This window comes from Streptococcus sp. 449_SSPC, assembly GCF_001073005.1.
GTDB classification, from domain to species: Bacteria; Bacillota; Bacilli; order Lactobacillales; family Streptococcaceae; genus Streptococcus; species Streptococcus salivarius_F.
Genome location: NZ_JVGR01000030.1, coordinates 115,343 through 230,685, shown reverse-complemented (window position 1 = coordinate 230,685; position 115,343 = coordinate 115,343). Strand labels below are relative to the sequence as shown.

General features: G+C 40.5%; 102 protein-coding genes, 1 tRNA gene and 1 other annotated feature (2 of these 104 running past the window's edge). Of the genes, 92 read left to right on the top strand and 11 right to left on the bottom strand.

Going from position 1 to position 115,343, the window contains the following annotated elements:
- From fabZ to ADH51_RS09210, 4 genes are all read left to right on the top strand, one after another.
- A protein-coding gene (gene fabZ / locus ADH51_RS09225; protein WP_002885470.1) for a 3-hydroxyacyl-ACP dehydratase FabZ crosses the window boundary here: on the top strand, positions 1-232 show its 3' portion. Its footprint begins 194 nt before the window's first position; 232 of the gene's 426 nt are visible here — the last part of the coding sequence; the start codon falls outside the window, past its left edge; the stop codon is at positions 230-232.
- A 118-nt stretch (positions 233-350) separates the two neighbouring features.
- A complete protein-coding gene (locus tag ADH51_RS09220; RefSeq protein WP_002885488.1) occupies positions 351-1,721 on the top strand; it encodes an acetyl-CoA carboxylase biotin carboxylase subunit in 1,371 nt (456 codons plus the stop codon).
- Positions 1,722-1,726: 5 nt separating this feature from the next.
- Complete coding sequence (gene accD, locus ADH51_RS09215; RefSeq protein ID WP_045769285.1) at positions 1,727-2,593, top strand: acetyl-CoA carboxylase, carboxyltransferase subunit beta; 867 nt, start codon at positions 1,727-1,729, stop codon at positions 2,591-2,593.
- Positions 2,590-3,360, top strand: a complete 771-nt coding sequence (locus tag ADH51_RS09210; protein WP_002885482.1) for an acetyl-CoA carboxylase carboxyl transferase subunit alpha — start codon at positions 2,590-2,592, stop codon at positions 3,358-3,360. Before accD ends, ADH51_RS09210 begins: the two co-directional genes overlap by 4 nt.
- A 28-nt stretch (positions 3,361-3,388) precedes the next feature.
- On the opposite strand, the gene ADH51_RS09205 is transcribed toward ADH51_RS09210, so the two are convergent.
- Entirely contained in the window at positions 3,389-3,871 is a 483-nt protein-coding gene (locus tag ADH51_RS09205) for an S-ribosylhomocysteine lyase (protein WP_002885585.1), read from the bottom strand.
- Between the two features lie 143 nt (positions 3,872-4,014).
- On the opposite strand from ADH51_RS09205, the gene ADH51_RS09200 reads away from it, so the two are divergent.
- The 5 genes from ADH51_RS09200 (at position 4,015) to gorA (ending at position 10,961) form a co-directional block, all read left to right on the top strand.
- Positions 4,015-5,622 carry a ribonuclease Y gene (locus tag ADH51_RS09200; protein ID WP_022495979.1) on the top strand — a complete coding sequence of 536 codons (1,608 nt, stop codon included), beginning with the start codon at positions 4,015-4,017 and terminating at the stop codon, positions 5,620-5,622.
- 211 nt (positions 5,623-5,833) lie between these two features.
- Entirely contained in the window at positions 5,834-6,580 is a 747-nt protein-coding gene (locus ADH51_RS09195) for a DeoR/GlpR family DNA-binding transcription regulator (RefSeq protein ID WP_013990106.1), read from the top strand.
- Positions 6,577-7,488, top strand: coding sequence for a 1-phosphofructokinase (pfkB, locus tag ADH51_RS09190; protein WP_048676383.1), 912 nt, complete (start codon positions 6,577-6,579; stop codon positions 7,486-7,488). Before ADH51_RS09195 ends, pfkB begins: the two co-directional genes overlap by 4 nt.
- Positions 7,485-9,461: a PTS fructose transporter subunit IIABC gene (locus ADH51_RS09185; protein WP_002885474.1), complete on the top strand. Its 1,977-nt coding sequence runs from the start codon at positions 7,485-7,487 to the stop codon at positions 9,459-9,461. Before pfkB ends, ADH51_RS09185 begins: the two co-directional genes overlap by 4 nt.
- Positions 9,462-9,608: 147 nt before the next feature.
- Complete coding sequence (gene gorA, locus ADH51_RS09180; RefSeq protein WP_048676380.1) at positions 9,609-10,961, top strand: glutathione-disulfide reductase; 1,353 nt, start codon at positions 9,609-9,611, stop codon at positions 10,959-10,961.
- Between the two features lie 276 nt (positions 10,962-11,237).
- On the opposite strand, the gene ADH51_RS09175 is transcribed toward gorA, so the two are convergent.
- Together ADH51_RS09175 and ADH51_RS09170 are read right to left on the bottom strand one after the other, a co-directional pair.
- Complete coding sequence (locus tag ADH51_RS09175) at positions 11,238-12,482, bottom strand: bifunctional folylpolyglutamate synthase/dihydrofolate synthase (RefSeq protein ID WP_048676377.1); 1,245 nt, start codon at positions 12,480-12,482, stop codon at positions 11,238-11,240.
- A gap of 44 nt (positions 12,483-12,526) precedes the next feature.
- Entirely contained in the window at positions 12,527-12,988 is a 462-nt protein-coding gene (locus tag ADH51_RS09170; protein ID WP_048676374.1) for a DUF6556 family protein, read from the bottom strand.
- A 108-nt stretch (positions 12,989-13,096) separates the two neighbouring features.
- On the opposite strand from ADH51_RS09170, the gene ADH51_RS09165 reads away from it, so the two are divergent.
- The 13 genes from ADH51_RS09165 (at position 13,097) to ADH51_RS09105 (ending at position 26,020) form a co-directional block, all read left to right on the top strand.
- Positions 13,097-14,242 (top strand): cysteine desulfurase family protein, encoded by a 1,146-nt coding sequence (locus ADH51_RS09165; RefSeq protein ID WP_048676371.1) that lies wholly within the window; start codon positions 13,097-13,099, stop codon positions 14,240-14,242.
- Between the two features lie 54 nt (positions 14,243-14,296).
- Positions 14,297-15,520: a tRNA uracil 4-sulfurtransferase ThiI gene (gene thiI / locus ADH51_RS09160; RefSeq protein WP_048676368.1), complete on the top strand. Its 1,224-nt coding sequence runs from the start codon at positions 14,297-14,299 to the stop codon at positions 15,518-15,520.
- Positions 15,521-15,625: 105 nt separating this feature from the next.
- Entirely contained in the window at positions 15,626-17,137 is a 1,512-nt protein-coding gene (gene gtfA, locus ADH51_RS09155; RefSeq protein WP_048676365.1) for an accessory Sec system glycosyltransferase GtfA, read from the top strand.
- Positions 17,130-18,449 (top strand): accessory Sec system glycosylation chaperone GtfB, encoded by a 1,320-nt coding sequence (gene gtfB / locus ADH51_RS09150; RefSeq protein WP_048676363.1) that lies wholly within the window; start codon positions 17,130-17,132, stop codon positions 18,447-18,449. The genes gtfA and gtfB overlap by 8 nt, the downstream gene beginning before the upstream one ends.
- 4 nt (positions 18,450-18,453) lie before the next feature.
- Positions 18,454-18,990 (top strand): GNAT family N-acetyltransferase, encoded by a 537-nt coding sequence (locus tag ADH51_RS09145; RefSeq protein ID WP_048676360.1) that lies wholly within the window; start codon positions 18,454-18,456, stop codon positions 18,988-18,990.
- Positions 18,991-19,102: 112 nt separating this feature from the next.
- Positions 19,103-19,177, top strand: a sequence feature (ribosomal protein L21 leader region).
- Between the two features lie 40 nt (positions 19,178-19,217).
- Positions 19,218-19,532 carry a 50S ribosomal protein L21 gene (rplU, locus tag ADH51_RS09140; RefSeq protein WP_002885597.1) on the top strand — a complete coding sequence of 105 codons (315 nt, stop codon included), beginning with the start codon at positions 19,218-19,220 and terminating at the stop codon, positions 19,530-19,532.
- Between the two features lie 35 nt (positions 19,533-19,567).
- Positions 19,568-19,858 carry a 50S ribosomal protein L27 gene (gene rpmA / locus ADH51_RS09135; RefSeq protein WP_002885483.1) on the top strand — a complete coding sequence of 97 codons (291 nt, stop codon included), beginning with the start codon at positions 19,568-19,570 and terminating at the stop codon, positions 19,856-19,858.
- 57 nt (positions 19,859-19,915) lie between these two features.
- Positions 19,916-20,611, top strand: a complete 696-nt coding sequence (locus tag ADH51_RS09130) for a GNAT family N-acetyltransferase (RefSeq protein WP_048676357.1) — start codon at positions 19,916-19,918, stop codon at positions 20,609-20,611.
- Between the two features lie 199 nt (positions 20,612-20,810).
- A complete protein-coding gene (locus ADH51_RS09125; RefSeq protein WP_002885550.1) occupies positions 20,811-21,185 on the top strand; it encodes a DUF1149 family protein in 375 nt (124 codons plus the stop codon).
- A gap of 1 nt (position 21,186) precedes the next feature.
- The gene (locus ADH51_RS09120) at positions 21,187-22,029 is read left to right on the top strand and encodes a DegV family protein (RefSeq protein WP_048676354.1); all 843 of its coding nucleotides are present in this window, start codon (positions 21,187-21,189) and stop codon (positions 22,027-22,029) included.
- Between the two features lie 60 nt (positions 22,030-22,089).
- Positions 22,090-22,857 (top strand): 4-hydroxy-tetrahydrodipicolinate reductase, encoded by a 768-nt coding sequence (gene dapB, locus ADH51_RS09115; RefSeq protein ID WP_048676350.1) that lies wholly within the window; start codon positions 22,090-22,092, stop codon positions 22,855-22,857.
- Positions 22,854-24,056: a CCA tRNA nucleotidyltransferase gene (locus ADH51_RS09110; RefSeq protein ID WP_048676347.1), complete on the top strand. Its 1,203-nt coding sequence runs from the start codon at positions 22,854-22,856 to the stop codon at positions 24,054-24,056. The genes dapB and ADH51_RS09110 overlap by 4 nt, the downstream gene beginning before the upstream one ends.
- A gap of 83 nt (positions 24,057-24,139) precedes the next feature.
- Positions 24,140-26,020 carry an ABC-F family ATP-binding cassette domain-containing protein gene (locus ADH51_RS09105; RefSeq protein ID WP_002885596.1) on the top strand — a complete coding sequence of 627 codons (1,881 nt, stop codon included), beginning with the start codon at positions 24,140-24,142 and terminating at the stop codon, positions 26,018-26,020.
- A gap of 78 nt (positions 26,021-26,098) precedes the next feature.
- Here ADH51_RS09105 and ADH51_RS09100 read toward each other — a convergent pair whose 3' ends face one another.
- The 3 genes from ADH51_RS09100 to ADH51_RS09090 all read right to left on the bottom strand — a co-directional run bounded on the left by ADH51_RS09100 (position 26,099) and on the right by ADH51_RS09090 (position 28,595).
- Positions 26,099-26,602, bottom strand: a complete 504-nt coding sequence (locus ADH51_RS09100) for an HdeD family acid-resistance protein (protein ID WP_037612024.1) — start codon at positions 26,600-26,602, stop codon at positions 26,099-26,101.
- Between the two features lie 68 nt (positions 26,603-26,670).
- The gene (locus ADH51_RS09095; protein WP_022496252.1) at positions 26,671-27,432 is read right to left on the bottom strand and encodes an NUDIX domain-containing protein; all 762 of its coding nucleotides are present in this window, start codon (positions 27,430-27,432) and stop codon (positions 26,671-26,673) included.
- A 56-nt stretch (positions 27,433-27,488) separates the two neighbouring features.
- Positions 27,489-28,595: an AAA family ATPase gene (locus ADH51_RS09090; RefSeq protein ID WP_022496251.1), complete on the bottom strand. Its 1,107-nt coding sequence runs from the start codon at positions 28,593-28,595 to the stop codon at positions 27,489-27,491.
- Between the two features lie 356 nt (positions 28,596-28,951).
- On the opposite strand from ADH51_RS09090, the gene gdhA reads away from it, so the two are divergent.
- From gdhA to metG, 20 genes are all read left to right on the top strand, one after another.
- A complete protein-coding gene (gene gdhA, locus ADH51_RS09085) occupies positions 28,952-30,304 on the top strand; it encodes an NADP-specific glutamate dehydrogenase (RefSeq protein ID WP_037597452.1) in 1,353 nt (450 codons plus the stop codon).
- A 285-nt stretch (positions 30,305-30,589) separates the two neighbouring features.
- On the top strand, positions 30,590-32,131 hold the full coding sequence (locus ADH51_RS09080) for a YfhO family protein (RefSeq protein ID WP_239682188.1): 1,542 nt from the start codon (positions 30,590-30,592) through the stop codon (positions 32,129-32,131).
- Positions 32,132-32,287: 156 nt separating this feature from the next.
- Positions 32,288-32,698, top strand: a complete 411-nt coding sequence (locus ADH51_RS09075) for a peptide deformylase (protein WP_002886693.1) — start codon at positions 32,288-32,290, stop codon at positions 32,696-32,698.
- Positions 32,699-32,886: 188 nt separating this feature from the next.
- Positions 32,887-33,330, top strand: a complete 444-nt coding sequence (locus ADH51_RS09070; protein WP_002890101.1) for a MarR family winged helix-turn-helix transcriptional regulator — start codon at positions 32,887-32,889, stop codon at positions 33,328-33,330.
- 3 nt (positions 33,331-33,333) lie between these two features.
- Complete coding sequence (locus ADH51_RS09065; protein ID WP_048676339.1) at positions 33,334-35,148, top strand: ABC transporter ATP-binding protein; 1,815 nt, start codon at positions 33,334-33,336, stop codon at positions 35,146-35,148.
- Entirely contained in the window at positions 35,138-36,916 is a 1,779-nt protein-coding gene (locus ADH51_RS09060) for an ABC transporter ATP-binding protein (RefSeq protein WP_048676336.1), read from the top strand. Before ADH51_RS09065 ends, ADH51_RS09060 begins: the two co-directional genes overlap by 11 nt.
- A 107-nt stretch (positions 36,917-37,023) precedes the next feature.
- On the top strand, positions 37,024-37,647 hold the full coding sequence (locus ADH51_RS09055) for a GNAT family N-acetyltransferase (RefSeq protein WP_021144625.1): 624 nt from the start codon (positions 37,024-37,026) through the stop codon (positions 37,645-37,647).
- 147 nt (positions 37,648-37,794) lie between these two features.
- Positions 37,795-38,418: a GTP pyrophosphokinase gene (locus tag ADH51_RS09050; protein ID WP_002890107.1), complete on the top strand. Its 624-nt coding sequence runs from the start codon at positions 37,795-37,797 to the stop codon at positions 38,416-38,418.
- A 1-nt stretch (position 38,419) separates the two neighbouring features.
- Entirely contained in the window at positions 38,420-39,097 is a 678-nt protein-coding gene (locus tag ADH51_RS09045; protein ID WP_048676333.1) for a response regulator transcription factor, read from the top strand.
- Between the two features lie 13 nt (positions 39,098-39,110).
- Positions 39,111-40,334 carry a sensor histidine kinase gene (locus ADH51_RS09040; protein WP_048676331.1) on the top strand — a complete coding sequence of 408 codons (1,224 nt, stop codon included), beginning with the start codon at positions 39,111-39,113 and terminating at the stop codon, positions 40,332-40,334.
- Between the two features lie 236 nt (positions 40,335-40,570).
- Positions 40,571-41,308, top strand: coding sequence for a UMP kinase (pyrH, locus tag ADH51_RS09035; RefSeq protein WP_002885551.1), 738 nt, complete (start codon positions 40,571-40,573; stop codon positions 41,306-41,308).
- 14 nt (positions 41,309-41,322) lie between these two features.
- A complete protein-coding gene (frr, locus tag ADH51_RS09030) occupies positions 41,323-41,880 on the top strand; it encodes a ribosome recycling factor (RefSeq protein WP_002885567.1) in 558 nt (185 codons plus the stop codon).
- A 90-nt stretch (positions 41,881-41,970) separates the two neighbouring features.
- On the top strand, positions 41,971-42,828 hold the full coding sequence (gene cvfB / locus ADH51_RS09025; protein ID WP_048676328.1) for an RNA-binding virulence regulatory protein CvfB: 858 nt from the start codon (positions 41,971-41,973) through the stop codon (positions 42,826-42,828).
- 8 nt (positions 42,829-42,836) lie between these two features.
- On the top strand, positions 42,837-43,052 hold the full coding sequence (locus tag ADH51_RS09020; RefSeq protein WP_002885591.1) for a YozE family protein: 216 nt from the start codon (positions 42,837-42,839) through the stop codon (positions 43,050-43,052).
- Positions 43,053-43,291: 239 nt separating this feature from the next.
- Entirely contained in the window at positions 43,292-44,524 is a 1,233-nt protein-coding gene (locus ADH51_RS09015) for a LysM peptidoglycan-binding domain-containing protein (RefSeq protein ID WP_048676325.1), read from the top strand.
- A 79-nt stretch (positions 44,525-44,603) separates the two neighbouring features.
- On the top strand, positions 44,604-45,668 hold the full coding sequence (locus tag ADH51_RS09010; protein ID WP_048676322.1) for a PhoH family protein: 1,065 nt from the start codon (positions 44,604-44,606) through the stop codon (positions 45,666-45,668).
- Positions 45,669-45,794: 126 nt separating this feature from the next.
- Entirely contained in the window at positions 45,795-46,493 is a 699-nt protein-coding gene (locus ADH51_RS09005; RefSeq protein WP_048676319.1) for a hypothetical protein, read from the top strand.
- 152 nt (positions 46,494-46,645) lie between these two features.
- Positions 46,646-47,734 carry a hypothetical protein gene (locus tag ADH51_RS09000; protein ID WP_048676315.1) on the top strand — a complete coding sequence of 363 codons (1,089 nt, stop codon included), beginning with the start codon at positions 46,646-46,648 and terminating at the stop codon, positions 47,732-47,734.
- 129 nt (positions 47,735-47,863) lie between these two features.
- Positions 47,864-48,742 (top strand): hypothetical protein, encoded by an 879-nt coding sequence (locus tag ADH51_RS08995; protein ID WP_048676312.1) that lies wholly within the window; start codon positions 47,864-47,866, stop codon positions 48,740-48,742.
- A 109-nt stretch (positions 48,743-48,851) separates the two neighbouring features.
- Positions 48,852-50,855, top strand: coding sequence for a methionine--tRNA ligase (metG, locus tag ADH51_RS08990; protein WP_048676309.1), 2,004 nt, complete (start codon positions 48,852-48,854; stop codon positions 50,853-50,855).
- 202 nt (positions 50,856-51,057) lie between these two features.
- On the opposite strand, the gene ADH51_RS08985 is transcribed toward metG, so the two are convergent.
- The 3 genes from ADH51_RS08985 to ADH51_RS08975 form a co-directional block, all read right to left on the bottom strand.
- A complete protein-coding gene (locus ADH51_RS08985; RefSeq protein ID WP_048676306.1) occupies positions 51,058-51,903 on the bottom strand; it encodes an aldo/keto reductase in 846 nt (281 codons plus the stop codon).
- Positions 51,904-51,913: 10 nt separating this feature from the next.
- Positions 51,914-52,810 (bottom strand): LysR family transcriptional regulator, encoded by an 897-nt coding sequence (locus ADH51_RS08980; RefSeq protein ID WP_002885507.1) that lies wholly within the window; start codon positions 52,808-52,810, stop codon positions 51,914-51,916.
- Positions 52,811-53,048: 238 nt separating this feature from the next.
- A complete protein-coding gene (locus ADH51_RS08975; RefSeq protein ID WP_037612002.1) occupies positions 53,049-53,789 on the bottom strand; it encodes a CPBP family intramembrane glutamic endopeptidase in 741 nt (246 codons plus the stop codon).
- Between the two features lie 411 nt (positions 53,790-54,200).
- Between ADH51_RS08975 and ADH51_RS08970 the strand changes: the two genes are divergently transcribed.
- The 23 genes from ADH51_RS08970 (at position 54,201) to ADH51_RS08865 (ending at position 86,215) form a co-directional block, all read left to right on the top strand.
- Positions 54,201-56,138, top strand: coding sequence for a GbpC/Spa domain-containing protein (locus ADH51_RS08970; RefSeq protein WP_048676301.1), 1,938 nt, complete (start codon positions 54,201-54,203; stop codon positions 56,136-56,138).
- A 1,301-nt stretch (positions 56,139-57,439) separates the two neighbouring features.
- Positions 57,440-58,399 carry a competence protein CoiA gene (locus ADH51_RS08965; RefSeq protein WP_048676298.1) on the top strand — a complete coding sequence of 320 codons (960 nt, stop codon included), beginning with the start codon at positions 57,440-57,442 and terminating at the stop codon, positions 58,397-58,399.
- A gap of 10 nt (positions 58,400-58,409) precedes the next feature.
- The gene (gene pepF / locus ADH51_RS08960) at positions 58,410-60,215 is read left to right on the top strand and encodes an oligoendopeptidase F (RefSeq protein WP_048676295.1); all 1,806 of its coding nucleotides are present in this window, start codon (positions 58,410-58,412) and stop codon (positions 60,213-60,215) included.
- A 211-nt stretch (positions 60,216-60,426) separates the two neighbouring features.
- Positions 60,427-61,647 carry an L-lactate MFS transporter gene (locus ADH51_RS08955; RefSeq protein ID WP_048676292.1) on the top strand — a complete coding sequence of 407 codons (1,221 nt, stop codon included), beginning with the start codon at positions 60,427-60,429 and terminating at the stop codon, positions 61,645-61,647.
- A gap of 71 nt (positions 61,648-61,718) precedes the next feature.
- Entirely contained in the window at positions 61,719-62,426 is a 708-nt protein-coding gene (locus tag ADH51_RS08950; RefSeq protein WP_048676289.1) for an O-methyltransferase, read from the top strand.
- A gap of 61 nt (positions 62,427-62,487) precedes the next feature.
- Positions 62,488-63,630, top strand: a complete 1,143-nt coding sequence (locus ADH51_RS08945; RefSeq protein ID WP_048676286.1) for a peptidyl-prolyl cis-trans isomerase — start codon at positions 62,488-62,490, stop codon at positions 63,628-63,630.
- Positions 63,631-63,698: 68 nt separating this feature from the next.
- Complete coding sequence (locus tag ADH51_RS10070) at positions 63,699-63,836, top strand: hypothetical protein (protein ID WP_161800844.1); 138 nt, start codon at positions 63,699-63,701, stop codon at positions 63,834-63,836.
- A 132-nt stretch (positions 63,837-63,968) separates the two neighbouring features.
- Positions 63,969-64,454 (top strand): LURP-one-related/scramblase family protein, encoded by a 486-nt coding sequence (locus tag ADH51_RS08940; RefSeq protein WP_048676283.1) that lies wholly within the window; start codon positions 63,969-63,971, stop codon positions 64,452-64,454.
- 24 nt (positions 64,455-64,478) lie between these two features.
- Positions 64,479-67,097: an alanine--tRNA ligase gene (gene alaS, locus ADH51_RS08935; protein ID WP_048676280.1), complete on the top strand. Its 2,619-nt coding sequence runs from the start codon at positions 64,479-64,481 to the stop codon at positions 67,095-67,097.
- A 177-nt stretch (positions 67,098-67,274) separates the two neighbouring features.
- Entirely contained in the window at positions 67,275-68,198 is a 924-nt protein-coding gene (locus ADH51_RS08930; protein WP_048676277.1) for a helix-turn-helix domain-containing protein, read from the top strand.
- Positions 68,199-68,336: 138 nt separating this feature from the next.
- Positions 68,337-69,029, top strand: a complete 693-nt coding sequence (locus tag ADH51_RS08925) for a DUF6287 domain-containing protein (protein ID WP_048676274.1) — start codon at positions 68,337-68,339, stop codon at positions 69,027-69,029.
- A 64-nt stretch (positions 69,030-69,093) separates the two neighbouring features.
- Entirely contained in the window at positions 69,094-69,384 is a 291-nt protein-coding gene (locus tag ADH51_RS08920) for a hypothetical protein (RefSeq protein WP_002885564.1), read from the top strand.
- A 285-nt stretch (positions 69,385-69,669) separates the two neighbouring features.
- Positions 69,670-72,225 (top strand): SH3 domain-containing protein, encoded by a 2,556-nt coding sequence (locus ADH51_RS08915; RefSeq protein WP_048676271.1) that lies wholly within the window; start codon positions 69,670-69,672, stop codon positions 72,223-72,225.
- A gap of 209 nt (positions 72,226-72,434) precedes the next feature.
- Positions 72,435-73,169: a response regulator transcription factor gene (locus tag ADH51_RS08910; protein WP_048676267.1), complete on the top strand. Its 735-nt coding sequence runs from the start codon at positions 72,435-72,437 to the stop codon at positions 73,167-73,169.
- The gene (locus tag ADH51_RS08905) at positions 73,166-74,485 is read left to right on the top strand and encodes a sensor histidine kinase (RefSeq protein WP_048676264.1); all 1,320 of its coding nucleotides are present in this window, start codon (positions 73,166-73,168) and stop codon (positions 74,483-74,485) included. Before ADH51_RS08910 ends, ADH51_RS08905 begins: the two co-directional genes overlap by 4 nt.
- 97 nt (positions 74,486-74,582) lie before the next feature.
- Complete coding sequence (locus ADH51_RS08900; RefSeq protein ID WP_048676262.1) at positions 74,583-75,233, top strand: DUF6287 domain-containing protein; 651 nt, start codon at positions 74,583-74,585, stop codon at positions 75,231-75,233.
- A 273-nt stretch (positions 75,234-75,506) separates the two neighbouring features.
- On the top strand, positions 75,507-79,838 hold the full coding sequence (gene ldcB, locus ADH51_RS08895; protein ID WP_048676260.1) for an LD-carboxypeptidase LdcB/DacB: 4,332 nt from the start codon (positions 75,507-75,509) through the stop codon (positions 79,836-79,838).
- A gap of 132 nt (positions 79,839-79,970) precedes the next feature.
- A complete protein-coding gene (locus ADH51_RS08890; RefSeq protein WP_048676257.1) occupies positions 79,971-80,753 on the top strand; it encodes a carbon-nitrogen family hydrolase in 783 nt (260 codons plus the stop codon).
- 9 nt (positions 80,754-80,762) lie between these two features.
- Positions 80,763-81,944 carry a pyridoxal phosphate-dependent aminotransferase gene (locus tag ADH51_RS08885; RefSeq protein WP_048676254.1) on the top strand — a complete coding sequence of 394 codons (1,182 nt, stop codon included), beginning with the start codon at positions 80,763-80,765 and terminating at the stop codon, positions 81,942-81,944.
- Positions 81,945-82,072: 128 nt separating this feature from the next.
- Positions 82,073-83,095 (top strand): N-acetyl-gamma-glutamyl-phosphate reductase, encoded by a 1,023-nt coding sequence (gene argC, locus ADH51_RS08880; RefSeq protein WP_048676251.1) that lies wholly within the window; start codon positions 82,073-82,075, stop codon positions 83,093-83,095.
- A 28-nt stretch (positions 83,096-83,123) separates the two neighbouring features.
- On the top strand, positions 83,124-84,317 hold the full coding sequence (argJ, locus tag ADH51_RS08875) for a bifunctional glutamate N-acetyltransferase/amino-acid acetyltransferase ArgJ (protein WP_048676249.1): 1,194 nt from the start codon (positions 83,124-83,126) through the stop codon (positions 84,315-84,317).
- A 26-nt stretch (positions 84,318-84,343) separates the two neighbouring features.
- Positions 84,344-85,081, top strand: a complete 738-nt coding sequence (gene argB / locus ADH51_RS08870; protein ID WP_048676246.1) for an acetylglutamate kinase — start codon at positions 84,344-84,346, stop codon at positions 85,079-85,081.
- 3 nt (positions 85,082-85,084) lie between these two features.
- Entirely contained in the window at positions 85,085-86,215 is a 1,131-nt protein-coding gene (locus ADH51_RS08865) for an acetylornithine transaminase (RefSeq protein WP_048676243.1), read from the top strand.
- A 40-nt stretch (positions 86,216-86,255) separates the two neighbouring features.
- Here ADH51_RS08865 and ADH51_RS08860 read toward each other — a convergent pair whose 3' ends face one another.
- Positions 86,256-87,134: a polysaccharide deacetylase family protein gene (locus ADH51_RS08860; RefSeq protein WP_048676240.1), complete on the bottom strand. Its 879-nt coding sequence runs from the start codon at positions 87,132-87,134 to the stop codon at positions 86,256-86,258.
- A 172-nt stretch (positions 87,135-87,306) separates the two neighbouring features.
- Here ADH51_RS08860 and ADH51_RS08855 point away from each other — a divergent pair, with 172 nt between their 5' ends.
- The 10 genes from ADH51_RS08855 (at position 87,307) to ADH51_RS08805 (ending at position 97,717) form a co-directional block, all read left to right on the top strand.
- A complete protein-coding gene (locus ADH51_RS08855) occupies positions 87,307-88,593 on the top strand; it encodes a homoserine dehydrogenase (protein WP_002890168.1) in 1,287 nt (428 codons plus the stop codon).
- 83 nt (positions 88,594-88,676) lie between these two features.
- On the top strand, positions 88,677-89,537 hold the full coding sequence (gene thrB, locus ADH51_RS08850) for a homoserine kinase (protein ID WP_037604149.1): 861 nt from the start codon (positions 88,677-88,679) through the stop codon (positions 89,535-89,537).
- A complete protein-coding gene (gene rarD, locus ADH51_RS08845) occupies positions 89,530-90,414 on the top strand; it encodes an EamA family transporter RarD (protein ID WP_048676237.1) in 885 nt (294 codons plus the stop codon). The genes thrB and rarD overlap by 8 nt, the downstream gene beginning before the upstream one ends.
- A 112-nt stretch (positions 90,415-90,526) precedes the next feature.
- Positions 90,527-91,144 carry a PepSY domain-containing protein gene (locus ADH51_RS08840; RefSeq protein WP_048676234.1) on the top strand — a complete coding sequence of 206 codons (618 nt, stop codon included), beginning with the start codon at positions 90,527-90,529 and terminating at the stop codon, positions 91,142-91,144.
- A gap of 132 nt (positions 91,145-91,276) precedes the next feature.
- Entirely contained in the window at positions 91,277-91,480 is a 204-nt protein-coding gene (locus tag ADH51_RS08835; RefSeq protein WP_048676230.1) for a hypothetical protein, read from the top strand.
- Positions 91,481-91,934: 454 nt separating this feature from the next.
- The gene (locus ADH51_RS08825; protein ID WP_152904290.1) at positions 91,935-92,213 is read left to right on the top strand and encodes a hypothetical protein; all 279 of its coding nucleotides are present in this window, start codon (positions 91,935-91,937) and stop codon (positions 92,211-92,213) included.
- A 396-nt stretch (positions 92,214-92,609) separates the two neighbouring features.
- Complete coding sequence (locus tag ADH51_RS08820) at positions 92,610-93,188, top strand: flavin reductase family protein (protein WP_048676221.1); 579 nt, start codon at positions 92,610-92,612, stop codon at positions 93,186-93,188.
- Positions 93,175-93,732, top strand: a complete 558-nt coding sequence (locus tag ADH51_RS08815; protein WP_048676218.1) for a GNAT family N-acetyltransferase — start codon at positions 93,175-93,177, stop codon at positions 93,730-93,732. The genes ADH51_RS08820 and ADH51_RS08815 overlap by 14 nt, the downstream gene beginning before the upstream one ends.
- A complete protein-coding gene (locus ADH51_RS08810; RefSeq protein ID WP_048676215.1) occupies positions 93,733-95,043 on the top strand; it encodes a hypothetical protein in 1,311 nt (436 codons plus the stop codon).
- 22 nt (positions 95,044-95,065) lie between these two features.
- Positions 95,066-97,717: a valine--tRNA ligase gene (locus ADH51_RS08805; RefSeq protein ID WP_048676214.1), complete on the top strand. Its 2,652-nt coding sequence runs from the start codon at positions 95,066-95,068 to the stop codon at positions 97,715-97,717.
- Between the two features lie 187 nt (positions 97,718-97,904).
- On the opposite strand, the gene ADH51_RS08800 is transcribed toward ADH51_RS08805, so the two are convergent.
- Positions 97,905-99,080 carry a peptidoglycan bridge formation glycyltransferase FemA/FemB family protein gene (locus tag ADH51_RS08800; RefSeq protein WP_048676211.1) on the bottom strand — a complete coding sequence of 392 codons (1,176 nt, stop codon included), beginning with the start codon at positions 99,078-99,080 and terminating at the stop codon, positions 97,905-97,907.
- An 871-nt stretch (positions 99,081-99,951) separates the two neighbouring features.
- Between ADH51_RS08800 and ADH51_RS08795 the strand changes: the two genes are divergently transcribed.
- The 17 genes from ADH51_RS08795 to yabA form a co-directional block, all read left to right on the top strand.
- Positions 99,952-100,149, top strand: a complete 198-nt coding sequence (locus ADH51_RS08795) for a F0F1 ATP synthase subunit C (RefSeq protein ID WP_002890193.1) — start codon at positions 99,952-99,954, stop codon at positions 100,147-100,149.
- Between the two features lie 32 nt (positions 100,150-100,181).
- Complete coding sequence (gene atpB, locus ADH51_RS08790) at positions 100,182-100,889, top strand: F0F1 ATP synthase subunit A (protein ID WP_048676208.1); 708 nt, start codon at positions 100,182-100,184, stop codon at positions 100,887-100,889.
- Between the two features lie 20 nt (positions 100,890-100,909).
- Positions 100,910-101,407, top strand: coding sequence for a F0F1 ATP synthase subunit B (gene atpF, locus ADH51_RS08785; protein WP_002886161.1), 498 nt, complete (start codon positions 100,910-100,912; stop codon positions 101,405-101,407).
- Entirely contained in the window at positions 101,407-101,943 is a 537-nt protein-coding gene (locus ADH51_RS08780) for a F0F1 ATP synthase subunit delta (RefSeq protein WP_002885901.1), read from the top strand. The genes atpF and ADH51_RS08780 overlap by 1 nt, the downstream gene beginning before the upstream one ends.
- Before the next feature lie 15 nt (positions 101,944-101,958).
- Positions 101,959-103,464 carry a F0F1 ATP synthase subunit alpha gene (gene atpA, locus ADH51_RS08775; protein WP_038675472.1) on the top strand — a complete coding sequence of 502 codons (1,506 nt, stop codon included), beginning with the start codon at positions 101,959-101,961 and terminating at the stop codon, positions 103,462-103,464.
- Between the two features lie 18 nt (positions 103,465-103,482).
- On the top strand, positions 103,483-104,361 hold the full coding sequence (locus ADH51_RS08770) for a F0F1 ATP synthase subunit gamma (protein WP_002886026.1): 879 nt from the start codon (positions 103,483-103,485) through the stop codon (positions 104,359-104,361).
- Positions 104,362-104,437: 76 nt separating this feature from the next.
- Complete coding sequence (atpD, locus tag ADH51_RS08765) at positions 104,438-105,844, top strand: F0F1 ATP synthase subunit beta (protein ID WP_002885994.1); 1,407 nt, start codon at positions 104,438-104,440, stop codon at positions 105,842-105,844.
- Between the two features lie 12 nt (positions 105,845-105,856).
- The gene (locus ADH51_RS08760) at positions 105,857-106,273 is read left to right on the top strand and encodes a F0F1 ATP synthase subunit epsilon (protein WP_002890211.1); all 417 of its coding nucleotides are present in this window, start codon (positions 105,857-105,859) and stop codon (positions 106,271-106,273) included.
- 260 nt (positions 106,274-106,533) lie between these two features.
- The gene (gene ftsW, locus ADH51_RS08755) at positions 106,534-107,814 is read left to right on the top strand and encodes a cell division peptidoglycan polymerase FtsW (RefSeq protein ID WP_048676203.1); all 1,281 of its coding nucleotides are present in this window, start codon (positions 106,534-106,536) and stop codon (positions 107,812-107,814) included.
- Positions 107,815-108,050: 236 nt separating this feature from the next.
- Positions 108,051-109,247 carry an elongation factor Tu gene (gene tuf, locus ADH51_RS08750; RefSeq protein ID WP_002890213.1) on the top strand — a complete coding sequence of 399 codons (1,197 nt, stop codon included), beginning with the start codon at positions 108,051-108,053 and terminating at the stop codon, positions 109,245-109,247.
- Between the two features lie 254 nt (positions 109,248-109,501).
- A complete protein-coding gene (gene tpiA / locus ADH51_RS08745; RefSeq protein ID WP_048676201.1) occupies positions 109,502-110,260 on the top strand; it encodes a triose-phosphate isomerase in 759 nt (252 codons plus the stop codon).
- A 262-nt stretch (positions 110,261-110,522) separates the two neighbouring features.
- The gene (tkt, locus tag ADH51_RS08740; protein WP_048676198.1) at positions 110,523-112,508 is read left to right on the top strand and encodes a transketolase; all 1,986 of its coding nucleotides are present in this window, start codon (positions 110,523-110,525) and stop codon (positions 112,506-112,508) included.
- A gap of 92 nt (positions 112,509-112,600) precedes the next feature.
- A tRNA-Thr gene (locus ADH51_RS08735) sits at positions 112,601-112,673 on the top strand.
- A gap of 123 nt (positions 112,674-112,796) precedes the next feature.
- A complete protein-coding gene (gene tmk, locus ADH51_RS08730; protein WP_004183060.1) occupies positions 112,797-113,426 on the top strand; it encodes a dTMP kinase in 630 nt (209 codons plus the stop codon).
- 8 nt (positions 113,427-113,434) lie between these two features.
- Complete coding sequence (locus tag ADH51_RS08725; protein ID WP_045771941.1) at positions 113,435-114,310, top strand: DNA polymerase III subunit delta'; 876 nt, start codon at positions 113,435-113,437, stop codon at positions 114,308-114,310.
- Positions 114,307-115,113 (top strand): regulatory iron-sulfur-containing complex subunit RicT, encoded by an 807-nt coding sequence (gene ricT, locus ADH51_RS08720; protein ID WP_048676194.1) that lies wholly within the window; start codon positions 114,307-114,309, stop codon positions 115,111-115,113. Before ADH51_RS08725 ends, ricT begins: the two co-directional genes overlap by 4 nt.
- Positions 115,100-115,343: the 5' portion of a DNA replication initiation control protein YabA gene (gene yabA / locus ADH51_RS08715; RefSeq protein ID WP_002887582.1), read on the top strand. The gene runs 77 nt beyond the window's last position; the window shows 244 of its 321 coding nt (coding positions 1-244); its start codon is at positions 115,100-115,102; its stop codon lies off the right edge, out of view. The genes ricT and yabA overlap by 14 nt, the downstream gene beginning before the upstream one ends.

Genomic DNA, 115,343 nt, shown 5'->3' with positions numbered 1-115,343 from the left:
GCAAACAGCTGGTGTTCTTGAATTGTCTAAACCTGAAAACAAGGGCAAATTAGTCTTTTATGCAGGTATGGATAAGGTTAAATTTAAAAAACAAGTGGTTCCTGGTGACCAACTTGTTATGACAGCTAAGTTTGTTAAACGTCGTGGAACAATTGCTGTTGTTGAAGCTAAGGCTGAAGTCGATGGTAAACTTGCTGCATCAGGTACTTTGACTTTTGCTATTGGAAGCTAATGTTTTGTGAAAATCCTTCTGGCGACAGTCGGAAAGGATTTTTCTTTAGACATTGGTCTATCACATAGAAAGGAAATCAACACAGACTATCAAAAAATGTCTGATGTTATCTTGTTTTATGTTTAAAAAATTATTGATTGCCAATCGTGGTGAAATTGCAGTGCGTATTATCCGTGCAGCGCGTGAATTGGGTATCCAAACGGTTGCTATTTATTCTGAAGCAGATAAGGATTCTCTCCATACTATGCTTGCTGATGAAGCTATTTGTATCGGGCCTGCAAAATCAACGGATTCTTATTTGAATATGAATCGTGTCCTATCAGCTGCTATTGTGACTGAGGCTCAAGCTATTCATCCAGGGTTTGGTTTCTTGAGTGAAAACTCTAAATTTGCCACTCTCTGTGAAGAAATGAACATCAAGTTTATTGGTCCTTCAGGCGAAGTCATGGACAAGATGGGTGACAAAATCAATGCCCGTGCTGAAATGATTAAGGCTAATGTCCCTGTAATTCCTGGTTCAGATGGTGAAGTCTTTACAGCTGAGGAGGCTTTGGAAGTTGCCAACCGTCTTGGTTACCCAGTGATGCTTAAGGCTTCTGCTGGTGGTGGCGGTAAGGGGATTCGTAAGGTTAACACTGAAGAAGAGTTAGCTCCCGCTTTCGAATCTGCGTCACAAGAAGCTAAAGCAGCCTTTGGTAATGGGGCGATGTATATTGAAAAAGTTATTTACCCAGCTCGTCATATCGAGGTTCAAATTTTGGGAGATAGCTACGGTAACATTGTTCACCTAGGTGAGCGTGATTGCTCTCTTCAACGTAATAACCAAAAGGTCTTGGAAGAATCACCTTCAGTTGCTATTGGTAAGACTCTTCGTCACGAAATTGGTTCAGCGGCCGTCCGTGCTGCTAAGGCTGTTAATTATGAAAATGCGGGTACTATTGAGTTTCTTCTTGATGAAAAAACAGGTCAGTTCTATTTCATGGAAATGAATACCCGTGTTCAGGTTGAGCACCCAGTTACAGAATTTGTAAGTGGTGTGGATATTGTTAAAGAACAAATCCGTATTGCCGCAGGTGAAAAACTCTCTGTGACCCAAGATGATATTGAAATCAAGGGACATGCTATTGAGTGTCGTATCAATGCAGAAAATCCTAAGTTCAACTTTGCACCTAGTCCAGGGAAAATTAGCAACCTCTACCTACCTAGTGGTGGCGTTGGTCTCCGTGTAGACAGTGCAGTTTATCCTGGCTATACTATTCCACCTTACTATGATTCAATGATTGCCAAAATCATTGTTCATGGAGAGAATCGATTTGAGGCACTCATGAAGATGCAACGTGCTCTTTATGAGCTAGAAATCGATGGTGTTGTGACTAATGCTGACTTCCAGTTGGATTTGATTTCAGATCGTAGCGTTATCGCTGGGGATTATGATACTTCCTTCTTGATGGAGACTTTCCTACCAGATTATCAGAATCGTGAGGAATAAAGTTTATGGGATTATTTGATCGAAAAGAAAAGTATATCCGTATCAATCCTAACCGTTCTGTACGTAATGGGATTGATCACCAAGTGCCAGAAGTTCCAGATGAACTTTTTGCCAAATGTCCTGGTTGTAAACAAGCTATTTATCAAAAGGACTTGGGACAAGCTAAAATTTGTCCAAATTGTTCTTATACCTTCCGTATTTCAGCTAAAGAACGTCTCGATTTAACGGTTGATGAGGGGTCATTCCAAGAACTTTTTACTGGTATTAAAACTGAAAATCCATTGAATTTCCCAGGTTATATGGAGAAATTAGCAGCGACTAAGGAAAAAACGGGTCTTGATGAAGCTGTTGTAACTGGTGTTGCAAGTATCAAGGGGCAAAAAACAGCCTTGGCCATTATGGATTCTAACTTTATCATGGCTTCAATGGGAACTGTTGTTGGTGAGAAAATCACTAAACTCTTTGAACATGCGATTGAGGAAAAACTTCCAGTTGTTATTTTTACAGCATCTGGTGGTGCCCGTATGCAAGAAGGAATCATGAGTTTGATGCAGATGGCCAAGATTTCAGCCGCTGTAAAACGTCATTCGAATGCTGGCTTGTTGTATTTGACTGTATTGACAGATCCAACAACTGGTGGGGTTACAGCAAGTTTCGCCATGGAAGGTGATATCATCTTAGCTGAGCCACAAACCTTGATTGGTTTTGCAGGTCGTCGTGTCATTGAAAACACAGTTCGCGAAACTTTGCCAGATGATTTTCAAAAGGCTGAGTTCCTTCAAGAACATGGTTTTGTTGATGCCATTGTTAAACGTACAGAGTTGGCTGATACCATTGCCACACTCTTATCATTCCATGGAGGTGTTCAATGAGCGACGTAGCACGTATTTTAAAAGAAGCGCGTGATCAAGGCCGTTTAACTGCTTTGGACTTTGCCCAAGGAATCTTCGATGACTTTATCGAACTTCATGGCGACCGTAATTTCCGAGACGATGGTGCCGTTATTGGTGGTATTGGTCGTTTAAATGGTCAAGCTGTTACTGTAGTGGGTATTCAAAAAGGTAGAAATCTTCAAGATAACCTTAACCGTAACTTTGGGCAACCTCATCCAGAGGGCTATCGTAAGGCTCTTCGACTTATGAAACAGGCTGAAAAGTTTGGTCGTCCAGTTGTTACTTTTATCAATACTGCAGGTGCTTATCCTGGTGTTGGAGCAGAGGAGCGTGGACAAGGTGAGGCAATTGCTCGTAACCTTATGGAAATGAGCGACCTTAAAGTACCTATTATTGCCATTATCATTGGTGAAGGTGGTTCTGGTGGTGCTCTTGCCTTGGCAGTAGCTGATAAGGTTTGGATGCTTGAAAATACCATCTACTCTATCTTGAGTCCAGAAGGATTTGCGACTATTCTCTGGAAAGACGGCTCACGTTCAGAAGAAGCAGCAGAGTTGATGAAGATTACATCAGGTGAGTTGCTTAATATGGGAATCGTTGATAAGGTTATCCCAGAACGTGGTTACTTTACTAGTGAAATTATCGAAGCGATTAAGACAGCAATTGTAGATGAGTTGGCAGAATTAAGCCAATTATCAACAGAGGACTTGCTTGAAGCGCGTTATCAACGTTTTAGAAAATACTAAAAAACATTGGGATATATCCCAATGTTTTTTAAACGGTATGGCGTTCGAAGGCTTGGTCTGAGATACCTTGTTCGAGGATAAGTTTAGCCCATTCCTTAGCTGAATGAAGACTGTGATCCTTGTAGTTACCACAAGATTCAATGGTAGTTCCTGGAACATCTTCCCATGTAATCTCGTTAGCAATAGCTTCAAGACTAGATTTGATAACTTTAGCAATTTCTGTAGGATCTTGTTTACCCCACATAATCATATGGAAGCCTGTACGGCAACCAAATGGTGAGCAATCAATAAGTCCATCGATACGTTGACGGATCAGTTTAGCGAGTAGGTGTTCGATAGTGTGAAGACCACCTGTGTCAATACTATTTTCATTAGGTTGAATCAAACGGATATCAAAGTTTGTAATGATATCTCCTTTAGGTCCAACTTCCTCTGAAATAAGACGGACATAAGGCGCTTTTACAATGGTATGATCAAGTTCAAAACTTTCAACAGTAACGTCTTTTGGCATGGTAATACCTCCCTATTCTAATAGAGTTATGATACCATAAAATCAGTTTAAAGTTCTAGTATATATTTGAGAAATCGCTATAAATATGATACACTAGAAGACGGTTTTCTTTAGGGAAACCTTAGAAAAGTTGAGGTAAAGACATGATAAACATGATAATTTTAGTTGTCTTTGCACTCATTGGTTTAGTCGTTGGATATTTAGCAATTTCTATTAAACTTAGCAAAGCTAAGGAACAAGCAGAAACTACCTTGCTAAAGGCAGAACAAGACGCTGTGAACCTTCGCAGTCAGGCGGAACATGATGCAGATCATCTGCGTGTGACTGCTGAACGCGAAAGTAAGGCTCAACGAAAAGAGTTCTTGTTAGAAGCAAAAGAGGAAGCTAGAAAATATCGAGAAGATATTGAAAAAGAATTCAAATCTGAACGTCAAGAGCTTAAACAAATGGAAAATCGTTTAACAGAACGTGCCACTAGCCTTGATCGTAAGGATGAAAATCTATCAAGTAAAGAACTTGCCCTCGAGAAGAAAGAGCAGAGTCTTGCTGACAAATCTAAACATCTTAATGAGCGTGAAGAGAATGTGACTCAGTTGGAGGCTGAGAAGCAGGCTGAACTTGAACGTGTTGGTCAGATGACCATTGCAGAAGCGCGTGAGGTAATTTTAACGGAGACTGAAAATAATCTGACTCATGAGATTGCAACACGTATCAAAGATGCAGAAGCACAGGTTAAAGATACTGTCGATAAGAAGGCCAAAAATGTGTTGGCGCAAGCTATGCAACGCTTGGCTGGAGATTATGTTACTGAACAAACAGTAACTACTGTTCACCTTCCAGATGACAATATGAAAGGTCGTATCATTGGACGTGAGGGGCGTAACATCCGTACGCTTGAAAGTCTAACAGGTATTGACGTTATTATTGACGATACTCCAGAAGTAGTTGTCCTTTCTGGTTTTGATCCAGTTCGTCGTGAAATTGCACGTATGACTCTCGAAGCCTTGATTAAGGATGGACGCATCCATCCAGCTCGTATTGAAGAGTTGGTTGAGAAGAGCCGTCAGGAAATGGATAACCGTATCCGTGAGTATGGTGAAGAGGCAGCCTACGAAATTGGCGCTATGAATCTTCACCCTGATTTGATCAAGATTATGGGACGCTTGCAGTTCCGTACGTCGTATGGTCAAAACGTACTTCGTCACTCAGTTGAAGTTGGTAAACTAGCAGGTATCATGGCTGGTGAATTGGGTGAAAATGTTGCCCTAGCTCGTCGTGCTGGTTTCCTTCACGATATGGGGAAAGCCATTGACAAAGAAGTCGAAGGTAGCCACGTAGAGATTGGTGCTGAGTTTGCACGTAAGTACAAAGAACATCCAGTTGTGGTTAACGCTATTGCCAGCCACCATGGCGATGTAGAACCTGAGAGCGTCATTGCAGTTATTGTAGCTGCAGCAGATGCTTTGAGTTCGGCTCGTCCAGGGGCTCGTAATGAATCTGTTGAGAATTACGTCAAACGCCTTCGTGATTTGGAAGAAATTGCATCAAGCTTTGATGGTGTTCAAACAAGCTTCGCCCTTCAAGCTGGTCGTGAGATTCGTATTATGGTTCATCCAAACAAAATCTCTGATGATGAAGTTACGATCTTGTCTCACAAGGTACGTGAACAAATTGAGAAGAATTTGGATTACCCAGGAAATATTAAGGTTACAGTCATTCGTGAATTCCGCTCGGTTGACTATGCCAAATAAGATAAGAGAGCCGCAAGGCTTTTTTTTTTTGCACTTATACTGAAAGGTTGTATTCTTTTTGAAAATGTAAGAACTTTCTTATCAAATTGCGTCATTTTGGTAGATTAGTGTTTTGTAATGAAATATTTTGATTTTTTTTGACTGTTTTTAGTTGACAGTTATTAAAAATTGAGTATAATAGATTTTGTAAACGATTACAGAAGGAGAGATTATGCTAAAGTCTGAACGTAAGCAGATTATCTTGTCTCAGTTGAAACAAGATGGTTTTGTCACTTTGGAAAACCTAACTGTTTTGTTAAGTGATACTTCCGAGTCGACGATTCGTCGCGACTTGGACGAGTTAGCGGCAGATGGCCAACTTAAGCGTGTTCATGGTGGTGCTGAAAGCATTCATGGTCTAAAGGAAGAAATTGCCAATAGTCAAAAAGCTATTAGAAACGTTAAAGAAAAGGCTCAGTTAGCTGGTTATGCTGCCGATTTGATTAAGGAAGGTGATGTCGTCTTTCTTGAGGCTAGTACAACAAATGAACTTTTGATTCCACATTTGGCTAATCGTCAGGTAACGGTTGTGACTAATTCTATCCACCATGCGGTTAAGCTGGTAGATCTTGGTGTTAGCACTAGGATTGTTGGAGGAAAGGTTAAACATTCAACGGATGCTTCTATTGGAAGTACTGCTCAAGAGCAAATCAGACAACTGAATTTTGATTGTGCGTTCATTGGTGCTAACGGCGTTGATGCTAATTATTTCACCACACCAGACATGGAAGAGGCAGTTATCAAACGGACGGTTATAGCCAATGCGCAAAAAGCCTATGTTCTAGCTGATGCCTCTAAACTTGGTCAGATTACCTATGCTAAGGTAGCCGAGGTCGAGAAAGTAACCATAATTACAAACGCTTCGGAAGAGGAGCTCCTAAAAGAATTAAAAGAGAAAACGAGGGTTATTGAAGTATGATTTATACTGTAACGCTGAATCCATCAATCGATTTCATAGTTCGTATCGATAAAGTAGAGATTGGTGAAGTTAACCGTATGGAGAGTGATGATAAGTTTGCTGGCGGTAAGGGTATTAATGTTAGTCGTATTTTGCAACGCTTAGGTGTTGATAATACTGCAACGGGTTTCATCGGTGGTTTTACAGGACGTTTTGTGACAGATGGTTTGGATGCAGAAGGTATAAAAACCAAGTTTGTAGCTGTGGATCAAGACACACGTATTAATGTTAAAATCAAGGCTGACCAAGAAACTGAAATTAACGGTGCAGGACCTGTCATTAATGAGTATCAATTGGCTGAATTGGAAGCAGTTCTTTCAAGTGTAAGTGCTGATGATGTGGTTGTTTTTGCTGGATCAGCACCAAGCAATCTTGGAAATAAGGTCTATAACAAATTGATTCCACTAGTGCGTGAAACGGGTGCACAGGTTGTCTGTGACTTTGAAGGTCAAACCTTGCTTGATTCCCTTGCTTACCAACCACTCTTGGTTAAACCAAATTACCATGAGTTAGAAGCTATTTTCAATGTCAAACTTAATGGTTTGGCTGATGTCGAAAAATATGCGCGTGAAATCCTTGCTAAGGGTGCACAGAACGTTATCATCTCAATGGCAGGTGATGGAGCGCTGTTGGTCACACCAGAGGCTGGTTACTTTGCTAAACCAATCAAGGGAACAGTTAAAAACTCTGTTGGTGCGGGTGACTCGATGGTTGCTGGTTTCACTGGTGAGTTTGTTAAATCGGGTGATCCGATTGAGGCTCTCAAGTGGGGAGTAGCGTGTGGAACATCTACAGCTTTCTCAGATGATTTAGCGACAATTGAATTTATTAAAGAAACATACAATAAAGTAGAGGTAGAAAAACTATGAAAATTCAGGATTTACTGAACAAAAAAGTAATGTTGCTTGACCTTCAAGCAACTACAAAAGAAGCTGCTATCGATGAAATGATTAACAGCTTGGTTGACAACGGTGTTGTGACTGACTTTGATGTCTTCAAAGCAGGTATTATGGCTCGTGAAGCACAAACATCAACTGGTTTGGGTGATGGAATCGCTATGCCACACAGCAAAAATGCTGCAGTAAAAGAAGCAACAGTACTTTTTGCTAAATCTAATAAAGGTGTAGATTACGAATCACTTGATGGTCAACCTACAGACCTCTTCTTTATGATTGCTGCTCCAGAGGGAGCAAATGACACTCACTTGGCAGCCCTTGCTGAGTTGTCAAAATACCTTATGCAAGATGGTTTTGCAGATCGTTTGCGTAAGGTGACTTCTCCAGATGAAGTGATTGCTGCTTTCAACACGGGTGAAGAAGAAGCACAGGCTGAGGAAGCTAAGAAAGCACAAGCTGTTAAAGAAGCAGCTTCAAGCGATAAACCACTTATCGTAGCGGTAACAGCTTGTACAACTGGTATTGCTCACACTTACATGGCTGAAGAATCACTCATTAAAACAGGTGAAGAAATGGGTGTCAATGTTCGTGTTGAAACTAACGGTGCTTCAGGTGTCGGAACACCTTTGACTGCTGAAGAAATCAGTAAGGCTGTAGGTGTTATCGTAGCAGCAGACAAGGCAGTTGAAACAGCACGTTTCGATGGTAAAAAATTGCTTTCTAAACCAGTCGCTGCAGGTATTCGTCAACCTCAAGAATTAATCCAAAATATCTTGGATGGTAAGGCTGAAGTCTTCCATGCCGAAAATGCTGGAGCTGCTCAAGAATCAAGTGAGAAATTGAGCCTCGGTGGTGCCTTCTATAAACACTTGATGAGTGGGGTATCACAAATGCTTCCATTCGTTATCGGTGGTGGTATCATGATTGCGCTTGCCTTCTTGCTTGACCAAATCATGGGTGTTCCTAAAGATCAATTGTCACAACTTGGTTCTTACCATGAAATTGCTGCTCAATTCAAAGCAATTGGTGGCGCTGCCTTTGGCTTCATGCTTCCAGTACTTGCAGGTTACATTGCTTACTCTATCGCTGAGAAACCAGGTTTGGTATCAGGTTTCGTAGCTGGTGCTATTGCTTCAAGTGGTGCAGCCTTTGGTGGTGTTCCATTTGCTTCAGGTGGTAAAGCAACCCTTGCCCTTGCTGGCGTATCTTCAGGTTTCCTTGGAGCTCTTGTTGGTGGTTTCCTTGCAGGTGGTGTTATCCTTGTTCTTCGTAAACTCTTGGCAGGTATTCCACGTGCTCTTGAAGGAATCCGTTCTATCTTGCTCTTGCCACTTCTTGGTGTATTTGCTACTGGTTTCTTGATGTTGGCAGTAAATATCCCAATGGCAGCAATTAATACTGGTCTTAATAACTTCTTGTCAAGCTTGTCAGGAAGCTCAGCCGTACTACTTGGTCTCCTTGTTGGTGGTATGATGGCAGTGGATATGGGTGGACCAGTCAACAAAGCAGCTTATGTCTTTGGTACAGGTACTCTCGCAGCAACAGTAACTTCAGGTGGTTCAGTAGTTATGGCAGCAGTTATGGCGGCTGGTATGGTTCCTCCGTTGGCAGTATTTGTAGCAACACTCTTGTTTAAAGATAAATTCACTGAAGAAGAACGCAACTCTGGTTTGACAAACATTGTTATGGGACTTTCATTCATCACTGAAGGTGCGATCCCATTTGGTGCAGCAGACCCAGCACGCGCTATCCCAAGCTTTATCGTAGGTTCAGCTCTTACAGGTGCTCTTGTAGGTATGGCAGGAATCAAATTGATGGCACCACACGGAGGTATCTTCGTTATTGCCCTCACATCAAATGCCCTTCTCTACCTTCTCTTCATCTTGATTGGTGCTGTGGTATCAGGTATCCTCTTCGGATTCCTCCGCAAACCACTTGATAAATAAGATATGACAAAACAATCTCGTTGTGACGGGATTGTTTTTTTGTGTCGTAGCAGATTTTTGTCAGGGTACCTATTTTGTGATAAAGTATAGGCAGAAATGGCTTATCTGTAGCTAATACGCTGTATAAAGAAACATAAGAGGTAAAATATGGTAAAAGAATACGATTATATTGTCATTGGTGGTGGTTCTGGTGGTATTGCCAGTGCTAATCGTGCTGCTATGCATGGTGCTAAGGTTATTCTCTTTGAAGGAAAAGAGGTCGGTGGTACCTGTGTCAATGTAGGTTGTGTGCCTAAAAAGGTCATGTGGTATGGTGCACAGGTTGCCGAAACCCTTCACCGTTATGCAGGCGAGTATGGTTTTGATGTGACGATTAATAAGTTTGATTTTGCAACGCTTAAGGCCAATCGTCAGGCTTATATCGACCGTATCCATGGTTCTTATGAGCGTGGTTTTGATAACAATGGCGTTGAACGTGTATACGAGTATGCAAGATTTGTTGACCCTCATAAGGTTGAAGTAGCGGGTGAGCGTTATACAGCACCCCATATCCTTATTGCGACTGGTGGTCACGCCCTTTATCCAAACATTCCAGGTAGTGAATACGGGATTACCTCCGATGGTTTCTTTGAACTAGATGAGGTGCCAAAACGTACAGCTGTTATTGGTGCTGGCTACATCGCCGTTGAGGTTGCTGGTGTTCTCAATGCTCTTGGAAGTGATACACACCTCTTTGTGCGTAAAGATCGTCCATTGCGTACCTTTGATAAGGATATCGTTGATGTTTTAGTTGACGAGATGGCCAAATCTGGTCCGACCCTCCATACACATGCAAATGCTACGGAAGTAGTGAAAAATGCCGATGATTCCTTGACCATTAGCTTTGATAATGGAGAAACGATTACTGTTGATTGCCTCATCTGGGCTATTGGACGCGCAGCCAACACCTCTGGTTTTGGACTTGAAAAGACAGGTGTTAAACTGACTGAAAAAGGAACAATCTATTCGGATGAGTTTGAAAATACATCTGTTCCTGGAATCTATGCCCTTGGCGATGTGACTGGTAAACTTGATTTGACACCAGTTGCAGTCAAGGCTGGACGTCAATTGTCAGAGCGACTCTTCAATAATAAAGCTGATGCTAAGCTTGATTACACTGATGTAGCCACTGTGGTCTTTAGCCATCCAGTTATTGGTTCTGTTGGCTTGACTGAAGAAAAAGCAATCGCCAAATATGGTGCGGAGAATATTAAGGTTTATAAATCAAGTTTCACTCCAATGTATACAGCCCTCGGAGACAATCGTCAGCCTTCAACTATGAAATTAGTAACGCTTGGTGAAGATGAAAAAATCATTGGTCTTCACGGTATTGGCTATGGTGTTGATGAGATGATTCAAGGTTTCTCTGTGGCTATTAAGATGGGAGCAACTAAGGCTGATTTTGATAATACGGTTGCCATTCATCCAACAGGTTCAGAAGAATTTGTAACGATGCGATAGAAAAGAAAAGTCTGTTAACTGAGAGTTTCAGACTTTTCTTTGTGTCTGAATGGCTTCAATTGAAAGTAATCGCAAGGGATTTCCTTGCGAATTTCCATAGCCTTTTTGGCTATGGAAACCATTCATCCAACAGGTTCAGAAGAATTTGTGACGATGCGATAGAAAAGTAAAGTCTGTTAACTAAGAGTTTCAGACTTTTCTTTGTGTTCAAATAGCAGCCTACACTTTGTGTGAAACTATAGATTGTCTAAATAAAAAAGGCCTTCAGGCCTTATTTTATTTAATTAAGTAGTTTCTTACTGCTGATATAAAGTAAAGAGATCCAGTGACAACAAATAGGTCATCAGGATTTGCTGATTCAGCTTGTGCTAGCCAGTCTCTATAGTCGGCTGCACGTTTGAAGTCTTGGGGATAGTCATCCAAGGGCAGTGCCTCAAAAAAGTCAAAGCTGGTTACCGTTATATCATAATCTTTCAATTCCTCTAGTAAGTCTGCCAAAGGCTTTCGTCTAAGTCCTGCAAAGAGGATATGTACCCTACGATTAGCGAAGTTATCTTTTAGTACCTGTTTTAAGCTGGCAATTCCTTGAGGGTTATGAGCGCCGTCTAGGTATATATTGTTCCCTATCCACTCACTGCGACCAGGCCAATGCGTCTCTTCAATCCCCTCTTGGATGCTCTTATCGGTAATCTTAGAAAATGTTTGAGCTAGGAGATGGGCAGCAGTGACAGCTAGCCCAGCATTGTTTTCTTGATGCTGCCCTAACATTGGAAGTTTAAGATTTGGACTTTCCCAATGGTCATAAGAAATTTGGATCGTTTGATTGTCCTTTGGAAGCAGCTGAATTTCCCTATCAATGATAGCTAAAGGTGCTTGTAGGTCATATGATTTTTGGTTGAAGAAATGTTCAACTTCTGCAGAGACACGCCCAAGTAAGATAGGTGTGTTTTCTCGCATGACGCCTGCTTTATGATTGGCAATGTCCAAAAGGCTATTGCCTAAGGTCTCAGTGTGATCAAAGCCAATCGAAGTACAGATGGCAAGCTCTGGCGAAAGAACATTTGTCGAATCAAGTCGTCCACCAATTCCAGCTTCAATGATAGCCATATCAACCTGTTTAAGGTCGAAGTAGAGGAACATGAGTAAGGTGACCAATTCAAATTCCGTTGGTCTGCCAAAATTAGTGTGCTCTTCTAAATCATCAAGAAGAACCTGAGCTTTCTCGACAAGGCTAATCAAATCCTTATCAGGGATTTCTGTGCCATTTATACTAATACGTTCGTTGAAACGAGTAATATAAGGGGAGGTAAAGGTCCCGACCTGATAGCCTGACTTTGTTAGGATATTTTGTAGGTAGCTTGTTGTTGATCCCTTACCGTTGGTCCCGACAATATGCACCGTTGGAAAGTGAGTCTGAGGATTTCCGGCTTGTTTCAAAAGCCAACGCATACGTTCGAGTTGAGGGCGACGGCCATTGCCCTTGAAAGAATGGATAAAATTTAGAGTTTCTGTATAGTTCATAGAATTATAGAAAAAAGGCAGGGTTTCCTAGCCTTTTACATGTCTTAGTTAGAAGCGGCGTCACCAGTTGTTACGCCACCAGTAGTCGCATTGCCAGATGTTGTATCTGCAGTAGCTGCTGATGAAGAGGTAGTCGTATTGCCACCCGTTGTTGTGTCTGCAGATGACGAATAGGTGTTAGTTCCTGCTTGGCTACTTGTTTGTGTTTCTGAATCAGTCGCATTGCCATAACTAGATGAAGCGGCGCTTGATTCTTGAGTCTTATTATTGCCTTCTTTGATGACTACAGTTGATTGATTGGCTGATGAATCAGAAGTGTCCTTATTTTTAGAGGCTGTGAAATTCATGATGGTGATTGAAGCCACGATGATTGACAAAATTGTCCCGACGGCAGTAAGGACTTTTTGGAAGGCAGTGAAGCCTTTTGTAACGTGTTCGGTCACCTTTGGGGCAGATTTTTTTTCTTCTTTTGATGAATGATTACGGCGTGAGTAATTTTCAGACATGATGCTCTCCTTAAAAATATTTCGTACTTTCTATTATATGATTTTCTCGCAAAAATTGCTAAAAAAATTATGCTATAATAAATAGTAAATAAAAATCGAGGAAAAATCATGATTTATTTTGATAATTCAGCCACTACGGTGCCTTATCCAGAGGCACTTAGAACCTATCAAGAAGTGGCTACTAAAATTTTTGGGAACCCATCCAGCCTGCACCAATTAGGAACATCTGCGACACGTATTTTGGAGGCTTCTCGTAAGCAAGTTGCGGACCTCATTGGAAAATCAGCCGATGAGATTTTCTTTACGTCTGGAGGAACCGAAGGCGACAACTGGGTCATAAAAGGAGTGGCTTTTGAAAAAGAACCTTATGGCAAACACATCATTGTTTCTGATATTGAACATCCTGCGGTGAAAGAGTCTGCCAAATGGCTTTCAGAGCATGGTTTCGAAGTGTCCTATGCACCCGTAAATGCACAAGGATTTGTGGATGTTGAAGCTCTTGCTGGATTATTACGCCCCGACACGATCTTGGTTTCGGTTATGGCCGTTAATAACGAAATCGGATCAATCCAACCTATTCAAGCTATCTCGGATATATTGGCTGATGAGCCGACGATATCTTTCCATGTGGATGCTGTTCAGGCTATTGGGAAGATTCCTGTATCAGCTTATTTAACAGACCGTGTTGACTTTGCAACTTTTTCTGGTCACAAGTTCCATGCTGTTCGAGGTGTCGGTTTTGTCTACAAAAAGGCAGGGAAAAAGATTACGCCACTCTTAACAGGTGGCGGTCAAGAAAAAGACTTTCGTTCAACGACTGAGAATGTTGCTGGCATTGCGAGTATGGCTAAGGCCTTGCGTTTAGTTACTGACAAAGAGGCGTTTTCTCTTCCGAAAATTGCCAAGATGAAAAAAATTATCTTTGACGAATTGGCTAAGTATGAGGACATTACTATTTTCTCAGGTGAGGGTGAAGACTTTGCGCCCAATATTTTGACCTTTGGAATCAAGGGTGTTCGTGGTGAAGTTATTGTCCATGCTTTTGAAGAGCATCAAATCTATATTTCAACGACATCTGCATGTTCATCTAAGGCGGGAAAACCAGCAGGGACTCTCATTTCTATGGGTGTTCCGACTAAATTAGCTCAAACGGCTGTACGTATCAGTCTTGATGATGACAATGATATGGGACAGGTAGAACAGTTTCTCACGATTTTCAAGCAGGTCTACGCCAAGACACAAAAAGTGAGATAGCAAGATTTAAGCAATTAAACAATAAAACTAAATTCAAATTTAAAAGGAAAAGGAATGACACTAACATATTCAGAAATTATGGTTCGCTATGGTGAATTGTCTACCAAGGGCAAAAACCGTATGCGCTTTATCAATAAACTTAGAAATAACATCAAGGATGTTCTATCCATCTATCCAGATGTTAAAGTGACTTTTGACCGAGACCGTGGTCACATCTACCTCAACGGTACAGACTATGAGCCAGTAGCAGAGTCTTTGAAGCAAATTTTTGGTATTCAAGCCTTTAGTCCTGTTTACAAGTTTGAAAAAGATGTCGAGGTCTTGAAAAAGGCTGTTCAAGACATTATGACTGGGCTCTATCGTGACGGTCTTACCTTTAAAGTGACTGCTAAACGTAGTGACCATGATTTTGTTCTCGATAGTCGTGAGCTCAATCTTACTTTAGGAAATGCAGTTTTTGATGTATTGCCTGACATCAAGGCTCAGATGAAGAGCCCAGATGTCAACCTTAAGGTAGAAATTCGTGCCGAGGCGGCTTATATTTCTCACGAGGAAATTAAAGGAGCAGGTGGACTACCTGTAGGGACTTCCGGTAAAGGAATGCTCATGCTTTCAGGTGGGATTGATTCGCCAGTGGCAGGTTATCTTGCACTTAAACGTGGTGTGGATATTGAAGCTGTCCACTTTGCAAGCCCTCCTTATACCAGTCCTGGTGCACTGAAAAAGGCTCAAGATTTGACCCGTAAGTTGACCAAGTTTGGTGGTAATATCCAGTTCATCGAAGTACCATTTACTGAAATCCAAGAGGAAATCAAAGAAAAAGCGCCTGAGGCTTATTTGATGACCTTGACGCGTCGTTTTATGATGCGTATTACTGACCGCATTCGAGAAGAACGTCGAGGTCTTGTGATTATCAATGGTGAGAGTCTTGGTCAGGTTGCTAGTCAGACTATGGAGTCTATGCAGGCGATTAATGCTGTTACATGTACGCCAGTGATTCGTCCAGTTGTCACTATGGACAAGTTGGAAATCATTGATTTGGCACAAAAAATTGATACCTTTGACATTTCCATCCAACCTTTTGAGGATTGCTGTACTATCTTTGCACCTGACCGTCCAAAGACTAATCCAAAAATCAAAAACGTTGAACAATATGAACGTCGTATGGATGTTGAAGCCTTGGTTGAACGTGCGGTTGCGGGAATCATGGTGACTGAAATCACACCTATTGAAGAAGCGCAAGACGAAGTGGATACACTTATCGAAGACTTGCTCTAATCTAGGAAGATATCGTACTAACATAGTAGTGCTTAGCTGCTACTAGAGTTAGGTATGTCGAAAAAGAAATGTCGATGTTGAGCTTTTACCCAGAAAGGAAAATACATGACTGTTTATAACATCAATTTAGGAATCGGTTGGGCATCAAGTGGTGTTGAGTACGCCCAGGCCTATCGTTCTACAATTTTCAAAAACACAGGTATTAAGGCCAAATTTGTCTTTATGGATATGTTCCTGCAGGACAATCTTTCAGATTTGACCCGTAACATGGGGTTTGAAGATGAAGACGTCATCTGGCTATACAGCTATTTTACAGACCTGAAAATTGCTCCAACGACCTATACTGTCAAGGATTTGGAAAAGGAAATCCCTTATGACATCACACGTCGTGAGATTAATGGTAAAGTGGTTAAGCTTTTTTGTGCCAAGGAAGATATTTTTTATGCAGCCTACTTGCGTAAAGAGGGTGAAGATATCGTTCACCGTGTGGAAAAAGTATCGCGTGGTTGCTTAATTCGTAAAGACTTTTACTCTTACACTAAGATGTTCACGGAGTACTACACCCCTGTAGATAACAAGGCACACCTCTATCAACGTCGTTTCTTCAATGAGGATGGTAGTGTTGCCTATGATGAAATTGTTGATGGTAAGGATAGTGTCTTCCGTTTCCCAGATAAGATTTTGTCTTCTAAGCATGAGTTTATTGCCTACTTCATGTCGCAACTTGGTCTAACTGACCAAGATATTGTCATTTTGGACCGTGCCACTGGCACGGGGCAGGCTGTTTTCCGTAATACTAAACCTGCTAAGCTTGGAGTTGTTGTCCATGCAGAGCACTTTAGTGAAAATGCTGTGACAGACAAGACTATTCTTTGGAATAACTTCTATGAGTACCAATTCAGCAATGCAGATAAGGTTGATTTCTTCATCACAGCGACAGAGCGTCAACGTAGCATTATGCTAGATCAGTTCAACAAATACACACCATTTACACCTAATATCGTAACGATTCCTGTGGGAAGTTTGGATAAACTGAGAGAGCCTGAGGGAGAGCGTAAACCATTCTCAATCATCACAGCTTCACGTTTGGCCAATGAAAAGCACGTGGATTGGTTGGCTAAGGCTGTTGTTAAGGCTAAAGAAAGTCTGCCACAAGTGAACTTTGATATCTTTGGTACAGGTGCTGAAGAAGCTAAGCTTAAGGCAATTATCGAGGAAAATCACGCTCAGGATTATATCCACCTCAAGGGTCACCAAGATTTAACAGAAGTCTACAAGGATTACGAACTTTACCTATCAGGTTCTAAGAGTGAAGGTTTTGGCTTGACACTTCTAGAAGCTGTTGGATCGGGCCTTGGTATGATTGGTTTTGATGTCCGTTATGGGAACCAAACTTTTATCAAGGATAATGAAAATGGTTACTTAATCCCTCGATTTGAAAAAGATGACGAGCTTGCTATTGTGGCTGCCTTGGCAGAGAAAATTGTAGCTTTCTTCAGTCGTTCAGATTTAGATCATGTTCATCAAGTCTCTTATGATATCGCCAAAGGCTTTTTGACAGAGGAAATCGAGCAGAAGTGGCTTAACTTAGTAAAGGAGATGACTAATCATGATTAATTTATTTGAGAACTATAGTCAAGGTAGTTGGGATCTCCATTACTCGCTGATTGTTGCTGGCTATGTAAATACAACAGTTTGTCTTTCAGATGATGGCTTTCTGCCTAGTGATGTGACCTCACCTTACCTTTATTTCACTGGTTTTGACAAGGTTCAAGGTTCTGCACTTTACTTTAATCAGGTTCCTGTGCCTGATTACTGGGAAATTTTAGGAACAAATAGCAACGCGGAAATCTTCCGTTTTGATAAGAAACGTGGTCATATTCACTATGCGCATCCTGCTCATCAGCGTCTAGTTAAAGCTGTGGATTGGTATGATGAGTCAGGTCGCCTGCGTGTGACTGATCGCTACAATAATAAGGGATACCGTTTCTCACAAACAACTTACAATGTTAAGCAAGAAGCGACCATTACTAGTTATTTCACTCCAGATAACAAGGAAGTTATCGTCATTAACCATTTGACCAAAGACGTTATCTTGAATTGGAAAGACAAGGTCTACATTTTCAAAAACAAATCGGAGTTTGTAGTCTTTTATCTTAAAGAAGCTGGTTATGATTTGCGACGTATCCTTTATAACTCCTTGTCAACGCCTTTCTTGACAGCTATGAATCTTCCGAATTCTGGTCAAGATGTCCTCTTCTGGCAAGAGCCTATCACTGATTCAGTCCCTGGGAATATGCGTCTCCTTCTTGATAGCAATCACCGTCAAACTAAGATTGTAGTGCAAGAATACACAGCATATACGAATCTTCTAAAGTTGGTTAGTCCAGAGCAGGCTTCTCGCGTGGCCTTTCTCGGATTCATGTATCCATTTGCCCGCCAGAACAACTTCCAAAATCAAGCGCTTATCTTGACCAACTCAGATCAGATTGAACACTTGGAAAGCATTGTTAGTGAAGTGCCTACCATGCACTACCATATTGGTGCAATCACTGAAATGTCAAGTCGTTTGATGGATTTAGCTAAATATAGTAATGTTAGCCTTTATCCGAATATTACAACAGAACAGGTTAAGCGTCTCTATCAAGAGGCTGATTTCTATTTAGATATTAACCACCAAAATGAAATCCTGTCAGCGACACGTGCTGCCTTTGAAAATAACCTGCTTATCCTGGCTTTCACGAACACAAGCCATGGTCCAGATTATACTGCACCAAGCAATATTTTCTCAGCTATGAATGCTGGGCAATTTAAACAAACCCTTAAAGAAGCCTTGGGCAACCGTGACTTCCTTAGTCACTTGCTTGATCGTCAACGTGAGCATGCTCATGTGGCGACACCAGAAGATTATAAGAAGGTTATTGGTTAGGAAAATGACACTAGAGGTTCGTAACATTTATCCTCTGACACCAACATTCAAGAAGGTCGCTTCACTTTATGAAGCGGCTTTTCCTGTGGAGGAGAGGCTCCCACTCTGGCAATTGTCTTGGAACAGTTTGAAAAATGGACAATCTTTCTTGGCTTATTTTGATCAGGGAGTTTTTATTGGTTTTACCTATGCAATCTGTACTGATAACCTGGTCTACCTTCTCTTTCTTGCGGTTGAGGAAAGTAAACAGTCGCAGGGTTACGGTAGTCAAATTTTGGCACAAGTTAGGGAAGAAGCAAGAGAACGACCGTGTGTGCTTACGATTGAGCCTATGGATGAGGAGCAAGTCTCTAATCGGGCTCAACGTCTAAAACGTTTAGCATTTTATGAACGAAATGGCTATCAGGCATTGAATCACTTCTATTTTGAAGGAACGGAGCGGTATCAGATTTTAATAACTGATAGGAGTCTTTCTTTAGATACGATTGAGCAAGATTTAGCTAAGACTTTCCTAGGAAGATATGGAATAAAAGTTGATTAGGGTAATCGTAACTTTGATAAATTTCAATGAGCAGAATAAGAATAATCAAAATAACTTTTTCTCTTGTCATTAGAGGGAAAAAATGATAGAATTGTAACGTTGACTAAATGCACGTCCTGTGCAACCGCACGACTACTGTTTGCAAGTGGGTTTGTCCCCGCAGTACTAGGCGAGTCTTCACAGAGGGAAACCTCAGACACATTAAAAATTTTAATAGGAGGTGCATCATGAGCACATACGCAATCATCAAAACTGGTGGAAAACAAGTTAAAGTTGAAGTAGGTCAAGCGATCTACGTTGAAAAAATCAACGCTGAAGCTGGATCAGAAGTAACTTTTAACGAAGTTGTTCTTGTCGGTGGTGATAAAACTGTAGTAGGTACTCCAGTTGTTGAGGGAGCTACTGTTGTCGGAACTATCGAAAAACAAGGTAAACAAAAGAAAGTTGTTACTTTCAAATACAAACCTAAAAAAGGTAGCCACCGTAAACAAGGTCACCGTCAACCTTATACAAAAGTTGTTATCAACGCTATCAACGCGTAAGTTAGCGACTAATCACTAAGAAAGGACACAATCTTATGTTGAAAACTCTTGAAAACTTGCAACTTTTCGCCCACAAAAAAGGTGGGGGTTCTACTTCCAATGGTCGTGATTCACAAGCTAAACGTCTAGGTGCTAAAGCAGCTGATGGACAAACTGTATCAGGTGGATCAATCCTTTACCGTCAACGCGGTACACACATCTACCCAGGTGTAAACGTAGGCCGTGGTGGTGACGATACACTCTTCGCTAAAGTTGAAGGTGTTGTACGTTTCGAACGTAAAGGTCGCGACAAAAAACAAGTATCTGTATACCCAGTTGCTAAATAATTAAGCTAAAGTCTGCACTTTTGTGTAGGCTTTTCTTTATGAAAAAAGGAGAATCCTATGCCTTTAAATCACTACCAACAAGAAGTAGGGCCAAGTCTAGCAGATGCCAGTCCAGGTAAAATGCCAGATGTTGCTCTATTAGAAGGTCGTTATTGTAACGTTGAACATTTGACAGTGGCAGAGCATTATGAGGACATTTTAGACTTTTACTTTACTAATCAGATTCTTTCTGATTGGACCTATATGTATGCCGATCCATTTGAATCTGAAGAAGCTGTACGTCAGTGTTTGGAGGATTATGAGCAATCCGATAACCCTTATTTCTTTGCCATCAGGGATAAGGCTTCAGGTAAGGTTCTGGGAACCTTTTCACTTATGGCTATTACACCAAAAAATCGTAGTGTTGAGATGGGACGAGTGATTTTAGCACCTGCTTTACAAAAGACTCGAGCAGCTACAGAAGCTCAATACCTGCTTATGAAATATGTCTTTGAAGATCTTAACTATCGTCGTTATGAGTGGAAATGTAATAGTCTCAACCGTCCTTCTGCCAATGCTGCCATGCGTTTAGGGTTCACCTATGAGGGGCGTTTTCGTAACCATGCTATCTATAAGGGACGTAGCCGTGATACGGACTGGTTCTCGATTATTGATAGTGAGTGGCCGGCACTTAAGAAACGATTTGAGAATTGGCTAGCTCCTGAGAATTTTGATGAAAAGGGACAGCAGAAATGTTCTTTGAGGGATTGTTAGCTGGCAATATAAGGGCTCTCTTCTGATGAAGGAGCCTTATTTTAGTGTTCTTAGACCTAAATCAAAGCTCCTACTTTTCTAGTGATTATTATTGCTGTCAAACTCAGTCTAAATACTCATTTTTCTGTCAATAATATTCCCATAATAAAGCATATTTATGCTATAATAAAGAGTAATTGTATCAAGGAGAATATGACTAATGGATTTAATTCGCGAAAAAGTATTTGTTAACCGTTACCACTATGATGTTCGTAACCATGAGTGGGAAAAAGAGAATGGTGTGCCTAAAACAAATGTTGAAGTAACTTTCCAGTTGCACAATAAAGATGAAGAAGCTAACAATACGTCTGTTGTAGCTGTTTTGCAATTTATGATTGTCCGTGATGAGTTTGTTATCTCAGGGATTGTTTCTCAAATGGACCATATTCAAAACCGTATCGTCAATGAACCAAAAGACTTCTCACAAGAAGAAGCAGAAGCCTTGGCTGCACCGCTCTTGGATACGCTTCAACGTTTGACTTATGAAGTAACTGAAATTGCCTTGGATCGCCCTGGTATCAACTTGGAGTTCTAAGATGTCTCTTGCAGTTATTACGGATTCATCGGTTAATCTCCCTGCTGAGATTCAGGGCCATGCTGATGTTTATGTTTTAGATATTCCAGTCATCATTGAGGGGCAGCCTTTTGTTGAAGGAAAAAACTTGGATGTCAATAAGTTTTATGAACAAATGGCAAACTCTGAGGAACTGCTCAAGACGTCACAACCAAATCTAGCTGACTTGGATAACTTGCTTATGGAGTTGGAGGCAGAAGGTTATACCCATGTCATTGGGCTTTTCCTTTCTTCAGGAATCTCTGGTTTTTGGGCCAATAGTCAGTTTTTGATTGAGGACCATGCCAAGTTGAAGATTGCTTTTCCTGATACAAAAATCACAGCAGCTCCTATGGGAGCTATGGTGAGAAACGTTTTGCATTGGTCAGCCCAAGGAATGTCTTTTGAGAACATTTTGAAGAAGCTTGAGGAGCAAGTTGACCAAACGACGGCTTATATTCTTGTGGATGATCTTAATCATCTGGTTAAGGGTGGCCGTTTGTCGAATGGTTCGGCGATTTTAGGAAATCTTTTGTCTATCAAACCTATTTTGAATTTTAATGACGAAGGAAAAATCGTTGTTTTTGAAAAGGTGCGTACAGAGAAGAAAGCTGTGAAACGTTTGGTTGCCCTAGCTGAGGAAAATCGTGAAATGGAACTTAGTATCCTTCACACCAATGCTCCTGAAAAAGCTGAAGATTTTAAAAAGCAGCTAGAAGCACAGGGAATTAGCGTTTCAACAGTGGTATCCTTATGTGCTGTAATTGCGACACACTTGGGTGAAGGAGCACTAGTACTAGGTATAACACCTAAATTTACCAAATAAGTACTATCCATCTGGAATGGGGTTTGTCTATGATTAAAATCAATAGAGAGGAAAAATGACATGTCTATTAAAGTTATTGTTGCTGGATTTAAAGGAAGAATGGGTTCAACTGCGGTTGAAATGGTCAAGGGAGATGACGAATTGACTTTGGCTGCCTTGCTTGACCCATTTGCGACAGAAAAAGAAGTGGACGGTGTTCCTGTCTTCACAGATAAAGCGGATTTGGTTGGCTTTGACGCAGATGTCTGGGTGGATTTCACTATGCCAGCTGTTGCCTATGAAAATACTCGTTTTGCTTTGGAGAATGGTTTTGCACCAGTTGTGGGTACCACAGGATTTACTGAAGCACAAATTCAGGAATTGACAGACCTTTCTAAAGACAAGTCTATTGGTGGTTTGATTGCCCCTAACTTTGCTATTGGTGCTATCCTTCTTATGAAGTTTGCGGCAGAAGCTAGCAAATATTTCCCAGATCTTGAAATCATTGAGCTTCACCATGACAAGAAAAAAGATGCGCCTTCAGGTACAGCAGTGAAAACAGCTGAACTTATTCGTGAGGTTCGCGAGTCTAAACGTCAGGGAGCTGAGGATGAAGTGGAAACCCTCGCTGGAGCACGTGGTGCTGAGTTTGATGGTTTCCGCATTCACAGTGTGCGTTTGCCAGGGCTTGTAGCTCACCAAGAGGTTATCTTTGGTGCCCAAGGAGAGGGCTTGACCTTGCGTCATGATTCTTATGACCGTATTTCCTTTATGGGTGGAGTTAACCTAGGTATTAAAGAAGTGGTTAAACGTGATCAGCTTGTTTATGGTTTGGAACATTTACTATGAGATTAAGTTATTTGCCTTCTGAATTTCAGAAGGCTTTACCAATATTAGAGAAGATTAAGGCTGCGGGTTTTGAGGCTTACTTTGTTGGTGGTTCGGTACGAGATGCCCTTCTTAACCGTCCCATTCATGATGTAGACATTGCTTCATCTTCATATCCTGAGGAGACCAAGCAGATCTTCGAGCGTACGGTGGATATCGGTATTGAGCATGGGACCGTTTTGGTCTTGGAAAATGGCGGTGAGTATGAGGTGACGACCTTCCGAACAGAGGACGTCTATGTAGATTACCGTCGTCCGTCTAGCGTGTCCTTTGTGCGTTCATTGGAAGAGGACCTCAAGCGTCGTGATTTTACAGTCAATGCTTTTGCTCTTAATGAAAATGCTGAGGTTATCGACAAGTTCGATGGGCTTGCTGATTTGGACAACCGTGTTTTGAGGGCTGTTGGTAAGGCTGAGGAACGCTTTAACGAAGATGCTCTTCGTATCATGCGAGGGCTACGTTTTGCAGCGAGTTTAGACTTTGATATCGAAGAAAAAACTTTTCAGGCTATGACCAGCCATGCCCCACTTCTGGAAAAGATTTCGATTGAGCGAAGTTTCATCGAGTTCGATAAGTTGCTTTTGGCCCCACATTGGAAAAAGGGAATCAAGGCACTTCTAGCGACTAAGGCTTATCAGTACCTTCCGGATTTTCAAGAAACTGCTGAAGAATGGCAGTCTTTTGTGGCAGACTATTTGGAGGACTTTAGATTTACAAGTTCTGAACAGGCTTGGGCGGCAACTCTTTTGGCTCTCAAGCATGATAATCCACGCTCTTTCCTTAAAAAATGGAAGACGTCTGTTAATTTCCAAAAGACAGTTCAGTCCTTGATTGAGATTTTCAATTTCCGTTTGGAGAGAGCCGTGACTAAACAAGATGTTTATCAGTATGGTAAGGAGCTCTTAGAGGCGGCTGAGACTTTGAGACAGGCTCAGGGCTTGGACGTCGATTATGAGCGCATTGCCGATTTGGATGGTCAGTTGCTAATCCATGATAAGCACGAAATCGTTGTGAATGGTGGCACGCTGATGAAGGAGCTAGGATTCAAACCTGGTCCCGACCTTGGACGTGTACTTAAAGCCATTGAAAATGCCATCGTTGATGGGAAACTAGCTAATGACAAGGAAGCCATTATGGCCTTTGTTCAAGCGATGAAATAAGTCTAGTGACGTTATAAAAATAAAACACCGCTACAGAGCATGCGTAGGATCCGTAGCGGTGTTATTTGTAAGAAGGAAGTAAGATGTCAGATTTTATTGTTGAAAAATTAACCAAGTCCGTTGGAGACAAGACGGTTTTTAAAGAGATTTCATTTATTATCCATGATTTGGATCGTATTGGGATTATTGGTGTCAATGGGACAGGTAAGACAACCTTGCTAGATGTTGTCTCTGAGCGTATTGGTTTTGATGGTGATGTGTCACCTTTCACTAAGGCTAATGGCTATAAGATTGCTTATTTGACTCAGGAGCCAGAATTTGATGACAGCAAGACAGTGCTTGATACAGTCTTGTCATCAGACCTTCGTGAGATGGCTTTGATTCGTGAATATGAAACCCTTATGGCAGATTATTCTGAGGAGAATCAGGCTCGCTTGGAGAAGGTTATGGCTGAGATGGATAGTCTAGATGCTTGGTCCATTGAGAGCGAGGTTAAGACAGTCTTGTCTAAGTTGGGATTGTCAGACCTCTCGCAAAAGGTCGGGGATCTCTCAGGTGGTCTTCGTCGTCGTGTGCAGTTGGCTCAGGTTCTCTTGAATGATGCAGATCTCCTGCTCTTGGATGAGCCAACCAACCATTTGGATATTGATACTATTGCTTGGTTGACGAATTTTCTTAAGTCTTCTAAAAAGACGGTACTCTTTATTACCCACGACCGTTATTTCTTGGACAATGTAGCCACACGTATCTTTGAGTTAGACCAGGCTAATCTGATTGAATACCAGGGGAATTATCAAGACTATGTGCGTCTAAAGGCCGAACAAGATGAACGAGATGCAGCAGCCCTTCACAAGAAAAAGCAACTCTATAAGCAGGAGTTAGCATGGATGCGAACGCAACCACAGGCACGTGCAACCAAACAACAAGCTCGTATCAATCGCTTTAAGGATCTTAAGGGTGAGGTTCACCAAACGGTCAATAATGACGATCTTGAAATTAACTTTGAGACCAGCCGTATTGGTAAGAAGGTAGTGAACTTCGAGCATGTCGATTTTGCTTATGAAGATGGCAAGCAAATTCTCAGTGATTTCAATCTTATCATGCAAAATCGTGATCGTATCGGTATTGTTGGGGATAATGGTGTCGGAAAATCGACCTTGCTCAATCTGATTAATGGTGACCTTGTGCCTACAGCTGGTGTCCTAGATATTGGTGAGACGGTACGTATTGGTTATTTCTCACAGCAAATTAAAGATATGGATGAGAGCAAGCGTGTCATTAACTACTTGCAAGAAGTTGCAGATGAAGTTAAGACAACGGTTGGGACAACCAGTATCACAGAGCTCTTGGAGCAATTCCTTTTCCCTCGTTCTACCCATGGGACACAGATTGCCAAGCTCTCTGGTGGGGAAAAGAAACGTCTTTATCTACTTAAGATTCTGATTGAAAAGCCTAACGTTCTGCTCTTGGATGAGCCGACAAATGATTTGGACATTGCAACTTTGACGGTTTTGGAAAACTTCCTTAATGGTTTTGGCGGCCCTGTCGTTACCGTAAGTCACGACCGCTATTTCTTGGACAAGGTAGCTAACAAGATTCTAGCCTTTGAAGAGGGTGGTGTTCGAGAGTTTTTTGGTAACTACACAGACTACCTTGATGAAAAAGCCTTCTTACAAGAGCAATCAGCCCTCCTCGAGAAGGAAAAAGAGCAAGCTAGCGTTAAAGTTGAGAAAGTCAAAGAAGACAAAAAACGCATGAGCTACTTTGAAAAACAAGAGTGGGCGACCATCGAAGATGAGATTGCTGACCTTGAAGCCAAAATCGAAGAGATTGAAGCAGCCATGCTTGAAAATGCTAGCGATTATGGACAGTTAGCTACCCTTCAACGTGATTTGGATGCTGCTAACGAAACCCTACTTGAAAAGTATGAACGCTATGAGTATTTGAGTGAGCTAGAGGGATAAGCTCTTTAGTAATCAAAGTATGACAAAAGCCCTGCATTTGCAAGGCTTTTTTATGTTTATGTAGTGTCTGGTTTCTTCTTACCACAAGCGGAATGAAAAGGAAAGGACTGAAACACCCGTAAAGATAATTAAGGAAGCTACCAAGCGCCCAATAAGAAAGGCTGAGAAAAACGGAGCACTAAAGAGTAAGAGCCCAAATACCAGACAAATTAAGGCGATTGACAGGGCAGGTTGTCCTGAGAAGCCGAATTGACGTTGGCGATGAGCTTGAAAGCCTTGTGTAAAGGCTGAGACAAGAAGCCACCAAGCGATAATGGTTACAGCTACACCTGAGAGCACCCATGCTGATGTTGATAGCAAAATAATCCCAAAAACAATGGAAATGATACTCTGAAGCAGTTGGAAGAAGGAGCGGTTTTCGTTATCTCGTTTAAAATAAACCATGAGACTTGAAACACCAGATACCAGCATCACTAGGGCAAACAGCCAACCAACGATGGCAAGAAGGTTTGTAGGATTAGCGAAGAAAAAGACACCCAAGAGTGTAATGAGAATGCCACTAATCAATGTAAAACTTTTCATAGGCTACCTCTTATTAATTTTTCTTAATACTACTAAATAAGTATCAAATTGTCAAACAAAGACCTACTTTAGAGTGGCTTGATGTTATAAGTGTAGGTGGCAGCTTTTCTGGTTCTCGTAGCTACCTGACGACCTGTTTTTTGGAAGAGGTGTTTAAAGCGGCGCAAGAAATTTGTGGAATCCATCTTGAGGTAGTCTTCATTAAAGGTACCAAAAAGTTGACGGTAGGTAGTCAAGGTGTTTTCCTCGGGCATAATGGAAAGGATAGTTGGATAGTATTCGAGTCGTCCCTTGATACGTTTCATAGCTGTTAAGAGGATTTCCCAGTGGTCAAAGGCGAGGTCATCATGTGATAGTTGTTTTTCACCATCAACAAGTTGCAGTCGACCGTCTACCATGGCGATGTCTAACCAATGCGTAGATGCTGCATCGTCGGCAGCCTTTTCCACTTGAATGTCATTAAAGGTCATAAAGCAGAGATAAGCCACTGTAATGGTCCACATTCGAGGATCCCGATAAGGTGTTCCCACTGTAATGAGTTGCTCAATGTGGTCAGGATTGAGTTTAACGGATGTTTCTTCCTGTACTTCGCGACAGACAGCTAGATTGAGATCTTCTTGCTCCTGAACGAAGCCACCACTGAGGGCGTATTTCCCCATGAAGGGATGGTTTTTTCGCTTGATAAGTAAGGTTTGGACTCTTCCTTCATAATAGCGGAAGATGACCGAGTCAACGGTCACTGAGGGCTTAACGTACTTATCCTCTTCCTCTCGCCTATAGATGTCCAAAAATTCCTTTTCACTACCAGAGTTTTCGAAGGTTTTAGTCATAGGTTTCCTCCTTTATTTATTGTAAGTGCAAATGATGAGTGCTTTACACCAGTCTTCTAAATCTCGATGTGTAGACGTTCCTTGATTGCTTTTTTGGCATTGTGGTAGTTGTCCGCAAAGAAGCTGTCGCTATTACTATTTTCCCCTAAAATAACAATTTTATCTTTGAATGGTGATAGGAGGTTTAAGAGATGCTTGGTAAACCAGTCACGTGTTTGATTATCGGCCATAGTCATGTCACGGAAACCATCATCTACATAGTTTGATTTTGGCAGAATCACAAAAATCAAATCCCACTTTTCACGGGCCTGAGTTACCTGATAGAGACGATCCAACATGTCGAACTCTTCTTGGGAGATATTTTCTTTCAAATAGTAGTCAATATAGACCTTAGTGACTGTTGAATTGGTATCGGCAAAGATAAGTCCTGAGTGTTGCCCTTTGTCAATGATATCAGAGGTCTGGGCATATTGATCTGTTAGGAGGTGAATATAGTCGTTGGTATCTAACTCGTCATCTCGTACATTATACTTTTCTTGATATTCCCTAGCATATTCCAGAGAGCAGGGAGCATTGTAAGTGCGGGCCAAATCCTTAACAAGAGTAGTCTTTCCACCGCTAGCAGAGCCCACAACAAGGACCTTGCGCGTAAAGTGGCGACGGAAAGGCTTGGTGATAAAACGCCAATTTTCCATCGGATTGTCTCGAATCTCAGTAGCAGAGATATTGATAATAGACCGTTCGATGAGTTCTACCTGAGCTTGAGGGTAATAGCGATTGAGCTCAGTCACATACTCTGGCTCTCCAACATAGAAGGTAATCTTTTCAGGATCATCCGTATTCTTAGCGATAAGCTCTTTGACACGATTAACCCAAGGCACCCAGCCCTCTGGATAGGCTGGCATCCCAGCTTCGTCTAGTTTATCCACAACGACTAATTCATCATCATAGAAGACTTCTCGAACATAACGGAAACGTCGATTGAGTGATAGGCCTGCGCGTGTCCCACGATCTTCTTGTGTGTTGCTGCCACTTACGATGACGAGCACATTGTCATTAGCGCGTTTTGCCTTGGTAATGAGGTCAACGTGTCCAACGTGCATTGGAGCGAAAGTTCCAAAAACAATGCCGATGCGCTTTCCAGATAATTGTTTTCTTTTCATAAAAATGATCCTTTTTGAGATTTAGTAAAATTACTAAATTCATGATAACATAGTTGGTAATCTTTGTAAATGTAAAAATAGTAAATTTACTAAATTATTTTCAACACATTTTAGCCTTAAAGTTCAAAAAAAGTTTAAAAAATTTTGGAGAAAAACTAGAAAAATGGAATCCGCTTACATTGTTGAATTGATAACATTTTAGGATTAACTTAAAAAAGAGAGGTCACTTGCTATGTCATAAAACCTAACATAAAAATCAAAAAAATAGCAGAAAATACTTGACAAGAAGATTCTGAAAATTTATACTATTCATGTAATTAAATTACTAAGGTAATTATTTGAAAGGAAACATTGATATGACAACAGGTAAAGAGTACGTTGCTAGCGTTTTTGAAAAAGTGAAAGCTCAAAATGGCCATGAGGCTGAGTTCCTTCAAGCAGTTGAAGAAGTTTTCGATTCACTTGTTCCTGTCTTCGATAAATATCCTAAATATATTGAAGAAAACCTTTTGGAACGTTTGGTTGAACCAGAACGTATCGTTTCATTCCGTGTGCCATGGGTTGACGATAAAGGACAAGTACAAGTAAACCGTGGTTTCCGTGTACAATTCTCATCAGCTATTGGTCCTTACAAAGGTGGTCTTCGTTTCCACCCATCAGTAAACCAATCAATCATCAAATTCCTTGGTTTCGAACAAATCTTTAAAAACTCATTGACTGGTCAACCAATCGGTGGTGGTAAAGGTGGATCAAACTTCGATCCTAAAGGTAAATCAGATAACGAAATCATGCGTTTCTGCCAAAGCTTCATGACTGAATTGAGCAAACACATTGGTGCAGATACAGACGTACCTGCAGGTGATATCGGTGTTGGTGGACGTGAAATTGGTTACCTCTATGGCCAATACAAACGTCTTCGTAATGAGTACACAGGTGTTCTTACTGGTAAAGGTTTGAACTGGGGTGGATCACTTGCTCGTACAGAAGCAACTGGTTACGGTGCTGTTTACTTTGCAGAACAAATGCTTAATGCACGTGGTGAAAACTTTAACGGTAAAACAGCAGTTGTTTCAGGTGCTGGTAACGTTGCCATCTACGCTATTGAAAAATTGCAAAGCCTTGGTGCTAAAGCGGTAACATGTTCTGACTCATCTGGTTTTGTTTATGATCCAGACGGAATCGATGTTGACTTGTTGAAAGAAATCAAAGAAGTTAAACGTGAACGTATCGTTAAATATGCAGAAGCTCGTCCAAATGCAACCTTCACACCTGCTGGTGGTGAAAAGACAGTTTGGTCTATTAAAGCTGACTTGGCATTCCCATGTGCAACTCAAAATGAATTGGATGAAACAGATGCAGAAACACTTGTAGCAAATGGTGTATTGGCTGTTTCAGAAGGTGCTAACATGCCTTCAACTTTGGGAGCTATTGATGTCTTCCTTAAAGCTGGTGTATCATTTGGTCCTGCCAAAGCTGCTAACGCTGGTGGTGTTGCTGTATCAGCTCTTGAAATGGCACAAAACAGCGGACGTACACAATGGACATTCGAAGAAGTTGATGCTAAACTTTACGATATCATGAAAGGTATCTACGAAAATGCTGCAGCAGCTGCTAAAGAATTTGGTCATGAAGGTAACCTTGTTGTGGGTGCCAACATCGCTGGATTCCTTAAAGTTGCAGACGCTATGTCAGCTCAAGGTATTGTTTAATTAACAGCCTTGACCTGATTGATAAGCCTCTCGATAAAATAAGAAAAGAAGCCTGCGGGTTTCTTTTTTTGTTTAGACAGACTTAGGAGGAAGAGGAGTTCTGTACTTTTTTTGGTATAATACCTTGTAAGAAATCTCTTTCTAGAGCAGATTTTGATGAATTAGAGTACGAGAGGAATAATTTTGAGTGTTGGAAAGGATCCCTGTGGGGCAAAAGAAAAGAAGTATACTAATCAGACAATCATTCTAATAAGTTTCTTAATCAGTATGGTGTCAATACTGCCTATGTTCTTTTTTAGGGACAAGCTTTATGGTGATGATATTGTCTTTCACATTAACCGACTGTTATCTTTGGATACTGTCTGGAAGAGTCCTATCAATTTTACGACTAACGGAGGGACCGGACAATTAATCAATACCTTTTATCCCTGGTTAACTTATTATCCTATTTTCATAATCTATAAGCTGACTCAGTCGGTCTTTGTAGCCTGGATGAGTTTTCAGTTGCTTGTTCGCTTTGTAACTTGTTTGCTTAGTTTTTACGGATTACGTTTATTGAACTATTCTGATAAACAGGTGATGATATTTGCTACCTTTTATCTCTTTTCGGGGTATTTCTTGCACAATTCTTATTACCGGGCAGCCGTTGGCGAAACGCTAGCGATGATTTTTCTACCTCTAGTTTTCGTTGGCGTTCGTTTGATAACTTTTGGAGATTACAAGAAATGGTGGATCTTGACTCTTGGGATGCTTGGTTTAGTATATTCCCATGTCTTATCGGTCCTTTTGGCTTCTGTTGGGATTTTCTTTGCGGTGGTAATTAGTTTTTGGATTTGGGATAATAAAAAAGAACGTGTCCTAGGATTTCTTAAGGCCACCCTTGTCACTCTTAGTATGTCTCTAGCTTTCTTTGTTCCTATGATAGAGCAATTCAAGTATGTCACTCTACGAACGACTTTTAAACCGCTCCTATCAAAGACTGCTTTAAGTCTGGCAGACAACTGGGAGTTGATTCTAAAAAGTGATTTAAGGACTCCATCAGTTAATCTTCTCTACCTCCTGGGCCTAGTGCTAAGCCTGATTTTTACTAAGCGTTTTGTTAAGGTTGGGGAAGCTAGAATTTACCTTTTTATTTCTTTTATTTTAGCTTTTTTAACCTTGAAAAGTTTTCCTTGGCAGTTCTTACAGGCAAGTCCAGTGTCCAACCTTCAATTTCCTTGGAGATTATGGAGTTTTGCTCTGCTTTTCTTCAGTTTAGCTTTGGCGAATATCTTAGAAAATATTTCTATAAAGGCATCGACAATACTTGTCTTGTTAGGTCTTTGTCTAAATATGTTTCAGATTGTTACTGTTCAAGATAAGATGACTAAAGCAAAGAATATATTGCCAAGTCATACAAAAGTCACGAGAGAAATGCTGGCCAAGGGAACTTATAAAAATATAAATGGGGATTATACCAATAAAGAAGTGCCTTTTGGCTTTGTCTTTGACAAACATCTTTTCTTGGATAATCAGGAAATCAAGCCATTCATCAGCCGTTCTCCCAACGAGCTAGTACTTACGGTGACCAACGAGTCTAAAGAATCTAAGGTCTTGTCGTTGCCAGTTTTCTACTACAAAGGACAAGAAGCGAGGATTGATGGAAAGCGAGTAACTACTTACTTAGCTAAGGAAAAGAATCCAACTAATCTAGTCTTACCACCAGGTAAACATGGTGTTGTTTTGACCTATAGCTATACTACAGTTGCTAAAGTGGCAATGAGTGTTTCAACTATTAGTCTTTTGGTTTTTATTGGTTATTTGTATAGAGTGAAGAAAGATGACTAAAAAGGAGCCTGCGGGTTTCTTTTTTTGTCTGTTTTACTAGAGGGTGGGCCTTTTGATATAATAGGTCAAGGTGATTTATTTGGAATGAAGACCTTTGGTTCCGATAAAAGAAGGATATATCATTTCATAGTTTAGATAAGAAAAGGGAGTAAATAGATGATAAAAACTATCGTAAAGGATGTCTTTTTCCTTGGACAAAAATCGACAGAAGCGACTAAAGAAGACCTCTATTTGGCTAAAGATTTGCGTGATACATTGGAGTTTCATAAGGATGCCTGTGTGGGTATGGCTGCCAATATGATTGGAGTTAAAAAGCGTGTCATTATCGTCAATATCGGTTTTGTTAATCTAGTCATGTTTAATCCTGTTTTAGTCAGCAAGTCCTCGCCTTTTCAAACAGAAGAGTCTTGTTTGTCTTTAGAGGGCAGTCGTCCAACCAGACGTTATGAGTCGATTGAGGTAGCTTATTTAGATGAACAATGGATGCCTAAACAGTTAAGTTTTTCTGGCATGCCAGCCCAAATTATTCAACATGAATTGGACCATTTGGAGGGTATTATTATTTAGATAGCCTAGCTCAAGCGTTGTTAGGTTTTAGAGTCCAAAGCCTTAATAATCACAGTTACGGGAGTGAGAGTGGAAAGCAATATTCTTTTTCACTCTTTTTTAGTTCTCATAAGAACTTTTCTTCTTGACAATAGTTCTCATAAGAACTAAGATAGTTTCCATGAGAATTATTCAAGGAGGAACTTGCGATGCATGGAAAAGATCCTTTTAGTGACTTCAGAGAAATCATCAATGCTATGGAATCTCGCGTGCAAGAGTTAGGGAAGGTCCACGGTGTTGAACATTTAGCCGGCCCACAAGGATTTGCTGTCAGGTACTTGTTTGAGAACCAAGATAAAGAAATATTTATCAAAGATATCGAGAAAAGACTATCTATTTCCAAGTCTGTGGCTAGTAATCTGGTCAAACGTATGGAGAAAAATGGTTTTGTTGAATTGGTGACATCTGACAAGGACAAACGCTACAAGTATGTTCATCTGACAGACTTGGGTAAAAAGAAGGCCAAAGATGTTGGACATTTCCGAGAGGCTATCCATGAACAGTTGTTAGATGGTATTTCGAAAGAAGATGCTGAAACAGCCTTTCGAGTCTTTCACCAAATTCGTAAGAATTTAGAGAAAAATAAGGAGTAACTTATGTTTAAAATTTTTAAACGTTTGACAGCAAAAGAGTTAAGCATGATTGTCTTAGCTGTGATATTTGTTTGTTTGAATGTCTATCTAAACTTGAAAATTCCAGACTATATGTCTGACATTACGACCCTCTTATCAACCAAGGGGACTAAGGCGTCAGATATTTTTGCCTGGAATACAGATGCCCCAGGGATGCGAATGCTTTTAATGTCCTTTGCGGGCTTTATGGCCTCAGTAGTGGTTGGTTTCCTAGCTGCCAGAACAGCAGCAAGTTTTACAACCCGTCTTCGTGATGATATCTTCCATCAAGTTCTAGATTTTTCGGATGCAGAGATTAAGCAATTCTCCATTCCTAGTCTTTTGACCCGCACGACAAATGATATTACCCAATTACAGATGGTACTGACCATGGGACTACAGGTCATTACACAGGGGCCTATCATGGCCATTTGGGCGATTACAAAGATTGCCGATAAAAATGGAAATTGGCTCCTTGCCTTGCTTGTCGCTGTGGCAGTGATTGCCATTCTCATGCTCTTCCTCTTAATTATGGTTATGCCTAAGCAACGCTTGATTCAAACTCTGACCGATAAACTGAATAGCGTAACGCGTGAATCTCTTACAGGAATTCGTGTGGTGCGTGCCTACAACGCCGAAAGTTATCAAGAGGATAAATTTGAAAAGGCCAATACTGATTTGACCCAAAACAACCTCTTTATCGGTCGTTCTTTTGCCTTGCTGACACCCGTGATGACTGCTGTATCAAGTGGTTTGACACTGGCTATTTATTGGATTGGTGCACATTTGATTGAAGATGTTAAGATTCCAACAGATCCAACTAAGATTGCTGGTGCTATGGAAAATAAGGTCCATCTCTTCTCAGACATGGTGGTTTATTCATCTTATGCCATGCAGGTTGTGATGGGATTCATGATGATGATTGTTGTTTTCTTCCTTCTTCCACGTGCAGTTGTAGCAGCTGGTCGTATCAATGAAGTTCTAGATACCCAATCTTCAGTCTCTTATCCTGAAAATAGTTCTGAAAAACCTAAAGAAGTGGGTACTGTCGAATTTGATGATGTTTCCTTCCGTTATTCTGAAACTTCAGAGCCTGTTTTGGAGCAAGTTAGCTTCAAAGCTAAAAAAGGTGACACGGTTGCCTTTATTGGTTCGACTGGATCTGGTAAATCAACGCTTGTCAACCTTATCCCACGTTTTTATGATGCCACGCAAGGAACGATCAAGGTTGACGGTGTCGATGTGCGACATTATGACCATGAAACCTTGCACAATATAGTCGGTTATATTCCACAGAAGGCAGTGCTTTTCTCAGGTGATATTACGTCAAATATGACGATGGGAACGAGCAATAACAGTCCCCTTGATGATGCTAAGATTTGGGAAGCCCTCGAATTGGCTCAAGGAAAAGACTTTGTTGAAAATAAAGAAGGTCAACTTAAAGCAGAAGTTGCCCAAGCTGGGTCTAACTTCTCAGGTGGACAGAAGCAACGTTTGGCTATTGCGCGTGCCTTGGCACGTAAGCCTGAAATCTTGATTTTCGATGATTCCTTCTCAGCCTTGGACTATAAGACCGATCGTAAGTTACGTCAAGAATTGGCTGAAAAAACACAAGATATGACCAAGTTGATTGTTGCCCAACGTATCTCTACTATTATGGATGCGGACCAAATCTTGGTACTTGACCAAGGTAAGGTCGTTGGTCAAGGAACTCACAAGGAACTCTTGGCAGATAATGAGGTTTACCAAGAAATTGCCTATTCACAATTGTCTAAGGAGGAGTTAGAAAATGGAAAATAAGCCAAAAACATCATCCTATAAACGCTTAAAACCCTATATTAAAGGTTTCCAAATTCCGTTTGTCCTTGCGATTTTTGGAGCAATTATTTCAGCGGTCATTACAGTTATTGGACCAGATAAGCTTAAAGAAATTACCAATACTATTACTGAAGGTATTACACCTACTAAAATGGGAACGATTCCAGGCATTGATTTGGATAAGGTGGCAAGCATTGCTATGACCTTGGCTGTTCTCTATGCCATTTCAGCTATTGTTGGTTACTTACAAAGTTTTACGGTTGCGACGGTTACACAACGCTTTTCACAACGTTTCCGTACAGCTATCCAAAAGAAAATCAATAGTGTCCCTCTTAATTATTTCGACAGTCATTCTCAAGGGGACACCCTCTCTCGTGTGACTAATGACGTTGACCTTTTAGGGCAATCGCTTAGCCAAGGCTTAGGTACCTTGATAACTTCAAGTGTTCTCTTGGTAGCAGCCATTATTATGATGTTCTACTCAAATGTCACTATGGCTTTCACTGCGATTGGTTCTGTATTGATAGGTTTTGTTCTGGTAGTCTTCATCATGGGCTTCTCGCAACCACTTTTCAAGCGCCAACAAGAAAATTTGGCTAATATTAATGGTTATATTGAAGAAATTTACACGGGTCAAGCAGTCGTAACGAGTTACAATGCTGCTCAAGAAAGTAGTCAAGCTTTTAAGGGGCTTAATGATAAACTCTATAAATCGATGTGGCAATCACAGTTTATCTCAGGTATTATGATGCCACTTATGATTTTCATTGGGAACTTTGGTTATGTCATGGTCTGTCTTGTGGGTGCTATCAAAGTTATTGATGGTAGCTTGACGATTGGTGATGTGGTAGCCTTCATGACCTATGTTCGTATCTTCTCACAACCTCTTTCTCAAATTGCACAAGGAATTACACAACTCCAATCAGCTACTGCAGCCATTGGTCGTATCTTTGAATTTTTGGAAGAAAAAGATATGGACGACGAGTCAGCTAAGACAGCTGAGTTGACAGATACTAAAGGTCAAGTAGTCTTTGACCATGTTTCCTTTGGTTATACTCCTGAAAAGACTATTATTCATGACTTTTCAGCTCTTGCTAAGCCAGGTCAAAAGATTGCAATCGTTGGTCCAACGGGTGCTGGTAAGACGACTATTGTTAACCTACTTATGAAGTTCTATAACATCGACCAAGGTCGTATCACCATTGACGGTGTGGATACTAATGACATGAAGCGTGAAACTGTTCATGATCAATTCTCTATGGTGCTTCAAGACACTTGGCTCTTTGAAGGTACTATTCGTGATAATTTGATTTACAACCAAGAGAATATTTCTGATGAGCAAGTTATTGCTGCAGCCAAGGCCGTCGGTGTTCACCACTTCATTACCACACTTCCAACGGGTTATGATACTTATTTGGATGATTCTGTGACCTTATCAGTTGGACAGAAGCAGCTCTTGACCATTGCACGTGCGCTTCTTAAGGATGCCCCTCTTCTTATCTTGGATGAAGCGACATCATCGGTTGATACCCGAACAGAAGAATTGATTCAAAAAGCCATGGACAAGCTTATGGAAGGGCGGACTTCCTTTGTCATTGCCCACCGCTTATCAACCATTCGAAATGCTGACCTTATCCTTGTGATGAAAGATGGTAACATTATTGAACAGGGCAATCATGATGAGCTCATGGCAGCAGATGGTTTCTATGCTGATCTTTATAATAGTCAATTTACAGAAGAAGTTGCCTAAACTTTTCTTATAAAATTATAAGATTTTACAAAAGGCCATAGAACGTATGACTGTCAGTCATGCGTTTTGTGTTATACTGAAAAAAACAGACAGATTAGGAGATTATGATGCAATATCGCAAAGCAAGACTAGACGAAGTTCAGGAAGTTGCACAAGTATGTGCCGATGCCTTTGAAGATTACCCCTATCTTTCAATGATTGCCAGTAATTTAAAGAAGCCTGAACAGTATCAGGAATTTGTCTTAGCCTTGCAGGAAATATTGGTGCGTTTGGCGATTAAACGGGACTCATGTTTGGTGGCTGAAAAGGATGGTCGCATTGTTGCGGCAGCTATTTTACAACATCAGACGATTTCTATGCTTAATTATCTTCAAAATGGGGCGACCAAGCTTTTCCGTTTTATAAGCATCACTAAGTTGTTCAAGTATTTTAACTTTGTTGAAGAGTCCGAAAGACATCTGGAAGATTCTGCAGAATACGACTGGTACTTGATGATGTTGGCGGTGACTCCAGATTATCAAAGAAAAGGGATAGGAAGTCGCTTTTTGCTTGAAGGGGTTGAACCTTTTGTGCGTAGTACAGGCGGTCACAGTCTTGGTTTGATTACCAATCGCGATTACAATGTACCTTTCTACGAGAAAAATGGTTACAAGCAATGTGGTTATAAGGTCTTGACCTATGAAACACACAAACTAGGCAACTGGCCTTTTGTCAAATCACTTGATGCATAGCCTTGTGCTATTTAACTTAGATAAGCAAAATAAATCTGGCTTCGGCTGGATTTTTTTCTTAGCTTTAGAGTCCTTCTTGTCTGGCTCATTCCTTATTTTTAAGCCTAACTATGCTATAATTAGGAAACGCTATTAGAGGAGGTTTATATGTCAACTCCAAGTATTTATGGGGAATATGCTCAGTATCTCCCCAAGATTTTACAAGAAATAACAGACCCGATTATTGCGGCTAATATAACTAGCAAAAAAGAAACAGGCTTTAAACTCTATGAACATTTTATTTCACGAATCAAAGAAAGCGATTCTATGCGTGAAAAGTGTCGTAGGAAAAATTTGCCTGAAACCAGCCAATCTGCTCTCAAGGAAATTCGTGATAGTATTGGGATTCGAATTGTTTGCGGCTTTGTCGATGATATTTACAAAACTATCGATGTCATCAAGGCTATCCCTGGCGTTTCCATCTATAACGAGAAAGATTACATTTTAAATGCTAAGCCCAATGGCTATCGTTCTTACCATCTCATTTTGGAAGTAGAAACCGAGTTTCCAGATGTTCTAGGAAATGAGAGAGGAACCTATTTTGTTGAGGTTCAGTTACGGACCATTGCTCAGGATTCCTGGGCCAGTTTGGAGCATCAGATGAAATACAAGCACGACATCAAGAATCCAGAAATGATTACCCGTGAGCTTAAGCGCTGTGCGGATGAATTAGCTTCATGCGATTTGACCATGCAGACCATCCGTAACTTAATTCAAGAAGGAGGGGACTAGAATGGCTTTGAAAATTCTACTAGCTGAGGATGAGGAAGCTCTTTCTCGAGTTTACAAGGCGGCTCTTGAGCATCAAGGCTATGAGGTGGATCAGGCCTTTAACGGTCAAGAGGCAGTTGACCTAGCCGCACAGAATGCCTATCAAGTAATGATTATGGATATCATGATGCCCATTAAAACAGGCATTGAGGCCCTGAAAGAGATTCGCTCCTTTGGGAATACGACGCATGTCATTATGTTGACGGCCATGGCTGAAGTTGATGATCGTGTGACAGGACTTGACGCTGGGGCAGACGATTACTTGACCAAGCCGATTTCTCTTAAAGAACTTTTGGCTCGTTTGCGCTCGCTAGAGCGTCGTGTTAGTGAGACCTTTACTGCCAAAATTTTGACACTTGGTTCTGTTCGTTTGGACCAAGAGGAGCAGGAGTTAGTAGCTGGGAACGCCATTCGACTTTCAAGCAGAGAGACCAAGTTAATGGCCCACTTCATGCTCAATCCTGCCAAGAAATTAACGACTGAGCACCTTTTTAAGACCATCTGGGATGATGAGGAAGATGTGGACGAATCGATTGTCTGGGTCTATATTTCCTATTTGCGTCAGAAATTGCAAGCCATCCAGGCTGATATCAGCATTCTTGGTGAAAAGGGTGGTGACTTTTGCCTTCTTGCCAATTAGAGAGGAGTAGTGCATGTTTAGACGTTTACGACTTCAATTTATTACGATTGCTTCCTTGGCTATTCTCTTTATCTTGGTTTTTACAGTGGGAATCATCAATACTGTGAGGTCCTTTCAGACAGAACAGGAAATTAGTAAGGTTCTCAACACGCTTACAGAAAATAATGGTAGTTTCGGAAAAACTAAAAAAATTGAGACCGATCAAGGGCATGAAATTCCATTGGATAGTTTTCGTTTTTTCAGTGTGACCTTATCTGGTGATAAAGTGGTCAGTCAGGATACCAGCCATACTTCTTTAATAGATGATGAAGAAGCTGTTAGCTATGCACTTGCAGCTAGCCGTATGACGAATACTCTTGGAACAATTAGAGAAAAAAATATCAATCTGAGTTATCAGGTTAGCAAAGTCAGCAAAAATAAGATTCTTGTGGTCTTCCTGGACACGACCTCTTATTACAATTCTTCCCAAGCCTTGCTCAGTCTTTCTATCCTTTTATCACTGTTTGGGTTTATCTTTTTTGTCGTCATTGTCAGTGCCTTATCAGGAATCGTCATTCGTCCCTTCATTCGAAACTACGAAAAGCAACGACGTTTTATCACCAATGCTGGTCATGAATTGAAAACCCCATTAGCTATTATTTCTGCTAATACGGAGTTACAGGAACTCATGACAGGGGAGAATGAATGGACCAAGTCAACTAATGACCAGGTGGCACGTTTGACCAATCTAATCAATTCTCTTGTGGCTCTATCTCGTCTGGAAGAGCAGCCGGACATTGTTCTTCAAGATGTGGATTTTTCCTATATTACAGAGGATGCAGCCGAGGACTTTAAGGGACCTGTCGTCCGAGATGGCAAATCCTTCGTTATGGATATCGCCCCAGATATCCATGTAAAGGCTGAGGAGAAGTCTCTCTTTGAACTTGTAACTCTCCTTGTGGATAATGCTAACAAGTATTGTGATCCAGAAGGGACAGTTACGGTAAGACTTCGTCAGATTGGAAGAACGCGAAAACGGGCTCGTTTAGAAGTGTCAAACACCTATAAAGAAGGTAAGGCTGTTGACTATAGCAAGTTTTTTGAGCGTTTTTATCGTATTGAAGAATCCCATAATAACAAAGAACACAAAGGTTTTGGCATTGGCCTTTCCATGGCTCAAAGTATGGTCAAATTATTTAAGGGGCGTATCTTTGCCTCTTATAAAAATGACACCATCACCTTTACAGTTATCTTGTAAGGATATTTTTTAAATATTTGACTAGGTGAAAACCCTAATTTATGATAAAATAGTAAGGATGAAGATTTAGTGTTTTCTTTGCAAAAAAAGAGAACATTTTCCTATCCTAATCATAAAAAGGAGTTGCTTGAATAAGCCCCTTAACCACCTTAAAAGGATGGTAATTGACGACTTAGGAAAGATGAATCTCAGCTAAGAATTAAATCATAAAACAAAATAGTTAATAGGGAGAAATCATGGCAGAACCAAAATACAAACGTGTCCTCATTAAGCTTTCAGGTGAAGCTCTAGCTGGTGAACGAGGTGTTGGGATTGATCTTCCAACTGTCCAAGCTATGGCTAAAGAAATTGCTGAGGTAGCGGATTCAGGTATTCAAATTGCTCTAGTTATCGGTGGTGGTAACCTTTGGCGTGGGGAACCTGCAGCTGAAGCAGGAATGGATCGTGTTCAAGCAGACTATACTGGTATGCTTGGAACAACTATGAATGCCCTTGTTATGGCAGATAGTTTGAAACAACTCGGTGTTGATACACGTGTTCAGACAGCGATTGATATGAAATCTGTGGCAGAGCCTTATATTCGTGGTCGTGCCCTTCGTCACCTTGAAAAAGGTCGTATTGTTATCTTTGCAGCAGGTATTGGTTCGCCATACTTCTCAACAGATACAACAGCGGCTCTTCGTGCAGCTGAAATTGAAGCTGATGCTATTCTTATGGCTAAAAACGGCGTTGATGGTGTCTACAATGACGACCCTCGTAAAAACGCTGATGCTGTCAAATTTGATGAATTGACACACGTGGAAGTTATCAAACGTGGTTTGAAAATTATGGATGCCACAGCTTCTACCCTTTCAATGGATAATGACATTGACCTTGTTGTCTTCAACATGAACGAACCAGGAAACATCAAACGTGTTATCTTTGGTGAGCAAATTGGAACAACCGTATCTAACAAAGCAGAATCACACAAGTAAGAAAGAGAGAATTTATGACAAACGCAATTATTGAAAAAGCAAAAGAACGTTTCGCCCACTCACACGAGTCATTGGCCCGTGAATTTGGCTCTATCCGTGCAGGTCGTGCCAATGCCTCACTTCTTGACCGTATCACTGTAGAATACTATGGTGCTCCAACACCACTTAACCAATTGGCTTCAATCACGGTTCCTGAAGCACGTGTCCTTTTGATTTCACCATTTGATAAAGGTTCAATTGCTGATATCGAACGTGCGATCAATGAATCTGACCTTGGAATCAACCCAGCTAATGATGGTTCTGTTGTGCGCTTGGTTATCCCAGCACTTACAGAAGAAACACGTAAAGAGTTGGCTAAAGAAGTGAAAAAAGTCGGCGAAAATGCTAAAATCGCTATCCGTAACATCCGTCGTGATGCTATGGATGAAGCTAAGAAGCAAGAAAAAGACAAAGAAATTACAGAAGATCAATTGAAAGCTTTGGAAAAAGATATCCAAAAAGCAACTGATGACGCTGTTAAGAAGATTGACAGCATGACAGCAGAAAAGGAAAAAGAACTCCTTACTGTTTAATCAATAGAAAAATAAGGAGAGTGGGACAGAAGCAAAAGAGCATGGACTATGTTAGCTTCCTTGTCCGACTCTCTTTTTAGAGGAAAAAAGATGAATACATTACTTGGAACGATCATTACTGCCCTAGTAACTGATGAAAATGATAAATTTTACTTTGTACAAAAGGACGGTGTGACTTTTGCTTTATCTAAAGAAGAAGGAGAACACGCTATTGGTGACATGGTGACAGGTTTCGCCTATACAGATAGCAAGCAAAAATCACGTCTGACTCAAAAGGAAATCAAGGCAACTAGCGATTCCTATGGTTGGGGAGTGGTCACTGAAGTTCGTAAGGATTTGGGTGTTTTTGTAGACGTAGGAATTCCAGATAAGGAAATTGTAGTCTCTCTTGATGTTTTGCCAGAACTCAAAGAGCTCTGGCCTAAGAAAGGCGATAAGCTCTATATCAAACTCGATGTTGATAAAAAAGACCGTATTTGGGGGCTTCCTGCTGAACCTGAGGTCTTTCAACGTATGGCTGGACCTGCTTACGATAATATGCAAAACCAAAAATGGCCAGCTATTGCCTACCGTCTCAAATTGTCAGGAACTTTTGTTTATTTGCCAGAGAATAACATGCTTGGTTTCATCCATCCATCAGAACGTTATGCAGAGCCACGCTTAGGTCAGGTCCTTGAAGCGCGTGTGATTGGGTTCAGAGAAGTTGACCGTACCCTTAATCTTTCTCTTAAGCCACGTTCTTTTGAAATGCTTGAAAATGATGCTCAGATGATTTTGACTTATTTAGAGAGCAATGGTGGCTTCATGACGCTTAATGACAAGTCATCACCAGCAGATATCAAGGCAACCTTCGGTATTTCTAAGGGTCAATTTAAGAAGGCTCTAGGTGGTCTGATGAAGGCCAAAAAAATCAAACAAGATCAGTTTGGAACAGAATTAATCGGTTAGGAGAAGGCATGAGAAAATCCTTTTATACTTGGCTGATGGCCCAGCGTAATCCCAAATCCAATGAACCAGTAGCAATCTTGGCTGACTTGGCTTTTGAAGATTCAACCTTCCCGAAGCATACTGATGACTTCGAAGAAGTTAGTCGTTACTTGGAAGATCAAGCTAGCTTTTCCTTTAATCTGGGGCAGTTTGACCAGATTTGGGAAGATTATCTGGCTCATTAATAGCGACTAAGTCTACGATAAGCATAATGACTTTTAGCATTTTCTTTAAAAAGTAATTACCATTTGAATTGGTATGAATTGTTACAATTTTTTACAAATATCTCAGCTTTTTTTCAATAAATTAGGCTTGTTACAACTAGTTAGTAATTGCTTTAAAGTGCAGTAAATCACCCCTCTTTTGACAAAAAGTGTGGTATTATTGTAGATGTTAAAATTGTTAAAAAAGGAATGAATTATACATGTTATCAAAATCTAAAACAACAAAGGCACTTCTTTACTCGACCGCAGCACTTTCACTTTTTGCTGCAAGTCACGTACATGCCGATGAAACTTCAAACTGGGCAGCACGTTCAGTCGATCAAATCAAAGCAGATATCGCTGTAAGTGATAACCAACAAACTTACACAGTTCAATACGGTGATACTTTGGGAAGTATCGCTGAAGCAATGGGTATCGATGTGAACGTTTTGGCTAACATCAATCAAATCACAAACATTGATTTGATTTACCCTGGAACAGTCTTGACAGCAACTTACAATGCTGATAACCAAGCTGTCTCTGTTAAAGTTGAAGCTCCAGCTTCAGAAACATCAACTACACCTGTAGTTGCAGAAGCTAATTTGACAACTAACGAAGTGACTGTCAATGGTCAATCTGTAGTTGCAGCGGACTTGACAGCTCCAGTTGAAACAGTAAGCACAACAGCTACTCAAGCACCTGCTACAGAAGAGTCAACTCAAGCTGTTTCAGAAGTAACGGAAGCTATCGCATCAGCATCAGAAGCACCAGCATACGCAGAAACTGAACAACCAGTTGCTGATGCTATTGATCATGTAACTGCGTCAGCAGAAGCTACGCCTGAAGCAGAAGCTACTCCAGCTGCTGAAACACCAGCACAACCTGAAGTAAAAGAAGAAGCACCAGCGACTTCAGAAGCGCCAGCAGAACAGCCAGCGGCAGAACCAGCAGCAACATCAGAAGCGTCTTCAGAGGCACCAGCTGCTTCAGAAGCACCAGCAGAACAGCCAGCGGTAGAATCAGCAGCAACATCAGAAGTGGCATCAGAAGCACCAGTGGCTTCAGAGGCACCAGCAGCACAACCTGCATCAACAACTACACTTCCAACGGATCCACACCTTCAACCACAAGCTGAAGCTTTCCGTCAAGATGTAGCGGCACAATTTGGTCTTACTGATATCGGTGGTTACCGTGAAGGTGATCCACAAGACCATGGTAAAGGACTTGCCGTTGACGTTATGGTACCAGTTGGTTCAGAAGTTGGTAATCAAGTCGCTCAATATGCTGTAGACAATATCTCAAATGCAGGTATCTCATATGTTATCTACAGACAACAATTCTACGCACCAGTAGATAATATCTACGGACCAGCTAACACATGGAACCAAATGCCAGACCGTGGTAGCGTTACTGAAAACCACTATGACCACGTTCACGTGTCATTTAATGAATAAGTCAGAATAATAAAAAGTCACGCTTGGCGTGATTTTTTTGATATAATGGAGAAAAAGACGAAAGAAAGAGGAACTCTATTTGCAAGAGTATTCTGTTGAAATTACCCTAAATCACCCAGATGATGTCTTGTCACTTTTTGGGACCAATGAGCGCCATCTAAAACTTATCGAGGAAAACCTAAATGTTATTATTCATGCTCGAACAGAGCGTGTGCAGATCCTTGGAGATGACGAAGAAAGTGTCGAATTGGCCCGTTTGACCATTCAAGCTCTCCTTGTTTTAGTGGAGCGTGGGATGCTAGTCAACACCTCAGATGTTGTTGCAGCCTTAACCATGGCTCAAGATGGTTCGATTGACAAATTTGTTGCCCTTTACGAAGAAGAAATTATTAAAGACAATAGTGGCAAACCAATCCGAGTGAAGACCTTGGGGCAAAAGGTTTATGTTGATAGCATTAAAAGTCATGATGTGGTCTTTGGAATTGGTCCAGCTGGTACAGGGAAGACCTTTTTAGCGGTTACCCTTGCGGTTACAGCCCTTAAACGTGGTCAAGTTAAACGTATTGTTCTGACACGTCCGGCGGTGGAGGCAGGTGAGAGCCTCGGTTTCTTGCCTGGTGATCTCAAGGAAAAGGTGGATCCTTACCTTCGCCCTGTCTATGATGCCCTTTATCAAATTCTTGGTAAGGAGCAAACGACCCGCCTCATGGAACGTGAAATTATTGAGATTGCACCCCTCGCTTATATGCGTGGTCGTACCCTAGAGGATGCCTTTGTTATCCTTGATGAGGCACAAAATACAACCATCATGCAAATGAAGATGTTCTTGACCCGTCTTGGTTTTAATTCTAAGATGATTGTCAATGGGGACATGAGTCAGATTGACTTGCCACGTCGTGTTAAATCAGGCCTTGTCGATGCTATGGAGAAATTGAAGGGAATTAAGGCTATTGATTTTGTTCACTTCTCTGCTAGCGATGTCGTACGTCACCCAGTTGTAGCTGATATCATTAATGCTTATGAAAAAGATGCACCTAAGGTTGACTTTGAGGAAAAATCAGAGGAAACAAACAAGCTTGAAGAAGAAACAGCATCAGGATTGACTGAATACCCAGTAATTGGTGCTGAGGATGTAAAAAAGTAAATTGATGAAAAGAGGTTTGAGAGTATGTGTTCTCAACCTCTTTTTCCTTTACAGTCATGTCATTAGCTTTTCCCCTATTTCTGGTAAAATAGTATTGAATAATAGGCTGATATGGAGGGGAGAGCCATGACTAAAGCAAAAAAATGGAAGATTGCTATCATTGTATTGCTTGGACTTGTTGCGACAGTCTTGATAGCCATAGGAGAGGGAAGATTTTGGAAGTATCAACAGAACTATATTCCAGACGGCACTTATCAGATGCTAAAATACGAGGCTAAATCGGCATATTCCAATGAATTGATAAATTGGACTGAGCGAGGAGAGAATAATGATAGCTTATATGAGGATTTTATAGTTGTTGAGAATATGAAATCTCAATTTTATTATGTTTTTGTGGGGGATGGGGAACCTTTTGTCTCACTATTTGAGCATGATGAAAAGCTCCCACAGACTTTTGACCCACGTACAGGGACTTTGAAACAGGATCTAACAGTCTCTGAATATGAAGCTCTAGTGATTTCTCATATAGATAAGATTTCTAAAAAGGGAGAGGAGTATTCAAGAGTAAAAGAAGTATCTGTCCAAAGGTGTGTAGACGATTATAAAAAAATGTTGAAGCAAAAAAGAACTTATGAAAAGCGCCCTAATGGTCTCGTTCTGACTGTTTATGCTAATGATGGACATATTGAGTCGCGTAGAACTTTTAAACGATTGAGCTCAGAGGAAGCCAAAGGGGTCAAAAGTGGTTATGATAGGGATTATGAGTATGCCTTGAAGTATTATAATTATTCAAGGCATGATGGGGATTATCTCATCTGGCGCTGATTCACTTACCAATCAAGCACCTCTTTACTATCGAGAATCATAGCCTAATGATTTATTAAAAAACCTTACAGCCTTTATGATAATTGTCAAATACTATTTCACCATTTATTTTGGTACAATAGAACGGTAGACCAATAAAAAAGGAGATTATTATGAACCAGCAAGAGTGGATTGAGTACTTTGAATTAGTCAACGGTCGCAAACCAACTCCCGCAGAGTTAGCTCAAGCTCAAGCAGCAGGCGAGTTTATCCTTGAACGACCTAACCCTAACGTCTTTGGCTCAAATGGACAGGCGACGGAGCAAAGACCGATTAAGCCAGCTGAACCTGTGATAACGATGACACAGCAGCCTCAGTTTGCCCAAACAACAGCAACCTTCCAACAAGTCGTACCTGCTAAAAAAGGTATGTCTAAGAAAACTAAGATTATTTTGGCATCAGTCTTTGGTTCCTTGGCAGCGATTTTACTTATTGTTGGGGGCTACTCACTATGGCGCTACCAATCAGGTAAGATTGCGGATGGAACATATGAGGTAGTTTCTTTCTCTCGTTATGATGAAGACAAAGATAAAATGGTTGACGGCATAGATGAATACAAGAACGAGGATTTGGAGTTTCAGTCTTTTGTAGTTGTAAAGAATAATCAATCTAGAACCTACAATTTAGTAGAGAGTGACAATAAATCATATGTTAGTTTGATGGACTATGAGATAGATGTTCCTCAGGTATTTGATCCGTGGAATAGAACAGAGAGTCAAGTTTTAGATGCGGATCAAGTCGAAGATGTCACAAAAGACTTCATGAAAAAGATGAGAAAAGACTATTCGTTTTATACCAAAGAGGAAGCTGACAAAGTCGTTAAAAAAACAACAAGAGAATATAAAGATACCTTGAAGGAAAAACGTACCTATGTCAAGCATGGCGATGAATACACTCTGACTACTTATGATAAAAAAGGGAAGCTTCAGTCACGTATTACTTATAAACGTATGAGTAAGGGAGACGCTGAGGAGCGCTGGGATGACTATAAGGATGCCATCAAAGATTATAAGAAAGATTTGAAGACTTATAGTGATCAATATGATGACTTCAAGGATTACTATGATTATGGTTATGGCTACAATTACGGCTATGGTTATGGTAATGACTATGGCTATGGTAATAGCGATGACTATGGTAGTGGTTCTAAATCAGGCTCTGACGATAGTAAAAGTAGTAAAAAATCTAGTGATAAAATCTAATCACCCAATGATGTAAATGAGTAAAGTGGTACAAGAAGGAGAGCTAAAACTCCATCTTGGTACCGCTTTATTTTTATGAAAATAGTCAAATAGCTTTGGAGTATTTTTTCTGGTAGAATGGAAGTATCAATGAAAAAGGGGACTTTTATGAACGAAAAAGAGTGGTTAGATTATTTCGAAACAATCAATAATCGCAAGCCGACAGAGGAAGAAATCCAACAAGCAAAAGCTAATGGGGAATTTATTTCTCAAGAGTCTAAGAACGAGGGTGTTAATCTACAGAAAGCTCAGTTGAGTGACCAAGTGACACAAGCCGTTTCACAAGTTGCTCCTGCTGAGACAGGCTTGTCTAAGAAAGCTAAAATTATTATTGCTTCTGTAGTGGGGGCGATTGTCCTAGTGGCACTTTCATTTGGTGGCTATGCGTTTATGCACCTGCAAGGTGGTAAAATACCTGAAGGAACCTATCTTCTTGAAACTTATCGCTTTTACCATAAAGATAAGAAGAAAATGGTTGATGGTATGGAATCTTTCAAGGAAAGTGGCCTAGAGGCTCATGATTTTGTTAAAGTCAAAGGTAACAATGTTAAATTTTATTTTTATACCTTAGCTGGCGGGAACAATCTGGTTGACTTTACGGACTATGATACTGACGAAGCATACCGTCCAGATGCTTGGTCAGGAACGCTTAAACCAACCATGTCACTATCTGAATATACCAAAGTCATTGACCAAGCGGTAGATAATCAATACAAAATAAGTGAATATCGAACTCAGGCTGATAACGATGAAAGTAAAAAGATTTACGTTAAATCCTACAAAGAATCTCTTGAAGAAACCGTTCGATACAAGGTTAAGGGTGATAGATTGATCGTTACAACTTATAATAAGAAAGGCAAACTTATTGAAGAAAGAAGTTTCAAACGCCTATCAGGGGATGACGTGAAGAAATTAGATTATGACTATGAACGTGATGTTAGAGTTGATAAAAAGCGCTTCCAAAACTAGTAATGTTTAAAACCAGCTTAGCTGGTTTTTTTAGTGTCCAAAACGTGCTATAATAAGATGTTATATCATCAGTGTTAGCCCATTTGTTAACACATGAAAGGAAATTAAAATGACAAAAACATTCTACATCACAACACCTATCTATTACCCATCTGGTAAATTACATATTGGTTCTGCTTATACAACTATTGCTTGTGACGTCTTGGCACGTTACAAACGTATGATGAACTATGATGTCTTCTACCTTACTGGGCTTGATGAACACGGCCAAAAGATTCAACAAAAGGCTGAAGAAGCAGGAATCACACCACAAGAGTATGTGGACGGTATGGCTGTTGGTGTTAAGGACCTCTGGCAACTTTTGGATATCTCATACGATAAATTCATCCGTACGACTGATGATTACCATGAAAAAGTTGTTGCTCAAGTTTTTGAGCGTCTCTTGGAACAAGGGGATATCTACCTTGGTGAATACTCAGGTTGGTACTCAGTTTCAGATGAAGAATTCTTCACTGAAAGTCAGTTGGCAGAAGTTTACCGTGATGAGCAAGGTAATGTCATTGGTGGGGTAGCTCCATCAGGACATGAAGTAGAGTTGGTTTCTGAAGAATCATATTTCTTTAAACTCAGCAACTACGCAGACCGTTTGACTGCCTTCTTTAAAGAACATCCAGAATTTATCCAACCTGATGGTCGTATGAATGAAATGCTTAAAAACTTCATCGAGCCAGGCTTGGAAGACTTGGCCGTGTCACGTACAACCTTTACTTGGGGAGTAAAAGTACCATCAGATCCAAAACATGTGGTTTATGTGTGGATTGATGCCCTTATCAACTATATCACTGCACTAGGTTATGGTCAGGATGAGCATGGTAACTTTGATTTGTTCTGGCAAAATGATGAAAACCACGAAATCATCCACATGATTGGTAAGGATATCCTTCGTTTCCACTCAATCTACTGGCCAATCATCCTTATGGCTCTTGATTTGCCATTGCCTACACGTCTTGTTGCCCACGGTTGGTTCGTCATGAAAGACGGTAAGATGTCTAAGTCTAAAGGAAACGTGATCTATCCAGAAATGTTGGTAGAACGTTTTGGTCTTGATCCACTCCGTTACTACCTCATGCGTAGTCTTCCTGTCGGTTCAGATGGTACCTTCACACCAGAAGACTATGTAGCTCGTATCAACTATGAATTGGCTAACGACCTTGGTAACCTCCTCAACCGTACAGTTGCCATGATTAACAAGTATTTCGGTGGTCAAGTACCTGCCTATGTTGAAAACGTTACAGACTTTGATGCTGATTTGGCTAAGGTTGTAGCTGAAAATATCGAAGAATTCCACAAACAAATGAATGCTGTGGATTTCCCACGTGCCTTGGACGCCGTTTGGAATATCATTTCACGTACCAATAAGTATATTGATGAAACAGCTCCATGGGTACTTGCCAAAGAAGATGGTGACAAGGAACAATTGGCGTCGGTTATGGCACACTTGGCAGCTAGTCTTCGTGTCGTAGCCCACCTCATCCAACCATTCATGATGACAACTTCAAATGCTATTATGGAACAACTTGGCTTGCCAGTAACATTTGATCTTGAAAATATTGAACTTTCAGGATTCCCAGAGAATGTGACAGTCGTTTCAAAAGGAACTCCAATCTTCCCACGTCTGGACATGGATGAAGAGATTGCCTACATCCAATCTCAAATGAACGCAGGCAAACCTCAAGAGAAAGAATGGAACCCAGAAGAGGTTGAGCTTAAATCTGAAAAAGACCAAATCAAATTTGACGACTTTGACAAGGTTGAAATCCGTGTCGCTGAAGTTAAAGAGGTAGAAAAGGTCGAAGGTTCAGACAAATTGCTCCGCTTCCGTCTTGACGCTGGTGACGGTGAAGACCGTCAAATCCTCTCAGGTATCGCTAAATTCTATCCAAACGAACAAGAATTGGTCGGCAAGAAACTTCAAGTCGTGGCTAATCTCAAACCACGTAAGATGATGAAGAAATATGTCAGCCAAGGTATGATCCTTTCCGCAGAACATGACGGCAAACTCACTGTCTTGACAGTAGATCCATCTGTTCCAAACGGAAGTGTGATTGGGTAAAATATCATAAAAAATAGTTTTTCAATTTTTTGAATTGGGAAACTGTTTTTTACTAATCTTCAGTTGTGAGTAAAGCGCTTGAAACAGATCTTTGTTGAGTGCTCGAAAGTTTTGCTTCCTTAAAATCGGAATGATCTACTCTTAAGGAAAGTCTTAAGAGGACCTAGTGTATAAGAAAACGAGTTCAGTCGAACTCGTTTTTTTATACACTATATTTCAATAAATGTTTAATGCGTTCCACACTTTCATCAGGTCCATAAGCATTTGGGTATCGGTCTAGTTTACTGATAGCGTCAAGGTCTGCTTGGTCTAGGTGGAAGTCAAAGCTATTAAAGTTTTCCTTCATTCGTTCGATATGGGTACTTTTAGGAATGGTCAAAATGCCTTGTTGGGTTTGCCATCTTAGGATGACCTGAGCAACTGTCTTGTCATGTTTTTCAGCAATAGCAGTCAGAGTTGGGTCCTCAAAAATACCGTCCTCTCCTCTGTGGAAAGGAGCCCAGGCTTGCGTTAGGGTGCCAAATTCCTTATCAGCTTTCTGAATCAGTTTGTGTTGTTTATAGGGATGCAACTCGATTTGATTGACTGCTGGAATTACAGGTGTCTGCAAGGCAAAATCCGCCAAACGCCCTGTTGAGAAGTTAGAAACACCAATGGCTCTAATAAGTTCTTCATGCTTAAGCTCAATCATAGCACGCCAGGCACCATGTAAGTCTCCAAAAGGTTGATGAATCAAATATAAATCAAGATAGTCAGTATCTAGTTTGCGAAGTGTTTCTTTTAGGGCTAATTTGGTATCTTCGTAGCCAAGCTGGCTAATCCAAGCTTTACTAGTCAGGAAAATATCCTCGCGAGGGATACCGGATGCCTTAATAGCACTTCCCACGGCTTCCTCATTTCGATAAAGGCTAGCAGTATCAATTAATCGATAGCCTACAGAAAGAGCATCTTCAACGGCTTTTTGACATTCCTTTTGATCAAAAATTTGCCAGACGCCAAAACCAAGCACGGGTATTTTAATGCCATTGTTAAGTGTTTGAAATTCCATTTTCTTCTCCTTAGTGGTGGGGTAGTAAGCTATCCTGAATTTCCTCGATAAATGCTTGAATAATTGCGGATTGTTTCTGTTTATTATTGGTCACAAAACCCAAGGTGTGCTTTGGACTGTTCTTCAGTGGAAGTAAAACAATTTGGTCCTTAATGAAACTATTAACAATACCGAGACCAGAAGCGTAACTATCTGAGGCACAGAGCAGATTCATAACACTGCCTCGGTCATTACTGTAAATTACTTGTTGGTCAGGCAGAACCTCGAGAGGATCTTCGTCAAAATGGATACCAGAGCTTTCTTGACGAAAGCGGACCTGTGGGTATCCCTCTAAATCTTTGAGGTTGAGGGATTTTTTGTGAGCTAGGGGGTGTTGGCGACCTAAGAAAATCTTGGTTTCAAACTCTCCAAGTGGGGTGAAAGTCAGATCCATGTGTTGGAAACTACGTTCTAGGATATGGTCGTTGTCTTCATCTAGATAAATAATCCCCAGGTCACTTTCAAAGCTCTCAACGCTTTTGAGAATCTTCCTAGTCGTTGTTTCAATCAGTTGAAATTCTTGATAATCACTACGAAAACGTTGGGCAATATGAGCCATTGGAAGTGATAAGAAATCGTAGTGGTGACTGGCAACAGTGAATGATTTCTTGAATGATTTACGGTAACGTCCTTCTAGGAGATCTAACTCTCCAAGAATACGTTTGGCGTATTTGAGAAAATCATGACCGTCATCAGTTAGTTTAGCTCCTGTATTGGAACGCTCAAAGAGTTGGACACCAAGTTCTTCCTCTAAGTCACGGATGGATGCTGAGAGATTAGGCTGAGTCAAAAAGAGTTTTTTAGCAGCCTTACTAAAAGACCCTGTTTCAGCGATAGTCTGAACATAGCGACATTGTTGAAAATTCATAAGCATCCCCTTTGAAAAATATGATTGTAGGTCATATTATAACAAAATGAGAAGTCTAAAATCAGCAAAATTCTGATAGGAATAGATGAAGACCTGATATGAAATTTCTATGATTAAGTCGTTTTAGAAATAATAATGGAAAGTGAGCTGAGCTCTAAGAAAATAGTTCTGATAAAAGAAAAACTGCATCCACAGGCTAGACACTAAAAATCTAAATTGTAGGATGCAGTTCTAAATATTAGTCATTAAGATATCTAATGGCTTTCAATTTTTTAGGACGAATAAGGAAGAGTCCTAGGGCAATTAAAGGTAGCCAGAAAATGAAATTCCAGATACTTGTAGCTGGTGCAGCCTGTGTTGATTGCGAGATAAGGACACTGCCAAAATCAATCAAAAAGTGCAGAATAATAGTCCACCAGAGGCTACCGGTACGTAGGTAAATAGCAGCAAAGAATATGCCATAAGCTGTTGCATAATAAACTTGGAACAGGGTAGCGTTCAAGGGCTGGTGAGTAAGATTTCCGAGATGGGCCAATCCAAAAAATATGGCAGACAAGAAAACGACTCCTAAAACCTGTTTTGAAGATCTAATACCATCTTGAAAGGCGAGCTTAAGGAAAAGTCCACGAAAAAAATATTCCTCAAAAAAACCGGCTCCTAAGGCAATAATCAAGGCAGTTCCTATCATGTGAGGTGCTTTACTGATACCCAAAGCAACCGCAGAAAGAAAGAAAAAATCTGCCAAAAGAACCAACCAACAAACACTTAGGGTTTCAGACCAACTTATCTTTTTTGTCGATTTGATCTTTAATCCGAGGCGTCTCTGTACGATGAAATAGTACACACACATAAGGCCAAGCGTTTTAATGAGATAAGCTATATTCTCAGGCAGAGGCCTAAGAATCAAACGAAGTACAAGGTTCGCTAAAATAATACTAATCCCAAGAAGGATCAGCAATCTCATTTCTTTTTTTGTCATTGAAAAGTCCCCCAACTTTCTTAACATTTTTTTCAAGCATACGACGAAAAACGCTTAAAGTCAAGGTCTTGAAGGTATTTTTTATGTGTTTTTAGTTATGAAGAGGCCAGTTATTGATGACCTGCTTCTAATAGGAAGCCTATTCTATCGTTGAAACAGTTTATTATGAGAAATAAATGAACAGTTATAAGAAAGTATTAAGTAAAAAACTCTGTAAAATCCTTACTAATTACTCTTTATTGTAAAGAAATGATTAAAATATAACAAAAGTGTGTCAAATTTTAAAAACATGTAGCAAATATATAATATTTTTTTCAGAAAACTATTGCCAAATTTTGAAAATCACGGTAGTATATTAAACGGTGAAGAAAATAGGTTAATAAAATGTTAACCAAGAAGGAGAAAGTGTAAATGAAAGTCAATCCATTTAAAACAACATTGTATTCAAGCGTATTGCTTGCAGGGCTCGCGGCTACAAGCGTAGCAGCTGCGGATGAAGCTAAAGATGTAACAACAACTACTGATACTGATGCAACCGTATCAAATACGGCTGCAGAATCAAGTGCTAACCTTGTTAAAACAACAGGTGATGCAGCAGTTGTTACTACAGTACCTGGAACAGAAGAAAAAACTACTACTGAAACAGATACTACTGTAAAAACAACAACTAAAGCTATTGCTGAAGTTTCAAATCCTGACTTCGATAATGCTGTTGAAGCTGCAACAACGACTGCAGCAGCATCAAAAGATTCTGCTGATGTTAAAGCTGTCCAAAATCAAGCAGCTAAAGATGCTCAAGAAGCTTCAAATACAGTTGTTTCTGAAAATAAATTGACTCGTGAAGAAGCTGATGCAGCTCTTACATCTGCTAAAGCAAATGTTGTTGCAACAGGGGGATTCACAGCTACAGAAGAAGCAGGTGTTAAACACACTAGCGTTGAAGCTGCTAACAATGACAATAAAGTTCAAACAACAGCTTTGACAACTGCGGTTTCAGAATATAAACAAAAACTTGCAGATTACAAGACACAATTGGATAAATACTACCAAGACGTTCTTGCTTATGCTGCTTGGGAAAAATCATACAAAGAGTACACTGGTGGAACAACAGCTCGTCTTTTGACAAAAGGCTTGGCTGAAAATGCTACTGGCTTGATCTATAAAACAGAATCTGATGCCACTATGACTGTTGAAAACTCAGCAGGTTCTGTTGACTACTTGGATAAAACAATCCAATCAGGTCACTCAGTAGATGAAATCCTTGAACAATTCAACACATCTCGTTACATTCCAAGTGACTTTAGTGCAGCTAACGGTACACAATACACTATCAATGCTGACGGTGAATACACTGAAGATGTATGGTTGAAGATGGCTACAGGTCAAACATTGACTGTAACATACAACAACCTAAACGGAACATCATTCAATGGTACTCCAGTTAAGAAAATCGTTGCAACTTACACTTTGGTAGAAACACCAAGTGCAGATGGTTCAGCCATTGTTAAGTTGTACCACGATCCAACTAAGACTCTTTTCATTGGTTCACAAACTGACGACACTAACAAAAAACTTCACGTTAAGATGAACTTGAACTTCTTTGATTCTGAGTCATCAGTGACACCACTTGATTTGTCTAAGAACGGATCAGTTTTGAGTATCTCATCACTTAACCACTGGAACACTGAACTTGGAAACCACATTGAAAAAGTTGGTTTGAATGGTAATGAATACGTTCAAATTCCTGGTTCATCTATCACTTTGCATGAAGATGGTTATGCTTATGCAACAAATGATAACGAATTTGTGGCTAACGGTTCACGCTTTAACAGTGACCCAACAGTTGATCCAACAACTGGTGAAGTTACAGATGAAGGTTGGGATGCTATTAACCCAGACGGAACACCTCGTACGAAGAATGCCTACTATGGTGCTGCTGCAACAATCTTCAAGGGTGAACCAATGGACTTCATCGTAAGTGGAAATAACCTTAACGTTCCAACTGCTTACTGGTTTGCAACTAACTCAACAGTAGTTGTTCCTGAATTGCCAGAAGAACCAAACAAACCTGTTCTTCCAAATACTGTTTCAGCAAAAGTTACTTACCACAAAAACTTTGTATCTGTTGAAGAAACAACTGAGAAACCAAAACCTCAAGTACCAACAACTCCAACAGAACCTACACCAGGTAAACCTGTAACACCAACATCAGTACCTGTAAAAGAAGAAGCTCCAGCTCTTCCAGCTACTGGTGAAAAATCAACAGCAGCTTCTGCAGCAGCAGGTGCAGCTATGGTGACATCAGCTTTAGCCTTGTTCGGTATTTCAACTTACAAACGTAAACACTAAGATAATACATAAAAAAGCTAGGAAAATTTCCTAGTTTTTTTAGTTTGGAAAAATCAAGTTAACCAGAAATAATAAAGATGAAATTTTCTGACATTTACTGAAATTACTTGATTTCGACTGAAAAAAGAAAAATAGATATACATTTTCTAATTTTTTCAAAATCGCAAGAAAAGCCTATATTATAAGCTTTTCTTTATAGTTAACTATGTGTAAAACAAGGGGGTAAATATTATTTTCAAAAAATATGAAATAAATTAATTGACAAAAAATTATAATACAGTATAATAGATTGTGTTAGGAAGAGTTTGTTTTTTTGGCAGGGTGACTCCCTAGTCAAAAAGGACTAGCTTAGAATCTGGAATTCTAAGTTATCAAATTCCAATGTTTCATTGTGATGATTTAAAAAAGAGAAGATTTAAACAGCAAAAAATTAGATTAATCGATTTAATACATCAGCATCATCGTAGCGGGAGCTAGCGGTATTTTTAATCCGTGTAGAGCAAACGACAGATTCAAAAACAGCAGAATCGGTAGAGACTAATCGTCAAAAGCGAAGAGGAAAAGAAAATAAAGCAGTAACTGCTAATATACCTATCAGAAGGTGGACTAAACCTAATGACTGATAGGTGGTATGTTTTGAGAGTGGCGTTTTTAGCCAATACTCTTCTAGGAAATAGTATCTTGTAAGCAGTATGACGTGCTGCGTAAAGAAGCTAGAGGGAAAGTTCTTCAGATTGACTGACTATCAATCACAAGATACTCTTAACTAGAAACCATTTTGGACCAACACGGTTTTGCGTTTGTTGGTATTGAACTGCACCTAGGGAAATGGTGGTTCAATGTTAGTAAATAAAGACTTTAACTTGTAAAAGTCTAAAAATTGTTTTATCTCATTATCAACTCAAGGATTAAGTTTTTAGTGGGATTGCGGAACAAAAGGGTGATAAGCATATTGGGATGATGCTTCAGTGACGGAATTTGACCAGATGTTTGTGAGAGCATCTGTCTATGCTACAATAGCTATTTTTAATGGTTATGTGGGATAGAAACTGTTTTCAAAATCCTGATTCCTAGGAAAATTGGGGGATTTTCCTTGAAGAATTGAGATTGTTGAAAAGAGATCAAATGGACTGAGCGGCACTTGTATCCCAAGGTAAGCAATACACCTATAAACCTAAGTTTCCATACAGCAGGGAGCAAGTTTCAGTTTGAATGGGGGACGCATCTAGAGTAATCTAGATGTTTTTTTATTTTGTGAATTCTTTTACGAATAAGTAAGAGAGTGCACAAAGGAGAGAGTCATGTTAATTGCAAAAAATCAGGAGGGGAAGCTCGTTTCAGCTCTAGAAACCAGTTTGCAACGTAAGGAATCCTATAGCTGTCCTGGTTGCCAGGGAGTTGTCCTTCTGAAACATGGCCAGGTAATGTGTCCACATTTTGCTCATAAGTCTTTGCAAGATTGTCAGTTCTTCTCGGAGAATGAATCGGCCCAACATTTATCCCTTAAGGCAGCTTTGTATAAATCTTTGGTTAATCATGGTGAAAAAGTAAGTATTGAAAAGGTTTTGTCTGAGATGGGGCAAATTGCAGATTTACTTGTTGGCGATTCCCTGGCTCTAGAAGTTCAGTGTTCTCGGTTATCTCAGCAACGTTTGAGAGAGAGGACATGTGCCTATCACCAAGCAGGTTACGAAGTGCGTTGGCTTTTGGGTGAGGAACTCTGGTTGAATGGACGTTTAACAGACCTACAGCGGGACTTTCTCTATTTTACGGCTAAGATTGGATTTCACCTATGGGAGCTTGATTGGAAGCGTGAGGAAATTAGACTTAAGTATCTCATCTATGAGGATATTTTTGGGAAAGTCTATTATTTAACTAAGGCTTGGCCGTTAACCGAAAATCTCATGACAGTTTTACGTTTTCCTTATCAAGCAGAGCAGGTTGAGACTTATCAAGTAACTCAGCGAAAGAAGGTCTCACATGTGATTCAACGAGAATTAATTGGGAAAAATCCAAGGTGGATGAGAAGGCAGGAAAAAGCCTATCTTAAGGGAATGAATTTGTTATGCCTGTCTGATCAGGATTTTTTTCCACAAGTGAGATTTCCAGAATCTAAGCAGGGTTTTGTACAAATTAGACAGTCACTTGAAGGTTTTGAAAAGCTTTTTATGCAATATTATCGAAAAAGGCATTTTTCTTATCGACAAACTCTCTACCCTCCCACCTTTTATGCTAAAATAGTAAAGAATAGATACAATTAAGGAGAATATTATGTCAGACAATCGTGCTCATTTAGAAGAGAAATACACATGGGATTTGACGACCATTTTTGCGACAGATGCAGATTGGGAGACTGAGTATGAAAGCACTGTTCAGGATTTGAAGAAGGCTAGTGCTTATGCAGGTCATCTCTTAGATTCTGCTAAGAACTTGCTTGGGGCAACAGAACTTTATATGAGCCTTATGCGTCGCTTGGAGAAAATCTATGTCTATGCGTCAATGAAAAATGACCAAGACACAACAGTAGGTCTGTATCAAGAGTACCAAGCAAAGGCCTCAAACCTTTATTCACAGTTGAGTGAAGCCTTTGCTTACTTTGAGCCTGAATTTATGGCCTTGGATGCTGAAAAGTTAACAGCCTTCAAAGCAGAGGAACCAGGGCTTGGACTTTATGACCACTATTTCGAACGCCTCTTGGCCAACAAGGACCACGTTCTTTCTCAAGAAGCTGAAGAGCTCTTGGCAGCAGCCGGTGATATTTTCAACGGTCCAACGGATACCTTTAATGTCTTGGATAATGCTGATATCCTCTTCCCATGGGTATCAGATGGTCAAGGGGATGTGGTTGAGTTGACACATGGTAACTTTATCACCCTCATGGAATCTAAGGACCGTGACATTCGTAAGGGAGCTTATGAAGCGATGTATGGGACCTACGAGCAGTTCCAACATACTTATGCGCAAACACTCCAAGGCGTTGTCAAGGTTCACAATTACCAAGCCAAAGTTCGTCACTATAATTCAGCACGTCATGCAGCACTTGCGGCTAACTTTATTCCAGAGAGTGTTTATGACTCACTCTTGGAATCAGTGAACAAGCATTTGCCACTTTTGCACCGTTACCTTGATTTGCGTAAGAAGGTCTTGGGGCTTGACGAGCTTAAGATGTATGATGTTTATACACCACTTTCTGAGACTGAAACTGCTCTTACTTATGAAGAATCCCTCAAGAAAGCAGAAGAAGTCTTGGCAATCTTTGGTGAAGAGTATAGTAAAGGGGTTCATGCAGCCTTTACGGAACGTTGGATTGACGTTCACCCTAACAAAGGCAAACGTTCAGGGGCCTATTCAGGTGGGGCTTATGATACCAATGCCTTCATGCTTTTGAACTGGCAAGACACTTTGGATAATCTCTTTACCTTGGTTCACGAGACTGGCCACAGTTTGCATTCAACTTTCACACGTCAGACTCAACCATATGTTTACGGAGATTACCCAATCTTCTTGGCAGAAATTGCGTCTACAACCAATGAAAATATCTTGACAGAAACGCTGCTTAAAGAGGTTAAAGATGACAAGACACGTTTTGCTATTCTTAACCACTATTTGGATGGTTTCAAGGGAACTGTCTTCCGTCAAACACAATTTGCCGAGTTTGAACATGCTATCCATGAGGCAGATGCATCTGGTCAAATCTTGACAGCGGACTTCATGAATAAGCTTTACGCAGACCTCAATGAGAAATACTATAACCTCAAAGCTGAAGATAACTACGAAATTCAGTTTGAGTGGGAACGTATTCCGCATTTCTACATGAATTACTATGTCTACCAATATGCTACAGGGTTTGCGGCAGCAAGCTACTTGGCTGAAAAAATTGTTCATGGTACTGAAGAAGATAAGGAAGCTTACCTTACTTACCTTAAGGCGGGAAGCTCAGACTATCCTTTGGAAGTCATCAAGAAAGCTGGTGTTGATATGACCAATACCGACTACTTGGATGCTGCCTTCAAAGTTTTTGAAGACCGTCTCGTTGAATTGGAAGACTTGGTTGAAAAAGGTGTTCACCTTTCTTAAAAAGAAGTCACTATAAGAGAGAATCATTCTGAATCAGGATGATTCTTTTTATGTTTAAAAACGAACATTTACTAGAATATAAGTTCTAATTGATATGGAAATATATGGATGAGCATATTTATAGCCCCTAGTTTATATTCATGATAGACTAAAAACCTAACGTTTTATAGTTGATAAGTGAACAATGTTCAGAAATAGAAAGTAGGTTTTTGTGAAAACAACCAATCGTTATCTTGTAGCAACATGTGGTGTCTTACTCCATCTCATGTTGGGGTCTACCTATGCTTGGAGTATCTATCGTAATCCTATTATGGCCCAGACTGGCTGGGATCAATCTTCAGTTTCTTTTGCCTTTTCATTGGCCATCTTTTGTCTAGGACTCTCTGCAGCTTTCATGGGGCGTCTGGTTGAAAAATTTGGTCCTAGGGTGACTGGAAGTATGTCGGCTGTTCTCTATGCTGGGGGAAATATTCTGACAGGAGTTGCCATTGCTCATGGAGAGCTGTGGATGCTTTATCTTGGTTATGGTATTCTTGGTGGTCTAGGACTGGGTGTGGGTTATATTACACCTGTTTCAACTATTATTAAGTGGTTTCCTGATAAGCGTGGACTTGCGACTGGCCTTGCCATTATGGGCTTTGGCTTTGCCTCGCTGCTAACTAGTCCCATTGCTCAATATCTGATTCAGGCACGTGGTGTTGAGCAGACCTTTTATATTTTGGGAGTCGTTTATTTTGTTGTTATGCTATTTGTCTCACAATTCATTAAACGACCAAGTGTAGAGGAAGCACAACTGTTGGCTGACAAGAGTCCAAACCGTCAGGCTGCTGATTTGAGCAAGGGAGTTACGGCTAATGAGGCTCTGAAATCATCAACTTTCTACTGGTTATGGCTTATTCTGTTTATCAATATTTCTTGTGGCTTAGCCCTTGTCTCTGCTATTTCTCCAATGGCTCAAGATATGGTTGGGATGTCAGCGGAATCAGCGGCGGTTGTTGTAGGTGTTATGGGAATCTTTAATGGTTTTGGTCGCCTTCTGTGGGCAGGCTTGTCGGATTATATTGGGCGTCCGAAGACCTTTATTCTCCTCTTTGTGGTTAATATTGTTATGGCCGTCCTCCTAATTGTCCTACAAGTGCCACTTGTCTTTGTGGTTGCGATGGCTGTTCTGATGACTTGCTACGGGGCAGGATTCTCCTTGATTCCTCCGTACCTTAGCGATATCTTTGGGGCAAAGGAGTTGGCTACCCTTCATGGTTATATTTTGACTGCCTGGGCGATGGCGGCCTTAGTGGGGCCAATGCTCTTGTCGGTAACCTACGAATTGACAAAATCATACCAGATGACCTTGCTTGTTTTCATCGCTCTTTACGTGGTGGCTTTGGTCATTGCTTACCTCTTGAAAAAGAGGGGGTTACGTCAAGTAGCCTAATGATGACGATTTGATTTATAGATAAGAAAAATCTCTAGCACTCGCTAGGGATTTTTTATATAATAAAACACATGGTTAAATCATATAGTAAAAACGCAAATCACAACATGCGACGTCCTGTAGTCAACAAGGATATTGTGGACTACATGCGAACGCATCTTCAGGAAAATAAAGGGCATTTGGCTGAACTGGAGGCCTTTGCTCGTAAGGAAAATATTCCAATTATCCAGCACGAAGTTGTTGCTTATTTCCGATTTTTATTGCAGACCTTGCAGCCTAAGAAAATCCTTGAGGTAGGAACAGCTATTGGTTTTTCAGCCCTTCTTATGGCTGAGTATGCACCTGATGCTCAGATTACAACGGTTGATCGTAATGAAGAAATGATTGGCTTTGCCAAGGAAAATCTAGCCAAGTATGACAGTCGCAAACAAATTACCTTGGTCGAAGGAGATGCAGCAGAAGTTTTGCAAGATTTGGACACTGATTATGATTTTGTCTTTATGGACTCAGCCAAGTCTAAATATATCGTCTTTCTGCCTGAAATCCTAAAACGTCTCAAGGTAGGTGGTGTCATCGTCTTTGATGATATCTTCCAAGGGGGCGATATTGCCAAAGATATCATGGAGGTTCGTCGTGGTCAGCGTACGATTTACCGTGGCTTGCATCGTCTTTTTGATGCGACCTTAGATAACCCTGGATTGACTGCTAGTTTGGTTCCTATGAGTGACGGACTTCTTATGCTTCGGAAAAATTCTGAAAATATTATCTTCCCAGATTAAGCATTATTTAAGTAAGTGTGGTATAATAGCAGAGATATTGACAATTTAAGGAGTAAATAGAATGGCTAAAGAAAATGAAAACCTTGAGTCAACAGAAGAAACTGTTGAAGAGGTTGTAGCAGACAAAGACGCAGAACAAGAGCATCTTGATCGCCAAAAAGAAGAAGAGGAAAGCATCGCCCTCGCCAGTGAAAAAGCGAAAGAAAAAGCTAAACGTGCTAAAACTAAAAAGACACGTGATGCTGGTAAACCAAGCTCAGGTGGTCGCTTCCTTGGAGGTCTTGCCCTTGTAGCTGTTTCAGCTCTCGTTGGTGCAGGTGCTATGTATGTTTCTCTAGGTAACAAAACAACTGAAGAAACAACTTTGGTATCTATGAAAGGTGATACTGTTACTGTTGGTGATGTTTTTGATTCACTTAAAGGTAGCAGCCAAACACAACAAAGTGTTTTGAGTGCAACTTTGCAAAAGGCTCTTGAAAAAGAATATGGTAGCAAGGTCAGCAAAGAAGACGTTGACAAAGCTTATAAGCAAGCTTCAGAACAATATGGAGATCAATTCTCACAAGTACTTGCAGCCTATGGTCAAACAGAAGAGTCATACCGTAATCAAATCCGTACACAAAAATTGGTTGAGTATGCTGTTAACCAAGCCGCGCAGAAAGATTTGACGGAAGCAAATTACAAGGCTGCCTATGATAACTACACACCAAATACAGAGGTGCAAGTGGTTTCAACTACTGATAAAGCAGTGGCAGATAAAGTAGACTCTGAAGCTAAGGCAGAAGGAGCAGATTTCTCACAAGTAGCTAAAGATAACAGCTTGGAAGTGACTTCTAGGACAGTTAACTCAGCTTCTCAAGACTTCCCAGCAGATGTTTTGACAGCAGCTTTCAAACAAGATGCTAATGCCGTTTCTGACGTAGTGACTGTTTCAAACAGCTCAACTGGTGCTGCAACTTACTACATCGTCAAAACTGTTTCAAAATCTGAGAAAAATGCAGATTGGAAAAACTATAAGGATGATTTGACTAAGGTCATCATCAATGGTAAGAAATCTGATACTAACTTTACTAACTCAGTGATTGCTAAGGTCCTTAAGAAATATAATGTTAAAGTTGTAGATAAGGCCTTTAGCGCAATTCTTGACCAGTATGTGACTGGTTCTGGGGCTTCATCAAGTTCATCATCAAGCTCTAGCAAATAAATCACAAGATAGAGTTGATAATGCTATTATCAGCTTGACCTAAGACCTAAAACACGTTAAAATGGAGAGTGGCTGAAAGTTCTAATATCATGACATTTTTAGCCTTCCCTTTGAGATTGGTAATCATCGCTTCTGATACAGAAAAATGGCGGTCGCTGCGAGCCATGGACGAATCTGGTTACTTGCTACTCAAAGTTTACAATTAAAGACAAATAAGAATGACAAGTTCATTGAATGAAGGTGGTACCGCGGTTCACGTCGCCCTTCGTTTAGTGGTCTTGTCTTTTATTCTTTGGGTATTTTCTGAATGAAATGTATGGCAATATTGGAGGTGGCGTATGAAAACCTATTTTGTCAAACAGAAGTTTCGATTGGGGGGTGAACGCTTTGATATCAAGGATGATCAAGGTAGAGTTGCCTACCAGGTTGAAGGATCCTTTTTTAAGATTCCAAAGACCTTTACGATTTTTGGCGAGGATGGTCGTGAGATCAGTCATATCACCAAGGAGCCTATTAGTCTCTTACCCAAATTTACGGTGGATTTACAGGATGGTTTGAGTTTTTACATTCGTAAAAAATTAACCTTTCTTCGTGATAAGTATGATGTCGATAATCTTGGCTTGCGAATAGAGGGCAATATTTGGGACCTGGATTTTCAACTGCTTAATAGTCAAGATCAGGTAGTTGCTAGGATTCAAAAGGAACTCTTCCATCTAACATCGACCTATACTGTTACCGTTTATGAAAATACTTATGCCGATTTAGCCATTTCCCTATGTGTCGCTATTGACTATGTGGAAATGCTCGAGAATAGCTCAAAATAAGAAACAATTGATTAAGGAGAAACAATGAAACAACTTACTTCAGCACAAATTCGTCAAATGTGGCTTGATTTCTGGAAATCAAAAGGTCACGCTGTTGAACCATCAGCTAACTTGGTTCCAGTTAACGACCCAACCCTTCTTTGGATTAACTCAGGGGTTGCCACTTTGAAAAAATACTTTGATGGCTCAGTAATTCCTGAAAATCCACGTATCACTAACTCACAAAAGGCTATCCGTACCAACGATATCGAAAACGTTGGTAAGACAGCTCGTCACCACACTATGTTTGAAATGCTTGGTAACTTCTCAGTTGGTGACTACTTCCGTGATGAAGCTATTGAGTGGGGTTATGAGCTTTTGACAAGCCCAGAGTGGTTTGATTTTCCAAAAGACAAACTTTACATGACTTACTATCCAGATGATAAAGATTCATACAACCGTTGGATTGCCTGCGGTGTTGAACCAAGTCATTTGATTCCAATTGAAGATAACTTCTGGGAAATCGGTGCTGGACCTTCAGGACCAGATACTGAAATCTTCTTTGACCGTGGCGAAGACTTTGACCCTGATAATATTGGTATCCGTTTGCTTGAAGAAGATATTGAAAACGATCGTTATATTGAAATTTGGAACATCGTTTTGTCACAATTCAACGCAGACCCAGCAGTTCCACGTTCAGAATACAAGGAACTTCCTAATAAAAACATTGATACGGGCGCAGGTCTTGAACGTCTTGTAGCCGTAATGCAAGGGGCTAAAACAAACTTTGAAACAGACCTCTTCATGCCTATCATTCGTGAAATCGAAAAAATGTCTGGTAAAACTTACGATCCAGATGGTGACACAATGAGCTTCAAGGTTATTGCTGACCACATTCGTTCATTGGCATTTGCCATCGGTGATAGTGCTCTTCCAGGTAATGAAGGTCGTGGTTATGTCCTTCGTCGTCTTCTCCGTCGTGCCGTAATGCACGGTCGTCGTCTCGGTATTTCTGACGCTTTCTTGTACAAACTTGTCCCAACTGTTGGTCAAATCATGGAAAGCTATTACCCAGAAGTTCTTGAGAAGAAAGATTTTATCGAGAAGATTGTTAAACGTGAAGAAGAAACCTTTGCACGTACCATCGATGCAGGTTCAAGCATGCTTGACGAGCTTCTTGCTAACCTTAAGAAATCTGGTAAAGATACGCTTGAAGGTAAAGACATCTTTAAACTTTACGATACTTATGGATTCCCAGTGGAATTGACAGAAGAGTTGGCTGAAGATGAAGGCTTCAAGATTGACCATGAAGGTTTCAAAGCTGCCATGAAAGAACAACAAGACCGTGCGCGTGCTAGCGTCGTCAAAGGTGGTTCTATGGGTATGCAAAATGAAACCCTCGCTAACATCACTGAACCATCTGAGTTCTTGTATGAAGCGGAAACTGCTGAAAGCCGTTTGAGCGTCCTCGTTGCTGATGATGCTCGTCATGATAGTGTTAACTCTGGTCAAGCACTCCTTGTCTTTGAACAAACACCATTCTACGCTGAAATGGGTGGACAAGTAGCAGACCACGGTACAATCTCAGATGCAGCTGGTACAGTCGTTGCGCGTGTTGTTGATGTTCAACGTGCACCAAATGGACAAGCCCTTCACACTGTTGAAGTTGAAGGTGAACTTGTTGTAGGAGCTAACTACAAACTTGAAATTGACCACACACGTCGTCACCGTGTCATGAAGAACCATACAGCGACTCACCTCTTGCACGCTGCCCTTCATAACATCGTCGGTGATCATGCTGTTCAAGCTGGTTCTCTTAACGAACAAGAATTCTTGCGTTTCGACTTCACTCACTTTGAGGCTGTAACTCCAGAAGAATTGCGTGCTATCGAAGAACAAGTTAACGAAGAAATCTGGAAAGCTACTCCAGTAACAACTATTGAAACAGACATTGACACTGCTAAATCAATGGGAGCTATGGCCCTCTTTGGTGAAAAATATGGTAAGAATGTTCGTGTCGTTTCAATCGGTGATTACTCTGTTGAGCTTTGTGGTGGTACGCACGTTGCCAACACTGCTGAAATCGGTATGTTCAAGATTGTCAAAGAAGAAGGTATCGGTTCAGGAACACGTCGTATCTTGGCAGTGACATCACGTGAAGCTTACCTTGCTTACCGTGAAGAAGAAGATGCCCTTAAAGCAATCGCAGCAACACTTAAAGCACCACAATTGAAAGAAGTGCCTAACAAGGTTGCTAGCCTTCAAGAGCAATTGCATGCCCTTCAAAAAGAAAATGCAGCGCTTAAAGAAAAGGCAGCTGCAGCTGCAGCTGGTGACGTCTTCAAAGATGTTAAAGAAGCTAACGGTGTTCGTTACATTGCTAGCCAAGTAGAAGTTTCTGATGCAGGTGCCCTTCGTACCTTCGCGGACCAATGGAAACAAGCAGACTACTCTGATGTTCTTGTTCTTGCAGCTCACATTGGCGAAAAAGTTAATGTTCTTGTAGCAAGCAAGTCTAAAGATGTTCACGCAGGTAATGTTATCAAGGTTCTCGCACCAATCGTATCAGGTCGTGGTGGTGGTAAACCAGATATGGCCATGGCCGGTGGTAGCGATGCCAATGGTATCCAAGATCTTCTTTCAGCAGTAGCAGAACAGCTCTAAGATGTGATACAATAAAAGAAACTTGAAAAGATAGGATGAAAATCCTATCTTTTTTCTTTGTAAGTGGTATTGAAAGTAATGATTATTTTCGTTTCATAATTGAAATAGTGAATACTGGGTGGTATACTATTACAAATCATAAAAATTATAATAGTTTCAAGTAAAAGGGAGCTAGCGATGTTTGGACAAGACTTTGGTCATCGGTTAAGAGAGTTGAGATTAGCACAAGGATTCACTAAAGAAAAATTTTGTGAAGGGGATGAGGTTTTATCAGTACGACAATTGACACGTATAGAAACAGGGAAGTCTCAACCTAAATTAGAAACCTTAGAGCACTTGGCAAGACGTCTGAATATATCTTTATCGGAATTGCTTGGAGAGAGGACTGTAGTCTCAAAGATGCCGGTAGAATACCTCAATCTCAAATATCAATTGATGCATGCGACTAGTCTAGATAAGCCAAATAATCTAATGAAACTAGACGAAAAGCTGGGTAAAATTATTGATAGCTATTATGATGATTTGCCTGCTGATGAACAGAGGGTTGTTGATATCTTACAGTCAAAACTTTACTCATATACTTCAAAGACACACCAAAAATTTGGTATGAGCATATTGGAGAAGAGTTTACCATCATTATGTGAGAAAAGGGTATACACTATCAATGATCTACTACTTATAGAACTATATCAAATCTCGTTAGGAGATGGTGATAGTATGAGGTCAGATGGGTTTAGTGAAGGGACTTTTTATACTATTTGTAGAAATCTAATAAATAGTTATGATAATATTCCCACGGAGTATTTGTTTTTACTTAGGGATGCCTTATTAATGGTTCCAATAGTTGAATATGAACGAAAAAAGTTTCATTTATCGGAAGTAGCATTCAATCAACTGCATCGCATTATGGAGGAAACTCAAGATTTTCAGAAAAAACCAATTTTGAGAATGCTAGAGGGACAGTATCTATATGTTGTAAAGAATGATATTTTTGAGGCTAAAAAGGCTTATCAAGAAGGGATACTCTTGGCTAGATTATTAGGAGATACCTCTTTAGCTGACATCATGTCAGAGAAAATGAGAGATGCCATGAAAGAATAGAGCAGGACATACGTGTCCTGTTCTTTTTTTCTAATATGCAGTATATTATATCCATAAGAAGAACTAAAGAATATAACTTATTTCATCGAGATTTTTGAAAATGACACAGTCTAAAATAGAGTATTAAGGAGAATTATTATGAAACCTGCTACAAAACGTTTCACAACTTTAACTGCACTTGCTTTGACTTCCGTTCTATTACTTGGTGCATGTGGTAATAACAAGAAGGAAGCTACATTAACATCAAGCTCTAGTAAGGTTAGTCAGAAAGTGAAATCGACAAAACCATCTTCAAAAGAAAAAACGAAGAAGTCTGAGCAAAAGACAAAATCTTCTAGTTCAGAAGAGGTCTCAAAAGCAACCTCTGGAGAAACGGCTTCACAACCATCAGCCGGAAATGTTTCTGGATCTACTCAACAAGAAGTTGCTCCAACAAATCCTAGTGAAGAAACAGCTGAAGTAAATCAAGGAACTACGACAGAACAACCAGCTGCTTCGGCGGAACAAACACCAGCTACCACAGTAGTTGATGCTACGGCAATGGCTAATGGTGATTTCTCTAGTGTTGCTGGTACTTATCAAAATGACTTAGGGGACACAATTACAGTATCCCCATCCGGTAGTGTAACCCGTGTTGGTGCTGAAAGTGGTTATAGTGATACAAGTAGTCAGCTCTTTAATGGTTTTGCTCAAGATGGTGGTTATGTAGCAGGTTTTGCTCATAATGATGGACCAACCAGTGACCCAATTTTCTTTGATAGTAATGGACAGATTCGTTTCGGTTCTGATGCAATATATGGTCGGATGCATGTTTACAATAAATTAGATTAATGGTATTGTCCCTCGGTACTTAAGAAAAGAAAATTACAAGTAGTAGAAGGAGTACGCTTTAAAAATGTCTCAAAAAGAACATGGAGAAGTGAGAAGTACTAGTGGTACCTTAAAGGGGACCTATCACTATTTGGATTCTCCCAGTCCTCATTTGTTTCCGTTTGTCTTTATTAGTAACGTAACAGATAGCCTTCAGATGTTTCGCGTGTGTAAGAATGGTAAGCCAATTGCCTTTCCATTACTTCTACCAAATCAGTATAAAATTGTTTACATTAAGGACTTTCAAAATGTTAGCTCCTGCGATGAGATTACAGTGACTGAACATTTAGAAGAATACATCTATGATGAATCATAGTTAGACTAGATTGATACCTATAGTCAAATCAACCCAGAATGAATTAATTAATCTATTCAGATTTGCTTAATGTGTCAAGGAATTAGATGTAGCAAAAGCCCTCAGGTAGCCCTTTGGGCTTTTCTTAATTATAGTTATCTGAAAGAATTAGCTATCAATTTTCTACAAAATAAAGTTTAGTAATAATATTGAAATAATTGTAAAAAATATTTCAAAGGGGTATAATAGAAATGTGAAAACGGTTCCAATGTTTATCAAACAGCCTAGAAAGTGAGAGTGATCAAAATGAGAAAGGCATATGTTTTTAAGGAACGTCAACGTTACTCAATACGTAAATATTCTTTTGGAGCTGCATCAGTCTTGATTGGTGCGAGCTTGATGCTTGGTGGACATGCTTTGGCTCAGGAACAAGCCAACAGCACAAGTACCAGCAAGGATTATGAAGTTTTTGTAAATAATTCTGAACCACTTCAAATTGACCAGGCAACTTCAGAAGCTGTTACCGATGTCCTCAATCAACCAGCTTCAAGATCTGAAGCGCCAAGACCTAAGCTTGCTAGCAGTGAGGTTGCCTCTTCTGAAGCTAATAGTGTAGTGGCTAGCGAGGCTGCTTCTTTGGAAGTACCGGCAGAGGTTGCTCATTCTGCATCTGCTGTTGCTACTGTTTCTAGATCAGAAGTGGCTAGCCCACGTTCTGAAGTGTCATCAGTAGCTAGCTCTGAAGTAGCAAGTGAGACTAACCGTTCAGCAACTTCAGAAGTAGCAGAAGCTAGAGTTACTGACCGTGAAGCTGTGGATACTCCTCAACCTGGTGTGGATGGTCCAGTGACTGCTGATGGTTCTCTTGATATTCCATCAAACGGTACCTATTATTTCCGTCGCACAACAGAAATTCGTACTGCGCCAATCATGGATATCAAACCTACCTTCGTCTTTAGTGCAGGCGACCATGTTATCTACGACAAGGTCTTGAAGAGAGACAATCACCAATGGATTTCTTACATTGGTTACGACTATGAACGCTACTATGCTGATATCGCAGCTTTGAAGGCCGAAAATACTAGTAGCACTACTGAAGCGACTAGAGATGAAACTATCCCTGAACGTGGTACTTATTATTTCACTAAACCTGCAGATGTGAAGAACCAACCTAGCTTGACTGCTAAGACTGAGTTCAATTTTGATCCTGGTATGTCAGTCAACTACGATAGATCTTTGCTTGCGGACAACCACCGTTGGATTTCTTACACTTCGTACAGTGGTACTCGTCGTTACGTCGACCTAGGTGCTGTTGCAGAGGCTGTAGCTAAACCAAGAGGCGATATCGCTATTGAAAGTCATAACAATGGTGACTTTAGTGTGGTTATCAGTAATGTTTCAGATCAAAACGGTGTCCTTGGAGTATCTGTTCCAATCTGGTCTGAAAAGAATGGTCAAGATGACATCATCTGGTACAATGCGACTCGTCTTAACAATGGTAACTACAAGGTTAACGTCAGTCTAACTGACCACAAGAATGAACGTGGCCTCTACAATGTTCATCTTTACTATGTTGAAACTAATGGTAAATTAGTTGGTGTGGGTGGCACAACTTACACAGTTCCTGCCAAAGTTGAAGAAACTCATACAACTACTAGCTATAGCCTTCCTGATGCAGGAACTTACACCTTCAGAGAACGTTCTAGCATCAAGGCAGAACCTCGTGTGGCAAGTCCAGAGTTGGCCTACTACGATGCTGGCATGTCAGTCAACTACGACAAGATTGTCAGTGGTGATGGTTACCAATGGCTTTCTTACCTCAGCTACAATGGCAACCGCCGTTATGTAGCCGTGTCTAAACTTGCTCAACAAGAAAGCAAACCAAGTGGTACTATCAATATTGAAAATCTCTCTAACCTCGGTTTCGATGTTCATATCACTAATGTTTCTGGTGGAGATAAAGCTATCCAAGGCGTAAGTGTTCCAGTATGGACAGCTAAGGACGGCCAAGATGATCTTGTATGGCACCAAGCTGACAGACAAAGTGATGGTAGCTACAAGGTTCGCATCAATGTTAGTGATCATAAGGCTGAAGCAGGCGAATACATTGTCCATCTCTACTATGTTCAAGATGGTAAGATGGTAGGTATTGGAGGCACTAGCACAACTGTTCCAGTTCAAAATGCAACTCGCCACAATCTTCCAGCCTCAGGTTCATACACCTTTACTGCTCGTTCTGGCATTAAGACTCAACCTTTGGTAGCCAACCCAGATGTTAGCTACTACGATGTTGGTATGTCAGTCAACTATGACAAGGTTGTCAATAATGATGGCTATACATGGCTTTCTTACCTTAGCTATTCAGGACATCGTTTCTATGTGGCTATCGCACCAACGAGTGTAACTAAACCTGTAGAACAACCAGTCCAACCAAGTACACCTTCATCTGGCACCTATACTTTCAAGGAACGCTCTAGCATTAAAGCAGAACCAAGTGTGGCAAGTCCAGAGTTGGCCTACTATGATGCTGGTATGTCCGTTAACTATGACAGATTGGTGACTGCAGATGGTCATACCTGGCTCTCTTATGTCAGCCATGGAGGCAACCGCCGATACGTTGCTATTGATGCTAAGGCAACAGCAGTTGCTCAACCAGCAAGCCCAAGCTTAGCGGCAACTGGCACCTATACCTTTACCAAACCGAGCTCTATCAAGGCTCAACCAAGCGTTGCAAGCCCAGAGTTAGCCTACTATGATAAAGGCATGTCCGTTCGCTATGACAAGGTCCTTACAGCAGATGACCATACCTGGTTGTCTTATGTAACCTATAGCGGTGCAAGACGCTATGTGGATATTTCTTAAGATTCGTAACATCACTCTCTTTTGAGGGTGGTGTTTTTTTGGTGAATGAAGCAAAAAAATGTTACAAACTATTGTTTTTTTGTAATAAAAATGTAAAATAGGTAAAGAGAACAAAAAATCTCATTTTAAATAAATAAGAGAGGTTCATTTATTAAAGAAATGCTCTAACTTAGAATTTCTCTTAAGATTATGCTAAAGGAAGTTATGCCATGCTTAACATCTATGTTTTAGAGGATCATTTTATCCAACAAAATCGTATTGAAGAGGTTATTCATACGATTCTTAAGAAAAATAACATTAAAGTGGGCGACTTTGAGGTTTTTGACAAACCCAACCAACTGTTAGAGTCTATTACCGAGCGAGGGTCTCATCAGCTCTTTTTCTTGGACATTCAAATTAAAGACGATACTAAAAAAGGTTTGGAAGTGGCTAAGCAGATTCGCAAGAATGATCCCTATGCCAATATTGTTTTCTTCACGACCCATTCAGAGTATCTTCCCTTAACTTTTCAATACCAACTGGCAGCTCTAGATTTTATTGATAAGTCTTTGGAGGGTGAGGACTTTCAAAAGCGTGTGGAAAGTATTATCTTATTAACCTGCAAAAAGATACAGAGTCAGAATCCAGAAGACGCTTTTCGGATTGAGAATGCTAAGACCGTTATTCAGGTTCCCTTTCATGATATCTTGTACTTTGAGACGTCAGATATTGTTCATAAGGTTATCCTTTATACTAAAGAGGAGCAGATTGAGTTTTATGGCAGTCTCTCACAAATCGAAAAGAGTGACCCTAGACTGTTTAAATGCCACAAATCTTTCCTTATCAATCCAGAAAATATCATCAAATTAGATAAAAGTACGGGGACAGTCTATTTTGAAAATGGTGGCGTTTGCTATGTTTCGAAGTTGAAACTAAAGAAATTGCTTGAGAGAATCAGCCTATGACAGCAATCAATTTTTTGTTGGATAATCTAGACTTTTTAGCGGAGATTATCCTCTTTATTCTCGTTTATCAATACATTACCTCCGAGAAGATAAAGCTAAGATGGTATATCATCATCCCCTTGATTATCCGATTTTTGTTCGTGCTTTCTCCAGCACTATCCTATGTTTTAGGGCATGCCTTCTTGGTTGTTTATTCCCTCTACAGAAATCGTTATGGCAATAGGTTATTAGATATTTTCTATGGCTTGTTTCCAATCATCATAGAAAGTCTTGTTCACAATCTTATTATTTATGGGATTGCCTTGGTCATCAATCGTCATTATCTGATTGTACTTAACCATTTTCATTTAAACCTTGTCATTGAGTTGCTAGTCTTTCCTGTGTTTTGGTTAATCATTAAGACCTTAAAAGTGGATTTCAAAGCATTGAACTATGGTTTTCGAAAGTCATTTTCAAAGTACTTTTTATTACTTATAGATATATCAATGTTATCTTATGCCCTCCTTCTCCAATATATTACATTTTTTGTGCAACAGAGCCCTGGAGGAAGAGATTGGCATGTTTATCTCGTGGTGACCTATGCTTTACTCTTTCTTGCGACCCTTGTTTATATTAATGCGACCTTCAGTGAGAGACTAAAAGAAGAAGTCCTACTCCAAAAAGATAGGCAAATGAGTGATTTGGCTCATTATAGTCAACAAATCGAGCAACTCTATACGGATCTTCGTCGCTTCAGGCACGATTACCTAAATGTTTTGTCTAGTATCAAATATGGCATTGACTCCAAGGATATGGCTATTATTTCCGATATCTACGATAACATCCTTGAAAAAACAAAGACTCGGATTGAGGGGGAACAGTACGAAATTGCCAACTTGATTAATATTAAAGATGAAGCCGTTAAAGGTGTCCTGGCTAGTAAAATTTTGGAAGCACAGGGACAGTCTATTACCATTCACCTTGAGGTCAGTGATATCTTTGAAGTATCGAGGATGGAATTGTTGGATTTCATAACAGTGTTGTCTATTTTTTTGGATAATGCTATTGAAGCTAGTCTGGATAGCAGTGCTAAAGAAGTAAACATTGCTCTTATCAGTGGAGAGACAAAGGTGGTGATAGTGGAGAATACCATTGCTCAAGAATCTATCAATACAGTCGGTATCTTTAAACTTGGTCGCTCAAGTAAAGGAGAGGGCCGCGGTATAGGTCTGTCCACTGTTCGAGAGATTTTAGGGAAGTACCCTAATTGTTCTTTGTCAACACAATCTAAAGACTATCGTTTTAAACAGACACTAAAAATAGAAGATGTGGTTTGATTATGACGAAAAAACGACTGTTTATGACTTCAATGAAAAATTTAGCTGTCTATATATTATAATAACCTAGTAAATTATCAGAAAAGGAATATCACTCATGAAAAATACAAGTAAACTCATTGGTATCGTGGCAGCTCTTATCGTAGTTATTCTTGCCATCTTCCTGGTGACTAAGTTTAACAGCCATGAATCAGCTCGTGTTAGCACAAGTAGCAGTCCAGTCAAAACGGTTAAGAAGTCATCTTCAAGCTCAAGTAAGGCTGTTAAGAAGGATAAAAAATCAACTCAATCATCATCTTCAGCAGTTTCAAATGAAGAAAATGACAATCAGGATTCAGCAGTAGCACCTAAAGCTTCTTCTAAGGAACAAGCTCAAGCAGGCGCTACAGATAGTGGACAAGTGGCTGAATCTGCAGCTGGAACAGATAAGGCTAAATCTGAGAAGGGGACAATTAATAGTCAATCATCACTTAACTTCGGTGCCCTTGATAATGGTGATATTAGCTCTATTGTGGGGACTTGGACTAATGCGAATGGTGAATCAGTTACAATTAACGCTGATGGTACAATTATCAAAAACTCAACAGGTTATACTGCTCAACTGAAGCCTCAAGGAGTTTCAGAAAATACATTCAATGCATCAGTTGTATCTCAAGATGATAGTGTAGCTTTTTCCGCAGTTGCCGGAGTATCAGGAAATTCAGATTATATTGTTATTGGGGCGAACGGACCATATTACCGTAACTAGTATGAAAAAGATTGCTATTTGAATAGTGATCTTTTATATTTTTCTTCACTTTTTTCTAACAAAATTACGAATAAATAAGTATGGCTTGCTTCGACTTTCGATTATGACAAAAATTGGACAGTTTATGATTTAGGTGTGAACAAGTCAAATAAATTTGGTATACTAATGGACAAGTGAGAAATATTCAGTAACATATTGTAAAATACTTGTAATATTTGTCACCGAGTGTTACAATCAAACAGTAACATCAATTCGATAGAGAGAATAATTGATATGAAACGAGAAAAATTTTTACACGAACAACAACGTTTTTCCATTCGTAAATATTCATTTGGGGCAGCATCAGTCCTTTTAGGAGCTAGTTTGGTCTTTGCAGGTCAAGCTTTGGCTGATGAGCATCATGAAGTTTCAACACCTTCAGATGCCACTTTGCGTGCTACCTCAGATAGTGATGCTGTGACAGCAGCTGATATTTTCAGTGGGGTAGCAACAGATGGGGCAGCATCAAGTGAGAAAGCTAGCCAAGTCTCAACAACTAGCCAAACCGCTAGTGAAACTGCTACTAGCGAGGCTAGAAGTGAAGTGAGTGCTAGTAACTCACAAGCAGCAGATAAAATTTCTGAATCAACAACTGCTAGCTCAGAAGCGACAAGGAACACAAATGCTTCATCTGAAACAGCCACTAACCTTGATGTATCTGCCTTAACGAGAGCGGCTGTCAACACTAGTTTGGTGAGCCAACCAGCTACAACTACAGACAGCGACCTTCCAAGTCAAGGAACTTATGTCTACAAGGAACGTACAGAGATTAAGAATCAACCTAAGGTGTCTGCCAAGGCTGAATTTTATGTAAATCCAGGAGACAGCGTCCTTTACGATCAAGTCGTGACGGCTGACGGCTACCAATGGATTAGCTACAAATCATACTCTGGCGTGCGTCGTTATGCGCCAGTGAAACCAGTGGCAGCTGGTAGTGGTAACGGTAATAGTGGTAATGGGGATGGTAAGCCTTCTAATGGCACTCAAGCCACAACAGGTGCTTTGAACATCCCAGCGACAGGAACTTTCTACTTTACACGTGACACAGATATTAAGAAAGAACCAAAAGCAGACCTCAAACCTACTTTTGTTTTCAGTAAGGGTGACCATGTTATCTATGACAAAGTTTTGACTGCGGATAATCACCAATGGATTTCTTACCTTGGGTATGACTATGTTCGCTATTATGCCGATATTGCGACTTTGACACCTGCTAAAGCTGAAACACCAACTGTTAAACCAACAGAGACTAATCAAGCAAAACCAGAAACTACTGGTGCTGAAAAACTTCCAGCAAGTGGTACTTATAATGTGACACGTAGCTTGAATGTTAAAAACGAACCTAAGGCCTCTGCAGAAACGCTTTATACCTTGGAAAAAGGCTACAAAGTGAACTATGACAAGGTCTTGACTGCGGATAACCACCAATGGATTTCTTACGTTAGTTACAGTGGTACACGTCGTTATGTGGATATTGCTACCTTGAAAGCTACTGAGTCTAAACCACAAGAAAACCGTGTTTCTGGTAACCTTACCATCAACAACCAAACCTCTAATGGATTTGATGTTGTCGTAACCAATGTTTCAGGTGGTGGCAAGACAGTTCAGGAAGTCCGTGTCCCAATCTGGTCAAATAAAGATGGTCAAGACGACCTTACTTGGTATCATGCCGATAAACAATCAGACGGTAGCTATAAGGTTCATGTAGATAAAGCCAGCCACAAGGGCGATGCTGGTACCTATTCTGTGCATCTTTACTATATGTTGGATGGTAAGCGAACTTATATTACCGAAACTACAGCTACAGTCCCTGAATCTCAAGTAACAGGAAAATTGACGATTACCAATCAAACCTCTAATGGCTTTGATGTTGTCGTAACTAATGTTTCAGGTGGTGGCAAGGCAGTCCAAGAAGTTCGTGTTCCAATTTGGTCAGATAAAGATGGTCAAGATGACCTCACTTGGTATCATGCTGATAAACAATCAGACGGTAGCTACAAGGTTCATGTAGATAAAGCCAGTCACAAGGGCGATGCTGGTACCTATTCTGTCCATCTTTACTATATGTTGGATGGTAAACGAACTTATATTACCGAAACTACAGCCACAGTTCCTGAATCTCAAGTAACAGGAAAATTGACGATTACCAACCAAACTTCTAACGGCTTTGATGTTGTCGTAACTAATGTTTCAGGTGGTGGCAAAGAAGTTAAAGAAGTCCGTGTTCCAATCTGGTCAGATAAGAATGACCAAGACGACCTTACTTGGTATCATGCCGACAAACAATCAGACGGTAGCTATAAGGTTCATGTAGACACAGCTAGCCATAAGAGTGATGCTGGTACATATTCTGTGCATCTTTACTATATGTTAGATGGTAAACGAACTTATATTACCGAAACTACAGCCACAGTTCCTGAATCTCAAGTGACAGGGAAATTGACCATCAGCAACCAAACGTCTAATGGCTTTGATGTTGTCGTAACTAATGTTTCAGGCGGTGGCAAAGAAGTTAAAGAAGTCCGTGTTCCAATCTGGTCAGATAAGAATGGCCAAGACGACCTTACTTGGTATCATGCCGACAAACAATCAGACGGTAGCTACAAGGTTCATGTAGACACAGCTAGCCATAAGGGTGATGCGGGTACTTATTCTGTGCATCTTTACTACATGTTGGATGGTAAACGAACTTATATTACCGAAACTACAGCCACAGTGCCTCAATCTAATGAATCCCATGTAACAGGGAAATTGACCAATAACGGTTCTTACTACAGTGTTCGTGGTAAATACGATGATATTATCATTGTCAATAAGAAGCATGGTCTTTCTAAGGACTATAATCCAGGTGAAAATCCTACAGCTAAGGCAGCCTTTGTTCGCCTTCGTGATGATATGATTAACCAAGGTTTGAATGTCGGACGTTCATACAGTGGTTTCCGTTCTTACGATTATCAAAAGACTCTTTACGACAACTACGTAAGCCGTGATGGTCAAGCAGCTGCGGACCGTTACTCAGCTCGTCCTGGGTTCAGCGAACACCAAACTGGTTTGGTCTTTGATTTGACTGATAAATCAGGTAACTTGCTTGAGGATGCACGAGCTAGTCAATGGCTTAAAGACAATGCACATAACTATGGCTTTATCGTGCGTTTCCAAGCAGGTAAAGAAGCTTCAACCGGCTACATGCCAGAAGCGTGGCATATCCGCTATGTGGGTAAAGAAGCTAAAGACATCCACGATTCAGGATTGAGCTTGGAAGAGTACTTTGGTATCGAAGGTGGCGATTATGCTACTAGCAGCAAACCTGCTGAAAGCAAACCAGCCACTACAGGTGCCATCAACCTTCCAGCGACAGGCACTTATACCTTCACAGGTCGTGCGTCAATCAAGGCAGAAGCTAAGCTTTCAAGCCCAGAATTGGCCTACTATGACAAGGGCATGAGTGTTAACTATGACAAAGTTTTGACAGCCGATGGTCATCAATGGCTTTCATACATGACAGCAAGCGGTGCCCGTCGTTACGTTGATATTGCAACAGTTAAAGCTACAGAAACTAAACCAGAAGTTAAACCGGTTGCTAAACCAGCGGACCAACCAAGTCTTCCAGCGACAGGCACTTATACCTTTACAGGCCGTGCGTCAATTAAGGCAGAAGCTAAAGTTTCAAGCCCAGAATTGGCCTACTATGATAAGGGTATGAGCGTTAACTATGATAAAGTTTTGACAGCTGATGGTCATCAATGGCTTTCATACATGACAGCAAGCGGTGCCCGTCGTTATGTTGATATTGCAACAGTTAAAGCTACAGAAACTAAACCAGAAGTTAAACCGGTTGCTAAACCAGCGGACCAACCAAGTCTTCCAGAATCAGGCACTTATACCTTCACAGGTCGTGCGTCAATTAAGGCAGAAGCTAAAGTTTCAAGCCCAGAATTAGCCTACTATGATAAGGGTATGAGCGTTAACTATGATAAAGTTTTGACAGCTGATGGCCGTCAATGGCTTTCATACATGACAACAAGTGGTGCTCGTCGTTACGTTGACATTGCAGCAGCCAAGGCAGAAGCTAAACCAGAAACAAAACCCGTTGCTAAGCCAGCCGATAAACCAAGTCTCCCAGAGTCAGGTCGTTATACCTTCACAGGTCGTGCGTCAATCAAGGCAGAAGCTAAAGTTTCAAGCCCAGAGTTGGCTTACTATGATAAAGGTATGAGTGTTAACTACGATAAGGTTCTCACAGCTGATGGTCGTCAATGGCTTTCATACATGACAGCAAGTGGTGCTCGTCGTTATGTTGATATTGCAGCAGCCAAGGCAGAAGCTAAACCAGAAACAAAATCCGTTGCTAAGCCAGCCGATAAACCAAGTCTGCCAGAATCAGGCCGTTATACCTTCACGGGTCGTGCGTCAATCAAGGCAGAAGCCAAGGTTTCAAGCCCAGAGTTGGCCTACTATGACAAGGGTATGAGTGTTAACTACGATAAGGTTTTGACAGCGGACGGTCACACATGGCTCTCATACATGACAGTGAGTGGTGCTCGCCGTTACGTCGATATTGCTTAATGAGATAAAGAATCAGGTTGGACAATATGTCCAGCCTTTTCTGATAGCCTCTCTTTATCATGAGATTGAATTTTTCAATTTTTGTGACGTCTTTTGGAGTGCTATAATGGTTAATATAGAATCGAGGTTATTATGAAAATCGCGTTGGTACAGATGGATGTCGTTCACGGACAGCCTGTGGAAAATAAAAAACACGTCATAGAGATGCTGGAAAGGGCGCTTGATGATAATCCTGATGTTATTGTGCTTCCTGAAATGTGGAATACAGGCTATGCTTTAAATGAACTTGATGGGCTTGCGGATAAGCATGGATTGGACTCTCAAGAACTCTTGTCTCATTTTGCTAGGAAACATGCTGTGGCTATTATCGGAGGGTCTGTTGCTATTGAGCAATACGGCAAATTCTACAATACAACCTATGTCTATAATAAGTCTGGGGACTTAATCAATACCTATAGCAAGGTCCATCTCTTTGGCCTTATGGCAGAGGACCAGTACATGTCTGCTGGGTCGAATGAGTCTGTTTTTGAGCTTGATGGTGTGATAGCTGCCAGTGTCATTTGTTATGATATCCGTTTTCCTGAATGGGTGCGAACACAGATGGCACAAGGGGCCAAGGTACTTTTTGTGGTAGCGCAGTGGCCGGAACCTCGAGTGCAGCAATGGGAGATTTTGTTAAAGGCGCGTGCAGTTGAAAATCAAGCTTTTGTAGTTGCTGTCAATCGTGTTGGAGCAGGACCGGACGATATCTTTTCAGGACATTCTATGGTTATAGATCCACTTGGAAATGTGGTCTTACAAACCAAGGAGCATGAGGAGGGAATTTTTACGGCTGATATTAATCTTGAAGAGGTAGATAAGGTTCGAGGTCAGATTCCTGTTTTTGAGGATCGTCGCACGGACTTGTATCATTAAGGAGTGTTTATGTTATTTGAAGAATCTGACTTATTGAAGGCATTGCCAGAGCAGTTTTTTGCAGGTTTGGTTGCTAAAGTTAATGCCAAGGTGGCGGAAGGAGCAGATGTTATCAATCTTGGTCAGGGCAATCCTGACCAACCAACCTATGACCATATTGTTGAGGCGCTTTGTACCTCAGCGAAAAATCCTGCTAGCCATAAGTATTCACAGTTTCGAGGCAATCATCCTTTTAAGGAAGCTGCTGCTAGTTTTTACAAGAAACATTATGGGGTTGATTTGGATGCGGAGCGTGAGATTTGTGTCATGGGAGGTGCTAAAATTGGGCTTGTGGAATTACCCATAGCTTTGATGAATCCAGGTGACCTCCTGCTCCTACCTGACCCAGGATATCCTGATTATTTATCAGGAGTGAGTCTAGGACGTGTAGCCTATGAGACCTTTCCTTTGACGGCTGAAAATGATTTCTTGCCTGATTTGGATGCCATTCCTGAAGAGACAGCTCGGCGTGCTAAGTTTATCTATATCAATTATCCAAATAATCCTACGGGTGCTGTGGCGACTAAGGCCTTTTATGAAAAGTTGGTTGCCTGGGCTAAGACTTACGAAGTTGGTGTGGTGAGTGATTTAGCTTACGGAGCTTTGGGCTATCGAGGCTATGAGAATCCTAGCTTCTTATCAACACCTGGTGCTAAAGATGTGGGCGTTGAGTTCTATACTTTCTCGAAAACCTTCAATATGGCTGGTTGGCGTTTGGCCTTTGCTGCTGGGAATGATCAAATGATTGAAGCCTTAAATCTGATTCAAGACCATCTTTTTGTGGGAATCTTTCCTGCCTTGCAGGAGGCTGGGATTGCAGCCCTCTTAGATCCTAAATCTGAGGAGGCTGTTGCTCAACTGAATGCGACTTATGATAGCCGTCGAGATGCTTTTGTCCAGGCAGCTGCTAAGATTGGCTGGAAGGCCTTTCCATCCAAAGGTTCTTTCTATGCTTGGATGCCTGTACCAGAGGGTTACACTAGTGAGAGTTTTGCGGATCTTTTGCTTGAGAAAGCCCATGTTGCTGTGGCACCAGGTAAAGGATTCGGTCCTGCAGGAGATGCTTATGTTCGTATCGGGCTTTTGGTAGAGCCAGAACGTCTGGTCGAAGCAGTCGATCGTATTGCCAACTTGCAATTATTTAATAACTAGATAACAATCATGAAACAAGTAGTTGAAAAAGACTGCTTGTTTTTTTTCATGTTAATTTCAATTCTTCCTTGACAAATGAATAAAAATACAATAAACTAGTTACATATTTATTCAAAAGGAGTGCATAAATGAAAATTTCAATCGTTGGTATCACTGGTTATAGTGGTTTAGAGTTAGTTAAAATTTTGAATAATCATAAAAAAGTGGAACTTGTTTCTATTCACGCAACCAAGGAAGTGGGCCGACGATTGTCTGATGTGTATCCCTATCTGACAGGTGTTTGTGACTTAGAAATTGAAGCTTACGATGCGGAAAAGATTATGCAAAAGGCGGATTTGGTTTTCTTTGCCACACCTTCAGGAGTCGCTAGCTCGCTAGCAGAGGAATTTGTTCTGGCTGATTTTCCTATTATTGATTTGTCTGGTGATCATCGCTTGCCAGCAGATCTTTATCAAGAATGGTATAAAAAATCACCTGCTAAGCAGAATGTTTTGAATAAATTTACATACGCGTTATCAGAATATGCAGATGTGAAGGATAAGAAATTTATTGCCAATCCTGGATGCTATGCGACAGCGACAGAGTTAGCCTTGATTCCTTTGGTGGCAGTTAGTTTGATTGAGACGGAAAGTGTCATTGTGGATGCTAAGTCTGGTTTAACTGGTGCGGGTAAGGCTTTGAGTGAGTCTAGCCATTTTGTCAATGTTCACGATAATTATGTGACTTATAAACTCAATCATCATCAGCATATTCCTGAGATTGTTCAAACCTTGCAGGTCTTTAATCCGGAAATGCCTGAGATTCAGTTTTCAACGTCGCTTTTACCCGTTAATCGTGGAATCATGGCTACGGTTTATTGTAAGTTGAAGAAGGACGTGACTGTAGTTGATGTGGCTTCAGCGTTCACAAAGGCTTATAGCGATAAACCCTTTGTACGTGTGCAAGACAGTTTGCCAGAACTACACAACGTTATTGGATCGAATTTTACAGATATTGGCTTTGCCTATAATGAGAAAACCAATGTTCTGACAGTTATTTCAGTGATTGATAATTTGATCAAGGGTGCTGCTGGTCAAGCGGTTCAAAATCTCAACCTCATGCAGGGGTGGGATGAGACGGAAGGTTTGCTTCTGACACCGTCATACTTGTAGATGTAAGCATAGAGTTAGGAGAAAAAATATGAAAGTCATAGATGGAACAATTGCTAGTCCGCTGGGATTCTCAGCAGACGGGCTACATGCAGGATTTAAAAAGAGAAAAATGGATTTTGGTTGGATTGTCTCTGAAAAGCCAGCCAGTGTGGCAGGGGTTTATACGACCAATAAGGTGATTGCAGCTCCTCTGATTGTGACCAAGACCTCAGTTAAAAAGGTTGGGAAAATGAAGGCCATCGTTGTTAACTCAGGTGTAGCCAATTCTTGTACAGGGACTCAAGGATTGGAGGATGCTTACACCATGCAGGAGTGGACCGCTGAAAAGCTAGGTGTTGAACCAGATTTGGTTGGTGTGGCTTCTACAGGGATTATCGGTGAGTTGCTACCAATGGATACACTGAAAAATGGTCTTTCCAAGTTGGTGGTCAATGGGAATGCTGATGATTTCGCCAAGGCGATTTTGACGACTGACACAGCGACTAAGACCATTGCTGTGACGGAGACTTTTGGTCGTGATGTGGTTACTATGGCAGGCGTTGCTAAGGGTTCAGGCATGATTCACCCGAATATGGCAACCATGCTTGGGTTTATTACTTGTGATGCTAATATTTCTAGTGACACCCTTCAATTAGCCTTGAGCCAAAATGTGGAAAAGACCTTTAATCAGATTACAGTTGATGGGGATACATCAACTAATGATATGGTTCTTGTCATGTCCAATGGTTGCACGCTCAATGAAGAGATTCTGCCAGGTACACCAGAATTTGATAAGTTTTCAAAAATGCTTAATTTCGTGATGCAAGAATTGGCTAAGAAAATTGCCAAGGACGGTGAAGGTGCCAATAAACTCATCCAAGTTGATGTGGTTAATGCCCCTAATGCCCTTGATGCTCGTATGATGGCAAAATCTGTTGTCGGTTCAAGCCTGGTCAAAACAGCCATTTTTGGTGAAGATCCTAACTGGGGACGTATTCTAGCTGCTGTTGGCTATGTCGGTGTGGACGTTCCTGTGGACAATGTTGATATTATGCTTGGCGGACTGCCAGTCATGCTAGCATCTAGTCCTGTGACCTTTGATGATGAGGAAATGAAAGACATCATGCATGAGGATGAAGTGACCATTACGGTAGATCTTCATGCTGGACATGAAAAGGGAGCCGCATGGGGGTGTGATCTTTCTTACGATTACGTTAAGATTAATGCCCTCTATCACACTTAGACTATCTGAGGAAAAGGAGTTAACTGATGACTGCTGAATATATTGTAATTAAGATTGGTGGAGTAGCCAGTAAGCAGCTAACTCCAGAGATATTGGCTAAACTGTCAGAATGGCAGCAGGCTAGTCAAAAAATAATCATCATCCATGGGGGTGGTTTTGCTATTAATCAGCTGATGGAGGAGAATCATATTCCAATTCACAAGGTCAATGGTCTTCGTGTGACGAGTCAGTCAGATATGACCTTGATTAAAGAAGCCTTGGTTGACATAGTTGGGAAAAACTTGGCAGGTCAGTTAACACAGGCGGTTTTGCCAGCTTATCAGCTTGTTGATGAATTGCCAGACCTTGTCCATGCTGATTTCTTAGATCAAGAGACCTATGGCTTTGTGGGTGAAGTCAAAAACATCACCAATCAGACCTTAGTAGCACTCCTTTCTCAAGGCAAGATTCCCTTGATTCCTAGCTTGGGCTATAGTGAGCAGGGAGATTTGCTCAATATCAATGCGGATTACCTTGCTAGAGCTGTGGCAATTAGTCTAGGTGCCAAAAAACTTATCCTCATGACAGATGTCAAAGGAGTTTTAGAGAATGGACAGGTTTTAGATCATCTGAATCTTGTGGACGTTCAGGAAAAAATAGATTCAGGCGTGATAACTGGGGGGATGATTCCTAAAATTCAAAGCGCTGTTCAGACAGTTCAAGCCGGTGTCAAGCAGGTCATTATTGGTGATAACCTGACAGATGGTACCATAATCAAGGAGTAAACGATGACAAAATTATTTTCAAATTATAAACGGGCAGCGATTGATTTTGCTTCGGCACAGGGCAATTATTTGACTGATACAACTGGCAAGACCTACTTGGATTTTTCATCTGGTATCGGGGTAACTAACCTGGGCTATCATCCCTCTGTCAATCAGGCTTTGACAGAGCAGGTGGGTAAGATTTTGCACCAGCCTAATCTTTATCACAATCAGTTGCAAGAAGATGTTGCTGGACTTTTAATTGGTGACAAGGACTATCTAGCCTTTTTCTGTAATAGTGGTGCAGAGGCCAATGAAGCAGCCATAAAAATCGCCCGAAAGGCATCAGGCAAACAAGAAATCATTACCTTTCAAAATTCCTTCCATGGTCGAACGTTTGGATCCATGTCTGCCACTGGTCAGGATAAAATCAAACAAGGCTTTGGTGAAGGTGTGCCCCACTTTAGCTATGCTATTTTCAATGACATAGATAGTGTCAAGGCCCTAGCTAGTGACGAAACAGCGGCTATTATGTTGGAGTTGGTTCAAGGGGAATCAGGTGTTCAACCTGCTGATAAGGACTTTGTTAAGGCTTTGGCTGACTTTTGTAAGGAGACGGGTATTTATCTTATTGTAGATGAGGTTCAGACAGGACTTGGTCGTACTGGTAAGCTTTATGCTTATGAGCACTATGATATTGAACCAGATATCTTTACTCTGGCAAAAGGTTTGGCAAATGGGGTGCCAGTTGGTGCCATGCTTGCTAAGTCATCTCTTGGAGAAGCCTTCTCTTACGGAAGTCACGGCTCTACCTTTGGAGGAAATAAACTGGCTATGGCGGCGGCCAAAGCTACGCTTGAAGTTATGTTGGTCCCAGGTTTTCTAGATACTGCCCTTGAAAATGGAAACCCGTTACAAGCAAAATTGCAGGCAGCTTTATCTGATAAAGAGACGGTTACCACTGTACGTGGCTTGGGTTATATGATTGGGATTGAGACTACTGGCAATTTAGGAGAATTGGTCCAGTCGGCTCGAGATAAAGGGTTAATTGTCTTAACTGCAGGGACAAACGTGATTCGTCTTTTGCCACCAATCACCCTAAGTGATGCTGAAATTGAAAAGGGTGTGGCTCTCCTATCAGAAATATTTGACTAGAACATAAAAATCACTTGATTCTTGAATCAAGTGATTTCTTTTACTCATTGTCAGTATCAATCTCGCTGAGAAGTCCTTTAGCTGTTGTTGTTGGCAGAATACGGACACGATTAAGTGAGAGAAGACCATCCTTGGCACTGGCTAGCCCTTCGTTGGTTGTTAGTCCTAACTTGTAAGTTTTCTTAGCTAGGTCAAGTGTCGTTTGATTGTAGCGACCTGATGGGTAGGCAATGGTATTGACCTTGGTATTGAGTTTATTTTCAAGGAAGTCAATAGAATCCGTTAATTCAACCTTTTGTGTCGCCTTATCAGTGGTTGACAAATCGGGGTGATTAACCGTATGAGACTGGAAGCTCATACCGTGAGCCATCATTTCTTTCATCTGTTTGACGGTAAGATTTCCAGCATTTCCTTTCTTAACAAAGCCAGTGATCACATTATTGGTTGCTTTAGCCTTGTATTTTTTGAGAATAGGATAGGCAATGGTGTAGAAATCTTCGTTACCATCGTCAAAGGTCAGCCAGACAACCTTCTTAGTAGGTAGAGCGTTTTCAGTGAAGGCCTTATAGGCTTCTTCAGGCGTTAGGAAATAGTAACCTGCCTTTGACAAAGCCTTGATTTGTGCTTCGAAGAGGTCTGGGTCAACGATAAGGTTAGCGTTAGAAGCTTCGGATGGATCCATGACGTGTACCGCATGATACATGAGGATAGGGATTTGGACAGGATCGTCATAGGTTTTCCATTTAGCTGTCGTCTTAGACTGACTGGTCTGAGCCTGTTGTTGCTTGCTTTTCGACTGATTTGGTCGGTTAAGCATAAAGACTGCTAGTAAGCCAAGAAGGACAATATTTAGGAAAAGCAGAAGAAGGTTCAGTTTCTTTCTGTTAGCTTGAGTTGTTTTTTTCTTTTGAGAAGTCATTGTATCCCCTTTCAAATAGGTCTAGTTATTATTCTAACAAAAATGGGATGGAAATGCACAGAATTTTCAGTAAAAAGAATACTTGCCTCCTTAAATGGCAACAATATTCTGTCAATTCCGATAGAAATGTGGTACAATTAAAAAAATGTATGTTTTTAAGGAGAAATCGTAAATGTCTATTAAAATTGGATTGCTTGGCTTTGGTACAGTAGCTAGCGGTATTCCTTTCCTCTTGAAGGAAAATGGTGAAAAGGTTCTTGCAGCCTCACGTGACCAACTCGAAATTGCCAAAGTTTTGGTTAAAGATGACGAGGAAAAAAATCGTCTTATCGCTGCCGGAAACGACTACAATTTTGTCACAAATGTTGACGAAATCCTTAATGATGAAGAGATTCAAATCGTTGTTGAATTGATGGGTCGTATCGAGCCAGCTCGTACCTTCATCACAAAAGCACTTGAAGCAGGTAAAAACGTTGTTTCTGCTAACAAAGACTTGATTGCTACTCATGGAAAAGAGTTGATTTCTCTTGCCCAAGATAAGGGAGTGGCTTTCTACTATGAAGCTGCTGTTGCTGGTGGTATTCCAATTTTGCGTACTTTGGCTAACTCTTTGACGTCTGATAAGGTGACACGTATCCTTGGTGTGCTTAACGGAACATCTAACTTTATGATGACTAAGATGGTTGACGAAGGTTGGTCATATGAGGACGCTCTTAAGACTGCCCAAGAACTTGGTTATGCTGAAAGTGATCCAACTAACGACGTTGAAGGTATTGACGCTGCTTATAAAGCTGTTATCCTTAGCCAATTTGGATTTGGTGCCACAATTGATTTCGACGATGTGACTCACAAGGGGATTACAAACATCTCTACTGATGATGTAGCTGTTGCTCAAGAATTGGGTTATGTCATCAAATTGGTTGGTGATGTGCGTGAAGTAGAATCAGGTATCTCAGCAGAAGTGTCCCCAACATTCTTGCCAAAAAATCACCCACTTGCTAGCGTCAACGATGTCATGAATGCAGTCTTTGTTGAATCTATCGGTATTGGCGAATCAATGTACTACGGTCCAGGTGCTGGTCAAAAACCAACAGCAACATCTGTTTTGGCAGATATTATCCGTATTGCTCGTCGTCTTTCAGATGGCAATGTTGGTAAACCATTTAATGAGTTCCGTCGTGACTTGCCATTGGCTAATCCAGCAGATGTTAAGAGTAACTACTACTTTGCCCTTGATACGCCAGACGAAAAAGGTAAAATCCTTCACTTGTCTGAAATCTTCAACTCAGAAGATATTTCATTTGAACAAGTCTTGCAACAAAAAGCAAATGGCACAACAGCTCGTATCGTTGTGATTACACATGCTATGTCTAAGACACAACTTAAAGCTGTTACTGAAAAACTTGAAGCAGCAGAAGATTTCACAGTTGTCAACACATTGAAAGTTTTGTCTAACTAATTGATAAGCCCATACTGGTGCGTATAAGAAAGGTATTCAAGGAGAAAAGTCGCTGATGGCTTTCCTCCTTTTGGTGTATTATTATGAAAATTACTGTTCCAGCAACATCTGCCAATATTGGTCCAGGTTTTGACTCTGTGGGTGTTGCCGTTTCTAAATATTTGACAGTCGAGGTGCTTGAACCAGTGGATGCATGGCATATCGAACATGATTTGGGCGATATTCCTTCAGATGAAAATAACCTCCTCATTTCAACTGCCTTGCAAGTTAAGTCTGATTTGCAGCCCCATAAATTGGTGATGACATCAGATATTCCCTTAGCGCGTGGGCTAGGTTCTTCAAGTTCTGTTATTGTCGCAGGAATCGAGTTGGCCAATCAATTGGCAAACTTGCAGCTCTCAGACGATGATAAACTTGATATTGCAACCAAGATTGAAGGTCACCCAGACAATGTTGCCCCAGCTATTTTTGGGAATCTCGTTGTAGCCTCTTATGTGGATGAACATGTTAATAGCATCGTGACAGACTTTCCAGAGTGTGCCTTTGTAGCCTTCATTCCGAGCTATGAACTTAAGACGTCTGATTCACGTGGGGTACTTCCAAGTGACCTGTCTTACAAAGAAGCTGTAGCTGCATCATCTATTGCCAACGTTGCCATTGCTGCCCTCTTTGCAGGCGATTTGGTTAAGGCGGGACATGCTATTCAAGGGGATATGTTCCACGAACGCTACCGTCAAAAACTGGTTAAAGAATTTGCGACTATTAAAGAATTGTCAGGTCAATACGGTGCTTATGCGACCTACCTCTCAGGCGCTGGCCCAACAGTTATGACCTTGACGCCAAATGATCAAGCTGAGGCTCTAAAAACGGCTATCGATGGTCTTGGTTTAGATGGTGAAACCTTCATCCTGTCTGTGGATAAAGCAGGTGTTGTCGTTGACTAGAAAAAATCAGGGGCTACTCTTTGGTCTGGCCACCTATATTCAATGGGGATTTTTATCCCTTTTTTGGAAACTTTTAGCAGGTGTTTCGGCTTACAACACCTTCTCATGGCGGATTATTTTTACTGTAGTGACTATGTTGACTTACGCCCTAGTCGCTAAGCAAAATACACGTTTCAAAGGGGAGCTTGTGGAACTTTGGCAGGATAAGAAAGCCTTGCTTCGTATGCTACTTGCTAGTTTTCTCATAGCAGCTAACTGGTTGATTTATATCTATGCTGTGGGTCATGGTCAAGCAACGCAGGCTAGCCTGGGCTATTACATTATGCCTATTATTTCTATCCTGTTTGCCCTCATTTTTCTTCGTGAATCATTGAGTAGGACCATGTGGGCAGCAGTAGTATTGGCCTTTATAGGAGTACTGGTTCTTGTTGCCAATACAGGAAAACTTCCCATGGTTTCATTGGGGTTAGCTCTGAGCTTTGGTTTCTATGGTCTAATCAAAAAAGGAGTTAGGCTCTCCAGTGACGTAGCCATGCTAGTAGAAAGTGGCTTGCTACTACCTTTTGTAGCTATCTATCTCGTTTTCTTTTCTCCAGAATCATTTTCTTCCTATTCGAGCATGGAAATGTTTCTCCTAGCCATATCCGGTGTGGTGACGGCTGTTCCATTGCTTTGCTTCTCAGAAGCAGTCAAAAGGGCACCACTTAACCTTATTGGTTTCATCCAGTATCTTAATCCTACGATTCAACTTCTCGTAGCCATTCTCATTTTTGGTGAGACGGTCAGCTTTGGAGAGTTGAAAGGCTTCCTATTTATCTGGATGGCCATACTAGTCTTTGTAACTGGCCAAATAGTAACATTTCGTAGAAGTTCCTGATAGCTATCGGGAACTTTTTATGATGTTGTCCTAAAAATGAGCCAAGTTTATCTGACAATTTTAGAACTTTAAGATATAATAGTAGTATTAGATTAAAATAGCGGAGAATTTTATGCGAAAAATGAAAAAGCTAGCGGGCTATCTGCTTCTGCTCGCTATCCCAGTTGCCATCGCTGCAGGCCTGTTTATCTTTAACGGTTCAGGTTATCGCTTGTCAGAACAAGATGCGGCAGACATTGCTTACAAAAATGCAGGTGTCAAAACTTCTGAGATTTCTCAATCAACAGTTTCGAAAGCACGTTCTGGGCTTCACGGAAGTTATGAGATTAGTTTCACAACGTCAGACAACCATTTTGAGTATACAATTGATGGTCAGTCAGGATCTATTTTGAAACATAAGAGTGACCATCCAACAACTAAGGATGAGGATGACGCTCAAAAAGGTGAAGAACCTAAAGACGAGACTCAACCTAGTGAAAGCAAGGAAGAGACAGCAGTATCCAAAGAAACTGCACAAACGACAGCTCTTAATCATGCTGGCCTAGCTGAGGGTTCTGTGACAAACTTGAAAACGGACTTGAAGACTGAAGGAGACGGTAAAGTCTACAATATCAGCTTTGATTATGCGGCTAGTGGTCTACGTTATAAATACGCGGTAAATGCTGATTCAGGAGCTATCGTAGCCTATACGACTGAGTATCTCACAGGGGCTGCGACTCCTGCTCAGTAGGTCACAGATAGAGTGAAAGCTCTCCTTGTTATTGAGGAAAATCCTTGCAATTTCTCTGAAATGGTGTAAACTTAAAGTGAAAACGGTAACAGTAGCTGTAGATGTTGCCGTAGAATCAAGGAGGCTTTGACCATGAAAGAATTCCAAGCATTTAAAGACACGCTTAGCAATAAGGCTCTCAAAGCCATTTACGAAGAAAGTAAATTGGAAGTCCAAGACGAAACAACTGAAGGTACAGAAGCCTTCTCACTAGCCTTGGCGACCCAAATGGCTATCAATCTACTCGAAAACTATGAAAAATGGCTAAAAGAAGAAAGAGCTAAGGAAGAAAAATAAGATGCAATCCTTGTCGGCAGACAGGGATTTTTCTAATGGAAAATAAAGTTATCTAGAATGTAGATTATCTGTCTTGAAATGTCTATAATACCATCATTCATGCACTTAAAATAAAATAAATGCTTTTACTTATGATAAATGAGCCATTTCTTGTGAAAAAGGTCTCGATTTTAGCCGATGTTTTGTTACAATGGTTTCAGCAAGTTCCTTAAGAGAGGAGTAGAGAGATGATTTTCTTGGTGATTAGGATAATTACTATGATGTTAGGGGTTATAGTTACTTACCTGCTATTGTGTTATTTTATTAGTCATACACAGTCCGAACATGTTTTAATAAGAGCACATCAAAGACGAGTTGCAGCTGGGAAAAAGCTCAAAGATGTTTGTGGGCTTGAATTAAAAGTTCATAAAGAACATTTTCAGAAGGATTTTGAAGGAAAGTGATGGTGAACTTCATGGAGTTAATTAAATCATTTCTTGTGACGCCCTATTTTCTTGGGATGATTCTTGTTGGTGTATTTTTAGGGATTTATGTGTTGATAGATAAGATTATTAAGAATCCGATAAAAGATATCGATTATTACAAAAAGTTTGTAGAATCTTACAAAGAAGAAGCAGATTTTTATAAAATGTCCTCCGAAGAGTATAAAACGATGGCAATAACTTACCGTAAGAGATATTTGGAAAGCCAAGCAAAGTTAGAACTTGTCATGAAAGGTAATAGTAGCCATTGAAAATTGTGAGGGAAAGTAAGACAGAGGACATACTTTCAAATTCAAAAATCAATAAGATTTCCATCACAATTTCATTTGTCTTGGTCTTAAAATTGTGATAAAATAAGACCATTCAGAGGTGCTTTGAAGCCCATTTGTCACAGGAAGCGGTGGTACTGAGAAATCCGCACAAATGTCAAAGCTGGTTGCTGATGGTCAAATTGAATCAAGAAAGCTGTGAGTGGTTACCACTCAAAACTGGGTGGTACCGCGGATGCACATTCGTCCCTGTCATGGTTATGACAGGGATTTTCTATAGCTTTTAAAGAACCAAGACCGAAGGTCGCAGGTGAATTTAGAGATATTGATGCAGACAGAGCGAAAGCGAGGTCTACGTTCCTATCAGAGGAGGGTGACATGAAGCAATCTTTTGAGACCAGTAAATTGTACTATGGTTTTCCCATTTTTATCTTGGGTTACCAGGACCAGACCTATGGCTATAATGTGACGACTTGTAGTTCTTCTTATAGTCTAGGAGATTGGCTCGTTATAGGGGTCGGTAGCGAGGAAAATGCGGCGGATCAGATTAAACATTATCAGAAGTTCACAGTGAATATTCCTGATGAAAGTTTTATGCTGGAGATGGAGCAGGCTGGTTTTATTAGTCATCGTGAGAAGATTGCTAAACTCGGCATAGATTTCCAACCTTCTAAACTGACACAAGCACCTATCCTGGATGCCTGTCCAGTCGTTCTGGATTGTGAGGTCGACAGAATTATTGAGGAAGATGGTATCTGTCATATCTTTGCTAAGATCCTAGACCGCCATGCTGATTTTGGTTTGCTAGATGACAAGGGACATTTCCGTAATGATTCTTTTGCACCGACTTACTTTATGGGTGATGGCCATAAGCGTGTCTATCGCTATCTTGATGACCGTGTAGACTCCATGGGAAGCTTTATCAAGAAAGCGAGGAAGAGGGATGACAAGAGCTGAATTGCCAGAACGAATCGAAACGGAGCGACTCGTCTTACGAAATCGTACATTGGCGGATGCTGAGGATATCTTTGGTTTTGCCAGTCGTCCAGAAGTCTCCTACCCAGCAGGTTTCCCACCTGTTAAGACCCTCGAAGAGGAAATCTATTATTTAGAACATATCTTTCCCGAGCGGAATCAAAAGGACAATCTCCCAGCTGGTTATGGCATTGTGATCAAAGGGACTGATAAAGTGATTGGTTCTGTTGATTTCAACCATCGACACGAGGATGATGTGCTTGAGATTGGCTATACCTTGCACCCAGACTATTGGGGTCGAGGCTATGTGCCAGAAGCAGCGCGTGCTTTGATTGATCTAGGTTTTAAAGATTTAGACCTTCACAAGATTGAGCTGACTTGCTTTAGCTACAATGTCCAAAGTCAACGAGTCGCTGAGAAGCTTGGTTTCACCCTTGAAGCTCGTATCCGAGACCGCAAAGATGCCCAAGGAAATCGCTGTGATGAGTTGAGATATGGCTTTCTTAGGAGTGAGTGGGAGAGATGAATGAAAAAAATATTTTCATATACTATAGCTTTATTACCAATCTTATTACTAATTTCTTTATTATTGTTAGTACCCATCATCTTATTAATATTTTTTATTCCAAGTAATTATTTATTTATCCGTCCGATGTGGATAATAGAAATCTATATAGGCATATTATTATTGGGTTATGGAATTAGATTAAATATAATTTCGATAAGTTTAAAAGCTAAAATTTTTTATTTAATCGTATCAATATTAGTAACATCTTTATCTCTTATTTTACTTTTCTATTTCAAGAACTTACTTTTTATTTTTTATCAGTTATTCTTGCCTATACTCTATGTTTTAATCTTCGAACAAAGACTCGTAGGTTTTAAAACTTATCTTCAAAGAAGTAGGGATACTCTTGTAGGATTCAACATATTTGATGCTTTTTTTGTAGTTTCATATTTCTGTTTAAAATCTATTTTAAGAAATAATGTGAATAGAATAGAAGTTTTTTTAAATGAGTTACCCATATCGCATATTGCTATTGAAGGTATTTTTCTTATTTTATTTATTTTTGTTCTATTCATACTTATACCTGCTCTTAGAGGATTTTTGGGAGTTTGGTTCTACAGAAAGCAAAATGGAATTTGCAAACAGTCGGGAAAGGTATTTTGGAATTCGAATATTGCAGCATATGTTGTGTCAGTTATATCAATAATTTTATACATTTCTACTTTTTTTCAAATCAGCTCTCTTGACGATAGTACACTCTTAGTTTATTTGATACTTATGTCTTTTACAGTCTATTTCTGGACAATTGTTTGCGAAGGAATTGATAAAGGGGGAGAGGATAAAGAAAGGGTATTATCAAATTGGGTATTAATTGGATTGATCTCAATTTTCTTGATTCTTTTAGATATGATAGAAAGCGATTTGATTGGAATCTTAACGTGGTTTTTACCTATGTTATTACCAGTTTTTGTGGGAAAAGTGAATAACATAGTACCTAGAGGTAATTTAAAGTCACCTACCCCTGCCATGAAAAAACATCTTTATTGGCTACAGATAATGAGCTTTAATACATTATTTGTATTTAATATATTATCCTCTATATCGACTAAGCAAGTAATAAAAAAAGAACAGATAGAACAAATCAACGTTTTCAAAGACTCTATCATCTCCGTATTAGATAGAGGGACGTCCTCAAAATTATTATTAGGTATTTTGGTTTCGTTTATTATGTTATTAATTTCAATAGCTATTGCTTATATACTTAGTAAATTAATGATATATTTAATACGAAGATTTTATATAGATGCTTCGAATAAATATTTTAAGTAGATTATTTAGAAAGGACACACACATGTCTAAAGAACTTTCACCTAAATACAATCCAGCCGAGGTTGAGGCTGGTCGTTACCAAAAATGGCTTGACGAAGATGTTTTCAAGCCTTCTGGCGATAAAAAGGCTAAGCCTTATTCAATCGTTATTCCACCACCAAACGTAACTGGTAAACTTCACCTTGGTCACGCTTGGGATACAACTCTTCAAGATATCATCATCCGTCAAAAACGTATGCAAGGTTTCGATACGCTTTGGCTTCCAGGTATGGACCACGCAGGTATTGCCACTCAAGCCAAGGTTGAAGCGCGTTTGGCTGAAGACGGCCTCTCTCGTTATGACCTTGGCCGTGAAAAATTCCTTGATAAAGTTTGGGAATGGAAAGACGAGTATGCCTCAACTATCAAGCAACAATGGGGCAAGATGGGGCTCTCTGTAGACTACTCGCGTGAGCGTTTCACTCTTGATGAAGGTTTGTCAAAAGCCGTTCGCAAGGTCTTTGTAGAGCTCTACAAAAAAGGTTGGATTTACCGTGGTGAATTCATCATCAACTGGGATCCCAAAGCCCGTACAGCCCTCTCTGATATCGAGGTTATTCACAAGGATGTGGAAGGTGCCTTCTACCACATGAACTACATGTTGGAAGATGGTTCACGTGCCCTTGAAGTGGCAACAACACGTCCTGAAACTATGTTTGGGGATACTGCCGTAGCGGTTAACCCAAACGATGACCGTTATAAAGATTTGATTGGTAAAAATGTTATCTTGCCAATCTTGAATAAGCCAATCCCAATCGTTGGGGACGAACATGCAGACCCTGAGTTTGGTACAGGTGTGGTTAAAATCACACCTGCCCATGACCCTAATGACTTCTTGGTTGGTCAACGTCATAACTTGCCACAAGTCAATGTCATGAACGATGATGGTACCATGAATGAATTGGCTGGTGAATTCAACGGTATGGACCGCTTTGAAGCACGTAAGGCTGTTGTTAAGAAATTGGAAGAAATCGGTGCTCTTGTCGAAATCGAGAAAATGACTCACTCAGTTGGTCACTCAGAGCGTACAGGTGTGCCTGTTGAGCCACGCTTGTCTACACAATGGTTCGTTAAGATGGATCAATTGGCGAAAAATGCCATCGCAAACCAAGACACAGAGGACAAGGTAGAATTTTACCCACCTCGTTTCAACGATACCTTCCTCCAATGGATGGAAAATGTCCACGATTGGGTTATTTCTCGTCAGCTCTGGTGGGGGCACCAAATCCCTGCTTGGTACAATGCTGAGGGTAAAATGTACGTTGGTGAAGAAGCACCAGAAGGTGACGGATGGAAACAAGACGAAGACGTCTTGGACACTTGGTTCAGTTCAGCTCTCTGGCCATTCTCAACCATGGGCTGGCCTGATGTCGACTCAGAAGACTTCAAACGTTACTTCCCAACTTCAACCTTGGTAACAGGTTACGACATCATCTTCTTCTGGGTGTCTCGTATGATCTTCCAATCATTGGAATTCACAGGACGCCAGCCATTTAAGAATGTCCTTATCCACGGTCTTATCCGTGATGAGCAAGGACGTAAGATGTCTAAATCTCTCGGAAACGGGATTGACCCGATGGATGTTATCGAGAAATATGGTGCTGATGCCCTTCGTTGGTTCCTTTCAAACGGTTCTGCACCAGGGCAAGACGTGCGTTTCTCTTACGAAAAAATGGATGCGTCTTGGAACTTCATTAATAAGATTTGGAACATCTCTCGCTATATCCTTATGAACAATGAAGGTTTGACCTTGGATGTAGCGCGTGAAAATGTGGCTAAAGTCGCTGTTGGTCAAGCAGGTAACGTGACAGACCGTTGGATTCTCCACAACCTCAACGAAACTATTGGAAAAGTTACTGAGAACTTTGACAAGTTCGAATTTGGTGTGGCTGGTCACATCCTCTACAACTTCATCTGGGATGAGTTTGCGGACTGGTATGTTGAGTTGACTAAGGAAGTGCTTTACAGCGACAATGAGGACGAAAAAGTCATCACTCGTTCGGTTCTTCTTTACACCTTGGATCAAATCTTGCGTCTCCTTCACCCAATCATGCCATTCGTGACTGAGGAAATCTACGGTCAAATCTCTGAAGGAACTATCGTGACTGCTGAATACCCAGTGGTTCGTCCAGAGTTTGAAAATGAAGAAGCTGCAGCCGGTGTTGAAGCTCTTAAAGATGTGATTCGTTCAGTCCGTAACTCACGTGCAGAAGTGAACGTAGCGCCAAGTAAACCAATCACTATCTTGATCAAGACAAGCGACAGCAAGCTCGATGCTTTCTTTAATGATAATGTCAACTACATCAAACGCTTCACAAACCCAGAACACTTGGAAATTGCAGCAGATGTCGAAGTGCCTGACTTGGTTATGTCAAGCATCATCACAGGTGCAGAAATCTACTTGCCACTCGCTGACCTCCTTAATGTCGAAGAAGAATTGGCTCGTCTTGAAAAAGAATTAGCCAAATGGCAAAAAGAACTGGATATGGTCGGTAAGAAGCTTTCTAACGAACGCTTCGTAGCCAATGCTAAACCAGAAGTCGTCCAAAAAGAACGCGACAAACAAGAAGATTACCAAGCTAAATACGATGCGACAGTCGTACGTATTGATGAGATGAAGAAATTGGTTAAATAAAGAAAGAGACACGGCGGAATGCCGTGTTTTTTAACTCTTTGTCAACTGTGGTGGTTCTCAAAAAAAATTCTTGTGATGTATCGTAATTTAAATATAACAAAAAAGTCATCATATGATGACTTTTTCAGTGGCTCTAACAAAAGCCTGCGTTTATTTCAAGCAGTGAATAGTAAACAGTATTTTTTAACTAAGAACGTCTAAGAAGCTTTTTAAGTCCTTGAATAAGTTTGTATTTTAAAGGTTGTGGGTAATAGCGGAAGGTTCCCATCTTACGAACAATATAACCGTTAAAGTTTTGTTTAAATCGTAGAACTCCATCAGAGCCGTCAAACACACCTGTGATTCCAAGGAAATTATAACTCATAATATTTCTTCTTAAAGTGCAATTCATGGCATGATACTGAATTAAGAAAGCAGCAGAGAATTTTTGAAATTCTGTGTAGGAACCTCCAAAGAGATATGTGGCCTGATCTTTCGTATATAGTATTAAAGCACAGGCAAGAAGTATCTTCTCTGTATTAATTTTTTGTTTGAGCTCTGAAATGATCTGTTTTTGTTTATTCAATTTTTGAGCTTGTTGCTCATACTGTTTGCTCTTAGGGTTCAGTGAGGTAAGTTTACTATTTATGTGGTCTAAGCTTTTTTCAAAATCTAACTCTGCTACCAAGAAATCAGCGTTATCACCAAATGCATCATATAAATCTGTATAATAATCTAAACTTTTATCTTCAAATCCTTGCCTTCTTCCGGTTTCTTCTATAATCTTTTTGAATTCTGGAATTTCTCCTTTATTTATTTTGCGAACAATAACATTATAGTCGAGAGCAGTTTTGATGTTTCTGATGCTATTTTTGTTAAATGATTTTAATAAAGATTTTTCATCAAAGCCCTCAAGGTTTTTCAAATAATGCCAAGTTGGTTCCCCTTCAGGATAGCCTACCTGTAAACCATCAAATTTGTAGCCAAGATCTGTTAGTGTAGAAATTAGTTCTGTTTTCTCAGGTTCAATAGGCTTTCCATCAATTTCAAATGTCTGATAAATGTCATCTGGCTTTACAACCAATTCTAAAGCTCCCTGTTTCTTAGCAAAAAGTTGTAATTCATGGTAAAAACTCTTTAAATCGGATTCATTTGTATACGATGGACCACTATTAATTTCTATTCGGACTCCTCCAGTCAAATGCTTCATGAAAGCAATAGCGGCAACGGTAATTTCATTATTGCTTTTCCAACCTAGATATTTAGTCTTGAATCCTCTTTTTTTTAGGAGATTAGACATTGATACTGTTTGCATGAACGAATGTTCTTTACATTTTTCTATGAAAGATGTAAACTCATCCTCTTTCAAAATTGTAAGACTCATTTTATTTCCTTTCGATTACAAGTAAAATAGTTATATAAGTTATTATAACAAAAATAAATCCAGATGCTTCAAACTATCTATATTTCAAAGTGACTATAGTCAGAGAATGCTAAAGTCTAGTAATCTTACATTAATATAAAACTAGGTACAGTGAGGTTCTAGATTCTATCGTTGATAACGAAAGGAAGATAGCATCGGGTCATGTGTTTTGTATGATAGAAGAAGATTTAGGACAAAAGAAGTTGTTAAATTGGACGAGTTACCGTTTTGTACACGTCATTTTATGAAAAATACAAAGTCTCTATGAGGTGATATTATTATTCCTGAACTATGAAATAAAGGTTGGGTAAGTCGTTTAACATCTGATAATGTTAGTGTTTATTTTATTCAAGGAGAGTAGCCACGTCAATGGTAATTATTGATAAAGTAAACATTTGATATGGAGCGATACTAATATTACAAAGTGTCGGAGTAGTATTTTCTACTTTTGGAGTCAGTAGGACTTTCTAAAGAGAAAGTGGAGCAAAAACGCTCCCCTTCAGCTTTCTTTAAGTAACTCAAGCTATACTATGACCATCCTAATAAGTATTGCTGAACATGGTTCGGTAGATCTCACACCTCTGACGCTGAGTCAGACAGTGAAACTTTCTTTTTTTCATAAATTTCCCAAACAAGTCTAACCTACCATAGTTAGGCTTGTTTTTATGAAATAAGCAGAAAGTTTTTCATTAAAAGTAAACGCTTGTGTAAGTAAAATGAAAACGTTAGGCAAAGTCAGTGAAAACGTCTAAAAAACCGTCAATTCATTGACTTTCGTGGAAAATAGGACTAAAATAGCAGGGTAAAAATAATTAAAAAGGAGAATTCTACTATGAATCTAACTATCTTAGCCCTCGGTTTGGCCGTTATGGGTGTATCTGTTGGTGAGGGTATCCTCGTTGCCAATATCGCTAAAGCTGCAGCTCGCCAACCTGAGATGTTTAGCAAACTTCAAACATTGATGTTTACTGGTGTTGCCTTTATCGAAGGTACCTTCTTCGTATTGTTTGCCCTTAGCTACATTGTCTAATAGACAAATAAAAGATGAAGGAGGGATGAGCAGTGGAAACTACAAGTAATCCAACCGTCTCATTATTTGGGATTGATTTTGACTTGACTGTCCTTGCCATGTCTCTCTTGACAGTAATTATCGTTTTTGGAGTGGTTTTCTGGTCAAGTCGTAAGATGACCATTAAACCAAAGGGAAAACAAAATGTGCTTGAGTTCATCTATGAGTTTGTGAACAGTACCATTTCTCAAAGTCTTGGGAAATTCACGAAGAATTATAGTTTGCTCTTGTTTGTAATTTTCACCTTTGTTTTTACAGCAAACAACTTAGGTTTGCTTGTGTCTGTAAAAAGTGAGCATTACAATTTTTGGACTTCTCCAACATCGAACTTCGGTGTTACTATCACTCTTTCTTTGATTATTACCCTCATTAGTCATATTGAGGGGATCCGTAAAAAAGGGTTTAAAGGCTATCTAAAGGGCTACCTTTCACCATACCCAGCTATGCTCCCAATGAACATTTTGGAACAATTAACCAACCTTGCTTCATTGGCCTTGCGTTTGTTTGGTAATATTTATTCTGGTGAGGTACTTACTGGCTTGATTCTTCAATTGATGACCTGGTCTGCCTTTGCAGCACCAGTATCCTTTGCTTTGAACCTTGTCTGGGTTGCCTTTTCAGCCTTTATCGGCTTTATCCAAGCCTATGTCTTTATTATCCTAAGTTCAAACTATATTGGTGATAAAGTCAACGAAGAATAATTAAGAAAGGGAGAAATGAAATGTCATTACTGATTAATAGTACGACACTTGGTAATATCATTATCACACTCGGCTCAGTTTTTCTCTTGTATTACCTCATCCGTAAATTCGCATGGGATCAAATTACAGGAATCTTTGCTGCTCGTGAAAAGAAAATTGCCACAGATATTGATAGTGCTGAAAATGCTCGTCAAGAAGCAGAAAGCTTGGCACAAAAACGTCAAGATGAGTTAGCAGGTGCTCGCACTGAAGCGGCTCAAATTATTGATGGGGCCAAGGAAACTGGTAAAACTCAAGAATCAAAAATCATTGCAGAAGCACATGATGAAGCTAAACGCTTGAAAGAAAAAGCAAATCAAGACATCGCCCAAAGCCGTGTGGAAGCACTTGCTGGAGTTAAAGGTGAAGTTGCAGACTTGACTGTCCTCTTGGCGGAAAAAGTTATGAAACAAAACCTTGATGCTAAAGCGCAATCTGACTTGATTGATAGCTATCTTGATCAATTAGGAGATGCTTAATGGATAAGAAAACACAAGCTCTTGTTGAGCAGTATGCCAGAAGCCTGGTAGAAGTCGCTTTTGAACAAGACGCCGTGTCAACAATCCAAGAAGAAGTAAGGCAAATCCTAACAGTTTTTGCTGAAACAAATCTAAAAACCTTCTTGTCGCAGGAAAATGTGACAAGTGAAGCTAAAAAAGAAAGTTTGAGCTTGTTTCAAGAGTCTTGTTCAGTGTATATGAACAATTTTCTTGAGGTAATCTTACTCAATGACCGTGCCAACATTCTCTATGATGTGTTGAAATTGGTCCTTGAGCTCTTTGATCAAGAAGACAATACTTACGATGTTACAGTGACATCAGCAAGTCCCTTGTCTGAAGAACAAAAAGCTCGACTTTTGGCGATTGTTTCACAAAAATTTGAGATTAAGACACGTCGTTTAGTAGAAAAAATTGATGAGGACCTCATCGGAGGATTCGTCATCAAAGCAAAAAATAAGGTTGTTGACACGTCAATTCGCAGTCAATTGCAAACCTTTAAAACGAATTTGAAATAGAAAGTGGTGTGACTTTTGGCAATTAACGCACAAGAAATTAGCGCTTTAATTAAAAAGCAAATTGAAAACTTCCAGCCAAACTTTGACGTCACTGAAACTGGTGTCGTTACCTATATCGGTGACGGTATCGCACGTGCTCGTGGTCTTGATAATGCTATGAGTGGTGAGTTGCTCGAATTTGAAAATGGTGCCTATGGTATGGCCCAAAACCTTGAAACTAATGATGTCGGTATCATTATCTTGGGGGATTTCGTTGCAATTCGTGAAGGCGATATTGTTAAACGTACTGGAAAAATCATGGAAGTTCCAGTTGGTGAAGCCCTTATCGGTCGTGTAGTAAACCCACTTGGGCAACCAGTTGATGGTCTTGGTGACATCGAAACAACAGGTTTCCGTCCAGTTGAAACACCTGCTCCAGGTGTTATGCAACGTAAATCAGTTTCTGAGCCATTGCAAACTGGTCTTAAGGCCATTGATGCCTTGGTTCCAATTGGACGTGGTCAACGTGAATTGATCATCGGAGACCGCCAAACTGGTAAAACTTCAGTAGCCATTGATGCTATCTTGAACCAAAAAGGTCAAGATATGATCTGTATCTATGTGGCTATTGGTCAAAAAGAATCAACAGTTCGTACACAAGTAGAAACTCTCCGTAAACACGGTGCTCTTGATTACACAATCGTTGTGACTGCCTCTGCATCACAACCATCACCATTGCTTTACATTGCGCCTTATGCTGGTGTTGCAATGGCTGAAGAGTTCATGTATAACGGAAAACACGTATTGATTGTTTATGATGATTTGTCTAAACAAGCCGTGGCCTACCGTGAACTTTCATTGCTTCTCCGTCGTCCACCAGGTCGTGAAGCCTACCCAGGGGATGTCTTCTATCTCCACTCACGTCTTTTGGAACGTTCAGCTAAAGTTTCAGATGATCTTGGTGGTGGTTCTATTACCGCCTTGCCAATCATCCAAACGCAAGCCGGAGATATCTCAGCTTACATCGCAACAAACGTTATTTCAATCACAGATGGACAAATCTTCTTGCAAGAAAACTTGTTTAACTCAGGTATTCGTCCAGCCATTGATGCGGGTTCTTCTGTATCACGTGTAGGTGGATCAGCGCAAATTAAAGCGATGAAGAAGGTTGCTGGCACACTTCGTCTTGACTTGGCTTCATATCGTGAACTTGAAGCATTTACGCAATTTGGTTCAGATTTGGATGCTGCGACTCAAGCGAAATTGAACCGTGGTCGTCGTACAATCGAAGTTTTGAAACAACCGCTTCATAAACCACTTCCAGTTGAGAAACAAGTTGTTATCCTTTATGCTCTGACACACGGTTTCTTGGATAGTGTTCCGGTTGATCAAATCTTGGATTTTGAAGAAGCACTCTATGACTACTTTGATAGTCACCATGAGGATATCTTTGAAACTATTCGTACAACTAAGGATCTTCCTGAGGAATCTGTACTTAATGAAGCTATCCAAGCTTTCAAAGATCAGTCAGAATACAAATAGAAATAGGGAGGACAGCATATGGCAGGCTCTCTAAGAGAAATCCAAGCAAAAATTGCTTCAACAAAGAAAACGAGTCAGATCACAGGAGCCATGCAAATGGTTTCTGCCTCAAAATTGACACGTTCTGAGCAAGCTGCTAAAGATTTCCAAATCTATGCCTCAAAAATTAGACAGATCACAACAGATCTTCTACATTCAGAATTGATTAATGGTTCGTCAAATCCAATGTTGGATGCACGCCCAGTTCGTAAGACAGGTTACATTGTCATTACTTCAGATAAGGGACTTGTTGGAGGTTATAACTCAACAATTCTTAAAGCTGTGTTGGACATGATTAAACGTGACCATGATTCTGAAGATGAATATGCTATCATTTCTATTGGTGGAACAGGTTCAGATTTCTTCAAGGCTCGTAACATGAATGTTGCTTTTGAACTTCGTGGCCTTGAAGATCAACCTAGTTTTGAACAAGTCGGAAAAATCATTTCTAAAGCAGTAGGAATGTATCAAAATGAACTTTTTGATGAACTTTATGTGTGCTACAACCACCATGTCAACAGTTTGTCAAGTGAGGTTCGTGTTGAACAAATGCTTCCTATCGCTGATTTGGATCCCAATGAATCAGAAGGTCATGTGTTGACCAAGTTTGAATTGGAACCAGATCGTGACACTATTTTGGATCAACTCTTGCCACAATATGCTGAGAGCCTTATCTACGGTGCTATCGTAGATGCCAAAACAGCTGAGCACGCAGCTGGTATGACTGCAATGCAGACAGCCACTGATAATGCTAAGAATGTGATTAACGATTTGACAATCCAATATAACCGTGCGCGTCAAGCTGCCATCACTCAGGAAATTACTGAAATCGTTGGTGGTGCAAGTGCACTTGAATAGCTAGAGATTTGTCTTAATTAGACACACATGAAAAAAGGATGATTGTCATCCAGAAAACTATCATAAGGAGAAAACAATGAGCTCAGGCAAAATTGCTCAGGTTGTTGGTCCTGTTGTAGACGTAGCGTTTGCAGCTGGTGATAAACTTCCTGAGATTAACAATGCATTGGTCGTTTATACTGATGAACAAAAGTCTAAACGTATCGTGCTCGAAGTAGCTCTTGAACTTGGAGAAGGTGTGGTTCGTACCATTGCCATGGAATCTACTGATGGATTGACTCGTGGACTAGAAGTTCTGGACACTGGTCGTCCAATCAGCGTTCCTGTTGGTAAAGATACCCTTGGACGTGTCTTTAACGTTCTTGGTGATACCATTGACTTGGAAGCACCTTTTGCAGACGATGCAGAGCGTGAACCAATTCACAAAAAAGCACCAACTTTCGATGAATTGTCAACATCTACTGAAATCCTTGAAACAGGGATTAAAGTTATTGACTTGCTAGCCCCTTACCTTAAGGGTGGTAAAGTCGGACTCTTCGGTGGTGCCGGTGTTGGTAAAACTGTTCTTATTCAAGAGTTGATTCACAACATTGCCCAAGAGCACGGTGGTATTTCCGTGTTTACAGGTGTTGGTGAACGTACACGTGAAGGTAATGACCTTTACTGGGAAATGAAAGAATCTGGCGTTATCGAGAAAACAGCCATGGTCTTCGGTCAAATGAACGAACCACCTGGAGCACGTATGCGTGTTGCCCTTACTGGTTTGACAATCGCGGAATACTTTCGTGATGTCGAAGGTCAAGACGTGCTTCTCTTCATCGATAACATCTTCCGTTTCACTCAAGCAGGTTCGGAGGTTTCTGCCCTTCTTGGTCGTATGCCATCAGCCGTTGGTTACCAACCTACACTTGCTACTGAAATGGGTCAATTGCAAGAACGTATCACATCAACTAAAAAAGGTTCTGTTACATCAATCCAAGCCATCTACGTTCCAGCCGATGACTATACTGACCCAGCGCCAGCTACAGCATTTGCTCACTTGGATTCAACAACCAACCTTGAACGTAAGTTGACACAAATGGGTATTTACCCAGCCGTTGACCCATTGGCATCAAGCTCACGTGCCCTTTCACCTGAAATTGTTGGTGAAGAACACTATGCTGTTGCGACTGAAGTTCAACGTGTGCTTCAACGTTACCGTGAATTGCAAGATATTATCGCTATCCTTGGTATGGATGAATTGTCAGACGAAGAAAAAACATTGGTTGGACGTGCTCGTCGTATCCAATTCTTCTTGTCACAAAACTTCAACGTTGCTGAACAGTTTACAGGTCAACCAGGTTCTTATGTTCCAGTTGCTGAAACCGTTCGTAGCTTTAAGGAAATCCTTGAAGGTAAATATGACAATCTTCCAGAAGATGCCTTCCGTAGCGTAGGTCCAATTGAGGATGTAGTAGCTAAAGCTAAAGCTATGGGCTACTAATGAGGTGAATATATGGCACAAATGACCGTACAAGTGGTAACTCCGGATGGTCTCAAATACGACCACCATGCCAGCTTTATCCACGCGGTTACTAAAGATGGTCAAATTGGTATCTTGCCAGGCCATATTAACTTGATTGCGCCACTTGAAGTGGATGAACTCAAGGTTCGTCGTGTGGATGACGAGAGTCACGTCGATTGGATTGCCGTAAACGGTGGTATCATCGAAGTTAAAGATGATTTTATTACTATCGTTGCCGATTCAGCAGAACGTGAACGCGACATTGACGTTTCTCGTGCCGAACGTGCCAAGCAACGTGCCGAACGTGACTTGGAAGAAGCAACTAAATCTGACCGTATTGATGAAGTTCAACGTGCTCAGGTTGCTCTCCGTCGAGCACTTAATCGTATCAGTGTCGGTACAAAATAAGATAAACAAAAAACGAGACTTTGGTCCCGTTTTTTATTTGTCGTGAAAGAAAACCTAAGAAGTAGCTAAGTTATCAAAGAAAGCTCATTGTAAAACCTATCTGAAGGTAAGATAAAAAATCAGATTTCCAGTCCTGAAAACGGTTAATTTAGCTTTTACTTTAGTTTAAGGTGTCAAAGTGTTATAATATAAGCTGTTAGCTTTATATTTTAAGAGAAAATGTAGAGTAACGTAATAGAAAGTATGAGTTTTTTAAAGATATGAAAATTGAAAAGAAGCATCTTTTAGATTACACCATCTTGATACCTTATTTAATCTTATCTATAGTTGGTTTAATAGTAGTGTATTCAACAACGAGTGCTCGTTTAGTAGCCTTTGGTGCCAATCCCTTCGCATCTGTTATGAACCAAGGGGCCTTTTGGTTGCTATCCTTGTTCTCTATTTTTTTCATCTACCGACTGAAATTGAACTTTCTCAGGAAAGATAAGCTTTTGGGTAGTGTTATTGCCTTTGAGATTTTACTTTTGGTCATTGCTAAGTTTTTCACTAGGGAAATTAATGGTGCCAATGGTTGGATTGTGCTTGGTCCCTTGTCTTTCCAACCAGCGGAGTACCTTAAGATCATTGTTGTCTGGTTTTTGGCACACACTTTTTCAAAAAAACAGTCTGCTATAGAACGTTATGACTATCAAGCCTTGACGAAGAATAGATGGATTCCTAGGAATGGTAAGGAACTTAATGACTGGCGTGTTTATTTGCTTGTAATGATTGGTTTGGTTGCTATCCAACCTGACTTGGGTAATGCGGCTATCATTGTATTAACTACGATAGTTATGTTTTCAATTTCTGGTGTTGGCTACCGTTGGTTCACGGCCTTATTTGCCGGCATTGTAGGGATTTCATCAGCCTTCCTTGGTTTAATTGCCTTGGTTGGGGTTCAAACCATGGCTAAGGTACCTATCTTCGGTTATGTTGCCAAGCGTTTCGCAGCATATTTTAATCCGTTCAAGGATTTGACTGGATCTGGTCTCCAGCTATCTCATTCTTACTATGCTATGAGTAATGGGGGCTGGTTCGGTCTTGGACTTGGAAATTCGATTGAAAAAACAGGTTATCTCCCAGAAGCTACAACAGACTTTGTGTTTTCAATTACAATTGAAGAGTTAGGTCTTATCGGAGCTGGCTTGATTCTGGCCCTCCTCTTTTTCCTCATTCTTCGTATTATGATTGTGGGAGTAAAGGCACGAAATCCTTTTAACTCTATGATGGCATTGGGTGTAGGTGCCTTAATGCTAATGCAGGTCTTCGTTAACATCGGAGGAATCTCAGGGCTGATTCCATCAACAGGGGTTACCTTCCCCTTCCTTTCGCAAGGAGGTAACTCTCTTTTAGTGACTTCAGTTGGGATAGCTTTTGTTTTAAATATTGCTGCCAACGAAAAGCGTGATAATATTGTTCAAGCGATTGAGGATGAGTTATCTCAGACTCAAGAATTGGAAAATCAAGATGAAAAAATCGTACCTTTAAGAAGAAGTCGTTAATACGGCTTCTTTTTTCGTTAGATGGTGTTAGGCAGTAGTATGAATATAGTGAAAGCTAATAGGAGCAGTAGAAATAGAATTATTGAAAGGAATATTTGTAATTACTCTAAAGAAAAACTGAAAACTATATAAAATACTTGCAATTCTATGACATTTTGATAGAATAGTAGAGTAAAGTTAGACTGTATTGCCTACTGTCTATCTATAAAATATATTTTATTGGAGGCTTTTCCTAAATGGCAAAAGAAAAATACGATCGTAGTAAACCACACGTTAACATTGGTACAATCGGACACGTTGACCACGGTAAAACTACTTTGACAGCTGCTATCACAACTGTATTGGCTCGTCGTCTTCCTAGCGCAGTTAACACACCAAAAGACTACGCTTCAATCGACGCTGCTCCAGAAGAACGTGAACGCGGTATCACAATCAACACTGCACACGTTGAGTATGAAACTGAAAAACGTCACTACGCTCACATCGACGCGCCAGGACACGCGGACTACGTTAAAAACATGATCACTGGTGCCGCTCAAATGGACGGTGCGATCCTTGTAGTAGCATCTACTGACGGACCAATGCCACAAACTCGTGAGCACATCCTTCTTTCACGTCAGGTTGGTGTTAAACACCTTATCGTCTTCATGAACAAAGTTGACTTGGTTGACGATGAAGAATTGCTTGAATTGGTTGAAATGGAAATCCGTGACCTTCTTTCAGAATACGATTTCCCAGGTGATGACATTCCAGTTATCCAAGGTTCAGCTCTTAAAGCTCTTGAAGGTGATTCTAAGTACGAAGACATCATCATGGACTTGATGAACACTGTTGACGAATACATTCCAGAACCAGAACGTGACACTGACAAACCATTGTTGCTTCCAGTCGAAGACGTATTCTCAATCACTGGTCGTGGTACTGTTGCTTCAGGACGTATCGACCGTGGTGTTGTTCGTGTCAATGACGAAGTTGAAATCGTTGGTCTTAAAGAAGAAATCCAAAAAGCAGTTGTTACTGGTGTTGAAATGTTCCGTAAACAACTTGACGAAGGTATTGCCGGAGATAACGTCGGTGTCCTTCTTCGTGGTATCCAACGTGATGAAATCGAACGTGGTCAAGTATTGGCTGCACCTGGTTCAATCAACCCACACACTAAATTCAAAGGTGAAGTTTACATCCTTTCTAAAGAAGAAGGTGGACGTCACACTCCATTCTTCAACAACTACCGTCCACAGTTCTACTTCCGTACAACTGACGTAACAGGTTCAATCGAACTTCCTGCAGGTACTGAAATGGTTATGCCTGGTGATAACGTGACTATCGACGTTGAGTTGATCCACCCAATCGCCGTTGAACAAGGTACAACATTCTCTATCCGTGAAGGTGGACGTACTGTTGGTTCAGGTATCGTATCTGAAATCGAAGCTTAATTAATATTAAGTTCCCAATACAATTATTCGTCAGACAATAATTGAGAGAGTCGAGGTTACTCGGCTCTTTTTGGTGTTTAAAAATACTTGTGATTCTATGCTTTTAAACTGTTTAAGGTCCTTAAGCTAAGTTTTGATAGTGATAAATAGACATAAAGCAGATCGAGTTTTCGGAATTTTCCTAAAATCCTAGTAATAGTAAGGGATTTGTGATAAAATAAACGAGTAAATAAATAAAAGAAGAGGTATGTGAAATGTCACGTAAACCATTTATCGCTGGTAACTGGAAAATGAACAAAAATCCAGAAGAAGCAAAAGCATTCGTTGAAGCTGTAGCATCAAAACTTCCTTCATCAGATCTTGTTGAAGCTGGTATCGCAGCTCCTGCAGTTGACTTGACAGCTGTACTTGCCGCTGCTAAAGGTTCAAACCTTAAAGTTGCTGCACAAAACACCTACTTTGAAAATGCTGGTGCCTTCACTGGTGAAACTAGCCCACATGTTTTGAAAGAAATCGGTACTGACTACGTTGTTATCGGTCACTCAGAACGTCGTGACTACTTCCACGAAACTGATGAAGATATCAACAAAAAAGCAAAAGCAATCTTTGCGAACGGTATGCTTCCAATCATTTGTTGTGGTGAAAGCCTTGAAACTTACGAAGCTGGTAAAGCAGCAGAATTCGTAGGTGCTCAAGTTTCAGCTGCTCTTGCTGGATTGACTGCAGAACAAGTAGCTTCAACAGTAATCGCCTACGAACCAATCTGGGCTATCGGTACTGGTAAATCTGCTTCACAAGACGACGCACAAAAAATGTGTAAAGTTGTTCGTGACGTTGTAGCTGCTGACTTTGGTCAAGAAGTGGCTGACAAAGTACGTGTTCAATACGGTGGTTCAGTTAAACCTGAAAATGTTGCTGAATACATGGCTTGTCCAGACGTTGACGGAGCTCTTGTAGGTGGTGCATCACTTGAAGCTGAAAGCTTCTTGGCATTGCTTGACTTCGTTAAATAATTTTACATAAAGTTGGGGTTTCCCTCGGCTTTTTTGTTTTTTGATGAATAGATTTAATAATTGCTTGGGATAAGACAAATGCTATTGGTTTGTAAAAACGAACGCTTTAGGTCCTGTATTTTATAGGTTTAGGGGCTCACAAATAGGATTGGATTGCCCAAAGAGATAGATAATATGCTATAATTAAAATAGTATAACTAGAGCTCAGACGCTAATAGTCTGTATGCTCCGCATTTTTTTCCAAAAAAGGAGAGTTAGAATCATGACTTTTGATGCAATTGACCAAATGGCGGTCAGCACTATTCGTTCGCTTTCGATCGAGGCAATTCAAGCCGCGAATTCTGGGCACCCAGGTCTTCCTATGGGTGCAGCGCCAATGGCTTATGTGCTTTGGAACCATGTGATGAATGTCAATCCAAAGACTAGCCGTAACTGGACAAACCGTGACCGTTTTGTTCTTTCTGCTGGTCATGGTTCTGCCTTGCTTTATAGTCTATTGCACCTTTCTGGCTATGATGTGACAATGGACGACTTGAAGAATTTCCGTCAATGGGGCTCTAAGACTCCAGGTCACCCAGAAGTTAACCATACTGATGGTGTTGAAGCAACATCAGGTCCTCTTGGTCAAGGGATTGCTAATGCTGTAGGTATGGCAATAGCTGAAGCACACTTGACAGCTAAATTTAACAAACCTGGTTTTGATATTGTTGACCATTATACTTATGCTCTCCATGGCGATGGTTGTTTGATGGAAGGTGTTTCGCAAGAAGCTGCCAGTCTTGCTGGTCACCTTAAACTTGGTAAGTTGGTACTTCTTTACGATTCAAATGATATCTCACTTGATGGACCAACTTCAATGGCTTTCACAGAAGATGTTAAGGCTAAGTTTGAAGCTTATGGTTGGCAACACATTCTTGTCAAAGATGGTAATGATTTGGAAGCTATTGCTAAAGCCATCGAAGAAGCTAAGGCTGAGTCAGATAAACCATCTATCATTGAAGTTAAGACAATCATTGGTTATGGAGCTGAAGGACAAGGAACATCAGCTGTCCACGGTGCTCCAATCGGTCAAGATGGCATTGATCACGCAAAAGGTGTTTACGGTTATGATGCACCGGCATTTACAGTTCCAGATGAAGTTGCTCGTCGTTTTGAAGCTGGTATTAAATTCCGTGGTGAAGCTGCTGAAAATGCTTGGCAAACTAAATTTGCAGAATATGAAAGTGCTTACCCAAAATTGGCTGCTGAATACAAGGCTGCCTTTGCAAATGAACCTGTACACGTTGACTTGAATGCTCATGAATTGGGTTCAGCAGTAGCTAGCCGTGTGTCAAGCCAACAAGCTATCCAACAGATTTCTGAGCAAGTTCCTTCATTCTGGGGAGGTTCAGCAGACCTTTCAGCTTCTAACAATACTATGGTTAAGGCTGAGTCTGATTTCCAAGCAGATAACTATGCTGGACGTAATATTTGGTTTGGTGTGCGTGAGTTTGCTATGGCTGCAGCGATGAATGGTATTGCTCTTCATGGTGGTACTCGTGTTTATGGTGGTACCTTCTTCGTCTTCTCAAACTACTTGCTTCCAGCAGTACGTATGGCAGCTCTTCAAAACTTGCCAGTAACTTATGTAATGACACACGACTCAGTAGCAGTTGGTGAAGATGGACCTACTCACGAACCAATCGAACAATTGGCAAGTGTGCGTTCAATGCCTAACCTTAACGTTATCCGTCCTGCAGATGGTAATGAAACTAATGCTGCATGGAAACGTGCCTTGGCTGAGACTGAACGTCCAACAATGCTAGTCTTGACACGTCAAAACTTGCCAGTCCTTGATGGTACTGCTGAAAATGCTGAAACTGGTGTCAATAAAGGAGCTTACATCATCTCAGAAGCAAAAGGTGATCTTGATGGTATCATCATTGCAACTGGTTCTGAAGTGAAATTGGCTCTTGATACGCAGGCTGCTCTTGAAGCTGAAGGTGTGCATGTTCGTGTTGTTTCAATGCCATCACAAAATCTCTTTGATGAACAAGATGCTGCATATAAAGAAGAAGTTCTTCCAGCAGCTGTGACAAAACGTTTGGCTATTGAAGCTGGAACTAGCTTTGGTTGGGGCAAATACGTTGGTCTTGCAGGTAAAACACTTACTATTGATACTTGGGGTGCCTCAGCACCTGGTGACCGTATCTTTAAAGAATATGGTTTCACTGTTGAAAATGCAAGTCAACTTTACAAATCATTGTAAGAAGAGAAAGAGCTTGGCTAGTCCAAGTTCTTTTTTGTAAATGTTATATAGAACTTGACTTTTTAGGGCATAGTGTTAGAATGACTGTGTCAGCCGATTTAGCTCAGTTGGTAGAGCAACGCACTCGTAACGCGTAGGTCACAGGTTCGAAACCTGCAATCGGCATGGTCAGAAGTATTCAGATAGAAACAGGGGTTTTTAGAAACCTCTGTTTTCTTTTGTCCTTGATTGTTCATTTGAGCTAAAATTTGATAAAATAGAAGATGAAAAAAATCAGAAGGAAGTATCATGTCAAAAGGGTTATTAATCTCAATTGAAGGGCCAGACGGTGCTGGAAAGACTACAGTTTTGGAGGCGCTTTTGCCTCGTCTTAGAGAAGCCTATCCAGTCAAAGTCGTGACGACACGTGAACCAGGCGGAGTAGCTATTGCAGAGCAAATCCGTGAGGTTATTTTGGATGTCAATAATACGGCTATGGATGCTAAGACAGAGCTCTTGCTCTATATTGCGGCTCGTCGTCAACATCTGGTTGAGAAGGTTTTGCCAGAGCTTGAAAAAGGCAATATGGTCATCATGGATCGTTTTATTGATTCATCAGTTGCTTATCAAGGTACTGGCCGTGGCTTGAATCAGGATGAGATTGCCTGGTTAAATGCCTATGCGACCGATGGTTATAAACCTGATGTGACCCTATTGTTTGATGTGGATTCTGAGACTGGTTTGGCCCGCATTGCAGCCAGCAGTGAACGTGAAGTCAATCGGTTGGATTTAGAGAAGCTTGACTTGCATCAGCGTGTACGTCAAGGTTATTTAGATTTAGCACAGGCTGAACCAGAACGTATCAAGCTAATCGATGCCTCACAGGCTTTTGAAGATGTTGTAGAGGACGCTTGGAAAGTAATTAAAGGCTATTTATAAGGAGCAAGATGAAGTTAGCTGAAAGTCAAAGCAAACTATTTGAAGAGTTTTCACAAATTATTAGGGAAAATCGTTTGAGTCATGCTTATTTGTTTTCGGGTGATTTTGGAAGTCTCGATATGGCTATTTGGCTAGCACAGAGTCGTTTTTGTGTGACTCCTGAGGATGGTCTACCTTGTGGTCATTGTCGTCCCTGTCGCTTGATTGCACAGGGGGACTTTTCTGATGTTAAATTAGTAGAGCCACAAGGACAGATTATTAAGACGGACACGATTCGTCAGTTGACCAGAGAGTTTAGTCAATCGAGTTTTGAGGGGCAGGCTCAGGTGTTTATCATTCGTGATGCAGATAAGATGCATGTCAATGCTGCCAATAGTCTATTAAAGTTTATTGAAGAACCTCAAAGTCAGATTTATATTTTTCTTTTGACAGCTGATGATAGTCGTATGTTACCGACGATTAAAAGTCGAGCTCAACTCTTTTATTTTCCTAAGAATCGGGCTTATCTGGAAGAATTGCTGCAGAAGGAAGGCTTGTTGTTGACACAAGCCAAAGTGTTGGCGGATTTTGCCAAAGATGATGTTCAGGCTTTAGACTTAGCTAAGGATAATAGGATTCTTGATCTGATTAATACAGTAGAGCGTTTCACACAGTCCCTGCTATCTAATCAGGACCTGCTTTATTTAGATGTTGCAAAACTGGCTGTCCAGTGTAGTGAAAAGTCGGAACAAGAGATGGTCTGGGCTTTTTTAACTTATCAATTGGGGAAGGATATACAAAATCCACAAGCAAGACGATGGCTAGACTTGGTTTATGAGGCACGAAAAATGTGGCTAGCTAATGTCAGCTTTCAAAATGCGATGGAGTATATGGTATTATCATGACAGAAGTCATTGGAATAAAATTTGAAGAAACTGGAGCAGTAGAATATGTTGTTCCTGATAAAAATTATGCCAAAGATGACTTTGTAGTCGTTTTGGAGAAAAAAGATAAGCGCCTAGCTCAGGTTGTCATGGAAAACGCTGATTTTCCTGAGGTTAGTTTGCCTGCGGATTTGAATCGGGTTGAAGGATTGGCAGGGGAGAAAGATTTCGCTAGATATGATGAAAATCTTTTGAAGGCTGAAAAGAGTATGGGAGTAGTAGCTGATTTAATTGCTCAAAATCAGCTAGAAATGAAGGTGGTTGACATTGTCTTTCCGCTAAACTGCTCTTATGTGCTAATCAGTTTTGTTGCTGAAAAACGGGTAGATTTTCGTCAATTGCTCAAAGATTTGGCTTCTTACTTTAAGACACGTATTGAGTTGCGCCAAATTTCGAGTCGTGAGGAATCAAAGATTTATGGTGGCCTAGGACCTTGTGGTCGAGCACTTTGTTGTTCTAGTTTTTTGGGTGAATTCCCACCAGTATCAATTAAGATGGCTAAAAACCAAAGTTTATCTTTGAATTCTGGTAAGATGAATGGGGTCTGTGGTCGACTTATGTGTTGTCTCAGTTATGAAGATGACTTTTACCGAGATAGCAAGGCTAGTTATCCTGACTTGGGTGATGACATTGAAACCAAGGATGGTACAGGTCAGGTCGTTGCCATTGATGTAATTGCAGGGACCATTAAGGTTGTATTTGAAAAAGGGCGTGCGCCCCTAACTTATGGAGTGGAGGAAGTTCAGCTAAATGGAAAAGCGTGAATTGTATGATAAATTCGAGGAATTATCACAAAATTTGATGTCGATGTTGGCAGAAGTGGAAGCGATTAAGGCGAACTTCTCAGGGATTCTTGATGAAAATACGGCCCTCAAGTTGGAAAACGACAAGCTACGTGAGCACTTGAGTCAAGTGGTTCAAGAGGAGACGGGGACTAAAATGTCTCATGGTAAGGTGAACCTCGAGGCTATTTACGATGATGGATTCCATATTT

What these genes read in the sequence shown, in the direction of transcription:
- ADH51_RS09220 (WP_002885488.1), top strand. Translation starts at nt 351, where the DNA reads ATGTTTAAAAAATTATTGATTGCCAATCGTGGTGAAATTGCAGTGCGT.
- accD (WP_045769285.1), top strand. Translation starts at nt 1,727, where the DNA reads ATGGGATTATTTGATCGAAAAGAAAAGTATATCCGTATCAATCCTAAC.
- ADH51_RS09210 (WP_002885482.1), top strand. Translation starts at nt 2,590, where the DNA reads ATGAGCGACGTAGCACGTATTTTAAAAGAAGCGCGTGATCAAGGCCGT.
- ADH51_RS09205 (WP_002885585.1), bottom strand. Translation starts at nt 3,871, where the DNA reads ATGCCAAAAGACGTTACTGTTGAAAGTTTTGAACTTGATCATACCATT.
- ADH51_RS09200 (WP_022495979.1), top strand. Translation starts at nt 4,015, where the DNA reads ATGATAAACATGATAATTTTAGTTGTCTTTGCACTCATTGGTTTAGTC.
- ADH51_RS09195 (WP_013990106.1), top strand. Translation starts at nt 5,834, where the DNA reads ATGCTAAAGTCTGAACGTAAGCAGATTATCTTGTCTCAGTTGAAACAA.
- pfkB (WP_048676383.1), top strand. Translation starts at nt 6,577, where the DNA reads ATGATTTATACTGTAACGCTGAATCCATCAATCGATTTCATAGTTCGT.
- ADH51_RS09185 (WP_002885474.1), top strand. Translation starts at nt 7,485, where the DNA reads ATGAAAATTCAGGATTTACTGAACAAAAAAGTAATGTTGCTTGACCTT.
- gorA (WP_048676380.1), top strand. Translation starts at nt 9,609, where the DNA reads ATGGTAAAAGAATACGATTATATTGTCATTGGTGGTGGTTCTGGTGGT.
- ADH51_RS09175 (WP_048676377.1), bottom strand. Translation starts at nt 12,482, where the DNA reads ATGAACTATACAGAAACTCTAAATTTTATCCATTCTTTCAAGGGCAAT.
- ADH51_RS09170 (WP_048676374.1), bottom strand. Translation starts at nt 12,988, where the DNA reads ATGTCTGAAAATTACTCACGCCGTAATCATTCATCAAAAGAAGAAAAA.
- ADH51_RS09165 (WP_048676371.1), top strand. Translation starts at nt 13,097, where the DNA reads ATGATTTATTTTGATAATTCAGCCACTACGGTGCCTTATCCAGAGGCA.
- thiI (WP_048676368.1), top strand. Translation starts at nt 14,297, where the DNA reads ATGACACTAACATATTCAGAAATTATGGTTCGCTATGGTGAATTGTCT.
- gtfA (WP_048676365.1), top strand. Translation starts at nt 15,626, where the DNA reads ATGACTGTTTATAACATCAATTTAGGAATCGGTTGGGCATCAAGTGGT.
- gtfB (WP_048676363.1), top strand. Translation starts at nt 17,130, where the DNA reads ATGATTAATTTATTTGAGAACTATAGTCAAGGTAGTTGGGATCTCCAT.
- ADH51_RS09145 (WP_048676360.1), top strand. Translation starts at nt 18,454, where the DNA reads ATGACACTAGAGGTTCGTAACATTTATCCTCTGACACCAACATTCAAG.
- rplU (WP_002885597.1), top strand. Translation starts at nt 19,218, where the DNA reads ATGAGCACATACGCAATCATCAAAACTGGTGGAAAACAAGTTAAAGTT.
- rpmA (WP_002885483.1), top strand. Translation starts at nt 19,568, where the DNA reads ATGTTGAAAACTCTTGAAAACTTGCAACTTTTCGCCCACAAAAAAGGT.
- ADH51_RS09130 (WP_048676357.1), top strand. Translation starts at nt 19,916, where the DNA reads ATGCCTTTAAATCACTACCAACAAGAAGTAGGGCCAAGTCTAGCAGAT.
- ADH51_RS09125 (WP_002885550.1), top strand. Translation starts at nt 20,811, where the DNA reads ATGGATTTAATTCGCGAAAAAGTATTTGTTAACCGTTACCACTATGAT.
- ADH51_RS09120 (WP_048676354.1), top strand. Translation starts at nt 21,187, where the DNA reads ATGTCTCTTGCAGTTATTACGGATTCATCGGTTAATCTCCCTGCTGAG.
- dapB (WP_048676350.1), top strand. Translation starts at nt 22,090, where the DNA reads ATGTCTATTAAAGTTATTGTTGCTGGATTTAAAGGAAGAATGGGTTCA.
- ADH51_RS09110 (WP_048676347.1), top strand. Translation starts at nt 22,854, where the DNA reads ATGAGATTAAGTTATTTGCCTTCTGAATTTCAGAAGGCTTTACCAATA.
- ADH51_RS09105 (WP_002885596.1), top strand. Translation starts at nt 24,140, where the DNA reads ATGTCAGATTTTATTGTTGAAAAATTAACCAAGTCCGTTGGAGACAAG.
- ADH51_RS09100 (WP_037612024.1), bottom strand. Translation starts at nt 26,602, where the DNA reads ATGAAAAGTTTTACATTGATTAGTGGCATTCTCATTACACTCTTGGGT.
- ADH51_RS09095 (WP_022496252.1), bottom strand. Translation starts at nt 27,432, where the DNA reads ATGACTAAAACCTTCGAAAACTCTGGTAGTGAAAAGGAATTTTTGGAC.
- ADH51_RS09090 (WP_022496251.1), bottom strand. Translation starts at nt 28,595, where the DNA reads ATGAAAAGAAAACAATTATCTGGAAAGCGCATCGGCATTGTTTTTGGA.
- gdhA (WP_037597452.1), top strand. Translation starts at nt 28,952, where the DNA reads ATGACAACAGGTAAAGAGTACGTTGCTAGCGTTTTTGAAAAAGTGAAA.
- ADH51_RS09080 (WP_239682188.1), top strand. Translation starts at nt 30,590, where the DNA reads ATGTTCTTTTTTAGGGACAAGCTTTATGGTGATGATATTGTCTTTCAC.
- ADH51_RS09075 (WP_002886693.1), top strand. Translation starts at nt 32,288, where the DNA reads ATGATAAAAACTATCGTAAAGGATGTCTTTTTCCTTGGACAAAAATCG.
- ADH51_RS09070 (WP_002890101.1), top strand. Translation starts at nt 32,887, where the DNA reads ATGCATGGAAAAGATCCTTTTAGTGACTTCAGAGAAATCATCAATGCT.
- ADH51_RS09065 (WP_048676339.1), top strand. Translation starts at nt 33,334, where the DNA reads ATGTTTAAAATTTTTAAACGTTTGACAGCAAAAGAGTTAAGCATGATT.
- ADH51_RS09060 (WP_048676336.1), top strand. Translation starts at nt 35,138, where the DNA reads ATGGAAAATAAGCCAAAAACATCATCCTATAAACGCTTAAAACCCTAT.
- ADH51_RS09055 (WP_021144625.1), top strand. Translation starts at nt 37,024, where the DNA reads ATGCAATATCGCAAAGCAAGACTAGACGAAGTTCAGGAAGTTGCACAA.
- ADH51_RS09050 (WP_002890107.1), top strand. Translation starts at nt 37,795, where the DNA reads ATGTCAACTCCAAGTATTTATGGGGAATATGCTCAGTATCTCCCCAAG.
- ADH51_RS09045 (WP_048676333.1), top strand. Translation starts at nt 38,420, where the DNA reads ATGGCTTTGAAAATTCTACTAGCTGAGGATGAGGAAGCTCTTTCTCGA.
- ADH51_RS09040 (WP_048676331.1), top strand. Translation starts at nt 39,111, where the DNA reads ATGTTTAGACGTTTACGACTTCAATTTATTACGATTGCTTCCTTGGCT.
- pyrH (WP_002885551.1), top strand. Translation starts at nt 40,571, where the DNA reads ATGGCAGAACCAAAATACAAACGTGTCCTCATTAAGCTTTCAGGTGAA.
- frr (WP_002885567.1), top strand. Translation starts at nt 41,323, where the DNA reads ATGACAAACGCAATTATTGAAAAAGCAAAAGAACGTTTCGCCCACTCA.
- cvfB (WP_048676328.1), top strand. Translation starts at nt 41,971, where the DNA reads ATGAATACATTACTTGGAACGATCATTACTGCCCTAGTAACTGATGAA.
- ADH51_RS09020 (WP_002885591.1), top strand. Translation starts at nt 42,837, where the DNA reads ATGAGAAAATCCTTTTATACTTGGCTGATGGCCCAGCGTAATCCCAAA.
- ADH51_RS09015 (WP_048676325.1), top strand. Translation starts at nt 43,292, where the DNA reads ATGTTATCAAAATCTAAAACAACAAAGGCACTTCTTTACTCGACCGCA.
- ADH51_RS09005 (WP_048676319.1), top strand. Translation starts at nt 45,795, where the DNA reads ATGACTAAAGCAAAAAAATGGAAGATTGCTATCATTGTATTGCTTGGA.
- ADH51_RS09000 (WP_048676315.1), top strand. Translation starts at nt 46,646, where the DNA reads ATGAACCAGCAAGAGTGGATTGAGTACTTTGAATTAGTCAACGGTCGC.
- ADH51_RS08995 (WP_048676312.1), top strand. Translation starts at nt 47,864, where the DNA reads ATGAAAAAGGGGACTTTTATGAACGAAAAAGAGTGGTTAGATTATTTC.
- metG (WP_048676309.1), top strand. Translation starts at nt 48,852, where the DNA reads ATGACAAAAACATTCTACATCACAACACCTATCTATTACCCATCTGGT.
- ADH51_RS08985 (WP_048676306.1), bottom strand. Translation starts at nt 51,903, where the DNA reads ATGGAATTTCAAACACTTAACAATGGCATTAAAATACCCGTGCTTGGT.
- ADH51_RS08980 (WP_002885507.1), bottom strand. Translation starts at nt 52,810, where the DNA reads ATGAATTTTCAACAATGTCGCTATGTTCAGACTATCGCTGAAACAGGG.
- ADH51_RS08975 (WP_037612002.1), bottom strand. Translation starts at nt 53,789, where the DNA reads ATGACAAAAAAAGAAATGAGATTGCTGATCCTTCTTGGGATTAGTATT.
- ADH51_RS08970 (WP_048676301.1), top strand. Translation starts at nt 54,201, where the DNA reads ATGAAAGTCAATCCATTTAAAACAACATTGTATTCAAGCGTATTGCTT.
- ADH51_RS08965 (WP_048676298.1), top strand. Translation starts at nt 57,440, where the DNA reads ATGTTAATTGCAAAAAATCAGGAGGGGAAGCTCGTTTCAGCTCTAGAA.
- pepF (WP_048676295.1), top strand. Translation starts at nt 58,410, where the DNA reads ATGTCAGACAATCGTGCTCATTTAGAAGAGAAATACACATGGGATTTG.
- ADH51_RS08950 (WP_048676289.1), top strand. Translation starts at nt 61,719, where the DNA reads ATGGTTAAATCATATAGTAAAAACGCAAATCACAACATGCGACGTCCT.
- ADH51_RS08945 (WP_048676286.1), top strand. Translation starts at nt 62,488, where the DNA reads ATGGCTAAAGAAAATGAAAACCTTGAGTCAACAGAAGAAACTGTTGAA.
- ADH51_RS08940 (WP_048676283.1), top strand. Translation starts at nt 63,969, where the DNA reads ATGAAAACCTATTTTGTCAAACAGAAGTTTCGATTGGGGGGTGAACGC.
- alaS (WP_048676280.1), top strand. Translation starts at nt 64,479, where the DNA reads ATGAAACAACTTACTTCAGCACAAATTCGTCAAATGTGGCTTGATTTC.
- ADH51_RS08930 (WP_048676277.1), top strand. Translation starts at nt 67,275, where the DNA reads ATGTTTGGACAAGACTTTGGTCATCGGTTAAGAGAGTTGAGATTAGCA.
- ADH51_RS08925 (WP_048676274.1), top strand. Translation starts at nt 68,337, where the DNA reads ATGAAACCTGCTACAAAACGTTTCACAACTTTAACTGCACTTGCTTTG.
- ADH51_RS08920 (WP_002885564.1), top strand. Translation starts at nt 69,094, where the DNA reads ATGTCTCAAAAAGAACATGGAGAAGTGAGAAGTACTAGTGGTACCTTA.
- ADH51_RS08915 (WP_048676271.1), top strand. Translation starts at nt 69,670, where the DNA reads ATGAGAAAGGCATATGTTTTTAAGGAACGTCAACGTTACTCAATACGT.
- ADH51_RS08910 (WP_048676267.1), top strand. Translation starts at nt 72,435, where the DNA reads ATGCTTAACATCTATGTTTTAGAGGATCATTTTATCCAACAAAATCGT.
- ADH51_RS08905 (WP_048676264.1), top strand. Translation starts at nt 73,166, where the DNA reads ATGACAGCAATCAATTTTTTGTTGGATAATCTAGACTTTTTAGCGGAG.
- ADH51_RS08900 (WP_048676262.1), top strand. Translation starts at nt 74,583, where the DNA reads ATGAAAAATACAAGTAAACTCATTGGTATCGTGGCAGCTCTTATCGTA.
- ldcB (WP_048676260.1), top strand. Translation starts at nt 75,507, where the DNA reads ATGAAACGAGAAAAATTTTTACACGAACAACAACGTTTTTCCATTCGT.
- ADH51_RS08890 (WP_048676257.1), top strand. Translation starts at nt 79,971, where the DNA reads ATGAAAATCGCGTTGGTACAGATGGATGTCGTTCACGGACAGCCTGTG.
- ADH51_RS08885 (WP_048676254.1), top strand. Translation starts at nt 80,763, where the DNA reads ATGTTATTTGAAGAATCTGACTTATTGAAGGCATTGCCAGAGCAGTTT.
- argC (WP_048676251.1), top strand. Translation starts at nt 82,073, where the DNA reads ATGAAAATTTCAATCGTTGGTATCACTGGTTATAGTGGTTTAGAGTTA.
- argJ (WP_048676249.1), top strand. Translation starts at nt 83,124, where the DNA reads ATGAAAGTCATAGATGGAACAATTGCTAGTCCGCTGGGATTCTCAGCA.
- argB (WP_048676246.1), top strand. Translation starts at nt 84,344, where the DNA reads ATGACTGCTGAATATATTGTAATTAAGATTGGTGGAGTAGCCAGTAAG.
- ADH51_RS08865 (WP_048676243.1), top strand. Translation starts at nt 85,085, where the DNA reads ATGACAAAATTATTTTCAAATTATAAACGGGCAGCGATTGATTTTGCT.
- ADH51_RS08860 (WP_048676240.1), bottom strand. Translation starts at nt 87,134, where the DNA reads ATGACTTCTCAAAAGAAAAAAACAACTCAAGCTAACAGAAAGAAACTG.
- ADH51_RS08855 (WP_002890168.1), top strand. Translation starts at nt 87,307, where the DNA reads ATGTCTATTAAAATTGGATTGCTTGGCTTTGGTACAGTAGCTAGCGGT.
- thrB (WP_037604149.1), top strand. Translation starts at nt 88,677, where the DNA reads ATGAAAATTACTGTTCCAGCAACATCTGCCAATATTGGTCCAGGTTTT.
- ADH51_RS08840 (WP_048676234.1), top strand. Translation starts at nt 90,527, where the DNA reads ATGCGAAAAATGAAAAAGCTAGCGGGCTATCTGCTTCTGCTCGCTATC.
- ADH51_RS08835 (WP_048676230.1), top strand. Translation starts at nt 91,277, where the DNA reads ATGAAAGAATTCCAAGCATTTAAAGACACGCTTAGCAATAAGGCTCTC.
- ADH51_RS08825 (WP_152904290.1), top strand. Translation starts at nt 91,935, where the DNA reads ATGGAGTTAATTAAATCATTTCTTGTGACGCCCTATTTTCTTGGGATG.
- ADH51_RS08820 (WP_048676221.1), top strand. Translation starts at nt 92,610, where the DNA reads ATGAAGCAATCTTTTGAGACCAGTAAATTGTACTATGGTTTTCCCATT.
- ADH51_RS08815 (WP_048676218.1), top strand. Translation starts at nt 93,175, where the DNA reads ATGACAAGAGCTGAATTGCCAGAACGAATCGAAACGGAGCGACTCGTC.
- ADH51_RS08810 (WP_048676215.1), top strand. Translation starts at nt 93,733, where the DNA reads ATGAAAAAAATATTTTCATATACTATAGCTTTATTACCAATCTTATTA.
- ADH51_RS08805 (WP_048676214.1), top strand. Translation starts at nt 95,066, where the DNA reads ATGTCTAAAGAACTTTCACCTAAATACAATCCAGCCGAGGTTGAGGCT.
- ADH51_RS08800 (WP_048676211.1), bottom strand. Translation starts at nt 99,080, where the DNA reads ATGAGTCTTACAATTTTGAAAGAGGATGAGTTTACATCTTTCATAGAA.
- ADH51_RS08795 (WP_002890193.1), top strand. Translation starts at nt 99,952, where the DNA reads ATGAATCTAACTATCTTAGCCCTCGGTTTGGCCGTTATGGGTGTATCT.
- atpF (WP_002886161.1), top strand. Translation starts at nt 100,910, where the DNA reads ATGTCATTACTGATTAATAGTACGACACTTGGTAATATCATTATCACA.
- ADH51_RS08780 (WP_002885901.1), top strand. Translation starts at nt 101,407, where the DNA reads ATGGATAAGAAAACACAAGCTCTTGTTGAGCAGTATGCCAGAAGCCTG.
- ADH51_RS08770 (WP_002886026.1), top strand. Translation starts at nt 103,483, where the DNA reads ATGGCAGGCTCTCTAAGAGAAATCCAAGCAAAAATTGCTTCAACAAAG.
- atpD (WP_002885994.1), top strand. Translation starts at nt 104,438, where the DNA reads ATGAGCTCAGGCAAAATTGCTCAGGTTGTTGGTCCTGTTGTAGACGTA.
- ADH51_RS08760 (WP_002890211.1), top strand. Translation starts at nt 105,857, where the DNA reads ATGGCACAAATGACCGTACAAGTGGTAACTCCGGATGGTCTCAAATAC.
- ftsW (WP_048676203.1), top strand. Translation starts at nt 106,534, where the DNA reads ATGAAAATTGAAAAGAAGCATCTTTTAGATTACACCATCTTGATACCT.
- tuf (WP_002890213.1), top strand. Translation starts at nt 108,051, where the DNA reads ATGGCAAAAGAAAAATACGATCGTAGTAAACCACACGTTAACATTGGT.
- tpiA (WP_048676201.1), top strand. Translation starts at nt 109,502, where the DNA reads ATGTCACGTAAACCATTTATCGCTGGTAACTGGAAAATGAACAAAAAT.
- tkt (WP_048676198.1), top strand. Translation starts at nt 110,523, where the DNA reads ATGACTTTTGATGCAATTGACCAAATGGCGGTCAGCACTATTCGTTCG.
- tmk (WP_004183060.1), top strand. Translation starts at nt 112,797, where the DNA reads ATGTCAAAAGGGTTATTAATCTCAATTGAAGGGCCAGACGGTGCTGGA.
- ADH51_RS08725 (WP_045771941.1), top strand. Translation starts at nt 113,435, where the DNA reads ATGAAGTTAGCTGAAAGTCAAAGCAAACTATTTGAAGAGTTTTCACAA.
- ricT (WP_048676194.1), top strand. Translation starts at nt 114,307, where the DNA reads ATGACAGAAGTCATTGGAATAAAATTTGAAGAAACTGGAGCAGTAGAA.